General features: G+C 65.7%; 109 protein-coding genes, 1 tRNA gene and 2 pseudogenes (1 of these 112 cut by a window edge). 65 read left to right on the top strand and 47 right to left on the bottom strand.

The features are described 5' to 3' along the window. Positions 1-443 precede the first annotated feature (443 nt). The 3 genes from ACM61V_RS14000 to ACM61V_RS14010 all read left to right on the top strand — a co-directional run bounded on the left by ACM61V_RS14000 (position 444) and on the right by ACM61V_RS14010 (position 5,525). Positions 444-2,333, top strand: a complete 1,890-nt coding sequence (locus ACM61V_RS14000) for a ribonucleoside-diphosphate reductase subunit alpha (RefSeq protein ID WP_419714080.1) — start codon at positions 444-446, stop codon at positions 2,331-2,333. 691 nt (positions 2,334-3,024) lie between these two features. Next, positions 3,025-4,161 carry an FMNH2-dependent alkanesulfonate monooxygenase gene (ssuD, locus tag ACM61V_RS14005; protein ID WP_137786282.1) on the top strand — a complete coding sequence of 379 codons (1,137 nt, stop codon included), beginning with the start codon at positions 3,025-3,027 and terminating at the stop codon, positions 4,159-4,161. Positions 4,162-4,166: 5 nt separating this feature from the next. Continuing rightward, positions 4,167-5,525 carry an FAD/NAD(P)-binding protein gene (locus tag ACM61V_RS14010; protein WP_137786283.1) on the top strand — a complete coding sequence of 453 codons (1,359 nt, stop codon included), beginning with the start codon at positions 4,167-4,169 and terminating at the stop codon, positions 5,523-5,525. 13 nt (positions 5,526-5,538) lie between these two features. On the opposite strand, the gene ACM61V_RS14015 is transcribed toward ACM61V_RS14010, so the two are convergent. Next, positions 5,539-8,019, bottom strand: coding sequence for a TonB-dependent receptor plug domain-containing protein (locus ACM61V_RS14015; RefSeq protein WP_137786284.1), 2,481 nt, complete (start codon positions 8,017-8,019; stop codon positions 5,539-5,541). A gap of 393 nt (positions 8,020-8,412) precedes the next feature. Here ACM61V_RS14015 and ACM61V_RS14020 point away from each other — a divergent pair, with 393 nt between their 5' ends. The 7 genes and pseudogenes from ACM61V_RS14020 (at position 8,413) to ACM61V_RS14050 (ending at position 15,202) form a co-directional block, all read left to right on the top strand. Beyond that, complete coding sequence (locus ACM61V_RS14020) at positions 8,413-9,432, top strand: MsnO8 family LLM class oxidoreductase (protein WP_137786285.1); 1,020 nt, start codon at positions 8,413-8,415, stop codon at positions 9,430-9,432. Between the two features lie 29 nt (positions 9,433-9,461). Further along, complete coding sequence (locus ACM61V_RS14025; protein ID WP_137786286.1) at positions 9,462-10,811, top strand: LLM class flavin-dependent oxidoreductase; 1,350 nt, start codon at positions 9,462-9,464, stop codon at positions 10,809-10,811. Beyond that, entirely contained in the window at positions 10,808-11,995 is a 1,188-nt protein-coding gene (locus tag ACM61V_RS14030; protein WP_137786287.1) for a M20 aminoacylase family protein, read from the top strand. The genes ACM61V_RS14025 and ACM61V_RS14030 overlap by 4 nt, the downstream gene beginning before the upstream one ends. Positions 11,996-12,018: 23 nt before the next feature. Then, a complete protein-coding gene (locus tag ACM61V_RS14035) occupies positions 12,019-12,573 on the top strand; it encodes a GNAT family N-acetyltransferase (protein ID WP_137786288.1) in 555 nt (184 codons plus the stop codon). 212 nt (positions 12,574-12,785) lie between these two features. Further along, positions 12,786-13,427, top strand: a pseudogene (locus ACM61V_RS14040) (amino acid ABC transporter permease); the annotation flags it as partial. An 87-nt stretch (positions 13,428-13,514) separates the two neighbouring features. Then, entirely contained in the window at positions 13,515-14,288 is a 774-nt protein-coding gene (locus tag ACM61V_RS14045; protein ID WP_349290319.1) for an amino acid ABC transporter ATP-binding protein, read from the top strand. Then, a complete protein-coding gene (locus ACM61V_RS14050) occupies positions 14,288-15,202 on the top strand; it encodes an ABC transporter substrate-binding protein (protein ID WP_137786290.1) in 915 nt (304 codons plus the stop codon). Before ACM61V_RS14045 ends, ACM61V_RS14050 begins: the two co-directional genes overlap by 1 nt. Positions 15,203-15,551: 349 nt before the next feature. Here ACM61V_RS14050 and ACM61V_RS14055 read toward each other — a convergent pair whose 3' ends face one another. Genes ACM61V_RS14055 through ACM61V_RS14070 form a run of 4 tightly spaced genes read right to left on the bottom strand, consistent with a single transcriptional unit; the run spans position 15,552 to position 17,282 of the window. Next, positions 15,552-15,698 carry a hypothetical protein gene (locus ACM61V_RS14055; protein ID WP_171007538.1) on the bottom strand — a complete coding sequence of 49 codons (147 nt, stop codon included), beginning with the start codon at positions 15,696-15,698 and terminating at the stop codon, positions 15,552-15,554. A gap of 26 nt (positions 15,699-15,724) precedes the next feature. Continuing rightward, on the bottom strand, positions 15,725-15,967 hold the full coding sequence (locus tag ACM61V_RS14060) for a hypothetical protein (RefSeq protein WP_137786291.1): 243 nt from the start codon (positions 15,965-15,967) through the stop codon (positions 15,725-15,727). A gap of 18 nt (positions 15,968-15,985) precedes the next feature. Beyond that, a complete protein-coding gene (locus tag ACM61V_RS14065) occupies positions 15,986-16,162 on the bottom strand; it encodes a hypothetical protein (protein ID WP_171007539.1) in 177 nt (58 codons plus the stop codon). After that, the gene (locus ACM61V_RS14070; RefSeq protein WP_137786292.1) at positions 16,143-17,282 is read right to left on the bottom strand and encodes an HlyD family secretion protein; all 1,140 of its coding nucleotides are present in this window, start codon (positions 17,280-17,282) and stop codon (positions 16,143-16,145) included. The genes ACM61V_RS14065 and ACM61V_RS14070 overlap by 20 nt, the downstream gene beginning before the upstream one ends. Positions 17,283-17,354: 72 nt before the next feature. Between ACM61V_RS14070 and ACM61V_RS14075 the strand changes: the two genes are divergently transcribed. The 5 genes from ACM61V_RS14075 to ACM61V_RS14095 all read left to right on the top strand — a co-directional run bounded on the left by ACM61V_RS14075 (position 17,355) and on the right by ACM61V_RS14095 (position 22,710). Continuing rightward, on the top strand, positions 17,355-18,974 hold the full coding sequence (locus ACM61V_RS14075) for a DHA2 family efflux MFS transporter permease subunit (protein WP_137786293.1): 1,620 nt from the start codon (positions 17,355-17,357) through the stop codon (positions 18,972-18,974). Continuing rightward, the gene (locus ACM61V_RS14080) at positions 18,975-20,420 is read left to right on the top strand and encodes an efflux transporter outer membrane subunit (RefSeq protein WP_419714081.1); all 1,446 of its coding nucleotides are present in this window, start codon (positions 18,975-18,977) and stop codon (positions 20,418-20,420) included. 5 nt (positions 20,421-20,425) lie between these two features. Next, positions 20,426-21,085 carry a TetR/AcrR family transcriptional regulator gene (locus ACM61V_RS14085; protein WP_171007540.1) on the top strand — a complete coding sequence of 220 codons (660 nt, stop codon included), beginning with the start codon at positions 20,426-20,428 and terminating at the stop codon, positions 21,083-21,085. A 172-nt stretch (positions 21,086-21,257) separates the two neighbouring features. Next, positions 21,258-22,364: an NADH:flavin oxidoreductase gene (locus ACM61V_RS14090; protein WP_137786296.1), complete on the top strand. Its 1,107-nt coding sequence runs from the start codon at positions 21,258-21,260 to the stop codon at positions 22,362-22,364. Positions 22,365-22,434: 70 nt separating this feature from the next. After that, positions 22,435-22,710 carry a UvrB/UvrC motif-containing protein gene (locus tag ACM61V_RS14095; RefSeq protein ID WP_137786297.1) on the top strand — a complete coding sequence of 92 codons (276 nt, stop codon included), beginning with the start codon at positions 22,435-22,437 and terminating at the stop codon, positions 22,708-22,710. A gap of 365 nt (positions 22,711-23,075) precedes the next feature. On the opposite strand, the gene ACM61V_RS14100 is transcribed toward ACM61V_RS14095, so the two are convergent. Beyond that, positions 23,076-24,107: a phosphatase PAP2 family protein gene (locus tag ACM61V_RS14100; protein ID WP_137786298.1), complete on the bottom strand. Its 1,032-nt coding sequence runs from the start codon at positions 24,105-24,107 to the stop codon at positions 23,076-23,078. Between the two features lie 755 nt (positions 24,108-24,862). Between ACM61V_RS14100 and ACM61V_RS14105 the strand changes: the two genes are divergently transcribed. Both ACM61V_RS14105 and ACM61V_RS14110 read left to right on the top strand, forming a co-directional pair. Beyond that, a complete protein-coding gene (locus tag ACM61V_RS14105) occupies positions 24,863-26,611 on the top strand; it encodes an ABC transporter permease (protein ID WP_137786299.1) in 1,749 nt (582 codons plus the stop codon). Between the two features lie 22 nt (positions 26,612-26,633). Beyond that, positions 26,634-27,947 (top strand): AAA-associated domain-containing protein, encoded by a 1,314-nt coding sequence (locus tag ACM61V_RS14110; RefSeq protein WP_137786300.1) that lies wholly within the window; start codon positions 26,634-26,636, stop codon positions 27,945-27,947. Positions 27,948-28,259: 312 nt separating this feature from the next. Here ACM61V_RS14110 and ACM61V_RS14115 read toward each other — a convergent pair whose 3' ends face one another. Further along, a complete protein-coding gene (locus ACM61V_RS14115; protein ID WP_137786301.1) occupies positions 28,260-28,511 on the bottom strand; it encodes a DUF2171 domain-containing protein in 252 nt (83 codons plus the stop codon). A gap of 71 nt (positions 28,512-28,582) precedes the next feature. Between ACM61V_RS14115 and ACM61V_RS14120 the strand changes: the two genes are divergently transcribed. The 5 genes from ACM61V_RS14120 to ACM61V_RS14140 all read left to right on the top strand — a co-directional run bounded on the left by ACM61V_RS14120 (position 28,583) and on the right by ACM61V_RS14140 (position 30,948). Then, entirely contained in the window at positions 28,583-28,900 is a 318-nt protein-coding gene (locus ACM61V_RS14120) for a hypothetical protein (RefSeq protein ID WP_171007541.1), read from the top strand. Continuing rightward, positions 28,897-29,097 (top strand): hypothetical protein, encoded by a 201-nt coding sequence (locus tag ACM61V_RS14125; protein WP_137786302.1) that lies wholly within the window; start codon positions 28,897-28,899, stop codon positions 29,095-29,097. Before ACM61V_RS14120 ends, ACM61V_RS14125 begins: the two co-directional genes overlap by 4 nt. After that, positions 29,094-29,360: a hypothetical protein gene (locus tag ACM61V_RS14130; RefSeq protein ID WP_137786303.1), complete on the top strand. Its 267-nt coding sequence runs from the start codon at positions 29,094-29,096 to the stop codon at positions 29,358-29,360. The genes ACM61V_RS14125 and ACM61V_RS14130 overlap by 4 nt, the downstream gene beginning before the upstream one ends. A gap of 5 nt (positions 29,361-29,365) precedes the next feature. After that, the gene (locus ACM61V_RS14135; RefSeq protein WP_137786304.1) at positions 29,366-30,430 is read left to right on the top strand and encodes a ribonucleotide-diphosphate reductase subunit beta; all 1,065 of its coding nucleotides are present in this window, start codon (positions 29,366-29,368) and stop codon (positions 30,428-30,430) included. A gap of 311 nt (positions 30,431-30,741) precedes the next feature. After that, positions 30,742-30,948 (top strand): hypothetical protein, encoded by a 207-nt coding sequence (locus ACM61V_RS14140; protein WP_137786305.1) that lies wholly within the window; start codon positions 30,742-30,744, stop codon positions 30,946-30,948. A 90-nt stretch (positions 30,949-31,038) separates the two neighbouring features. Here ACM61V_RS14140 and ACM61V_RS14145 read toward each other — a convergent pair whose 3' ends face one another. Together ACM61V_RS14145 and ACM61V_RS14150 are read right to left on the bottom strand one after the other, a co-directional pair. Then, positions 31,039-31,647: an opacity protein gene (locus ACM61V_RS14145; RefSeq protein ID WP_137786306.1), complete on the bottom strand. Its 609-nt coding sequence runs from the start codon at positions 31,645-31,647 to the stop codon at positions 31,039-31,041. Between the two features lie 205 nt (positions 31,648-31,852). Next, on the bottom strand, positions 31,853-32,167 hold the full coding sequence (locus ACM61V_RS14150; protein ID WP_249341491.1) for an HNH endonuclease: 315 nt from the start codon (positions 32,165-32,167) through the stop codon (positions 31,853-31,855). A 122-nt stretch (positions 32,168-32,289) separates the two neighbouring features. On the opposite strand from ACM61V_RS14150, the gene ACM61V_RS14155 reads away from it, so the two are divergent. Beyond that, positions 32,290-33,030, top strand: coding sequence for an SDR family NAD(P)-dependent oxidoreductase (locus ACM61V_RS14155; RefSeq protein WP_137786308.1), 741 nt, complete (start codon positions 32,290-32,292; stop codon positions 33,028-33,030). Between the two features lie 8 nt (positions 33,031-33,038). On the opposite strand, the gene cysQ is transcribed toward ACM61V_RS14155, so the two are convergent. Beyond that, on the bottom strand, positions 33,039-33,875 hold the full coding sequence (gene cysQ / locus ACM61V_RS14160) for a 3'(2'),5'-bisphosphate nucleotidase CysQ (RefSeq protein ID WP_137786309.1): 837 nt from the start codon (positions 33,873-33,875) through the stop codon (positions 33,039-33,041). A 133-nt stretch (positions 33,876-34,008) separates the two neighbouring features. Here cysQ and ACM61V_RS14165 point away from each other — a divergent pair, with 133 nt between their 5' ends. Continuing rightward, positions 34,009-34,392, top strand: a complete 384-nt coding sequence (locus ACM61V_RS14165; protein ID WP_137786310.1) for a VOC family protein — start codon at positions 34,009-34,011, stop codon at positions 34,390-34,392. 50 nt (positions 34,393-34,442) lie between these two features. Here ACM61V_RS14165 and ACM61V_RS14170 read toward each other — a convergent pair whose 3' ends face one another. From ACM61V_RS14170 to ACM61V_RS14210, 9 genes are all read right to left on the bottom strand, one after another. Then, the gene (locus tag ACM61V_RS14170) at positions 34,443-35,798 is read right to left on the bottom strand and encodes a cytochrome P450 (RefSeq protein ID WP_137786311.1); all 1,356 of its coding nucleotides are present in this window, start codon (positions 35,796-35,798) and stop codon (positions 34,443-34,445) included. Between the two features lie 11 nt (positions 35,799-35,809). After that, complete coding sequence (locus tag ACM61V_RS14175; protein WP_137786312.1) at positions 35,810-36,790, bottom strand: alpha/beta fold hydrolase; 981 nt, start codon at positions 36,788-36,790, stop codon at positions 35,810-35,812. Beyond that, positions 36,787-37,857: a zinc-binding dehydrogenase gene (locus ACM61V_RS14180; protein ID WP_137786313.1), complete on the bottom strand. Its 1,071-nt coding sequence runs from the start codon at positions 37,855-37,857 to the stop codon at positions 36,787-36,789. Before ACM61V_RS14180 ends, ACM61V_RS14175 begins: the two co-directional genes overlap by 4 nt. A gap of 1 nt (position 37,858) precedes the next feature. Next, positions 37,859-38,653 (bottom strand): glutathione S-transferase family protein, encoded by a 795-nt coding sequence (locus tag ACM61V_RS14185; protein ID WP_137786314.1) that lies wholly within the window; start codon positions 38,651-38,653, stop codon positions 37,859-37,861. Next, a complete protein-coding gene (locus ACM61V_RS14190; RefSeq protein ID WP_212742177.1) occupies positions 38,650-39,861 on the bottom strand; it encodes an LLM class flavin-dependent oxidoreductase in 1,212 nt (403 codons plus the stop codon). The genes ACM61V_RS14185 and ACM61V_RS14190 overlap by 4 nt, the downstream gene beginning before the upstream one ends. Positions 39,862-39,935: 74 nt before the next feature. Then, positions 39,936-40,361: a cytochrome c-type biogenesis protein gene (locus ACM61V_RS14195; protein ID WP_137786316.1), complete on the bottom strand. Its 426-nt coding sequence runs from the start codon at positions 40,359-40,361 to the stop codon at positions 39,936-39,938. Further along, the gene (locus tag ACM61V_RS14200; protein ID WP_137786317.1) at positions 40,358-40,885 is read right to left on the bottom strand and encodes a redoxin family protein; all 528 of its coding nucleotides are present in this window, start codon (positions 40,883-40,885) and stop codon (positions 40,358-40,360) included. The genes ACM61V_RS14195 and ACM61V_RS14200 overlap by 4 nt, the downstream gene beginning before the upstream one ends. After that, the gene (locus ACM61V_RS14205) at positions 40,882-42,816 is read right to left on the bottom strand and encodes a heme lyase CcmF/NrfE family subunit (RefSeq protein ID WP_137786318.1); all 1,935 of its coding nucleotides are present in this window, start codon (positions 42,814-42,816) and stop codon (positions 40,882-40,884) included. The genes ACM61V_RS14200 and ACM61V_RS14205 overlap by 4 nt, the downstream gene beginning before the upstream one ends. Positions 42,817-42,955: 139 nt before the next feature. Beyond that, entirely contained in the window at positions 42,956-43,435 is a 480-nt protein-coding gene (locus tag ACM61V_RS14210) for a hypothetical protein (protein ID WP_137786319.1), read from the bottom strand. Between the two features lie 137 nt (positions 43,436-43,572). Here ACM61V_RS14210 and ACM61V_RS14215 point away from each other — a divergent pair, with 137 nt between their 5' ends. From ACM61V_RS14215 to moaC, 4 genes are read left to right on the top strand one after another with little or no spacing between them, the layout of a single operon-like run. After that, a complete protein-coding gene (locus ACM61V_RS14215) occupies positions 43,573-44,142 on the top strand; it encodes an anthranilate synthase component II (RefSeq protein ID WP_137786320.1) in 570 nt (189 codons plus the stop codon). Continuing rightward, positions 44,139-45,128, top strand: a complete 990-nt coding sequence (gene trpD / locus ACM61V_RS14220; protein ID WP_137786321.1) for an anthranilate phosphoribosyltransferase — start codon at positions 44,139-44,141, stop codon at positions 45,126-45,128. Before ACM61V_RS14215 ends, trpD begins: the two co-directional genes overlap by 4 nt. Continuing rightward, the gene (trpC, locus tag ACM61V_RS14225; RefSeq protein ID WP_137786322.1) at positions 45,125-45,904 is read left to right on the top strand and encodes an indole-3-glycerol phosphate synthase TrpC; all 780 of its coding nucleotides are present in this window, start codon (positions 45,125-45,127) and stop codon (positions 45,902-45,904) included. The genes trpD and trpC overlap by 4 nt, the downstream gene beginning before the upstream one ends. Beyond that, positions 45,901-46,371: a cyclic pyranopterin monophosphate synthase MoaC gene (gene moaC / locus ACM61V_RS14230; protein WP_137786323.1), complete on the top strand. Its 471-nt coding sequence runs from the start codon at positions 45,901-45,903 to the stop codon at positions 46,369-46,371. The genes trpC and moaC overlap by 4 nt, the downstream gene beginning before the upstream one ends. 60 nt (positions 46,372-46,431) lie before the next feature. Here moaC and ACM61V_RS14235 read toward each other — a convergent pair whose 3' ends face one another. After that, positions 46,432-46,920, bottom strand: coding sequence for a hypothetical protein (locus ACM61V_RS14235; protein ID WP_249341493.1), 489 nt, complete (start codon positions 46,918-46,920; stop codon positions 46,432-46,434). Positions 46,921-47,075: 155 nt separating this feature from the next. Here ACM61V_RS14235 and creD point away from each other — a divergent pair, with 155 nt between their 5' ends. The 9 genes from creD to odhB all read left to right on the top strand — a co-directional run bounded on the left by creD (position 47,076) and on the right by odhB (position 57,672). Beyond that, positions 47,076-48,461: a cell envelope integrity protein CreD gene (gene creD, locus ACM61V_RS14240; RefSeq protein ID WP_137786324.1), complete on the top strand. Its 1,386-nt coding sequence runs from the start codon at positions 47,076-47,078 to the stop codon at positions 48,459-48,461. Positions 48,462-48,474: 13 nt separating this feature from the next. Then, positions 48,475-49,257: a succinate dehydrogenase iron-sulfur subunit gene (locus ACM61V_RS14245; RefSeq protein ID WP_137786325.1), complete on the top strand. Its 783-nt coding sequence runs from the start codon at positions 48,475-48,477 to the stop codon at positions 49,255-49,257. Positions 49,258-49,345: 88 nt separating this feature from the next. Next, on the top strand, positions 49,346-49,807 hold the full coding sequence (locus ACM61V_RS14250; protein WP_137786326.1) for a PaaI family thioesterase: 462 nt from the start codon (positions 49,346-49,348) through the stop codon (positions 49,805-49,807). Between the two features lie 35 nt (positions 49,808-49,842). Beyond that, positions 49,843-50,106 carry a hypothetical protein gene (locus tag ACM61V_RS14255; protein WP_137786327.1) on the top strand — a complete coding sequence of 88 codons (264 nt, stop codon included), beginning with the start codon at positions 49,843-49,845 and terminating at the stop codon, positions 50,104-50,106. Continuing rightward, positions 50,103-51,194: a cell division protein ZapE gene (zapE, locus tag ACM61V_RS14260; protein ID WP_137786328.1), complete on the top strand. Its 1,092-nt coding sequence runs from the start codon at positions 50,103-50,105 to the stop codon at positions 51,192-51,194. Before ACM61V_RS14255 ends, zapE begins: the two co-directional genes overlap by 4 nt. Positions 51,195-51,379: 185 nt before the next feature. Then, entirely contained in the window at positions 51,380-52,342 is a 963-nt protein-coding gene (mdh, locus tag ACM61V_RS14265; RefSeq protein WP_419714082.1) for a malate dehydrogenase, read from the top strand. Positions 52,343-52,427: 85 nt separating this feature from the next. Further along, complete coding sequence (sucD, locus tag ACM61V_RS14270) at positions 52,428-53,318, top strand: succinate--CoA ligase subunit alpha (RefSeq protein WP_137786330.1); 891 nt, start codon at positions 52,428-52,430, stop codon at positions 53,316-53,318. A gap of 95 nt (positions 53,319-53,413) precedes the next feature. Further along, positions 53,414-56,380, top strand: a complete 2,967-nt coding sequence (locus ACM61V_RS14275) for a 2-oxoglutarate dehydrogenase E1 component (protein WP_137786331.1) — start codon at positions 53,414-53,416, stop codon at positions 56,378-56,380. Positions 56,381-56,460: 80 nt separating this feature from the next. Then, positions 56,461-57,672, top strand: a complete 1,212-nt coding sequence (odhB, locus tag ACM61V_RS14280) for a 2-oxoglutarate dehydrogenase complex dihydrolipoyllysine-residue succinyltransferase (protein ID WP_137786332.1) — start codon at positions 56,461-56,463, stop codon at positions 57,670-57,672. A gap of 46 nt (positions 57,673-57,718) precedes the next feature. On the opposite strand, the gene ACM61V_RS14285 is transcribed toward odhB, so the two are convergent. The 4 genes from ACM61V_RS14285 to ACM61V_RS14300 form a co-directional block, all read right to left on the bottom strand. After that, positions 57,719-57,889: a Flp family type IVb pilin gene (locus ACM61V_RS14285; RefSeq protein WP_137786333.1), complete on the bottom strand. Its 171-nt coding sequence runs from the start codon at positions 57,887-57,889 to the stop codon at positions 57,719-57,721. A 132-nt stretch (positions 57,890-58,021) separates the two neighbouring features. Continuing rightward, complete coding sequence (locus tag ACM61V_RS14290; protein ID WP_419714083.1) at positions 58,022-58,546, bottom strand: DUF2141 domain-containing protein; 525 nt, start codon at positions 58,544-58,546, stop codon at positions 58,022-58,024. A 62-nt stretch (positions 58,547-58,608) separates the two neighbouring features. Continuing rightward, positions 58,609-59,274 carry a hypothetical protein gene (locus ACM61V_RS14295; RefSeq protein ID WP_137786335.1) on the bottom strand — a complete coding sequence of 222 codons (666 nt, stop codon included), beginning with the start codon at positions 59,272-59,274 and terminating at the stop codon, positions 58,609-58,611. Between the two features lie 2 nt (positions 59,275-59,276). Then, positions 59,277-60,515, bottom strand: coding sequence for a TIGR04063 family PEP-CTERM/XrtA system glycosyltransferase (locus ACM61V_RS14300; protein ID WP_137786336.1), 1,239 nt, complete (start codon positions 60,513-60,515; stop codon positions 59,277-59,279). 94 nt (positions 60,516-60,609) lie between these two features. On the opposite strand from ACM61V_RS14300, the gene ACM61V_RS14305 reads away from it, so the two are divergent. Both ACM61V_RS14305 and ACM61V_RS14310 read left to right on the top strand, forming a co-directional pair. After that, entirely contained in the window at positions 60,610-60,750 is a 141-nt protein-coding gene (locus tag ACM61V_RS14305; protein WP_419714084.1) for a hypothetical protein, read from the top strand. Beyond that, entirely contained in the window at positions 60,743-62,104 is a 1,362-nt protein-coding gene (locus tag ACM61V_RS14310) for a putative O-glycosylation ligase, exosortase A system-associated (RefSeq protein ID WP_137786338.1), read from the top strand. Before ACM61V_RS14305 ends, ACM61V_RS14310 begins: the two co-directional genes overlap by 8 nt. Positions 62,105-62,110: 6 nt before the next feature. Here ACM61V_RS14310 and ACM61V_RS14315 read toward each other — a convergent pair whose 3' ends face one another. Beyond that, a complete protein-coding gene (locus tag ACM61V_RS14315) occupies positions 62,111-62,668 on the bottom strand; it encodes a type 1 glutamine amidotransferase domain-containing protein (protein WP_137786339.1) in 558 nt (185 codons plus the stop codon). 110 nt (positions 62,669-62,778) lie between these two features. Between ACM61V_RS14315 and ACM61V_RS14320 the strand changes: the two genes are divergently transcribed. The 5 genes from ACM61V_RS14320 to dinB all read left to right on the top strand — a co-directional run bounded on the left by ACM61V_RS14320 (position 62,779) and on the right by dinB (position 68,062). Then, entirely contained in the window at positions 62,779-63,783 is a 1,005-nt protein-coding gene (locus ACM61V_RS14320; protein ID WP_137786340.1) for a DNA topoisomerase IB, read from the top strand. 13 nt (positions 63,784-63,796) lie between these two features. Beyond that, positions 63,797-64,969, top strand: coding sequence for a mechanosensitive ion channel family protein (locus ACM61V_RS14325; protein ID WP_137786341.1), 1,173 nt, complete (start codon positions 63,797-63,799; stop codon positions 64,967-64,969). Between the two features lie 194 nt (positions 64,970-65,163). Then, on the top strand, positions 65,164-65,598 hold the full coding sequence (locus ACM61V_RS14330) for a MaoC family dehydratase (protein ID WP_137786486.1): 435 nt from the start codon (positions 65,164-65,166) through the stop codon (positions 65,596-65,598). A gap of 84 nt (positions 65,599-65,682) precedes the next feature. After that, positions 65,683-66,861 (top strand): acetyl-CoA C-acyltransferase, encoded by a 1,179-nt coding sequence (locus ACM61V_RS14335; protein ID WP_137786342.1) that lies wholly within the window; start codon positions 65,683-65,685, stop codon positions 66,859-66,861. A gap of 121 nt (positions 66,862-66,982) precedes the next feature. Then, the gene (dinB, locus tag ACM61V_RS14340) at positions 66,983-68,062 is read left to right on the top strand and encodes a DNA polymerase IV (protein WP_137786343.1); all 1,080 of its coding nucleotides are present in this window, start codon (positions 66,983-66,985) and stop codon (positions 68,060-68,062) included. A 3-nt stretch (positions 68,063-68,065) separates the two neighbouring features. On the opposite strand, the gene ACM61V_RS14345 is transcribed toward dinB, so the two are convergent. Next, on the bottom strand, positions 68,066-68,965 hold the full coding sequence (locus ACM61V_RS14345) for an ROK family protein (RefSeq protein WP_137786344.1): 900 nt from the start codon (positions 68,963-68,965) through the stop codon (positions 68,066-68,068). Continuing rightward, complete coding sequence (locus tag ACM61V_RS14350) at positions 68,965-69,408, bottom strand: MarR family winged helix-turn-helix transcriptional regulator (protein WP_137786345.1); 444 nt, start codon at positions 69,406-69,408, stop codon at positions 68,965-68,967. The genes ACM61V_RS14345 and ACM61V_RS14350 overlap by 1 nt, the downstream gene beginning before the upstream one ends. Positions 69,409-69,490: 82 nt before the next feature. Between ACM61V_RS14350 and hppD the strand changes: the two genes are divergently transcribed. The 4 genes from hppD (at position 69,491) to ACM61V_RS14370 (ending at position 73,239) form a co-directional block, all read left to right on the top strand. Next, positions 69,491-70,528, top strand: coding sequence for a 4-hydroxyphenylpyruvate dioxygenase (gene hppD / locus ACM61V_RS14355; protein WP_137786346.1), 1,038 nt, complete (start codon positions 69,491-69,493; stop codon positions 70,526-70,528). A gap of 85 nt (positions 70,529-70,613) precedes the next feature. Then, the gene (gene hmgA / locus ACM61V_RS14360; RefSeq protein ID WP_137786347.1) at positions 70,614-71,927 is read left to right on the top strand and encodes a homogentisate 1,2-dioxygenase; all 1,314 of its coding nucleotides are present in this window, start codon (positions 70,614-70,616) and stop codon (positions 71,925-71,927) included. Further along, positions 71,891-72,274 (top strand): Rieske (2Fe-2S) protein, encoded by a 384-nt coding sequence (locus ACM61V_RS14365; protein WP_419714085.1) that lies wholly within the window; start codon positions 71,891-71,893, stop codon positions 72,272-72,274. Before hmgA ends, ACM61V_RS14365 begins: the two co-directional genes overlap by 37 nt. Before the next feature lie 65 nt (positions 72,275-72,339). Then, the gene (locus tag ACM61V_RS14370; RefSeq protein WP_137786348.1) at positions 72,340-73,239 is read left to right on the top strand and encodes an alpha/beta fold hydrolase; all 900 of its coding nucleotides are present in this window, start codon (positions 72,340-72,342) and stop codon (positions 73,237-73,239) included. Between the two features lie 19 nt (positions 73,240-73,258). Here ACM61V_RS14370 and ACM61V_RS14375 read toward each other — a convergent pair whose 3' ends face one another. Together ACM61V_RS14375 and ACM61V_RS14380 are read right to left on the bottom strand one after the other, a co-directional pair. Continuing rightward, on the bottom strand, positions 73,259-74,245 hold the full coding sequence (locus tag ACM61V_RS14375) for an NADP-dependent oxidoreductase (RefSeq protein ID WP_137786349.1): 987 nt from the start codon (positions 74,243-74,245) through the stop codon (positions 73,259-73,261). A gap of 122 nt (positions 74,246-74,367) precedes the next feature. Beyond that, on the bottom strand, positions 74,368-75,339 hold the full coding sequence (locus ACM61V_RS14380; protein WP_137786350.1) for a DUF2171 domain-containing protein: 972 nt from the start codon (positions 75,337-75,339) through the stop codon (positions 74,368-74,370). A 244-nt stretch (positions 75,340-75,583) separates the two neighbouring features. Between ACM61V_RS14380 and ACM61V_RS14385 the strand changes: the two genes are divergently transcribed. Next, a tRNA-Ala gene (locus tag ACM61V_RS14385) sits at positions 75,584-75,659 on the top strand. A 202-nt stretch (positions 75,660-75,861) separates the two neighbouring features. Continuing rightward, a complete protein-coding gene (locus tag ACM61V_RS14390; protein WP_137786351.1) occupies positions 75,862-76,659 on the top strand; it encodes a class I SAM-dependent methyltransferase in 798 nt (265 codons plus the stop codon). 87 nt (positions 76,660-76,746) lie between these two features. Here the strand turns inward: ACM61V_RS14390 and ACM61V_RS14395 are convergent, their stop codons facing one another. Continuing rightward, complete coding sequence (locus ACM61V_RS14395; protein ID WP_249341495.1) at positions 76,747-79,362, bottom strand: PAS domain-containing protein; 2,616 nt, start codon at positions 79,360-79,362, stop codon at positions 76,747-76,749. 141 nt (positions 79,363-79,503) lie between these two features. Continuing rightward, the gene (locus ACM61V_RS14400; protein ID WP_137786352.1) at positions 79,504-81,030 is read right to left on the bottom strand and encodes a catalase; all 1,527 of its coding nucleotides are present in this window, start codon (positions 81,028-81,030) and stop codon (positions 79,504-79,506) included. Between the two features lie 232 nt (positions 81,031-81,262). On the opposite strand from ACM61V_RS14400, the gene ACM61V_RS14405 reads away from it, so the two are divergent. From ACM61V_RS14405 to ACM61V_RS14415, 3 genes are all read left to right on the top strand, one after another. Then, a complete protein-coding gene (locus ACM61V_RS14405; protein ID WP_137786353.1) occupies positions 81,263-82,012 on the top strand; it encodes an isocitrate lyase/phosphoenolpyruvate mutase family protein in 750 nt (249 codons plus the stop codon). Positions 82,013-82,095: 83 nt separating this feature from the next. Then, complete coding sequence (locus ACM61V_RS14410) at positions 82,096-83,352, top strand: MFS transporter (RefSeq protein WP_212742181.1); 1,257 nt, start codon at positions 82,096-82,098, stop codon at positions 83,350-83,352. Positions 83,353-83,397: 45 nt separating this feature from the next. Continuing rightward, positions 83,398-84,102: a Crp/Fnr family transcriptional regulator gene (locus ACM61V_RS14415; RefSeq protein WP_249341497.1), complete on the top strand. Its 705-nt coding sequence runs from the start codon at positions 83,398-83,400 to the stop codon at positions 84,100-84,102. Here ACM61V_RS14415 and ACM61V_RS14420 read toward each other — a convergent pair. Further along, a complete protein-coding gene (locus ACM61V_RS14420) occupies positions 84,089-84,556 on the bottom strand; it encodes a hypothetical protein (RefSeq protein ID WP_137786354.1) in 468 nt (155 codons plus the stop codon). The two genes, ACM61V_RS14415 and ACM61V_RS14420, sit on opposite strands and share 14 nt — an antisense overlap. 139 nt (positions 84,557-84,695) lie before the next feature. Between ACM61V_RS14420 and ACM61V_RS14425 the strand changes: the two genes are divergently transcribed. Then, complete coding sequence (locus tag ACM61V_RS14425; RefSeq protein WP_137786355.1) at positions 84,696-85,211, top strand: GNAT family N-acetyltransferase; 516 nt, start codon at positions 84,696-84,698, stop codon at positions 85,209-85,211. Between the two features lie 9 nt (positions 85,212-85,220). Here the strand turns inward: ACM61V_RS14425 and ACM61V_RS14430 are convergent, their stop codons facing one another. Both ACM61V_RS14430 and ACM61V_RS14435 read right to left on the bottom strand, forming a co-directional pair. Beyond that, complete coding sequence (locus tag ACM61V_RS14430) at positions 85,221-85,754, bottom strand: superoxide dismutase family protein (RefSeq protein ID WP_137786356.1); 534 nt, start codon at positions 85,752-85,754, stop codon at positions 85,221-85,223. 65 nt (positions 85,755-85,819) lie between these two features. Continuing rightward, positions 85,820-86,698: a CDP-alcohol phosphatidyltransferase family protein gene (locus tag ACM61V_RS14435; protein WP_137786357.1), complete on the bottom strand. Its 879-nt coding sequence runs from the start codon at positions 86,696-86,698 to the stop codon at positions 85,820-85,822. A 122-nt stretch (positions 86,699-86,820) separates the two neighbouring features. On the opposite strand from ACM61V_RS14435, the gene ACM61V_RS14440 reads away from it, so the two are divergent. From ACM61V_RS14440 to ACM61V_RS14455, 4 genes are all read left to right on the top strand, one after another. After that, positions 86,821-87,927, top strand: coding sequence for an inositol-3-phosphate synthase (locus ACM61V_RS14440; protein WP_137786358.1), 1,107 nt, complete (start codon positions 86,821-86,823; stop codon positions 87,925-87,927). Then, entirely contained in the window at positions 87,924-88,619 is a 696-nt protein-coding gene (locus ACM61V_RS14445) for an NTP transferase domain-containing protein (RefSeq protein ID WP_137786359.1), read from the top strand. Before ACM61V_RS14440 ends, ACM61V_RS14445 begins: the two co-directional genes overlap by 4 nt. Positions 88,620-88,705: 86 nt before the next feature. Then, the gene (locus ACM61V_RS14450) at positions 88,706-89,365 is read left to right on the top strand and encodes a DUF2490 domain-containing protein (protein WP_137786360.1); all 660 of its coding nucleotides are present in this window, start codon (positions 88,706-88,708) and stop codon (positions 89,363-89,365) included. Between the two features lie 99 nt (positions 89,366-89,464). Next, positions 89,465-89,608 (top strand): lmo0937 family membrane protein, encoded by a 144-nt coding sequence (locus ACM61V_RS14455; protein ID WP_137786361.1) that lies wholly within the window; start codon positions 89,465-89,467, stop codon positions 89,606-89,608. Between the two features lie 45 nt (positions 89,609-89,653). Here the strand turns inward: ACM61V_RS14455 and ACM61V_RS14460 are convergent, their stop codons facing one another. The 5 genes from ACM61V_RS14460 to ACM61V_RS14480 all read right to left on the bottom strand — a co-directional run bounded on the left by ACM61V_RS14460 (position 89,654) and on the right by ACM61V_RS14480 (position 94,663). Then, the gene (locus ACM61V_RS14460; protein ID WP_137786362.1) at positions 89,654-90,949 is read right to left on the bottom strand and encodes a dihydrolipoamide acetyltransferase family protein; all 1,296 of its coding nucleotides are present in this window, start codon (positions 90,947-90,949) and stop codon (positions 89,654-89,656) included. 5 nt (positions 90,950-90,954) lie between these two features. Then, positions 90,955-91,959 carry an alpha-ketoacid dehydrogenase subunit beta gene (locus ACM61V_RS14465; protein WP_137786491.1) on the bottom strand — a complete coding sequence of 335 codons (1,005 nt, stop codon included), beginning with the start codon at positions 91,957-91,959 and terminating at the stop codon, positions 90,955-90,957. A gap of 59 nt (positions 91,960-92,018) precedes the next feature. Next, positions 92,019-93,308 carry a 3-methyl-2-oxobutanoate dehydrogenase (2-methylpropanoyl-transferring) subunit alpha gene (locus ACM61V_RS14470; RefSeq protein ID WP_137786363.1) on the bottom strand — a complete coding sequence of 430 codons (1,290 nt, stop codon included), beginning with the start codon at positions 93,306-93,308 and terminating at the stop codon, positions 92,019-92,021. A 156-nt stretch (positions 93,309-93,464) separates the two neighbouring features. Continuing rightward, the gene (locus tag ACM61V_RS14475; protein ID WP_137786364.1) at positions 93,465-93,773 is read right to left on the bottom strand and encodes a PilZ domain-containing protein; all 309 of its coding nucleotides are present in this window, start codon (positions 93,771-93,773) and stop codon (positions 93,465-93,467) included. Between the two features lie 143 nt (positions 93,774-93,916). After that, positions 93,917-94,663 carry a Bax inhibitor-1/YccA family protein gene (locus ACM61V_RS14480; protein ID WP_137786365.1) on the bottom strand — a complete coding sequence of 249 codons (747 nt, stop codon included), beginning with the start codon at positions 94,661-94,663 and terminating at the stop codon, positions 93,917-93,919. Between the two features lie 121 nt (positions 94,664-94,784). Here ACM61V_RS14480 and thpR point away from each other — a divergent pair, with 121 nt between their 5' ends. Further along, positions 94,785-95,330 (top strand): RNA 2',3'-cyclic phosphodiesterase, encoded by a 546-nt coding sequence (gene thpR / locus ACM61V_RS14485; protein ID WP_137786366.1) that lies wholly within the window; start codon positions 94,785-94,787, stop codon positions 95,328-95,330. 5 nt (positions 95,331-95,335) lie between these two features. Here thpR and ACM61V_RS14490 read toward each other — a convergent pair whose 3' ends face one another. After that, a complete protein-coding gene (locus ACM61V_RS14490; protein ID WP_137786367.1) occupies positions 95,336-96,721 on the bottom strand; it encodes an RNB domain-containing ribonuclease in 1,386 nt (461 codons plus the stop codon). An 82-nt stretch (positions 96,722-96,803) separates the two neighbouring features. Between ACM61V_RS14490 and ACM61V_RS14495 the strand changes: the two genes are divergently transcribed. Together ACM61V_RS14495 and lexA are read left to right on the top strand one after the other, a co-directional pair. Next, positions 96,804-97,991 (top strand): molybdopterin molybdotransferase MoeA, encoded by a 1,188-nt coding sequence (locus ACM61V_RS14495; protein WP_137786368.1) that lies wholly within the window; start codon positions 96,804-96,806, stop codon positions 97,989-97,991. 56 nt (positions 97,992-98,047) lie between these two features. Then, complete coding sequence (gene lexA / locus ACM61V_RS14500; protein WP_137786369.1) at positions 98,048-98,722, top strand: transcriptional repressor LexA; 675 nt, start codon at positions 98,048-98,050, stop codon at positions 98,720-98,722. 76 nt (positions 98,723-98,798) lie between these two features. Here lexA and ACM61V_RS14505 read toward each other — a convergent pair. Continuing rightward, positions 98,799-100,850, bottom strand: a pseudogene (locus ACM61V_RS14505) (ComEC/Rec2 family competence protein); the annotation flags it as partial. A gap of 68 nt (positions 100,851-100,918) precedes the next feature. Between ACM61V_RS14505 and gltX the strand changes: the two are divergent. From gltX to ACM61V_RS14520, 3 genes are read left to right on the top strand one after another with little or no spacing between them, the layout of a single operon-like run. Then, the gene (gltX, locus tag ACM61V_RS14510; protein WP_419714086.1) at positions 100,919-102,346 is read left to right on the top strand and encodes a glutamate--tRNA ligase; all 1,428 of its coding nucleotides are present in this window, start codon (positions 100,919-100,921) and stop codon (positions 102,344-102,346) included. Between the two features lie 22 nt (positions 102,347-102,368). Continuing rightward, positions 102,369-103,652 carry a citrate synthase gene (locus ACM61V_RS14515; protein WP_137786371.1) on the top strand — a complete coding sequence of 428 codons (1,284 nt, stop codon included), beginning with the start codon at positions 102,369-102,371 and terminating at the stop codon, positions 103,650-103,652. Then, a complete protein-coding gene (locus ACM61V_RS14520; RefSeq protein ID WP_137786372.1) occupies positions 103,652-103,858 on the top strand; it encodes a hypothetical protein in 207 nt (68 codons plus the stop codon). The genes ACM61V_RS14515 and ACM61V_RS14520 overlap by 1 nt, the downstream gene beginning before the upstream one ends. Here ACM61V_RS14520 and ACM61V_RS14525 read toward each other — a convergent pair. From ACM61V_RS14525 to ACM61V_RS14535, 3 genes are read right to left on the bottom strand one after another with little or no spacing between them, the layout of a single operon-like run. After that, positions 103,844-105,169, bottom strand: coding sequence for a sensor histidine kinase (locus tag ACM61V_RS14525; protein WP_249341500.1), 1,326 nt, complete (start codon positions 105,167-105,169; stop codon positions 103,844-103,846). The two genes, ACM61V_RS14520 and ACM61V_RS14525, sit on opposite strands and share 15 nt — an antisense overlap. An 8-nt stretch (positions 105,170-105,177) precedes the next feature. After that, positions 105,178-106,221, bottom strand: a complete 1,044-nt coding sequence (locus ACM61V_RS14530) for a hypothetical protein (RefSeq protein ID WP_137786374.1) — start codon at positions 106,219-106,221, stop codon at positions 105,178-105,180. Positions 106,222-106,281: 60 nt separating this feature from the next. Continuing rightward, positions 106,282-107,463, bottom strand: a complete 1,182-nt coding sequence (locus ACM61V_RS14535; RefSeq protein WP_419714087.1) for a hypothetical protein — start codon at positions 107,461-107,463, stop codon at positions 106,282-106,284. A 191-nt stretch (positions 107,464-107,654) separates the two neighbouring features. On the opposite strand from ACM61V_RS14535, the gene ACM61V_RS14540 reads away from it, so the two are divergent. Then, positions 107,655-109,952: a hypothetical protein gene (locus tag ACM61V_RS14540; RefSeq protein ID WP_249341501.1), complete on the top strand. Its 2,298-nt coding sequence runs from the start codon at positions 107,655-107,657 to the stop codon at positions 109,950-109,952. 15 nt (positions 109,953-109,967) lie between these two features. Here ACM61V_RS14540 and ACM61V_RS14545 read toward each other — a convergent pair whose 3' ends face one another. The 3 genes from ACM61V_RS14545 to ACM61V_RS14555 form a co-directional block, all read right to left on the bottom strand. Next, complete coding sequence (locus ACM61V_RS14545; protein ID WP_137786377.1) at positions 109,968-110,243, bottom strand: DUF1467 family protein; 276 nt, start codon at positions 110,241-110,243, stop codon at positions 109,968-109,970. Between the two features lie 4 nt (positions 110,244-110,247). Then, the gene (locus tag ACM61V_RS14550) at positions 110,248-111,885 is read right to left on the bottom strand and encodes a ribonuclease J (protein ID WP_137786378.1); all 1,638 of its coding nucleotides are present in this window, start codon (positions 111,883-111,885) and stop codon (positions 110,248-110,250) included. 78 nt (positions 111,886-111,963) lie between these two features. After that, on the bottom strand, positions 111,964-112,328 hold the 3' portion of the coding sequence (locus tag ACM61V_RS14555) for a type III pantothenate kinase (protein ID WP_137786379.1). 418 nt of this gene lie beyond the right edge of the window; 365 of the gene's 783 nt are visible here — the last part of the coding sequence; the start codon falls outside the window, past its right edge; it ends in the stop codon at positions 111,964-111,966.

The following is a 112,328-nucleotide window of genomic DNA, read 5'->3' on the forward strand; positions in this document are numbered from 1 at the left end:
AAATCAGTTGGTGTTTCCGCTATCTCAACGGCGACGCGATGCTTGAATTGGTTCCTCGTCGGCACAGCATGACCGGCATGCCGGGCACCGAGAATATTTTTGTATCTCCCCTTTTCGCTTGCCTTCCGCGAAAGCGGCTTAAGTCCGCGCGTCGCGTGTAGCGTTACCCGCCGCGCGACGAACCGTTCGTCGCACTTGCGATTTACGGGCGATTTACACTCTTGCAGCGAGCGCGCGATTCCCACAATCTGTTGGGGTTGAGTTCGGGGGCGAACCCAATCGCTGGTAGGAACTGCGCCACAACCCTATATTGTGGCATGGCCTGTCGCGCGCTGCGAAGATGCGCACGGCCGTATTTTTTCTCCCGGCGGGCGAGGCGCCCGGCGTAATATAGGGTCCTTGATCGCTGGCGCGAGCGGACCCCGGATAAGGGAATGGCGGCGATGGATTTCAGAGACTCGAGCGAGGCGAGCATGGCGAGCGAGACACTGGAAGCGACGACCGGCACCGGCGATGCGAGCGACGGTGCCGTCCGCCGCCAGCCTTATGCCCTGGAAGTCGATCATGGCCGCAACGCGCTTCTTACCGAATTCGGCAAGGATACGTTGACCGATCGTTATCTGCTGCCCGGTGAAACCTATCAGGATCTGTTCGTCCGCGTCGCCTCTGCTTATGCCGACGATGCTGCGCACGCGCAGCGGCTGTATGACTATATTTCGAAGCTGTGGTTCATGCCGGCCACGCCGGTGCTGTCGAACGGCGGCACTGGCCGCGGGCTGCCGATCTCCTGCTATCTCAATTCGGTGCCCGACAGCCTGAACGGCATCGTCGATACCTGGAACGAGAATGTATGGCTCGCTTCACGCGGCGGTGGGATAGGCACCTATTGGGGCAACGTGCGCGGGATTGGCGAGCCGGTCGGGCTCAACGGCAAAACCAGCGGCATCATCCCGTTCGTCCGCGTGATGGACAGTTTGACGCTGGCCATCAGCCAGGGCTCGCTACGGCGCGGCTCGGCGGCCTGCTACCTCGACATCTCACACCCGGAGATCGAGGAGTTCCTCGAAATTCGCAAACCTTCCGGCGATTTCAACCGCAAGGCGCTGAACCTCCACCACGGCGTGCTGATCCCGGACGCCTTCATGGAGGCAGTGCGCGACGGTGACGAGTGGGAGCTGAAATCGCCCAAGGATAATAGCGTCCGGGCGAAAGTCGATGCGCGCGCGCTGTTCCAGAAGCTGGTGGAAACCCGGCTGGCGACAGGCGAGCCATATATCGTCTTCGCCGATCACGTGAACAAGAACATGCCCAAGCATCATCGCGATCTGGGCCTGAAGGTTTCTACCTCCAACCTGTGTAGCGAGATCACGCTGCCGACGGGGCGCGACCATCTCGGCAACGATCGCACGGCGGTCTGCTGCCTGTCGTCGCTCAACCTCGAAACCTGGGACGAGTGGAAGGAAGACAAGACTTTCATCGAGGACGTGATGCGCTTCCTCGACAACGTGCTGCAGGATTACATCGAGCGCCACGAGCCGGGCATGGAGCGGGCGGCCTATTCCGCCGGGCGCGAACGTTCGGTCGGGCTCGGCGTCATGGGCTTCCACTCCTTCCTGCAGGCGCGTGGGCTGCCGTTCGAGGGCGCGATGGCCAAGTCGTGGAACATGCGCATCTTCAAACATATCAAGGCGCAGGTGGACGAGGCATCGATGCAACTCGCGGTGGAGCGGGGCCCCTGCCCCGATGCCGCCGACATGGGCGTGATGGAACGTTTCTCGTGTAAAATGGCGATCGCGCCGACCGCATCGATCAGCATCATCTGCGGCGGCACCAGTGCCTGCATCGAACCGATTCCGGCGAACATCTACACGCACAAGACGCTGTCCGGGTCGTTTGTGGTCAAGAATCCATATCTCGAAAAGCTGCTGATCGATAAGGCTAAGAATGCCGATGCGGTGTGGAACTCGATCCTAGAACAAGGCGGATCGGTCCAGCATCTCGACTTCCTGACGCAGGAGGAGAAAGACTGTTTCAAGACGTCGTTCGAGATCGACCAGCGCTGGCTGCTGGAGCTGGCGGGCGATCGTTCAGCCTATATCGATCAGGCGCAGTCGCTGAACCTGTTCATCCCTGCAGCTGTGGAGAAGTGGGATCTGCTGATGCTCCACTTCCGCGCGTGGGAGCTGGGGATCAAGTCACTCTACTATCTGCGCTCCAAATCGGTGCAACGCGCCGGTTTCGCGGGCGGCGTGGAGGCGGATAACACGCTGGAGAAGCCCAAGTTCGATCTGGGCGAGACGACCGATTATGACGAGTGTCTCGCCTGTCAGTAAACGGACACTCCTTGCAACCGTAAACATTGCCTCTTGCTGACCAAACCTCTCGGCCCGCCACGTCGAGTTCTGAGGTTCGAGAACAGGCGTAATTCAGTGTGAACTGGACGTTTCTCCTTCAGAGCGGGAATGGTGACCCGCTCTGACGGAGTAAACATGCTGCCGTTTCGGTGCGGAGCGTCAAAGGCCGGTCTGTCGGACGCGTAGGAGAGGACGTCATTGTCCTCACCGATCTTCGAAACTCTTCAGCTCCGTACCTTCACCCCAACCTCTTTGTGACGGCTGAGTATCGTCAGAAACGCAAATCGACACACCATGGAAAGGGTGCTGCGCTCGATCGACATGGCAACACTTTGGGCTATCGGGCGACGACGCTCGTTCGACGACGGACTGAGCGCGGGCAGGCTGAAGAGCTAGGCCTTGATCGCCCTCAAGTCTTCGTCGGTGAGCGCGCTGTAAGATTCGTACGGGAATGCTGGGTATCCCGAGCGCACGATCCCCGCGAACAACACGACCGGCGTCGTCGGCTTGCCTCATTATTCCCCGTTCGGCTTCAACGGCCGCTACCTTTGCGTGCGGGCCGGACTGAACTGATAGGCGGCCGCCGCTTCCGCATTGATCTCCCATCGAGAACGTGGATAATCGCTGAAGCGCCACGAGCAGCGCGGTCGATGGGAAGAGGAACGTCGGGATGAGCGGCAAGGCACCGTTGGATTTCCTCTGGTTCCTGCCGTCGGCGGGCGACCAGCGCTATCTCGGGACGACGCTCGGCGCGCGGGCGGCGACGCCGGCGTATCTGCGGCAGGTCGCGATGGCGGCGGATCAGCTCGGTTTCTCGGGCGCGCTACTGCCGACGGGCGCGCATTGCCAGGACGCGTGGATCACCGCCGCCAGCATCGCGCCCGTGACCGAGCGGCTGCGGCTGCTGGTGGCGTTGCGGCCCGGGCTCACGTTACCGGCAGAGTCGGTGCGGCAGGCGGTGGCGCTCGACCGGATCAGCAACGGTCGCGTCCTCTTGAACGTGGTGACGGGCGGCAGCACAGAGATCCTCGAGAAGGACGGCATGTTCCTCGGCCATCGCGAGCGATACGAGCAGACTGCCGAGTTCCTCGACATCTTCCGTGCGCTCGCGCGCGGCGAGAAGGTGACGCGAGAGGGGCGCTACCTGTCGATCAGGAAGGGGCGGCTCGAGTTCCCGTTCGTCCAGACGCCGCATGCGCCGATCTGGTTCGGCGGATCGTCCGAGATCGCGCGTGAGATCGCGGCGCAGCATGTCGACGTGTACCTCGCCTGGGGCGAGCCGCCGAGCCAGCTGAAGGAGGTGATCGATGACGTTCGCGCGCGTGCCGCAGCGCGCGGGCGCACGATCCGCTTCGGCATCCGCCTCCACTTCATCGTACGCGAGACCGAGGGCGAGGCCTGGGACGCCGCCAACGATCTCATCCGCTACGTCACCGACGAAGACATCGCGCGCTTCCAGGCGTCACTCCAGCACAGCGAATCGGTCGGGCAGCAGCGGATGCGCTCGCTCCACGGCGGCAGCCGCGCGTCGCTGGAGGTCAGCCCGAATCTCTGGGCGGGGATCGGCCTCGTGCGGACCGGCGCGGGCACCGCCTTGGTCGGCGATCCCGCGACGGTCGCCGAGCGGCTGGAGGAATATGCCGCGATCGGGATCGATACCGTGATCGGCTCGGGCTACCCCCATCTGGAGGAGGCCTATCGCGTTGCCGAGCTGCTCTTCCCGCATCTCAACCTGGTGCACGCCCCCAAGGTCGCCGAGGCGCCGACGCCGTTTCCGTTCACGACACTGCGCGAGAAGGTGGCCTAGCCGGCGTGCCGCTGCGTACTGAGCATGTCGCGATCGTCGGGGCAGGGTTCGCGGGCACGCTGCTCGCGATCAACCTGCTGCGGCATGGCGGTACGCGCGTCACGCTTATCGAGCGCCAGCCCGAGCGGATCGCACGGGGCGTCGCCTACGCCGCGGCGGGAGCGGAGCACCTGTTGAACGTGCGCGCCGGCAACATGAGCGCGTTCGACGACGACGCCACCCACTTTGTGCGCTGGCTCGAGCGGAACGAGTTGGGCGATGCCACCATGTTCGCGCCGCGGCGCCTCTATGGCGCCTATCTTCGCGAGCTGCTGGAAGAAAGCCTACGCGGAAGCGGTGCCGAGCTTCGGATCGTGCACGCCGAGGCGGTCGCACTTAGTCGCCGGGACGCGGGGTGCCGCCTGACGCTTGCCGACGGTGCGTCGCTCGATGCGGATGTAGTGGTCCTCGCGCCCGGCAACCTTCCGCCGCACACACCGCCAGGGATCACCGCCGAGGTTGAGTGCAGCGAGCGGTATTTCGGTGACCCATGGGCGCACAACCTCGTCGAAGGGCTGAAGGCAATCGACACCGTCGTCCTGATCGGCAGCGGGCTGACCGCGGTCGATGTGGCGCTGTCGCTGGATGCCGAGGGGTTCGCGGGCACGGTCATCGCGGTATCGCGCCGCGGTCTCCGACCGCACGTCCATGCCGCGATGCCTCCGGCTGTGGGGCTGCGCGAGAAACCGGCAGATCGCCTCTCCGATCTCGTTCGCCATGTCCGCCGCCGCGCCGACGAGATCGGCTGGCGCGGCGCGGTGGACGAGCTGCGCCCGGTGACCCAGCTTCTGTGGGGCGGCGCGGACGAGATCACGCGTGCGCGGTTCCTGCGGCACCTGCGTCCGTTCTGGGATGTGCACCGCCACCGGCTGGCACCGGCCGTCGCAACGCGCATCGGTGCCCTGGTCGGCGCGGGCAGATTGCGGATCGCGGCGGGCAAACTTGCCACGTCACGGCTCGTGCCCGAAGGCATCGAGCTTACTTGGCGACGGCGTAGCGAGAGCGCGATCGAAACTATGACGGCGGCGCGCGTGGTGAACTGCACGGGGCCACAGGGCGACCTTATGCGATCGCCCGAGCCGCTGATCGCGAGCCTGCTCGCCGCCGGCGCGATTCAGCCAGATCCGCTGCGGATCGGTATCCATGTCGATCAGCAATCACGCGTGATCGACGCCTCGGGCTGCGCAAATGACCGGCTCTATTGCATCGGTCCGATGACGCGCGGCGCCTTCTGGGAGGTCGTTGCCGTGCCCGATCTCAGGCGACAGAACGGGGCGCTTGCGCGCCGCCTCACCCATGCGGAATGGGTGAACGCGGCGCTCTGAGCGCGCGATCGCATCAGAAGCGGATCGCCACGCGCGCGTAGTAATAGCCGCCGTTGATGCCGTAGGGCGAGAAGGTGAACGGCGCGTCGTAGACCTGCGCGCCAGCGATCGTGACCGGGCCCCCGGTTGGCGTCGTCGTGGAGCCGGGGACGATGCCGAACGTCTCGGGACGCTTGTCGAAGAGGTTGTTCGCGCCGATGCTGAGGTCGGCGCCGAGCTTGGTCGCGAGCGTGAGTTCCAGATCGGTGATCGCCGCCGCCGCCATCCTCGCCTCGTAGAAGGGGGCCGCACCCGACGGCGAGACGAGCGCGCGCGTCGCACCATAGACCGTCTCGCGCAGGGTGACCGAGACGGCGCCGCGCTTCGCGCTCAGACCCGCGATCACCTTCACGCGCGGCGAGGCGGTTTCGAGATTGCTGATCGCGATGGGGTTGAGGAGCGCGCCCAAGCGGTTCCGCGTCACGTCGGTCTTGTTGTAATTGGCACTGAGCGACCAGTCGACGTGCGCGAACGATAACTCGGTCGGGTAGGTCGCGGCGAATTCCACGCCGCGGGTGCGCGTGTCGGTGCCGTTGGCGAACGCGCTGACTCCGACGAAGCTCGCGGTCGGATCGACGACGTTGCCGTGCGCGGCGATCGCATCGAGCACGCGCTGGCTGACGACCGTCGTTCCGCTCTTGCCGAGTTGCAGCCCGGTGCCGGTGATGCGGTTGCGCACCGTGATCTGATAGGCATCGAGCGTGATCGTCAGTCGATCGATCGGGCGCAGCACGATGCCGGCGGAATAGTTGGTCGACTTCTCGGGTTTGAGCGGCGCATAGCCGACGAGCGCCGCGGCGGCGGAGTTCGCGGGCAACTGGATGATCGCGGTGGTCGGCGAGACGTTCGTCGCGGAGTAAAAGGATTCGGCGAGCGTCGGCGCTCGAAAGCCGGTACTGACGGTGCCGCGCACCGCAAACGCGGGCGAGACATCGTAGCGCGTGGTAAGCTTGCCGATGCCGGTATCACCGGTGTCGCTGTAATGCTCGAAGCGGCCCGCGACATCCACCGTCCAGGCACTGGTGGGCTGTACCGCAATGTCGCCGTAGATGCTCCACGCGTTACGGCGATGCTCGCCGGCGTCGCTCGCCTGGAAGCCCGGATAGGATTGCCCGCCCTCCTTGTAGACCGAGGCGGCGTCGCCCGCGCGGATCGCATAGGTATCGCGACGATATTCCGCGCCGAGTGCCAGCGTCGCGGGCGCGGCGAGGCCGAGCGACAGGTCGCGCTTCACGTCGAGGTTCGCGGTGAATTGCGTCGCGACAAAGGTGCCGTCATAGAAATCGCGCGGGGTGAAGCCCGTGTCCGCGTAGAGCGATGCGTTGGCGGAGTTCAGCGTGCTGATCCGCGCGGTGTCCCGGCCGTAGGTCGAGGAGAGATCCCACGACCATCCCCCGGCCGTGCCGCGCACGCCGCCGGTGAAGGCGTAATCGTCCTCCTCCAGCCCGAGTTGCGGCACGAAGCCGTTCGGAAAGGGAAAGGTGGTGACGCCGTTCACGGTCCGGCTGACGCGATTGGGCAGGCGGTATTGCTCGTTGGCGCGCGCGACGCGGCGCCCGTAGCTTCCGAAACTGTACGCCTGGATACCGCCGAAATCGTAGCCGGCGTTGTACGTGCCGGCGGTGAGCGACGAGCGGGCATCGCCGATGATCGGATTGAGATAGGGAAAGCCGGGGATGTTCGCCCAGGCGGCGGGCACGCCGGTGAGGATCGATCCGTCGGGGGCGGCGACGCGCCGTTCCGCGCCGCCGCGCTGGCTGAAATCGTGGAAGCGATGGAAGCCGGTGACATCGAGGAAGCCGCTGTCTCCGATCGGGAGCGCCAGCCGCACGCTTCCCGCGGCGGTGTCGCCGTCGCCCTTGTAATATTGTCCCACGGTCGCCGACGCGCTGCCGCCGCTGCGATCCGACTTCAGGATGATGTTGATGACGCCGGCGATCGCGTCCGAGCCATATTGCGCGGCCGCGCCGTCCTGAAGCACCTCGATCCGCTCGATCGCCTCGGGCGGGATCAGGTCGAGGTCGGGCGCGGCGCCGCCCTGGAACGGTCCCGTCGTGACATGGACGTTGGCGGTGCCGTGGCGGCGCTTGCCGTTGATGAGGATGAGGACGTGATTGGGGCTGAGCCCGCGCAACCGCGCGGTGAGCGTGAGGTTGGAAGCGTCGCCGCCGAACGGCTGCGCTGTGAACGAGGGCGTCAACTGGCTCAGCACCTGATTGAGGTTCGGCTGGCCGACATGCGTCAGCGCTTCGGCATCGAGCACTTGGATCGGGGCGGCGCTGTCTGCCGCACGGACGCCGGCTCGGCGCGTGCCCGTGACGACGATGTCGCCGCTCGGATCGGATGCTGCGGCATCCTCCGCGGCCGGTGCGGCCGGTGCCGGATCGGCAGCCGCGGCCCCGGCCACGAGCGTCAACATTCCGGCCCCTGACAGGAAAAAGGAAGCATGCTTCATCGCGTCACCCCTGTTGATCGGAGAAGCGCGGAGACAGAAGTGCCGAGCGCTATATTCGTGTCAGCCGACACGGCGCCAAGTCTAATCGACAATTCAGAAGCGTCTGAAACAGTCGAACGCCTCAACTCTCTCACCCGTCTTGAAACATGACGCGCTATAATAAGTCGAAGAGGCGTGATTACACCGACCGCACTGACACAGTCTCCGCAGATGATCTCCATGTTGTTTATCGATGCGACGCTTTGTTGCGCCGTCGTCATAAGGCTGCGATCGGGAAGCGGCTCCGGGCGAGACAGAAAATCTTTCCCGCCGGAACGGCAAAGTTGATTCCCTACCAAGTAAGTAGGAGTTTAGCCTCGGCTCCATCGACCAGAAGCGGGAGCCGACGCCGCCATGCCTTACCGTCTCAGCATCCTCGACAAGGCGCTCGTGCCCGAGGGAACAACGCCGCAGCAATCGCTGGCGGAGACGGTCGCGTCGGCGCAGCTGGCTGATCGGCTCGGCTTCCATCGCTATTGGTTCGCCGAGCATCACGGCATGCCCGCGCTCGGCAGCACGGCGCCAGAGGCGCTCGCGGCCTATGTCCTCGCCAGCACCCAGCGCATCCGGGTCGGCTCGGGCGGGGTGATGCTGCAGCATTACGCGCCCTTCAAGGTGGCGGAGACGTTCAACCTCCTCGCCGCGCTGGCGCCGGGGCGGGTCGACCTCGGCATCGGCAAGGCCCCCGGCGGCCTACCGCGCGCGACCCGCGCGCTGCGCAGCGGCCTTGCCGACGCGCAGCCCGACTTTGCGGACAAGCTCCGCGAGCTCGACGCCTTCGTATTCGGACGGCTTGGCGACGAGCATCCGCTGGCCGGCGCGCTTGCCGGCCCTGCCCCCGCCGTGCCGCCCGCACCCATCCTGCTGGGCGCCAGCGCGGAGAGCGCGGCGCTCGCCGCCGAGCTCGACTGGGGCTTCTGCTATGCCGGCCATTTCGACGGCGACCCCGATCGCATGGCGCACGCCTTCCGCGTCTATCGCGAGGCGACCGGGCGCACGCCGCTCCTCGCGCTCGTCGCCTTCGCCGCGCCGAGCGAGGCGGAGGCGCAGCGGCTGGTCGGCCCCCTGAGGCTTTACCGTGTGCGGCTCGCGACCGGGCAGAAGGTCAACGTCGGCACGCCCGAGGCCGCGGCGGAGTTCGCGCGCCAGTCCGGCGTGGCCGACTATTCGGTCGAGGAGATCGTCCCCAATGTCATCTCGGGCACGGGGGCGCAGGTGCGCGCCGCGCTGGACGAGATCCACGGTCGGCTCGGCGTGGAGGAGTTCGTCATGGACGCCCCCGTCGCCGCGCACGACGCGCGCCGTGCCTCGCTCGAGGAACTGGCGCGCGCCATCCTTCCGCACGTGGGCGGCGTCGCCCGCGCCGCGGCGTGACCCGAAACGATCTGAAAGCGAGGTAGGCGATGAGCAGTCAATCGATCCCGTTCGGCCTGTTGCTCCATGGCCCAGGCGGCCACATGCATGCCTGGAAACACCCCAGCAACCCGGCCGATGCGAGCGTCAACCTGCCGTTCCTGACCAGCCAAACCCTGAAGGCGGAGGCGGCGGGCATCGCCTTCGCCTTCGTCGCCGACGGGCTCTACATCAACGAGAAGTCGATCCCCCATTTCCTCAACCGGTTCGAGCCGATCACGATCCTTTCCGCGCTGGCGACCGCGACGAGCAAGATCGGCCTCGCAGGCACCTTGTCCACCTCGTACAGCGACCCCTTCACCGTCGCGCGCCAGTTCGCCTCGCTCGATCTCATCAGCGGCGGGCGTGCGGGCTGGAACGTCGTCACCTCGCCGCTCGAGGGTTCGGGGCGCAACTACGGGCGCTCGCACCCCGATCATGCGCTCCGCTACGAGATCGCGGACGAGTATCTTACCGTCACGCAGGGATTGTGGGATTCGTGGGACGAGGACGCGTTCCCGCGCGATCGCACGACCGGCACCTATGTCGACAAGTCACGCTTCCGCCGGCTCGACCACAAGGGGCGTTTCTTCCAGGTCGAAGGACCGATCAACATCGGCCGTTCGCCGCAGGGACAGCCGGTGGTCTTCCAGGCGGGTTCGTCCGACCCGGGGATAGGCCTCGCGGGCAAGTTCGCGGATGCGGTGTTCACCGGCCCCGCGACCTTCGATGAGGCGGTTCGCTTCCGCGCGCAGGTGCGCAACAGCGCGGTGGTGCACGGCCGCGCGGCGGACCATGTGAAGATCTTTCCCGGCATCGGCATCGTCACCGGCGCGACCGATGCCGAGGCGGAGGCGAAGTTCGAGGAGATCAGGAACCTACTGACGATCGAAGATGCGCTCGACTTCCTTGGTCGCTTCTTCGATCATCACGATTTCGGGCAGTATGACGTCGATGCGCCCTTTCCCGAGCTTGGTGACATCGGTGCGAACAGTTTCCGCTCCACCACAGATCGGATCAAGGCGGACGCTCGCGAGCACGGCCTCACCCTTCGCCAGGTCGCGCTGAAGGCGGCCACGCCCAAGCCGCACTTCCTCGGCAACCCCGAGAAAGTGGCGGACGAACTGGTCCGCTGGATCGACGGCGGCGCGGCGGACGGGTTCATCCTCGGCTTCCCGGTGGCAGCGCAGGGGCTCGACGACTTCGTCACCTACATCGTCCCGGAACTGGAGCGGCGCGGCCGCTACGACCGCGTGCTCCACGGCGCGACGCTGCGCGATCACCTCGGGCTGCCGTTCAAGGAAAGCCGCTACGCCGCCGGCGCGGCGCCCGCGAGCGCACCGGAACGCCGCTCGGCATGACGCTCGCCACGCCCGTCCGGGCCAATGTCGCGCCCGCGCTCGCCGGCATCGAGGCGTTCCTCGACGATGCGATCGCGCTGCGGCATGATTTCCACCGCCACCCCGAGCTGTCGTGGAACGAGCACCGCACCGCGGCGCGCGTGGCGGAGTTGCTGGAGGAATGGGGCTATCGCGTGACCACTGGCGTCGGCGGCAACGGGGTCGTGGGCACCCTCCGTCGCGGCACCGGCACGAAATCGCTGGGGCTGCGCGCCGACATGGATGCGCTGCCGATCGCGGAGGCGAGCGGCCTGCCGTTCGCTAGCGAGACAGCCGGCGTCATGCACGCATGCGGTCACGACGGGCACACGACGATCCTCCTTGCCGCGGCGCGCTATCTCGCCGAGGCGGGCGATCTCTCGGGCACGCTCCACCTCTTCTTCCAGCCGGCAGAGGAGATCGGCCAGGGCGCGCGCGCGATGATCGCGGACGGTCTATTCGACCGCTTCCCCTGCGATGCGGTGTACGGGCTGCATAACTGGCCGGGCCTGCCCGTGGGACGGTTCGGCATCCTCGACGGCCCGGCCATGGCGTCGGTGGACTGGATCGGCATCCGGGTGGTCGGCAAGGGCGGCCACGGCGCCGCGCCGCACGAAACGGTCGATCCCGTGGTCGCCGCGGCGCACGTTATCACCGCGCTGCAATCGATCGTCGCGCGCAACGTCGCCCCTCTCGATGCCGCGGTCGTCACCGTCGGGTCGATCCATGGCGGCGATGCGGCGAACGTCATCCCCGATCATGTCGATCTGACGCTCACCGCACGCTCGTTCCGCGCCGAGGTGCGCGAGGCGTTGCAGCGGCGCATCCCGGAGATCGCGCGCGGCGTCGCGGCGAGCTTCGGCGCGACCGCGGAGGTCGAGCTGCGCCGCGGCTTCCCCAGCGTGGTCAATCACCCGCGCGAGGCCGAGATCGCGCGCGGCGTCGCCCGCGACCTGTTGGGCGAGGACGCGTTGATCCCCGACATTGCGCCACGCACCGCGAGCGAGGACTTCGCCTTCATGCTGGAGGCGCGCCCCGGCGCGTTCCTGTTTCTGGGAACGGGACCGGGCGAGCCGCTGCACAGCCCGCGCTACCGCTTCAACGACGACGTGATCGCGCCCGGTGCCGCCCTGTGGGCGCGACTTGCCGAAACTTTCCTCACCTGACCTCACGCCAAGGAGAGCATCGCATGGCGCTCGCGCCTATCAGCATCGTGGAGCATGACGACGACGAGATCGTCACCTCCTCCCCGCGCGATCCGCGAGCGCGTCCGCTGCTGGACGCACTGGTGGGCGAATACAGCCGGCGCTACCACGACCTGGAGGGTCGCCCCGTCGATGCCGCCGCGCAGGAGGTGTACCACCGCTACGCCGCCGAGGCGTTCGAGTCGCCGCACGGTAGCTTCATCCTGATCCTGCGCGGTGGCGTGCCGATCGCCGGCGGCGGCTTCATGCGCCACGCGGACGAAGGCACCGCGGAGGTGAAGCGCATGTGGACCGCGGACACGCACCGCCGGCAGGGCCTCGCGCGACGCGTGCTGACCGCGCTGGAGGACCGCGCCCGAGCGCTGGGTTACACGCGCATCTATCTCACCACCGGCTTCCGCCAGCCCGAAGCCGCGGCGCTCTACCATCGGTCGGGCTATACCGGCCTGTACGATCCCGCCGCCGATCTCGCGGCACGCTTCACCTTGCCGTTCGAGAAATATATCGGCGCGCCGCTCGCGGCGGAGCGGCGCGCGTGAGTACCGCCTACGCCGACGTAAAAGTGGCCGACGCGGCGCGCGCGCCCGCGCCGCGCGCCGCGCGCCGCATCGTTCCCGCGCGCTATCCGCTGCGCACCGCAGCGTCGGCGGCGGGGCTCGTCATCATCGCCAGCGTTGCAGCGTCCGTCCTCGGCAACCCGCGCTGGGGCTGGCCCGTGTTCGCGCAATGGTTCCTGGCCGAGCCGGTGATCGTGGGCCTTGGCCGCACCCTGCTGCTGACCGTTATGGGCACGTTGTTCGGGTCGCTTCTCGGCATGGCGCTGGCACTCGCGCGCGTCTCGGGATCGCGCCTGCTCGGCGGTGTGGCGTGGAGCTACGTCTGGCTGTTCCGCTCGATCCCGCTCATCGTCCTGCTGCTGCTCCTGAACAATCTCGGCTATCTCTACGCGACGATCTCGCTCGGGGTGCCGCTGACGGGGATCACCTTCGCGCAATGGTCGACGACCGCGCTCATCAGCCCGTTCGCGGCCGCGGTGATCGGGCTAACGCTCAACCAGGCGGCCTTCTCGTCCGAGATCATCCGTGGCGGCATCCTGTCGGTCGACCACGGGCAGCGCGAGGCCGCGGCGGCGCTGGGACTGCCACGGCACCGCCAGGCGTTCGGCATCGTCCTGCCGCAGGCGATGCGCAGCATTCTGCCCGCCGGGTTCAACGAGATCATCAATCTCGCGAAGGGCACCTCGGTCGTCTACGTCCTCGCGCTGCCCGAGCTATTCTATACCGTCCAGGTCATCTATCGCCGCAACCTGGACGTCATTCCGCTGCTGATGGTGGCGACGGTCTGGTATCTCATCATCCTCACCGTCCTGTCCGCGGCGCAGCGACGGATCGAGCGGCGCTTCGCGCGCGGCGCGACCCGCGACGCGCGTTCCGTCACCCGATCGCGTGAGAGCGCGCCGACCGGCGTCGCCCGCGCGCCGCTGCCTTTTGCGCGCGGCGGCACCGTCGCGATCGAGCATGTCTCGAAATCGTTCGGCGATCTGCGGGTCCTCGACGATGTGACGCTTCGTGCGCCGTCGGGCAGCGTCACCGTCATCATCGGCAAGTCGGGATCGGGCAAATCGACGCTGCTGCGCACGATCAACCATCTCGAGCGGGTCGACGACGGCGAGATCACGATCGACGGCGGTCATATCGGCTATCGCGCCGAGGGTGACGCGCTCTACGAGCTGAAGGAGCCCGAGATCCTGCGCCGCCGCACCGAGGTCGGCATGGTCTTCCAGAGCTTCAACCTCTTCCAGCACCTGACCGTATTGGAGAACCTCGTCGTCGCGCCGGTGTGGAGCCGCGGCATCGCGCGCGCGCAGGCCGAGGCGACCGCGCGCGATCTCCTCGCGCGTGTCGGCCTTCCCGAGAAGGCGGACAGCTATCCGCGCCAGCTCTCCGGCGGGCAGCAGCAGCGCGTCGCGATCGCGCGCGCGCTGGCGCTACGCCCCAAGGTGCTCCTCTTCGACGAGCCGACCTCTGCGCTCGACCCCGAACTCGTGAACGAAGTGCTCGACGTCATCCGCGAGCTCGCGCGCTCGGGCACGACCCTGCTCATCGTGACACACGAGATGGGCTTCGCGCGCGAGGTCGCGGATACCGTCGTCTTCATGGATCAGGGCCGTATCGTCGAGACCGGCGCCCCGGCGCAGCTCTTCGCCCACCCGCGCGAGGCGCGAACCGCCGAATTCCTGTCGAAGGTGCTGTGATGCGCGGAAGGTCAACACTCACGCTGCTCGGCGTCGCCGCGCTCATCGCCTGCAAGCCGCCGGTCGAGCCCGCGGGTCCCGAAGCGCTGCCGATGATCCACGCGCAGAAGGTGCCCGGTGCCATCGCGTTGCTGCCGCGCAACCTGACGCTCGCGACGCCGGGCACGCTCTCGGTCGCGATGGTCGTCGGCGCGCTGCCACTCGCCGACTATGCGCGCGGCGAGAAAGGTGGGGTGGTCGGGGTCGAGCCCAACATCGCGCAGCTCGTAGCGGACAGCCTCGGCCTCAAGCTCAAGATCACGCCCGTCGCCTGGGCGGACTGGCCGCTCGGCCTCACCTCGGGCAAGTATGACGCCGTCATGTCCAACGTGACCGTCACCGAGGAGCGCAAGGCGAAGTTCGACTTCTCGACCTATCGCGACGATCAGCTCGGCATCTACACTCGCGCGGACGGCCCGATCCGCGCCATCAAGAAATCGGCCGACATCGCGGGGCTGAAGGTCGCGGTCGGCGCGAGCACCAACCAGTCGCAAATCCTCGATCGCTGGAACGCCCAGAACATCGCCGCCGGCCGCAAGCCCGCGGAGCCGCAATATTACGACGATGCCGGCATCGCGCGGCTGGCAGTGCTTTCCGGGCGCGTCGACGTGTCGTTCGGCCCCAATGCCACCGCCGCCTACGAAGCGCGCGACGGCCGCACCCGCCGCGTCGGCAGCGTGCCCGGCGGCTGGCCGCTCACCGCCTATATCGCGGTCGCAACGCGCAAGGGCTCGGGCCTCGCCCCCGCGATCACCGCCGCGTTGAACGCGCAGATCGACAGCGGAACCTACGGGCGCCTTCTGTCACGCTGGAACCTCGCGTCGGAAGGCATCAAGCGTTCCGAAACGAATCCGCCGGGATTGCCGAAGACCTGACACCCGGGACTGTGGTCAAGGCGGTCCGACCTCGATCGACAAACCACCCGTCCGGGATTTCTGGCGCCCTTTGCCCTGTCTCAGAGCACCGGCATGGCGGCTTTCGTCGAGCAGTATGCGGTCGATGCCCGCGCGCGACTCACCCTGGAACGGGCACGGCGCCTCATCGGGTGAAGAGCAGCGGCGTGCGCTCTTGGCAGCACTTAAGTATGGCGTCGCAGGGCGTGATCGCGAACACTGGAGCATTCCTCCGCAAGCAAGATATCAGCGACGTAGCGCGATGGGCTCCTGAACAGGACGTTGTGCCAGCCGCTCTTTCGCGAGATGGCGGCAGCGTCGTCCGGGCGCCTCACGCTGCACGCTGCACGCTGCGAACAACCTCGGCCTCGGTGCCCGGATCACGAGCGCCCGGACCGTCGATCGCCGCGACATATGGGGAGCGCTGGTTCGCGCCGGGCGGCGACTGGGGCGAAGCGATCGTGACGCGGGCGCGCATGCAGCGTTACTAGGCGAGCGATCGGGCTACATGACGCTCAACAACACGCGGCCGCAATCGATCTGCTTCACGCTCGCGGACTCGCGCACGGGCTGCCCGCGTGGAGCTATGCGTTGTTCCACGCCATGACCGACAGCGGGGGCGAGCCGGATCAGGCAATCCCGATCGACCACATCATGCTCCCCTGGCTTCCCCAGGCCGGCCGCGAGTTGCGTGTGCACAGCGATCTCGCACGCACTGTCGAGCAAGGGTCGCGGCATAACCGCCATGCACCGAGCCATCGGATTTTAGACGCTGCGATCGGGCGCACCCTCGAACACCGCATGGCCGCGGTCGAACGCGACGAGCGAGAAGCGCATCGTCTCGCCGATCGGCGGTCTTTGGCTGGTCGTCACCATTGCGGCGATCTGGCCGAGGCCGTCGAGCGTGGCGGGATCGCAGTGGTCATGGATTGCGATCCTCATTGCTTGCAAGCTGCACCCGCGCCGTGACCGAGAGCCCGGGCCGGAGCCGATCGATGCCCGGCTGGCCGGTGTCGAAGCGGATGCGCACGCCGACACGCTGGACGATCTTGGTGAAATTGCCGGTGCCCGGCTCGAACGGCAGCAGCGAGAAGCTGGATCCGGATCCCGGCGCAACGCTGTCGACCGTACCGCGCAACTTGGTACCCGGCAGCGCATCCGCCTCGATCGTGGCAGGCTGGCCAGGCAGCATTCGGGCGGTCTGCGTCTCCTTGAAGTTCGCGGTGACGTAGAGCGCGTGGAGCGGCACGATCATGAGAAGACGGCTGCCCGGCTGGACATATTCGCCGACGCGGACCTGACGATTGCCGACCACGCCGTCGATCGGCGCGAGGATGGTCGCGTGGCGACGGTCCTGTCGCGCAAGATCGAGCACGGCCTTCGCCTGTCCCACCTTCGCGCGTGCGGTGGCAAGCGCAGCGAGGAGGCCGGGTCGCTTCGCGGCGGTGACGCCAGCCGTCTCGCGCGATACCGCCAGCAACGCTCCCGCCCGCGCCGCATCCTGCTCTGCGGTCACCGCTGCGGCGCCGTAGGAGTCCGCCTCGCGCCGCGCGACCGCGCCGGTGGCGACAAGCGCAGCGTAGCGGCGACGATCCGCCGCGGCGAGATCGGATTGTGCCCCCGCGGACCTGATCGCGGTGCGCGCGGCCGCGACCTGCGCGCTTGCCAACCGCTCTTCCGCCGCGAGGCTGACGAGCGCCGCCTGCGCCGCCCCGACGCCGGCCTGCGCGTCCGCTAGAGCCGCCTGCGCCGACGCGACCTTGGCATCGAACTCCTCCGGGTCGATCCGGACGAGCGGCTGGCCTGCGCGCACCATCTGATTGTCGCGCACCGTAACCTCGGTGACGAGCCCGCGGATCTTGGGCGCAACCGCTGTCGTATCCGCGCTGACATATGCGTCGTCGGTGGTCTCAGACGTTGCCGGTGAGGTGATACAAACGACCCCAGCCGCCGCCACCGCGACCGCCACGCCCGACGCCATCAGCGTTCGTGGCGACGGTGGGTTGAACCGCCGGCCGACGGTGGCGGTCTCAATCACCGGTCCGCCCGTTATCGCATCCATCCCACACCTCTTGCGGCTTTGATATGACGGTTATAATATGATGGTCATCATACAACAAGAGGCGATCAGACAATGGGAGGTGCGGTTACGACCGGGGCATGGGCACGGCGGCGTGGCCGCGACGCGGCACCTAACCCGGCGGCACTGCCGCTATCGCACAAATATGTGATCTTCGCGGTGCTCGCGTTCGGGCAGTTCATGGCGCTGCTCGACATCCAGATCGTCGCGGCCTCGCTCAACGACGTGCAGGCGGGGCTCTCAGCCGGCCCTGACGAGATCAGCTGGGTGCAGACCGCCTATCTCATGGCGGAGCTGGTGATGATCCCGTTCTCGGCCTTCCTGGGTCAGGCGATGTCGACCAGATGGCTGTTCGCGCTTTCCGCGGGGCTGTTTACGCTGTCGAGCATCGCCTGCGGGCTTGCCTGGAACATCGAGTCGATGATCGTCTTCCGCGCGCTCCAGGGGTTCGTCGGCGGCGCGATGGTACCGACCGTTTTCGCGGTCGGCTTCACCATGTTCGAGGGCAAGCAGCGCGCGCTCATCCCGGCCATCCTCGGCATGGTATCGGTACTGGCCCCGACGATCGGGCCGACCGTCGGCGGAATCATCACCGACAGCATCGGCTGGCGGTGGATTTTCTTCATCAACGTGGTTCCGGGCACGCTCGTCACGATCCTGACGATCCTGTTGATCGACGTCGATCGCGCGGACCGATCCATGTTCGCCCGCATCGATTGGTCACATCTCGTCGCGATGGCGGTGGCGCTCGGCGGCCTCGAATACGTCCTGGAGGAAGGACCACGAAAGGATTGGTTCGGCGATCCCACGATCGTGATGGTCGCCTGGATCGCGGCGGTCGCGTTTGGCCTGTTCGTCGAACGATCGCTCTATTCCAAGAACCCGATCGTGCGCGTGTCGCCGTTCCGCAATCGCACCTTCACCTTTGCTTGCGTGTTCAACCTCGTCATCGGGTTCGGCATCTACGCCTCGACGTACCTGCTGCCGGTGTTCCTGGGCCGGGTGCGCGGCTACAACAGCCTGGAGATCGGGACGACCGTGTTCGTCGTTGGGGCGAGCCAGCTGCTCAGTACGATCATCGCCGCCTGGTCCTCCAACCATATCGACCGGCGTATCGTCATCGGCATCGGGCTGACCGGCTTCGCGATCAGCCTGTGGTTGACCTCGCACATCGCCTCAAATTGGGGTTTCAAGGAACTGCTGATCCCGCAGCTCGCCCGCGGGCTCTTCGTCATGCTCTGCATCGTACCGAGCGTGGGCATGGCCCTATCCGCCTTCCAGGGGCCGGAACTGCGCTCCGCTTCGGGGCTCTTCAATCTGATGCGCAATCTAGGCGGGGCGATCGGGATCGCGACCGTCAATACCTGGCTGAACGACGCCGCGCGGACGCAGACTGCGCGCTTCGGCGAAGCATTGGGCGCGTCGGCGCAGGGCGCGACGGACTTTGTGGCCGCAATCGCAACCCGGATGGCCGCCAACACGCCCGATCCCGCGCAGGCATTGCTGATGGCGCAGGCCTCGTTCGGTCGGGTGGTTGGGCGTGAGGCGCTCACGACCGCGTTCGACGAGGTGTTCCGCATCATGGCGTGGATGTTCGTGCTCGCGCTCGTGATGGTCCCGTTCTGCCGCGTGCCGAAGGAAGCCGCGCCCATCCCTCCGGCGGAGTCGCACTGAATGTCGAAGATCTACCTGCTCCTCGCGCCGGTGACGCTGGCGGGCTGCACCGTTGGCGCCGACTACGTCCGTCCCCAACCGGCGATCGCGCCGGCCTTCGGCCATGCTGCCCTGATCGAGCGGCGCGACGCGGATGCGGCATGGTGGCGCGGCTTCAACGATCCACTGCTCGCGACGCTCGTCGACCGGACGGTCGCGCGCAATACGGACCTCGCACAGGCGCGCGCGCGGATCGATCAGTCGCGCGCCGCCGCCCGCGCGGCGGGCGCGGCGCTGCTGCCGGCCGCGGATGCGGCGGCGACCGCGACCACGGTCAGCCAGTCGCGCAACACCGCGATCGGCCGGATCACGCGCGCCGTGGGTGCCGAGCGCGGTTACACCGAATATGCGGTCGGAACCCAGGCCTCGTGGGAGATCGATCTGTTCGGCGGCCTGCGCCGCGGGCGTGAGGCGGCACGAGCCGATCTCGCCGCCGCGGAAGCGAGCGCCGGCGCGGTGGCGATCGCGGTCGCCGCCGAAACCGCCGACGCCTATCTGACATTGCGCGCGTTTCAATCGCGGCTGGCGGTCGCCCGCGACCAGGAGCGAAATCAGGCGCAGCTCGACGAGCTCGTCCGTCAACGCGTCGAGCAGGGTATCGCCGCAGAACGCGACCGCAACCGCACGATCGCGCAGCTCGAGGGCGTGCGCGCCGCGATGGCACCGCTCCGCGCCGGGATCGAGGCGCAGCTCAATCGCCTCGACGTGCTGGTTGGCGATCCGCCCGGCAGCAACCGAGCGCTGTTGATCGACGCGCGACCGGTGCCCGCGGCACCGACCCCGGCCGGCGGCGCCGCGCCTGCCGACCTGCTCCGCCGTCGGCCAGACGTGGTCGCCGCTGAGCGCCGCCTTGCCGCGAGCAACGCGCGGATCGGCGTCGCGCTCGCGGATTACTATCCGCACCTGTCGCTATCCGGTCTGCTCGGCGTCGCCAGTCTCGGAACCGCAAACCTCTTCACCGGCAATTCGGTGCAGGCATCGGGTGGGGCCGCACTACGATGGCGTTTGTTCGACTTCGGGCGCGTCGACGCGGAGGTCGCGGCCGCGCGTGGCCGGCAGGCGGAGGCGCTCGCGGCGTGGCGCGGATCCGTGCTGACGGCGGCCGAGGACGTCGAGACCGCGCTCGCCCGCCTAGCCGAGGCGCATAAGGAGCGCGCGAGCCTGGAGCGAGAGACGGCGGCGCTCGCCCGCGCGCGCGCGCAGGCGCAGGACGCCTATGCCGCGGGGGCGGTCGGCCTCATCGACGTCATCGATGCCAACCGTGAATTGCTCGCCGCGACCGATCGCCTCGCAGCGACCCGCGCCGACGAAGCGCGCGCGGCAGTGGCGGCGTATCGGGCGCTTGGTGGCGGATGGCAGGACGCGTCCTCCTGGACGCTTGCATCCGCCGCCGCAGAGCACAGGTAAGGTCGATGCGATACGACAGCGAACACAAGGCGCGCACCCGCGATCGGGTCCTGAAAGAAGCAGCCGCGGCGCTGCGTGCAGAAGGCCCCGACCGCCTCGGTGTCGCCGCAGTGATGAAGCGCGCCGGGCTGACCCACGGCGGCTTCTACGCGCATTTCCGCTCGCGCGACGAGTTGCTGAGCGAAGCGGTCGATCACATGTTCAAGGATCGGTACGAAGCGTTCTTCGCCGATGTCGATCGGGTCGATCCGCAGACGGCGCTGCACAGGCTGGTGAATTACTACCTCTCGATGCGCCACCGAAACGCGCGCGACCAGGGCTGTCCGATCCCGATCCTCTCGGGCGAGTTCCATCGCCTGCCCGATGCGGCGCAGGCACGTTTCGTCCGCGCGGTCGATCGATTGACCGGCGGCATCGAGACTCTGCTCGAACGCGCCGGCGTGGACGCGCCGCGCACGCGGGCGGTATCCGCCGTCGCCGAAATGGTCGGCGCGATCGCGATCAGCCGGACCCAGGACGCGGCAGCCGCGGAAGAAACCATCGCTAGCGCGAAGGCGTCGGTCGAGCGGAAGCTCGGACTCGTACCACCCTTCGGCCTTGATGCCTCCTCGGTGGGAGACGGGCCCGGTGACAACCGGATCTATCACCCGAATGAGCGCCCGTGAGGAAGCGGCTTGGAGGCAAGCAACAAATCGTATCTGGCTCACGATGCGGCTGCGCATTGATTCTCGAGCTCAACAGCCCGATCATTTCGACTTTGCTGCAATTCTGGCAGACGGTAGCGAACCTCTTTAGACAGACCGGGTGCCCTGCACCGCTAAGAGATAGGATTCCACGATGACCACAACCGGCCTGTTCTCCCCCTTCAGCTACAAGTCGCTGACGCTGAAGAACCGGATCGTGATGGCGCCGATGACGCGGTCGCACTCGCCGGGTGGCGTGCCCACCGCGGAGGTCGCCGCTTATTACCGACGCCGCGCTGCAGCGGACGTGGGCCTCATCGTGTCGGAGGGCACCGGCGTGAACCGGCCGGCGTCGCTCAACGACCCGGACGTGCCCCGCTTTCATGGCGAAGCGGAGCTCGCCGGTTGGCAGCACGTGATCGACGAGGTGCATGCGGTCGGCGGCGTGATGGCGCCGCAGCTCTGGCACGTCGGCGCGGTGAAGACCCACCACGAAAGCTGGTCGCCGGCGGGCGCCTATGACAGCCCGTCGGGCCTCTCCCGTCCCGGCAAAAAGTTTGGCGATGCGATGGCCGATCACGAGATCGCCGACGCGATCGCCGCCTTTGGCCAGGCAGCCGCCGACGCGAAGCGGCTGGGGTTCGAGGCAGTCGAGCTGCACGGCGCGCACGGCTACCTCATCGACCAATTCTTCTGGGAGGGCACCAACGAGCGCACCGACCCCTACGGCGGCCCGAGCCTCGTAGAGCGATCGCAGTTCGCAGCCGCGATCCTGAAGGCGGTGCGCGCGGCGGTCGGCGCCGACTATCCCATCATCATCCGGCTCTCGCAGTGGAAGCAACAGGACTATGAGGTTCGCATGGCGCGGTCGCCTGACGAAATGCAGACGTGGCTCGGAACGCTCGCGGATGCGGGCGCGGACATCTTCCATTGTTCGCAGCGCCGGTTCTGGGAGCCCGAATTTGCGGATGACGGCTCGGACCTGAATTTCGCGGGCTGGGCAAAGAAGCTGACCGGACGGCCGACGATCACGGTCGGCTCGGTGGGTCTGTCGGGCGAGTTCATCGCGGCGTTCGGCGGCGAAGGCTCCGAACCCGCATCGCTCGACGAACTGGAGCGCCGCTTCGCGCGCGGCGACTTCGACCTGGTGGGCGTCGGCCGTGCGCTTCTTCAGGATCCGCTTTGGGCCACCAAGGTGAAGGAGGGGCGCACGGCCGAGTTGCAGCCGTTCCGTCGTGAGGCGCTAGCGACGCTGTCCTGAACTCAGCGGTCGGCAAGCCGGCTTTTGGTTTGGACCGGGAAACTCCGGCGGTCCGAGGCGTTGCAGCAGCATGGTCGAGTCCGCGGAATCGCTTCGTGAGCAGATGGAAGCCGCCGCAGCGGCGATGGACTTTGAGGAGGCTCGGCGACTGCGGGATATGATCAGCCTGATGCGCGCCGGTGTGACGGCGGAGGACGCCGCGACTGCCGACTTGTCCGGCATCACGCGGCAGCGACCCGGTGCGATGGGGCTTGGAACAAGCCGGCAGCGCATGGAGCCCCCGCCAGGCTGGACACCGCCGACGAAGCCCGATCCAATGACACGAGGACGCAGCAGGCGACGGTAGAGGATTGATCACAGACCCGCAGTTTCGAGCGCGACAGCCAGCTCCTTTTCGAGTGCTCCGCGGTCGGACTTGGGCGTGATCGGTTCAAGGCCGAACGGAGGCAGCTTTGCGCAACCTGAAGCGCCTTGCGCTTCGCTCCCCGGATCGCGTTGTTCTCCATGAACTGTTCCGCGCGAGCGGCGCGGACCATTTCTCCCCCTCCGCTGCGCGCACCGCAAGCCCCAATCTGACGCCGTCGCGCTCTCCGCGTGCATGGTCACTGGAGAGATCTTCCCGTTTCCTCGGGACAGGAGAAAACGGCGGGGCCGCAACGCCGGTCGGGTATCGAAAAACCGCCAGACTGCGAGGCGGCCACCCCGCCCCGTTCAGGCGATGGCGCCGACCGCGCTGACGCGAGGGGTGGCGGAGCCGGCTAGCAGCCTGCCCATCGCCAGCGTGGCGACGATCGCCACTACCGCGCCAAGGATCATGTCGATCAGATAGTGCGTCCCTTCCACCGGGGTCGCTATCAACATGGCCGCGTTAAGACCCAACAGTGGCGCGCGCAGTTCGCGATGAGGCCATGCCGCGCGGATATAGAGCACCGCCGCGACGGTGTGGAAGCTCGGCGCGGAGACCAGTCCCCGCAATTGTCCAAGATCGACATAATGCATCTGGTGCGCGCGCAGCGCCGGGATGAGCGCGGCCTGCCACTCTTCGCTCTCGGGCAGGTAAGGCAGCGGTCCATGCCACAGGAATGACAACGGCCCCACCGCGGTCATCATCGGATACAGCATCAGGGTGAGCGTCGCGGCCAGACCGAAGGTCATCAGGAAACGATGCGCGGCTGCCTTGTACCCTTTCCAGGCATAGAAGCCGAGCAGGATCGCTGGCGTCAGGTAGATCGTGCGATACGCGGCAAGCCCCAGCCATTGCAGCATGCGGTGATCGGCGACGAGGCGGTACCAGGCAAGCCAGTCGAACCCCAGCAGCGCATCGATGCGTTGCAGTGTCGCGTCATGCATTCCGCCAGTAAGCGCCGCGACCGGATAACTCGCCACCGCGCCGATCAGCGAGATCGCGGTAAACAACCCGAAAAACTCCGCGCAATCGCCGATCGCGCGTCCATGCCCTGGCCACCAGCGTGCGGCGCGCAGCTTTAGGGCAAGCAGGATAATAGCGGCCATGTGAAAAGGAACCATGCCGCGCGAAAACGGATCGATCCGCAATCCGGCGGCGTGCATCAGCACCGCCAGCGCCGCGACGCCGGCGATCAGGCCGGCAAAGATCGTCCAGCCGTAGCCACGCGACGCATGGTGCATCGGCCCGATCAGCGCCACGCCTTCGGAATGCGCGGGGAGCAGTGGAACAGCGGCGGAAACGGCAGGCGGCAATGGCAAGGCTTTCAAAGAGGCCATCGCCTCGACCACACATGCTTTCTCGGGGATGAATGCGGCGACCGCGCGGCGTTGTCACCCACCAAAATCGCGGCGGCGCGAGAATATATGACAGGTGTGTGAATCATGCATTGGCGGATCACCGAGGTTTCGGCCGAATCGCCATCGCCATCGCCACACCACCGGACGACGCTGCGCGCGACCGCCATGACCGTCGCGGATCTCAGCGGACAGGGGCGCGCGACATGATCGCGGCGATGTCAGGGAGATATCCGCCGACTTGCTACGGATGGGCCGCCCCTCATTCGGGAGGCGATCGTGCATCTCGGCTGTTTCCATCGCGCGAGATCGTCGTCTGGCGGCGGTAGCTGCCCGAACCGCATTGTGCCGCGCTATATCGCCCTGCAAGACTGGAACAGCCGGCCGTGCGGACGAGCCAATCGTGGCGGCGGTGCTCGCCCTGCCGAGCGTCCGGCACCGGCCACCGCTTGGGAGCGTGCCGGATCTAACCGCCATTTCAACGCGGCGATCGATCACCGGATGACCGGAAATGCGCTCCTCCCACGCAGCGCCACGGTTCCCCGTTGACTCCGCCGCGCGGTCGTCGCAGGGGCGGCGCTGCCGGCGCGTATGTTCGCGCGGGCGATCAGGAAACAACGAACCAAATGCCAAGCGACAGTAGTCGATTGAACGCGCCATCGGGGGCGCCCGGCCGAGCCTGATCGCATCAGTCTCGCCCACGGGTGTCGCCGATGGCGACCGAGACGGGATGAGACATGGACTTCGTACCACAGACCGCACGCGGCCTGCTGAGCCTGTCGCGCCAATGGCGCGGACGAGTCGCGCCAAGTTGGGCGGACGCGATCGCGTTCCTGCTGCTGGCGGGGGTCGCCGTGCTGGTGATCCAGGGCGCGGAAGGCATGGCCGCCCCGCTCGCGCGGCTGAACCTCGCCCCCGTCACGCTCGATCCGGCCAATTTGCCCGGCTATGCGCTGCGCACCACCCTGCGCATGTTCGCGGCGCTGGGGGCCAGCCTGATCTTCACCTTTCTCGTCGCCACGCTGGCTGCCAAGAGCCGCCGCGCCGAGATGGTGATCGTCCCGGCGCTCGATATCCTGCAATCGGTGCCGATCCTGGGTTTCCTGACCTTCACGGTCACTTTCTTCATGGGGCTGTTCCCCGCGCGCCAGTTCGGCGTGGAGCTGGCCGCGATCTTCGCGATCTTCACCAGCCAGGCGTGGAACATGGCGTTCAGCTTCTATCAGTCGCTGCGCGCGGTGCCGGCCGATCTCGAAGAGGTGGCGCAGGGCTTCGCGCTGTCGCCGTGGCGACGGTTCATCCGGCTGGAGCTGCCGTTCGCTACCCCCGCGCTGGTGTGGAACGCGATGATGTCCATGTCCGGCGGCTGGTTCTTCGTCGTCGCTTCGGAAGCGATCAGCGTAGGTGATACGCGGATCATGCTGCCGGGGATCGGATCGTATCTGGCGCTGGCGATCGACCAGCAGGATTTCCGCCACGTCGGCTGGGCGGTGGCGGCGATGGCGGCGGTGATCCTGCTGTACGACCAGTTCGTATTCCGCCCGGTGGTCGTCTGGGCGGACCGGTTCCGCTTCGAACAGACGGCGAGCGCGCACCGGCCGCGTTCATGGGCCTATGATCTGTTCCGCCGCACCCGCCTGCTGCCCGTGGTGTTCGCGCCGCTCACCGGGCTGGGCCGCGCGCTGATGGCGCTCGATCGCCGGCCCGCTCCGCGCAAGCGGCAGATGGCGAGCAGCGACACCGGCGCCGGCCGCTGGCTGTGGCTGGCGATCGTGGCGGGCGGCGTCGGCTGGGCGGTATGGCTGATCGCAACCTATGTGTCGCGCCATCTCGCGCTGGGCGACGTGCTGAGCACGTTCGGGCTGGGGCTCATCACGATGCTGCGCGTGCTGGTGCTGATCGCGCTCGCCAGCGTGATCTGGGTGCCGATCGGCGTGTGGATCGGGTTGCGCCCGCGATGGGCCGAGCGGCTACAGCCGGTCGCGCAATTCCTCGCCGCCTTCCCCGCCAACGTGCTTTTCCCGTTCGTCGTGATCGCGATCGTCCACTGGCGGCTCGACCCCGATATTTGGCTGTCCCCACTGATGGTGCTGGGCACACAATGGTATATTCTGTTCAACGTCATCGCCGGTGCGAGCGCGATCCCGACGGACCTGCGCGAGGCGGCGGGCATGTTCGGCGTGAAGCGCTGGCAATGGTGGCGTACGCTCGCGATCCCCGGCATCTTCCCTTATTATGTCACCGGCGCGCTCACCGCCTCGGGCGGATCGTGGAATGCCAGCATCGTCGCGGAACTGGTGACGTGGGGCGATCGAAAGCTGGCGGCAACCGGCCTCGGCGCCTATATCGCGCAGGCCACCGCGGCGGGTGATTTCCCGCGCGTAACGCTTGGCATCGCGGTGATGTCGATCTTCGTTATCGGTTTCAACCGGCTGCTGTGGCGGCCACTCTACGCTTTTGCCGACCGCCGCCTGCGGCTCGGATAATCCGGATACAGGAGACGCAGACATGGCCACGCTCGCCCGCCTCCCCGCCGCCACGCCGCTCGTCAACGTGGCGGGCGTCCGCCATCATTACGGCAAGGGTGCCAGCGATCTGCTCGTGCTGGAGAATGTCGATCTGACGCTCTACGAGGGCGAGGTGGTCGGGCTGCTCGGCCGCTCGGGTTCGGGCAAGTCCACGTTGCTGCGCTCGATCGCCGGGCTGATCGATCCGAGCGACGGCGAGATCCGGTTCGAGCCGCAGCCGGACGGCAGCGAGCCGACCGTCAGCATGGTGTTTCAGACGTTCGCACTGTTCCCTTGGCTCACCGTTCTCCAGAATGTGGAGCTCGGGCTCGAAGCGCAGCGCGTACCCGCCGAGGAGCGGCGCACCCGCGCACTGGCCGCAATCGACCTGATCGGCCTCGACGGTTTCGAGAACGCCTTTCCGAAGGAGCTGTCCGGCGGCATGCGCCAGCGCGTCGGCCTGGCGCGCGCGATCGTGGTCAATCCCTCGCTGCTGCTGATGGACGAACCCTTTTCCGCGCTCGACGTGTTGACGGCGGAGACGCTGCGTACCGACCTCCTCGATCTGTGGTCCGAAGGACGGATGCCGATCAAGTCGATCCTGATCGTGACCCACAATATCGAGGAAGCGGTGCTGATGTGCGATCGCATCCTCGTCTTCGCCTCCAATCCCGGCCGCATCGCCGCCGAGATCAGGGTGGAGCTGCCGCAACCGCGCGACCGGCTCGATCCTGCTTTCCGTGCGCTGGTCGAGGATATCTACGCCCGGATGACCGCGCGCACCGCCGCGCAGCCCGCGCGCGACGGCCTGTTCCCCGGCACCGGCATCTCGATGGTCTTGCCGGTCGTCTCCACCAACGCCCTGGCCGGGCTGATCGAGGAGGTTGACGCCACGCCCTTCGACGGCCGCGCGGCGATGGCCGACCTTTCCGACCAGTTACAGCTGGAGATCGATGATCTGTTCCCGATGGCCGAGACACTGCAACTGATGCGCTTCGCCGATCTGTCGGGCGGCGATCTGTTGCTCACCCCTGCCGCGCGCCGCTATGCACAGGCCGATACCGATGATCGCAAGGCGATATTCGCGCAGGCGCTGGTCCAGCATGTCCCGCTCGCGCAGCACATCCGGCGCATTCTCGACGAGCGGCCGAGCCACACCGCCCCGGCGCGCCGGTTCCGGGACGAGCTGGAGGATCATATGTCCCCGGATTACGCCGCCGAAACGCTGCGGTCCGTAACGCACTGGTGTCGCTATGCCGAGCTGTTCGCCTATGACGAGGACGCGGATGAGTTCAGCCTGGACAATCCCAGCTGATCGCAGCCAATCGCCTATATCGCGTCGCCTGCGCACGAACGGACACTAGGGATGGTGTTATCCCCAGAAAAAAGCGGCGAAGCGATCCTTTTTGGCATTGGAGGCTGGCGCTCGCCGGGGTAAGCTCCTCCCCGGTTGCGGCGGCAAGGGATTCCCCCGCCGTCTGCCGGGGGGCATGCCATCGGGGAGGCGTCGGCATATGCGTACATCCGCTATTCGCGCAGCGCACCACACCGGATGCTGAAAACCCCGGCCCGCGCCAGGCGAACCGGGGTTTGCGAATCGCCATCGTCGCCGCGGCGACGAATGCGATCAGTTGGCCTCTTCGAACACGTCCTGGGCGTTCTGCCCCGTGGCGGAGAGATGCACAGTATCGCCCTCCACCGACGCGACGAGCCCGGCCGGCAGATAATGATGCTTGGCGCCCTCGCCGCCCGGGCCCTGCGCGCTATCCGCCTTGGTCAGCTTGATACGCTCGCCATCGATATGATCGACCGTGCCGACGTGGACACCATCCGCGCCGACGACCTTCATGTGCGGTTTGATGTTGGTGTGATCGTGCATGACGCGTCTCCATTGCTTCGGTTCGCGGGTAGAACGAGCCTGGCGCCATTTGGATGCGCGGAGGCGACCGCATGATTCACGCCACGATCACGCGCTGGCGCGCGCCCGCGCTGTCCGGCCTGATGCTCCTGCTCGCCGCCTGCGCGCGTCAGGTGCCGGCCGCGGTGAGCCATGCGCCGGACACACCGGGCTTTCTGCTCGGTTTGTGGCATGGGTTCATCTTTCCGGTCGCGTGGGTACTGTCGCTGTTCATGAGCGACGTCGCGGTCTATGCCGTGCCGAACGATGGCGGCTGGTATGATTTCGGCTTTTTCGTCGGCGTGGTGTTCTTCGGTGTCGGCGCGCGCAAGACGCGCACTGTCACGGTCGTTAAGTGGCGCAACGGATGACCTTGGCCGTCATCATCATGTATGCGGTGGCGGCGGTGCTGGCGCTGGTCGGCGCGGGGCTGCTGATTGCGCTGGCGCGGCCGAGTGGGCCGGCGAAGGTCTATGTGTTTCGGATGACCGGCATCATGGCGCTGGCGGCCGGCGCCGTGCTCGCGATGAGCGCGACGGCGATGTGGCGCGGGGGGTTGGAGGGGTGAAGGATATCGGCCTCGCCCTCCCTCTGACGACTCTCGGCCCGATTTTCATGCTGTCGGGGATCGCCAGCGTACGTAAACAGCATTGGCGGGACAGCGTACCTCTGGGCGAGTTACTTATCGATCGCATAGCCGGCGTCGAACCGCCCCCGCGTAATCGACTGGATAGAGGTTTCGCGCGTTTTCAAGCTTGGATGAACATCGTCCTCGGCGCCTTCTTCACTCTCTGCCTCGTGGCAGTCATCATCTCGCTTCTCTCGGAGTAACTCCCATGCCCCTTCTCCAAGCCTCCAAGCAGTACAAGCCTTTCGAATATCCCTGGGCGTTCGAATACTGGAAGCGCCAGCAGCAGCTTCACTGGCTGCCGGAAGAAGTGCCGCTGGGCGAGGATTGCCGTGACTGGGCGCAGAAGCTCACCGATCACGAGCGCAACCTGCTGACGCAGATCTTCCGCTTCTTCACCCAGGCGGATGTCGAGGTGCAGGATTGCTACCACGAGAAATACGGCCGCGTATTCAAGCCGACCGAGATCAAGATGATGCTGACGGCGTTCAGCAACATGGAGACGGTGCATATCGCCGCATACAGCCACCTGCTCGATACCATCGGTATGCCGGAAAGCGAATATGGCGCGTTCCTCGATTATGCGGAGTTGAAGGACAAGCACGATTATCTCCAGCGCTTCGGCGTCGATAACGACGAGGATATCGCGCGCACGCTGGCGATGTTCGGCGGCTTTACCGAGGGTGTTCAGCTTTTCGCGAGCTTTGCGATGCTGATGAATTTCCCGCGCTTCAACAAGATGAAGGGCATGGGGCAGATCGTCTCCTGGTCCGTGCGTGACGAGAGCCTGCACTGCGAAGGCATCATCAAGCTGTTCCACACCTTCACGAAAGAGCGGAACTGCCTCACCAAGGCGGTGAAGGACGATATCGCCGATCAATGCCAGACGACGATCCGGCTTGAAGACAATTTCATCGATCTCGCGTTCGAGATGGGGCCGGTCAACGGCATGACCGCGAAGGACATCAAGCGCTACATCCGCTACATCGCGGACTGGCGGCTCGGGCAGCTCGGGCTCAAGCCGATCTACATGATCGAGGAGCATCCGATCCCCTGGCTCACCCCGTTGCTCAACGGTGTGGAGCACGCCAATTTCTTCGAAACCCGCGCGACGGAATATTCGAAGGCGGCGACGAAGGGCCAGTGGTCAGACGTGTGGGATTCGTTCGACAAGCGCCAGAAGGCCAAGGCTGGCCCGGCCGCGAACGAGGATGCCGGCAGCCGCGACAACGAGGGCGACATGTTTTCGGCCGCGGGCGTTGCGGCGGAGTAACCGTTCGATGAGGCGAGATCGGTAAAACGATCTCGCCCATCCCGGGAATGCCGCTTCCCGCAAAACGGCGCATCGGCGCCAGTTGCGGATCAGAAATGGGGCATCGAACGCCGCGCCATCCGCAGCGCATCGCCTGCCGCTCGACACCTCGAGCCTGTCGGGGGTGATCGACCTGCTCCGATCGGGCGACGGTCGCGGCCATTTCACCTGCGGTCGTCGGGCAGCGGGCAGGCGCATACGTGAACCCTGCCGCAGTCGATGGTCGCCCGGCGCGTAAGAGATCTTAATAATGGTTGGCGCATAGGCGCCTGATGCTACCCTCGCCACGCATCTTTCGCAGTCGCTGGGCCGCACTATTGTGGGCGGGCGGGATCGTCTGGTTCGCGATCGACGTGGCGGACAATGCAAAAAGTGACGCGCCAGCGACCAACACCGCCGCGGTCGCGACCGATGCGACCGGCGCGCCCGTGGATCAGCACGATCTTTCCGTGCTCCAGAATGCGATGCCCGCCAACTGACGCAAAAAAGGGGCGGAGCCGTCGCCGGCTCCGCCCCCCGCCATGCCCGCGCGTTACGCTACACGCGCGGTACTCGCATGACCGCTAAGCTCAGAAGTGCGTGATGACGCCCAGCGTCGGGCGGAAGCTGTGGAAGTCACCAAAGGTGGAAACCTCGCCGCGAAGGCGAAAGCCGCCATTGCCCATCCCAATGTCCTTCGGCCCGACTTCGAAGCCGACGCCATAGGTCCAGTCGTTATAGTGGCGATCGGTGTTTACGCGCTTGTCGAAATTCACCCACTGATAGCCGACCTTGCCGTAGAACAGGCCGCTGTTACCGGCACGAAGCCCGAAGCGGCCAGCCGCGCCATATTCCCAGTTGATGTCGCCGGAGATGCCCTTGGCGACGTTACCTTCCGCGCCGACGAACACCGGTCCGAGCGGAACGTTCACGCCCGCCACGCCCTGAACCAGGCTGCCATTCAGCTTGTTCGAGCGCGACACCTGCGGGATGCCGGCCTTGTTCGGCTCGCTATCGAACTGTTCCCAGCCGCCCATGACGCCGAAATACGGCTCGATGCCGAAAGCTCGCGTGCCATCCGGTGCGGTGGCGGTGCTGGTGGTGTCGGCCGCGGGCGCAGTGCCCGCATCCTGCGCGAGCGCGGGCAGCGCGACAAACGTCGCCGCAGCAGCGGCGGCGGACAGCATGATCTTACGCATGATAATACCTCTTTTACTCTCCCCGGCGGAGTTACGGGGGCGGCTCACCGCCCGCTGCACGGGAACCAACCGAACCCCCCCTCCCGCGGATTGTTGCAGCGCAAGGAGAAAAAAACGGCATCATTTGCAGACTGTTGCCACAATGACACGGTTTCTGTCGCTCCGATGAACCAAATGCGGTGTCCCGGGGCAACCGCTGCGACAATCAGTCGCGGGGACGCGTCGGAGCGTGAAAGTCCGGCGGGCGGCGAACTATCCAGCGCAGGAAACCGCCCAGCGCCGGCTCCATGCGTAGCGCTGCCATGCCGCCGATCCGCGCAAGCTCGGTGTTGCTCCAGGTCGCGTGGATCGCGCGATGGCAGATCGGATGAAGCGGAACCGTCTCACGTCCGCCCTCGCTGCGCGGTACGACATGGTGCCACTCGATACGCGCACCCAGCGGGCGGCGACACAATGCGCAGGTCTCCGCCGCGGGCTTCTCAGCCCCGGTCGCCGCGATCAGCGCCGCCTTTCGCTTCACCCTTCCGCCCATGCACGAATCATAGCAACGCGCGCGCTTGCTTGCACCTTGGCGAAGAACCCGCATAACAAGTGTTACGGAAAAGCCGATCCAAATCGGCCGACGACGGAGAGGAAAGCTCGATGCCCCACCCCCTGTTCGATCTCAGCGGCAAGATCGCACTCATCACCGGCGGATCGCGCGGGTTGGGCCGGGAAATGGCACTCGCTTTCGCGGATGCGGGCGCCGACATCATCATCTCAAGTCGCAAGGCGGAAGCATGTGAAGCCGTGGTGGCGGAGATCGCCGCCAAGGGCCGCCGCGCGCTCGCGCTGCCCGCCCATGCCGGTAAATGGGATGAGATGGACCGCCTTGCGGCAGATGCCTGGGATGCATTCGGCCGGATCGACATCCTTGTGGCCAATGCCGGGATGGGGCCGCTCGTTCCCAGCCACGAAGTGTCCGAGTCTCTGTTCGACAGTGTTGTGGGGCTGAACTTCAAGGGGCCGTTCCGCCTGATCGCCAATATCGCGCACCGCATGACGCAGAATGATGGCGGAACGATCCTGGCCACCTCCTCGATCGCCTCGCTGCGCCCGACGCCGCAGGTCGTACCCTATGCCGGTGCGAAGGCGGCGCTCAACGCGATGGTAGCGAGCATGGCGCACGAATACGGGCCGAAGGTACGCATCAATGCGATCGCGGCCGGCCCGTTCCTTACCGACATCGCCAAGGCATGGACCGAGGATGCGCGCGAACGCACCGACAGCGCGCTGGGTCGCCCCGGTCGCCCGGAGGAAGTCGTCACCAGCGCACTATTCCTCGCCAGCCCGGCATCGAGCTTCGTCACCGGCACCGTGCTCCGCTGCGACGGTGGGTGCTGATCGGGCAATCAACGTGTGACGAAAGGACGGAGCGGCGCCGGATGATAAAGCCCGCAGGCGACAAAGCCGGTGTTGCGGAACCCGGCCTTGCCATAGCGAAACGGCTGGTTGTCCAGATCGACGGTAGTGCCACCGGCAGCTCGCAGCACGGCATCACCGGCGGCGGTATCCCATTCCATCGTCGGGCCGGTGCGGGGATATACGTCCGCCTCCCCGCTCGCGACCAACACGAACTTCAGGCTCGATCCGACAGACACGCAATCGCAGATTCCGCCGGCATCCAGCCATGCGGCGGTGGCAGGATCGACGTGGCTGCGCGAGGCGACGGCGCACGGCGGAACATGAACCGGGCGAACCGAGATCGCCGCCGCGGCGCCCCGCGTCGCGAACGGCGTGCGATCGGCGCGCCACGCGGTCCCAGCGGTCGCATCGCCCCAGTAAAGCGCCTGGCGCGCCGGGGCATAGACCACGCCCATCGTCGGAGCGCCCTGCTCGATCAAGCCGATATTGACCGTGAAATCATCCCCGCGGCGGATGAATTCCTTGGTCCCATCGAGCGGATCGACGAGGAAGAACGCGCCATCCACATCCGGCACGCGCCCCGCCGCGGCCTCTTCCTCTGCCACCACCGGGATATGCGGCGCGATTTCATAAAGGCCGGCGAGAATTGCCGCCTCGGCCGCCTGATCCGCCGCCGTGACGGGCGATTCGTCGGCCTTGATCGTGACGGCCGCGCCCTCGATGAAGTGCCGCCACACGATATCGCCGCCAGCTTCCGCCAGCGCCACCAGCGCGTCCATCAATGTCGCGCGGTCCAGCCCGTCCACGCCCGCTTTGCCCGTCATGTCCATTCCCTGTCGATAGCGGCAAAGCAGACCGCCATGCCAGCAAGCTTTCCTATCCCGCCAGTTCGCGACTATGCGAAAAAGGCTGGTCGCAACCGCACGACTCACACGTTCATTCATAGGAGAGAATGCCATGTTCAGTCACATGATGGTCGGTTCGAACGACATCGATCGTTCGCGCAAGTTCTACGACTCGCTGTTCGGCGCGATCGGCGGCAAGCCGGGTATCCAGGATCCCAAGGGCCGGTTGATCTACATGCACAACGGCAACATGTTTCTTGTCACCCCGCCAATAGACGGGAAGCCCGCGACGCACGGGAACGGCAGCACGATCGGCTTCGCGGTCGACGGGCCGGAACAGGCGAATGCGTGGCACAAGGCCGGTGTGGAAGCCGGCGGGACCGCGATCGAGGATGCGCCGGGCGTCCGTGAAAATCCCGGCATGAACCTCTATCTCGCGTATCTGCGCGATCCGGACGGCAACAAGCTCTGCGCGCTGCACCGTATGCCAGCGTAACGCCGCGGGGCGCCGTGCGCTGCTTGCGCCGGCGCCCCGATGCGAATGCGCTAGGCCGCCTGAGCCGCGCGCTCCGGGGTGAACTCCACCTCCAGCCGGCGTACCGCGTGAACGAAGTTGTTCGGCGCGATATCCATGTCGCCAGTCCAGCGGATATCGGGGAAACGCGTGAAGAGCTGGCGATAGGCCTCCTCGAGCTGCAGCTGCGCGGTCATGCGCCCGATGCAGATGTGCGGGCCATAGCCAAAGGCGATGTTCTTCTCGGCATTGGCGCGTGCGATATCGAACCTGTCGGGATCGGGGAACATGGCCGGATCGCGATTCGCCGCCCCGTAATACATGATGACCTTCTCGCCCTCCGCGATCCGCTGCCCGCCGACCTCGGTGTCGCGCGTCGCCGTGCGGCGCATGTAGATCACCGGCGATACCATTCGGGTAATCTCGTGCACGGCATTGGTGAGAAGCCCGGCGTCCGCCTGCAGCCGCGCCTTCTGTTCGGGATTCTCGGTGAACAGCTTCATTGCGCCCGACAGCGAGTTGCGCGTCGTGTCGTTGCCCGCGAACACGATCAGCAGCCACGCCCCATCGAGATACGGATCGGGCAACGGATCGCCATCCACCACCGCATTGGCGATAGCGCTCATCAGATCCGCTTGCGGGTCCGCCCGCCGCTTCGCCAGCATGAAGCGACCATATTCAAACATTTCGGCGACGTTCTTGTTGAACATTTCGATGAAGGCGGCAATCTGCGGGTTCGGCTCGGAAAGCCCGGCGAGCTGATCGATCTGCTCGGTCGCGACCTGCTGCGCCATTTCCAGGAAATGGATCCAGCCCATGAAGCGCTCGCGATCCTCCGGCGGCACCCCCAGCATCTCGCACAGCGTGAAGATCGGCAGCCGCTGGCTGAATTTCTCCACCATGTCGCATTTGCCGAGCGGGGCCATCGTATCGAGCAGCCGCGTCACCTCTCCCGAAACGCGTTCGCGCAGCGTGCGGATATAACTGGCGGTAAAATACGGCATATGCTCCTTGCGGAGCTGTCGGTGCGGCCGGCCGTCCAGGTTTATCATCGAATTGGTGGAGGCGGAGAAAAGCGTCGGATGCCGCGTTTCCTCCGGCCCGAGCGCCATCAGGATGCCGCCGGTCTCCGAGCTGAACGTTTCGGGATCGCCATTTACCTGCTTCACCTCCTCGAACCCGGTGACCGCCCAGAAGCCTACCCCGCCGCGCGGCAATTCGTGCCACATCACCGGAGCCTCGGCGCGCATCCGGGCGAATTCCGCCCAAGGTTGCCCCTTGGTGAAGGAATAGATGTTCGTCAGGTCCACGTCCGGCAAGGTCGGGTGCACCGGCGGAAAGGTCGGGCCCGGCCGCCCCTCCACGATATGTTCGCTAACGAGCCGCATCTCTTCTCTCCTCAATCGGGGAAGCGGCGCGCGATCCAGTCAAGGATCACACGGCTCACTTCCTCGGGTTTTTCCTGCTGCGTCCAATGCCCCGATCCGGCCACCATATGCCGGTCAAGATCGGGCACATATTTCTCCATCCCATCCGCCATCGACGGCGGCAGGACATGATCGCTTTCGGCGGTAATCATCAGCGCGGGACAATCCACGCGATCAACGATCGCCGACGATCGCTCCCAGTTGCGGGTGAAATTGCGATACCAGTTGATCCCGCCGGTGAAGCCGGTGCGCGCGAACGTTTCGACGAACGCGCCGCGCTCCTCGTCGTCGAGCAACTGATGCTCGTCGCTCGCCGGATCATAATCCTCCAGCATCAGGCCCAGCGCGAAATTCTTCTGTTCGGCCGGCAGCGCGGCGAATTCCGCCGGGCTCATCTCGGGACGACGCATGAAGAAGCGAAACGTCTTGTCGACATCCTTCGCCAGTAATGCATCCGCCTCGCCCGGCTTCTGAAACCAGACGATATACATGTCCTCGCCCATCGCCATCCGCATCAGCGCGATCGGATCGGCCGAAAGGCGCGGAATGAACGGCGTGTTCAGCCCGATCACTCCCGCCACGCGCGCGGGATGGCGCAGCGCCATCTGCCACACGACGAAGCCGCCCCAGTCATGCCCGCAGAACACCGCCCGCTCGATTCCCTTGGCATCGAGCAGCCCGACCAGATCGGCGCAGAGATGCTCCATGTCATAGCTTTCGACCGCGTCGGGCCGATCGGTCAGGCCATAGCCGCGCTGGTCCGGCGCCAGCGCACGGTGGCCGGCAGCGCCAAACGCCGCAAGCTGATGCCGCCACGAATAAGCGAGTTCGGGGAAGCCGTGGCAGAACACCACGGGCATCCCTTCGCCCGCCACGTCATAGCAGGCCATGCGGATGCCGTTCGTCTCGACATGGGTTAGCGGGGGCATCCCTGGAAGTGCGCCCCCGCTCATGGCCGCACCACTATCTTGCACTGCGCCTCCGGGTCGCCGAGCGCGCGGAAGGCGGCGGCCACGCCGTCCAGCCCCACCTCGCCAGTGATCGCTGCACGCACGTCAATCGTTCCCTCCGCGATATGGCGCAGGGTGATCGCGAATTCCTCGGGCGTATAGCCAAGCACGAATTTCAGCTCCAGGCTCTTGTTGATGCAAAGGAACGGCTCGATCGCGTCGGTTTGCATACATACGCCGACGACCAGGATCTGCGTCCCCACCGGCACCGCTTCGATCAGCGACTGGATCACGCCCGGGACGCCGACGCATTCGAACACGACCGCGCGCTTGCCGGCAGCACCACCCATCGCCAGTATGGATCGCTCGGTTCGTGAATGCGGCACGCCCAGCGCGCCCCAGCGCAGATGCGGGTTCTCCACCGCGGGATCGATCGTGACATCCGCGCCGAACGCCTCGGCGATCCGGCGCCGCGCGGGCGAATAGTCCGAGGCCACCACCGGCCCCAGCCCTCGCGCCTTGAGCGCCGCGATCACGGCCAATCCCACAGGGCCACAGCCGATCACCAGGTTAACCGTATCCGGCCCCGCATCGCTTTCTGCGACGGCATGTTCGCCCACCGCGAAGGGTTCGGTCATCGCCGCCTGCACGTCGGACAGACCATTGGGCACCGGCAACAGCATCTGCTCGGTCAGCACCATCGCCTCGCTGAAGCCGCCGGGGAAGCGATTGGAATAACCGATCGTCTCGAAACCCTGCGACGAAACAACGACCGGCATCGCCACGACACGCGTGCCGGCCTTCAGCCGCTTGTCCGTATCCGGCCCGTGATCGACGATCTCGGCGCAGAATTCGTGCCCGAACACGATATCCTGCGCGGGATCGATCAGCCCCGGCTCCCCGATGCGCCGCCCCAGCTCGACCATCTTCTCCATTGAATGGACCGCGTGAAGATCTGAGCCGCAGATGCCGCAGCACAATGTCCTGACCAGCACCTGCCCGGCGCCAGGGGTCGGCTCCCGGAGTGTATCGACGACCAGTTCCGGTCCGCGCCGAACAACCGCGCGCATCTTAGCGCAGATCCGGGGAAAAGCGGATGTTGCCGCGCGCTATGCCTTGGCTGACCACCTCAAGCCCGCCCGATTTTATCATCCACTCCAGCCGGTGATCGCGATATTCGCGCTTGAACAGTCCCTGCTCGAGCAGGGCGGCAACATCGCCCATCCCACCGGCGGAAGCGATCTGCATCGCCTCCTCCATGGTGCGCGCGACCGACGGTCGCGCATTCGCACGGGCGAGCCACTGGCCCAGGCGCGAGCCCGGCATAGGCGAGATACCGTGCCCGACCGATCCATTTACATAGGGAATTACCGAGAGGTCGCCCCAGCCGAAAGTGTCGCCATTGAACCACGCCCCATCACCCAACGTGCGCTCGGCCCAGGCGAAATAGCCACGAACCTGCTCGATCGCGCGTGCGGTCAACGTTTCGCCCAGTTCGCCGGATGCGCGACGGAAATGACGTAATTCGGACAGCCCCCAGTTCACCGCTTCCAGATGCGTATCGACCACATCCTCGATCATCCGCGCTCGCGCGCGATCGATCGCGCGGGCGGGCAGCAGCGGAGGCGTGGGCCATGTATCCTCGATATATTCCAGGATGATCGTCGAATCGAAGATCGCCGCTCCATCATGCTCCAGCGCCGGCACCTCCGCGCGCGGGCTGGCGGCGATGAAATCGCCGGCCGCCCCACCCACGCCAATGCCCCCCGGCACGCGCGTCTCGAACGCGACATCCTTTTCGCGGAGCGCGATCTTCACCTTCTGCGCATAGGGCGACAGCGGGTGATCCCAGAGAATGACGGTCATTCCGCAGCGTCCTGTTTCTTGTCGAGCCCCATCGCCGCCAGGATTTCGGGCCGGATATTTTCCGTCCCTTTTTCCTGGATATGTTGTGCCAGCCGCGCGCCTACCGCGGCCTGCGCCTCTCCGATGAAGCGCGGGCGATTGTCCCGCGCCCACGTCAGCGAGGCATCGCGGCTGGGATTGAGATTCTGGAATTCGGGCATGACGTAACGGGCGATCAACTCGTAGGATTTCTTTTTGTCGTCCCACTCCGCCCAATTGGTATCGAGGGTCAGGAATGCTCCGAACCCTCCGGATTGCTGTTGCAGCCGCGCGATCTGCGCAATCGCGTCCGCCGGCGTGCCAACCACCGCCATGCCGCTCGCGACCAGCGCGTCGATCGGATCGCCATCGGTCGGGGCAAGCGGGAGCGCGGCGACCTCGCGGAAATAATACAGCCAGTCCTCGATACCGAAACGCACCTGCGCCCGCGCCTCCTCGCGCGTGGCGGCGACATGCATCGGGCCGACCAGCCGCCAGGCTTCGCGATTCATCCGCTGGCCGCTTTCGGCCGCCTTTTCCTCCGCGATCGCCCAGTTGGAAGCGAGCGCGTTGAAACCGCCGACCTGCGTCGCACCGATCGACAGGACGCCCACGCCATGCCGCCCGGCCGCCTGCGCGCCGGTCGGGGAGACCTGGCTGGCGACCGCGATCTCCACCGACGGGCGCGTATAGGGCGTCATCTGTAGCCGGGCCTCAGCCAGCTCGAACCAGTCGGTCTTTTTCGTAACGGTCTCGCCACGCAACAGCGGGACGAGCACATCGAGCGCCTCGTCCATCCGGTCGCGCTGCTTCGCCACCGGGATACCCATCATGAACGCGTCCGAGGGCAGCGCCCCCGGCCCCACACCAAACATGACGCGCCCGCGCGTCATGTGATCGAGTTGGTTGATGCGATCCGCCAGAATCAGCGGATGGTGATAGGGAAGTGACGAAACGCCGGTTCCCAGCCTGATGTTTTTCGTGCGCTCGGCGGCGAAAGCGATGAAGAGTTCCGGGCTCGCGATCAGCTCGTAGCCGGCGGAATGATGCTCGCCGATCCACGCTTCGTCATAGCCGAGCTTGTCCAGGTGAACGACGAGATCGAGATCGCGCTCGATCGCCTGCGTGGGATTTTCGCGCAGCGGATGGAACGGTGCGATGAACGTGCCGAATCGCAGCTTCTGCCCCATAATCCCGTCTCTCCTTGCAACATAACTTTTGTTCTGCAGCGCAGGCTATGGGAGAGTTGCGGGAGAATCCAGTCCTATTCGGTGCTGCGTTTACGTCGACGGAAGCTGCCCCGCGCGATCCACGCGCCGAACGCCAGCAGCGCCAGCGGCGCGACCCACAATGGCCATGTCACCGCAGAGAAAGGCGGATCGAAGGTGATATAATCCCCGTATCGCGCGATCAGCCAGGTGCGGATCGAGTCGGGCTTTTCGCCCGCGGCGATGCGCTGGCGGATCAGGGCGCGCATGTCGCCGGCCATGTCGGCGTCGCTGTCCGCGACCGACTGACCCTGACAGACGACGCAACGTATCGTCTCCATCAGCGCCTTGGCCTGCGCCTCCTGCTCCGGATCGTGGAGCTGGGTGTAGGCGAGCGCGGCGGGCGGCAGCCCCGAATCCGCACTCACTGGCGCGGCGGCTGCCAATAGGAGTGCGAGCCCTATCGCGGCGGCGCTCCTCATTTCGCATCCCGCCAGGCGCGGAATATCGCATCGACGTCATCGGCGCGGATATCGCCGACATGCTGCTTGACGATCCTTCCGGCCCCATCGATCACGAAAGTTTCCGGCACGCCCGAGGATCCGAGCGAAAGCTGCACCTGGCTCGTCCTATCGTCCCCGATCGCGCGATAGGGATCGCCGTATCGCGTCAGAAAGTCGCGCACAGCCGGCCCGGTATCGCGGATCGCAATCGCGTCGATCGGCACGCCCAGCGCCTTCAGCCGCAATAGTTGCGGCGCCTCTGCGACGCACGGGATGCACCAGCTTGCGAACACGTTGAGCAGACGCGGCCGGCCGGCACGGAACCCTGCCGCCGCCACGCCCTGCTTCCCCTCCACCAAGGCAGGCAGGACGAAATCGGGCACGGGTTTGCCCACCATCGCTGAACGCACGGTGCGGTCGGCTGGCTTCATCAGTTCGCGCGCCGCGAAGGCAACCACCACCAGCAGCGCGGCGAGCGGCAGCCACAGCAGCCAGCGCCTCATTGCCATGCCGCCTCGTCGGCGCGCCGGCGCGCCCGGCGTTCGCGCAGGACGTGGCCCACCATCGACAGCGCGCCGCCGAGCGCGACGAGCGCGCCGCCGAACCAGATGAATGTTATCCACGGCTTCCACCACAGGCGAAGCTGTATCCGCCCGGCATCGTCGGGCTGGCCGAGCACCGTGTAGAGCTGCCCGTCGAGCACCGTTTCGATCGCGCTTTCGCTCGTCGTCGTGACCGGATTGGAGAAGAAGCGCGATTGCGGCCGCAGATAGAATATCTCGCCGTCCTCGCCGCGCTTTACCGCCAGCCTCGCCTCCAGGGCCGACCAGTTCGCGCCGATCACCGGGTTAAGCCCCTCGAACGTGACGCTATACGGCCCGACGCGCAGCGGCTCGCCCACCCGCGCCGCGACCAGCCGCTCCTGCGTCCACGCGGTCGAGGCTGCCATGCCCGCCAGGCTAACCGCGATGCCGAGATGCGCGATCACCATGCCATAAAGGAAGAGCGGCGCGCGGCGCAGATCGCGCTTCCAGAGCGGCGCGACACTGGCCACCGCCAGACCCGCCGCCAGCGACAGCCCGGCAAGCTGCATCCACCCGATCCCGCCGGACAGTACGAAGACGCCGGCGGCGGTGAAGACGGTCGCCGCGATCGGCCAGGTCAACCGCTCGACCACCGCCTGCGCCTCGTCGCGCCGCCAGCGCAGCAGCGGGCCCGCCGCCATGACCGCCACCAGCACCAGCGCGATCGGCCCCGCCGTCTTGTCGAAAAACGGCGGCCCCACCGAAAGCTGCGTACCCATCGCCGCCGCGACGATCGGGTAGAAAGTGCCGATCAGCACGATGCCCAGGATAACCGAAAGCAACAGATTGTTCGCGACCAGCGCGCCTTCGCGGCTCACCAGGTCGAAGGTATTGCCCGCGCGCACCGTGCCGATCCGCATTGCGAACAGCGTCAGCGCGCCGCCGATATAGATCGCCAGCAAGGCGAGGATGAACGCCCCGCGCTCCGGGTCGACCGCGAAAGCATGCACGCTCGTGAGAATCCCCGAGCGCACCAGGAAAGTGCCGATCATCGACATGGAAAAAGCGACAACCGCCAGCATCACCGTCCACGCCCGAAGGCCGTCGCGAGTCGCCAGCACCGTTACCGAGTGAAGCAGCGCGGTCGCCGCCAGCCATGGCATCAGCGAAGCGTTCTCCACAGGATCCCAGAACCACCAGCCACCCCATCCCAGTTCGTAATAGGCCCAGTAGCTGCCTGCGGTGATCCCGAGCGTCAGGAATATCCATGCTCCAAGAACCCACGGCCGCATCGCCCGTGCGAAGGCTGGGCCGACGTCGCGTGTCACCAGCGCGCCGATCGCGAAGGAAAAGGCCACCGACAGCCCGACATAGCCGATGTAGAGCGTGGGTGGGTGGAAGGCGAGGCCGGGATCCTGCAACAGCGGATTCAGCCCCTGCCCGTCGGCCGGAGCGGGATCGAGCCGCGCGAACGGGTTCGAGGCGAAGAGCAGAAACGCATAGAAGCCGAGCGCAATCGCCGCCTGCCCGCCAAGCGTCGCGATCAGCGTACGCTCATCCAGACGCCGCTCGATCAGCGCGACCGCACCGCCTGCAAGCCCCAGGATCGTGACCCACAGCAGCATCGAGCCTTCGTGGTTCCCCCACGCGCCCGCGAACTTATAGAGAAGTGGTTTGGCGGAGTGGCTGTTCTCCGCGACCAGCGCGACCGACATGTCGGATACGCAGAACTCCGCGATCAGCGCTACCATCGCGAGTGCCGCGAAAAGCCCCTGCACGATCGCGACCGGTCGCACTGCCGCGAGCAGCGTCGTGTCCACGCGGCGCACCGCGAGCCCGGCAAGCAGCAGTTGCAGCGCGGCGAGCGCGGCGGCGAACCACAAGGCGGCAAGGCCTGCCTCCGCGGTCATGCCACCGGCTTTCGTGCAGTCTTCTCTATATTCACGCTTATCTCGCTACTGTCCCGAACGTGACGGCCGCCGGTCCGCGCCGCTCTTGCGGCACGGGGGCACGCGATACAAGGTCAACGACTATCCGATATACGCGCGATCAATCCTGTGGCGGCGGATTGGTGCCTTCCTGCTGGGCCCGCTTGATCGCCTGCCGCTCCAGATACCATTGGCGCGCGTTCATCTGCGAACAGCCGCTCTGTCCGCCGGTGCCGACCGCCGAGCAGGTATCGGGCAGTCCGCCGGCGGTACGGCCCACCTCGTCCATGCTTTGCGCCCGATTGACCCAGCTCTGATTCTTCGCCGGCACTTCCGGCGGACGACGCAATTCCTTGGGCACGCGGTACTGATCGTTGGGATCAAGCCGGTTACACACCACCACCTCGCTCGAGCTGGAGGCGGGACATTTCTCACTGCCGGTGAGCGTCACGCTTCGGATTCGCTTGGGTGGCTGGCCGGTTTGCGCCTGCGTTTCCTGATGAACGGTCTCGCCCGAGGCAGCGGCGGGTTGCGCTGCCTGCCCGGCCAGCGCCGCTGCGGGCAGGAGCGCGAAAGCCGCGATCATCAGGGGGCGGAACATCGGCTGGTCTCCTCGGTATGCAACGTAACGTCGCCTGGCCGGGTTGTATCCCGCCTGAACGTCGCGATCCAATTACTTCATGTTTCCCGAGCGCAACAGTCGTTGCGATGGCGGACGAATGGAGTAAGGCGGCCGGGATGATCCTTGTCGTCGACAATTATGACAGCTTCACCTGGAACCTTGTCCATTATCTGATGGAGCTTGGCGCCGGGGTGAAGGTTGTGCGCAACGACGCGCTGACCGTGGCGGAGGCGCTGGCCACCAACGCTACCGGCTTTCTGATCTCGCCCGGCCCGCGCACACCTAACGAGGCGGGGATCAGCCTCGATCTGGTCGCGGCCTGCGCGGCGGCTGGAAAGCCGCTGCTCGGTGTGTGTCTCGGGCACCAGTCGATCGGCCAGCATTTCGGCGGCAGGGTCGTGCGTGGCGGCCTGATGCACGGCAAGACCTCTCCGGTGACGCATGACGGGACGGGCGTGTTCGCGGGCCTGCCCTCCCCCTTCACCGCCACGCGTTATCACTCGCTGATCGTAGAGGGTGTGCCCGATGTGCTCGCGGTCAACGCCACCGCGCCGGACGGGTCGGTGATGGGGCTGCGCCATCGCGTGCTGCCGATCCACGGCGTTCAGTTCCACCCGGAGAGCATCGCGACCGAGCATGGCCACGCCCTGCTCGCCAATTTCGTGAAGCTGACCGACGCGGCATGAGCATTTTCGCGCCGCTGCCCGATCCCGCGGCCCCGCTTGGCCGGGCGGATGCGGCGCGGGCATTTGCCGATATCCTCGATGCGCGCGCCAGCGAGGAAGCGATCGCCGCATTCCTGATCGCGCTCAGCGACCGGGGCGAAACCGCTACCGAAATCGCCGAAGCCGCGCGCGCGCTTCGTGACCGGCTGATCCCGATCGGCGCTCCGCCGCATGCGATCGACGTATGCGGCACGGGCGGCGACGGGCACAATACGCTCAATGTCTCCACTGCGGTAAGTCTGGTGGTCGCCGCTTGCGGCGTGCCGGTGGCCAAGCACGGCAACCGCGCGGCCTCGTCCAAGGCGGGTGCGGCCGATACGCTGGAGGCGCTTGGCCTGAACATGGAGCGCGCAGGCGCAAAGGCCGAGGAAACGCTGGCCGAGCTTGGCATCTGTTTCCTGTTCGCGGCAAACCATCATCCCGCGATGGCGCGGATCACCCCGATCCGCCGCCACATCGGCAGGCGCACGATCTTCAACCTGATGGGGCCGCTCGCCAATCCGGCGCGCGTGACCCGTCAGTTGATCGGCATCGCTCGTCCTGATTACGCGCCGGTATATGCCGCTGCGCTGGCCGAACTGGGTGCCGAGGCGGCGCTGGTGGTTTCGGGCGAAGAGGGTTTGGACGAGGTTTCGGGAGCCGGCCCAACGATCGCGGTATCGATCGGCGCCGTCGTGCTGCCCGATCGTATCGCGCCGGAAGATGCTGGATTGCCGCGTCATCCGATCGCGGCGATCCACGGCGGCGATCCGGGCTATAACGCCGCCGCGCTACGCCGCCTGCTGCGCGGCGAGCGGGGCGCGTATCGCGACGCCGTGCTCCTCAACGCCGCCGCCGCGCTCGCTCTCGATGGCGAGACATTGCCGGGCGGCGCCACCCGCGCCGCCGAGGCGATCGACTCGGGTGCGGCGGAGGCTTTGCTCGAACGCTGGATCGCCTGGGCATGACGAACATACTCGACCGGATTCTCGCCACCAAGCGCGGGGAGGTGCGCGATCGCAGCGCGCGCGCTTCGATCGCCGACCTCGACGCAAGGGCCAGTGCGCAGAGCGCGCCGCGCGGCTTCCGCGCCGCGCTCGATCGCGCGTCGGGTTATGGCCTGGTCGCGGAAATCAAGAAGGCCAGTCCATCAAAGGGTCTGATCCGCGCCGATTTCGATCCCGCCGCCCATGCCCGCGCCTATCAGGCCGGCGGCGCGGCGTGTCTTTCGGTGCTGACTGACGAGCAATACTTCCAGGGGGCGGACGCTTATTTGGTCGCCGCCCGTGCCGCTTGCGACCTGCCGGTGCTGCGCAAGGATTTCATGGTCGATCCGTGGCAGGCGGCAGAGGCACGCGCGATCGGCGCCGATGCGATCCTGCTCATCATGGCCGCGCTGGACGATGTGGCGCTCGCCGAAATCGAGGCGGCCGCGATCGAGCGCGGGATGGATGTGCTGGTCGAGGTGCATGACACGTACGAACTGGAGCGCGCGTTGAAGCTCAGATCGCGCCTGATCGGAGTGAACAACCGCGACCTGCGGGATTTCTCGGTCGATTTCGCGCGCACTTACGAACTGGTGGAGCATGCGCCCGCCGGCTGCACCTTCGTCGCGGAGAGCGGCCTCAACTCGCGGCGTGATCTGGACGAAATGGCGGCGCGCGGCGTGCGTTGCTTCCTCATCGGGGAGTCGCTGATGCGCCAGGCTGACGTCGAGGCGGCGACGCGCGCGCTACTCGGATGAAGGGCCTTACCCATATCGACGAGGCGGGCGCCGCGCGGATGGTCGATGTCGGCGACAAGGCAGTGACGCGGCGCGAGGCGGTGGCGACGGGCCGAATCGTCATGCAGCCGGAAACCGCGTCCGCGATCCGCGAGGGCGCGATAGCGAAGGGCGATGTGCTCGCCGTCGCGCGGATCGCCGGCATAATGGCGGCCAAGCGCACGAGCGACCTTATCCCGCTCTGCCATCCCCTGTCGCTCACTCGCGTCACGCTGGACCTGACCGTCGCCGGCGATCATGTCGCCGCCACCGCCACTGTCGCCACGGATGGCAAGACGGGGGTCGAGATGGAAGCGCTCACCGCCGTCTCCGCCGCTCTCCTCACCGTGTACGACATGGCCAAGGCCCGCGACCGAAGCATGCGCATCGAGGATCTGCGGCTGATCGCCAAACGTGGGGGTCGCTCGGGAGACTGGCAGGCAGAATAAGCAGTTACGAGCGATCGTTGGGACCGCGGCTTTCTTCCGCCGCGGTCATCTGGCGAGGTTTCAGATCCGGCAGCCCTTCCCCCGTGCAACCCCGCGCAGGAAGCCGCGCCGAGCGAGCCCCGCGTAAGTCGCCGCCTGCATCCGGCGCTGCGCCGCTGCCGCACCACTCACTTCGCGGACCAACCCGCGAAACGGGATGATGGTGTCGACAACCGTTTCGCCCGCAATCTTGGCGATCTGCCCGGCCTTTGAGCCTGATACCGCCGCCTTCTCGCCGAAATCCGGCCCGAGCGCCGAATTGAGCGATGCGATGCCGCTCGAAAGCTGCCCGCACGAAGCAGTTCCCTGCAGGCTGTAAGGCGCAGCGGCGGCGCGTTGCAGCACAGGGGGAACCTTCTTGTTCGCGATCCCTACGTCATGCGCCGGCCGCGCTGCGATCTTGCCAGCCTCGGACAGCGTGGAATCATTACCCTGCTTTTTTTCCTGGGCAGAGATCGCCGCCGGCAACGAAACAGCGGCCATCACGCAGATGACATGAGCGATACGCATCTATTCTCTTCCCCTTTTACCAAACGGCAAGGTCCGTTGAACGCAGCAAAGCACCGCTTGATCCATCGGCGTTTTGCAACAGCACAACCGGCGAGGATTGTCGCTCCATCGTTTCGGCGCTAATTCGGCGCTGTCCGTCGCAGGGAGCGCGTAAAATGTCAGTAGATGAACGGACGCCCGGCCGAAAATTGCTGTTCGTCGTGCTGATCGCGGCCCTGCTCACTATCCCGCTCTTCACCGTCTACATGCTGGTGTACGATCGCCAGTCCCAGTCGCAGGTAGCGCGCGTCTCGATCGCCGAAGGATGGGGTGGTCCGCAGACGATGGCGGGGCCCGTGCTCGTGCTCCCATACCAGGAACAGGTGAGCGAAACGGTCAACGAAGGCGGCCGGCAGGTCGCCAGGACGACAATGGTGTGGCGCGAATTGACGCTGGCACCCGAGCAGGCAGACCTGAGGACGGAGCTCACCCCGGAGCGCCGCCGCCGCTCGATCTACGAAGCAGTGCTGTTCGAAGCGACCGCCAGCGGCAGCGCGCGTTTCTCTTTGCCGGCCGATCTCGCCCGCTTTGGCATAACGCGGGATCGCCTGTTCTTCGACCGTGCCGAACTCCGCTTCGGGCTACGCGATGCGCGCGGCCTGTTCGGCACGCCGCCTGTCGTCGCGGTCGACGGACGCAAGCTGATGCTGCAACCCGGTAAGGGCTCGCCCGCGACAGGCGGGGCGGGGTTCTTCACGTGGCTAGACGCCTCTGCGCTGCGCGATCGCTCGATGAGCGCGCGCTTCGCCTTCACCTTTCGCGGCAACGGCTGGCTCTCGCTGGCCCCGCAGGCCGGGGATACGCGCTGGACAGTTGTATCCAAATGGCCGCACCCGAGCTTCCAGGGCGGCTTTCTGCCGACCGCGCAACAGGTCACGAAAGGCGGTTTCAGCGCGACCTGGCGCGTCGGGAACCTGGCACTGGGTCGCGCGCTCGTCTCCGCCGGCGAGCAAACGCCGGACCGCGCGCCCGATGCGCTTCCCGATCGCTATGACACTGCACAGGCTGCCGGCAGCTACGAGGCGCGGGTTGACCTGATTTCCCCGGTCGATCTCTACAGTCAGGTCAACCGTTCGGTGAAGTACGGCTTCCTCTTCATCGGCTTCACCTTCATGGCGTTTCTGATGTTCGATGTGATCGCGGGCGTGCGCGTGGCTGCGGCGGAATATCTGCTGGTGGGCGCGGGGCTGGTGCTGTTCTTCGTGATGCTGCTCGCCTTTGCGGAAGTGATCGGCTTTGCTGCGGCCTATATCCTGGCGGCGGGAGCGATTATCGGGCTGCTCACGACGTATTCCGCGGCAGTACTGAAAAGCTGGCGCCGCGCCGGTTATATCGCCGCCCTGCTCACCGCGCTTTACGCGATTCTCTACGTGTTGCTCAGCCTTGAGGCATATTCATTGTTGATTGGCGCGATTCTCCTGTTTGCGGCGTTGGCCGGCATCATGTACCTGACGCGCAATCTCGACTGGAGCGGCCTCCGCTCCGCGACCGCAACCGACTGAATCGGGAAGAACGATGGCCGAATTCACCTTGCCCGCGAACAGCAAGATCAAAGGCGGACGGAAAATCCCGTCGCCGCAACCCGGCGGCAAGATGCGGAATTTCAAAATCTATCGCTACGATCCCGATTCGGGCGAAAACCCGCGCTACGACACATTCGAGGTAAACCTCGACGAATGTGGCCCGATGGTTCTCGATGCGCTCATCAAGATCAAGAGCGAGCAAGATTCTTCACTCACGTTCCGCCGCTCGTGCCGGGAAGGCATCTGTGGCTCCTGCTCGATGAACATCGACGGCAAGAACGGTCTCGCCTGCACTACCGCCATTGAGGACATGAAGGGTGAGGTGAAGATCACGCCGCTGCCGGCGATGGATGTTATCAAGGATCTCGTCCCTGATTTCACCCATTTCTATGCGCAATATGCGTCGATCACGCCGTGGCTGCAGACGGTTACGCCCCCGCCGGCCGGCAAGGAACGGCTCCAGTCGCCCGAGGATCGCGCCAAGCTTGATGGCATGTATGAGTGCATCCTGTGCGCCTGCTGCTCCACGTCGTGCCCGAGCTATTGGTGGAACAGTGACAAGTTCCTCGGCCCGGCGATCCTGTTGCAGGCGTATCGCTGGCTTGCCGACAGCCGCGACGAGATGACCGGCGAGCGCCTCGACGCGCTGGAAGATCCTTTCCGCCTCTATCGCTGCCACACGATCATGAATTGCGCCAACGCGTGCCCGAAGGGGCTGTCTCCGGCGCGGGCGATAGCAGAGATCAAGAAGATGGAAGCCGAACGGATCGTCTGATCCGGTTAGCGAATGGCGGGCCCCGACGCGTCCCGGGGCCGCCCCACTGGCCGGCTCGGGGCGATCCGGTCCCTGCCGGAATGACTCCATGACCGAACCCAAAACCGAATTTCTCTATGAGGAACATCCCGATCATCCAGGATGGATGCGCTGGGGGTTCAGGGATTCGACCCGATACAACGCTTTTCTCGGCGAAATGATCGTGCGGGTGGAGGATGGTCTGGCGCGCGTGCGGATGACGCCGGAGCGGCAGCATTCCAATCTTGCCGATGTCGTCCACGGCGGCGCGCTTTTGGGCTTTATCGACGTATCACTGTTCGCCGCCGCGCGCAGCTTCGGGCTGGTCGCTGCGGGCACGGCTGTAACGCTCGATCTCAACACGCACTTCATCGGTGCCGGCCGGATCGGCGAACCGCTGGAGGCCCGGGTCGAGCTGCTCCGCGAAACCCGGCGGCTGCTATTTCTCCGCGGGCTAGTGGTGCAGGGGGGCGCGGGAGAGGAAATAGCGGCCGAGTTCTCCGGTACGATCCGCAAGCCGAGCGCGCGCTGATCGCTCATCCGCCCCTGGCCGCGAAGCTCGCCGCGATGACTGGAGCAGAGGCGCATCCGTCGCTTGCCGCGCAGCTCGCCGCGACGATTGGCGCAGAGGCGCATCCGTCGCTTGCCGTGCAGGTCGCCGCGACGATTGGAGCAGAGGCTCACCAGCCCCTGGCCGCGCAGTTCGCCGCGATGACTGGAGCAGAGGCGCATCCGCCGCTTGCCGCGCAGCTTCCCGTTACGACTGGAGCGGAAGGCTCATCCGCACCCCCTGGCCGCGCAGCTCGCGGCGATGACTGGAGCAGACGTTGACTAAGGTTCTTTCCGCCTACGAAGCGCTCGTCGCCGCCGGTGAGCTGCGGCCGGACGCCCAGCAGGCCGCTGCCGCGCGCCGCCTCGACTCACTCGCCGCCGAACTTGAACATCCCAAGACGAAGGGCATTTTCCGTCGTCGCCCGATCGCACCGCGCGGCATATACATGTGGGGCGATGTCGGCCGCGGCAAATCCATGCTGATGGACCTGTTCTTCGCCAATGTGGCGGTTGAGCCAAAGCGTCGCGTTCATTTCGCCGAATTCATGCTGGAGGTGCACGGCCGCATCGCGATCGAGCGTCGCAAGGAACAGGGCGATCCGATCCTGCCGGTCGCACAGGCGCTCGCCGCGGAGGCCCGATTGCTGGCGTTCGACGAAATGATGGTGACCAATTCCCCGGATGCGATGATCCTTTCGCGGCTGTTCACCGCGTTGATCGAGGCGGGCGTCACGGTCGTCACCACCTCGAACCGCGCGCCGCGCGACCTCTACCGGGACGGCCTCAACCGCGAGCATTTCCTGCCCTTCATCGCGCTGATCGAACAGCGGCTCGACGTGCTTACCCTGAACGGGCCGATAGACTATCGCCGCGATCGGCTGGGCCAGCAGGATACGTGGCTCGTCCCCAACGGCGCCAAGGCGACCACCGAACTTTCCGCCGCCTTCTTCCGCCTGACCGACTATCCCCCCGAAGACAGCGGCCATGTGCCGAGCGAGGACATGGTGGTCCAGGGCCGGACGCTGCACGTTCCGAAATCGCTGAAGGGCGTCGCGGTGTTCAGCTTCAAGCGGCTGTGCGCGGAAGCGCGGGGCAGCGCCGATTACCTGGCGATCGCACGACGCTATCACACCGTCATCCTGGTCGGCATCCCGATCCTCGGCCCCGAAAACCGCAACGAGGCGGCGCGCTTCGTCAGCCTGATCGACGCGCTCTACGAGCACAAGGTGAAGCTGCTCGCCGCAGCCGATGCCGAGCCGGATCACCTCTACCCCGCAGGGGATGGTCGCTTCGAGTTCCAGCGCACCGTCAGCCGGCTGGAGGAGATGCGATCGGAGGAATATCTCGCCGCCGGGCACGGAAACTAGCCTTCGCAATGCCTGTTCCGTGCCGTGCCTGAGTTCAGGAGCGCCTGCCCGGGCGCTCTATTGATATTGCGAACTCTTTGCAGTAAATTCCTTAACCACCCGCCGTTATCGGGTTGCCCCAGGCTTCGGATGGGCGTAGGCGACCTTTCCATTCACGCCGCAACCCCTGACGGAAAGAGGATGGAATGGCCCGCAAGAAGATCGCGCTGATCGGCGCCGGAAATATCGGCGGCACGCTCGCGCATTTGGCAGCCCTGAAGGGCCTTGGTGATATCGTCCTTTTCGACGTGGTGGAGGGCGTGCCGCAGGGCAAGGCGCTTGATCTGTCGCAGTGCGGCCCGGTCGAGGGCTTCGACGCGAAGATCATCGGCACCAACGATTACAAGGATATCGCGGGCGCGGACGTCATCATCGTCACGGCCGGTGTCGCCCGCAAGCCGGGCATGAGCCGCGACGACCTGCTCGGCATCAATCTCAAGGTGATGAAGGCGGTCGGCGAAGGCATCAAGAACAACGCCCCCGACGCGTTCGTGATCTGCATCACCAATCCGCTGGACGCGATGGTGTGGGCGCTGCGCGAGTTTTCCGGGCTGCCGCACAACAAGGTGATCGGCATGGCCGGCGTGCTCGATTCGGCGCGCTTCAGCCATTTCCTGGCGGAGGAATTCGGCGTTTCGGTGAAGGACGTGAACACGTTCGTGCTCGGCGGCCACGGTGACACGATGGTGCCGGTGCTGGAATATTCGACCGTCAGCGGCATTCCGGTGAGCGATCTGATCGCGATGGGTTTCTCGACCAAGGAGAAGGTCGACGAGATCGTGAAGCGCACGCGCGGCGGCGGCGGCGAGATCGTCGCGCTGCTCAAGACCGGCTCGGCATATTATGCCCCGGCGACGAGCGGGATCGCGATGGCCGAAGCGTATCTGTTCGATCAGAAGCGCATCCTGCCGGCCGCCGCGCATCTTTCCGGCGAATATGGCGTGAACGATCTGTATGTCGGCGCACCGGTGCTGATCGGTGCGGGCGGCGTCGAGAAGATCGTCGAGGTGAAGCTGAGCGACGAAGCGAAGGCAAACCTTCAGGTCTCGGTCGATGCGGTCAAGGAACTGCTGGTCGCGTGCAAGGGCATCGACGAAACGCTGAAGTGATTTGCGCCCCCGCTACGGCGAGGAGGCATGGTTTTGAGATCCGGCCCGAACATCGGGCCGGTTTAAGGGTTTGATCGGAGAGCCAATGAGCATTCTCGTCGACAAGAACACGAAGGTCATCACGCAGGGGATGACCGGCAAGACCGGCACTTTCCATACGAAGGCGGCGCTTGATTACGGCACGCAGATGGTCGGCGGCGTCACCCCCGGCAAGGGCGGAACGACGCATGAGGAACTCGGCCTGCCGAACTTCGATACCGTGGCCGAAGCCGTCGCCAAGACCGGCGCGACGGCCAGCGTGATCTACGTGCCGCCGCCCTTCGCGGCGGATTCGATCCTGGAGGCGATCGACGCCGAAGTGCCGCTGATCGTCACGATCACCGAAGGCATTCCGGTGCTCGACATGGTGAAGGTGAAGCGCGCGCTTTCCGGCAGCAAATCCCGCCTGATCGGCCCGAACTGCCCCGGCGTGCTGACGCCCGGCGAGTGCAAGATCGGCATCATGCCCGGCAACATCTTCCGCAAGGGATCCGTCGGCGTCGTCTCGCGCTCCGGCACGCTCACCTACGAGGCGGTGTTCCAGACGTCGAACGCGGGCCTCGGGCAGACCACGGCTGTCGGCATCGGCGGCGATCCGGTGAACGGCACCAACTTCATCGACGTGCTCGAACTGTTCCTGGCGGACGACGCGACCGAATCGATCATCATGATCGGCGAGATCGGCGGATCTGCCGAAGAGGAAGCGGCGCAGTTCCTGCGCGACGAGGCGAAGCGCGGCCGCAAGAAGCCGATGGCCGGCTTCATCGCGGGCCGCACGGCGCCCCCGGGCCGCCGCATGGGCCATGCCGGCGCGATCGTCTCGGGCGGCCAGGGCGGCGCGGAAGACAAGATCGCGGCAATGGAAGCCGCCGGGATCAAGGTGGCGGCGAGCCCGAGCGAACTCGGCTCGACCCTGCTGGAAGTGTTGAAGGGCTGAATTGACATGGCAGGCCGCCTTCCCCGGCACGGTGCGGGGGAATCGGCGGCCTGGGGCTTCGGCAGCACCTGCCGGGCCGGCGGAGTGAAGTTGAAATGGGCTACGAAGGCCAGGATTTCTCGGATATCGCGGGCGGCGTATCGCCGGCGTTCATCGATGCGCTCTACGCGCGCTACAAGGTATCTCCTGACAGCGTGGAGCCGGGCTGGCGCTCATTCTTCGAGGGCCTCGAAGGCGCTGCTTCCGGCCCGTCGTGGGAAAGCGATCGCTGGCCGCTGAGCAGCACCGACGATCTGACCGCCGCGCTCGATCCGACCCAGATGGAGCCGGCGGCCAGGCCGGCCAAGGGCAAGCCCGCGGCCCCCGCCGAGGCTCCCGCCCCCAGCCAGGACGCGATCGTGAAGGCCGCCGCCGACGCGATCCGGGCGCAGATGCTGATCCGCACCTATCGCGTGCGTGGGCATCTGGCGTCGAACCTCGATCCGCTCGCCCTCTCCGGCCTGCGCGAGCTGCCGGCCGATCTCACCACTGAATATCACGGCTTCTCGAACGCCGATCTCGACCGGCCGGTCTATCTTGGCGGCACGCTGGGCCTGCAATGGGCGACGGTGCGCGAGATCGTCGACACGCTGCGCGCGAATTATTGCGGCAACGTCGGCCTCGAATATATGCACATCGCCGATGTGGACGAGCGCCGCTTCCTCCAGGAGCGCATGGAGGGCAAGGACAAGGCGATCCAGTTCACCCCCGACGGCAAGAAGGCGATCCTCAACAAGGTGATCGAGGCCGAGCAGTGGGAGCGCTTTCTCGGCAAGAAATATGTCGGCACCAAGCGCTTCGGCCTCGATGGCGGCGAGAGCATGATCCCGGCGCTGGAAAGCGTCATCAAATATGGCGGCCAGATGGGCGTCAACGAGATCGTGTTCGGCATGGCCCATCGCGGCCGCCTCAACGTGCTCGCCAATGTGCTTGGCAAGCCGCTGCGCGTGATCTTCCACGAATTCGCCGGCGGATCGGCCAACCCCGATGACATCGGCGGATCGGGCGACGTGAAATACCACCTCGGCACCTCCACCGATCGCGAATTCGACGGCATCAAGGTGCACATGTCGCTCGTCGCCAATCCGTCTCACCTCGAGGCGGCGGACCCGGTGGTGCTGGGCAAGACACGCGCGATCCAGACCATCGCGAAGGATCTCGACGAGCATTCCCGATCACTTCCGGTGCTGATCCACGGCGACGCCGCGTTCGCGGGCCAGGGCATCGTGTGGGAGTGCCTCGGCTTCTCCGGCATCCGCGGCTACAATACCGGCGGCTGCATCCATTTCGTCATCAACAACCAGATCGGCTTCACGACGAGCCCGCAGTTCGCGCGCTCCTCGCCCTATCCCTCGGATGTGGCGAAGGGCGTGCAGGCACCGATCTTCCATGTGAACGGCGACGATCCCGAAGCCGTCACCTTCGCGTGCAAGATGGCGATCGAATACCGCCAGACATTCCACCGCGACGTGGTGATCGACATGTGGTGCTATCGCCGCTTCGGCCACAACGAGGGCGACGAGCCGAGCTTCACGCAGCCGCTGATGTACAAGGCGATCCGCAGCCACGCGCCGGTGAGCGAGATATACGGCCGGCGCCTGATCGCCGAGAAGGTGGTCGATCAGGCATGGGTCGACGAGAACGTCAAGCAGTTCACCACCCTGCTCGAAGGCGAGTTCGAGGCGGGGGCGAGCTACAAGCCGAACAAGGCGGACTGGTTCGCCGGCCGCTGGTCAGGCCTGTCCGCGCCCGCCGATCCCGAAACCGCGCGACGCATCGCCGACACCGCGATCGAACCCAAGCTGTTCGACGCGATCGGCCGGCTGCTGACCACCGTTCCCGACACGATCGCGATCCACAAGACGCTCGCCCGCGTGCTTGACGCCAAGCGCGAGATGTTCCGATCGGGCGAGAATTTCGACTGGGCGACCGGCGAGGCGCTGGCCTATGGTTCGCTGCTCTCCGAAGGCTATGGCGTGCGCCTTTCCGGGCAGGATTCCGGGCGCGGCACCTTCTCGCAGCGCCATGCGGTGTGGGTCGATCAGAACGACGAGCACAAATACGTCCCGCTCGCGCAGGTCGAGCATGGCGATTTCGAGGTGCTGGACAGCCCGCTGTCCGAATATGGCGTGCTTGGCTTCGAATATGGCTATGCGCTCGCCGATCCCAAGACGCTGGTGCTGTGGGAGGCGCAGTTCGGCGATTTCGTCAACGGCGCCCAGATCATGATCGACCAGTTCATCGCATCGGGCGAGGCGAAATGGCTGCGCGCCAACGGCCTCGTGATGCTGTTGCCGCACGGCTATGAAGGCCAGGGGCCGGAGCACAGCTCCGCGCGCCCCGAACGCTTCCTCCAGCTTTGCGCGGGCGACAACATGCAGGTCGCCAATTGCACCACGCCGGCGAATTATTTCCACCTGCTCCGGCGGCAGATGCATCGCCCGTTCCGCAAGCCGCTGATCGTGTTCACGCCGAAATCGCTGCTGCGTCACAAGATGGCGGTATCGAGCGCCGCGGATTTCCAGGGCGACAGCCACTTCCGCCGCATTCTTTCCGATCCGTCGGCGCCGGCGGACGCGGAAACGACCCGGCTGGTGCTGTGCACCGGCAAGGTGGCCTATGACCTGATCGAGGCGCGCGATGCGGAGGGCGACCAGCACACCCAGATCGTGCGCGTGGAGCAACTCTACCCCTTCCCCGGAGACGCGCTGGCGGCACGCATCGCACGGATGCCGAACCTGAAAGAGGTGATCTGGGCACAGGAGGAGCCGCGCAACAACGGTTACTGGTTCTTCGTCGAGCCGTATATCGAACAGGCGCTCATCAAGGCCGACGCGCCCGTGAAGCGTCCGCGCTACGCAGGCCGCACCGCCGCCGCTTCCCCGGCGACCGGCCTCATGAAGCGCCACCAGGCCGAACAGGGCGCGCTGGTCGCCGATGCGCTCGGCCACAATGTTCGCGAAGAAATCCGCCGTACCCGCGAGGGCGATTCGGCGAAGAAAGCCGGCAAATCCGGCGCGTGATGTTCGTTGCTCCGGCGCTTGCCGCCGGAGCCTCACAGTGACAGCAAGATTCCTGCTCAGGCAGGGATGACGAGGTAGAGATGGCAACCGAAGTTCTGGTCCCCACGCTGGGCGAATCGATCACCGAAGCGACGCTGGGCGAATGGCTCAAGCAACCCGGCGACAAGGTGGCGGTGGACGAGCCGATCGCCAGCCTGGAAACCGACAAGGTTTCGGTCGAGGTGCCCTCGCCCGTCGCCGGCATCCTCGGCCAGCATGCCGTGCAGGTCGGCGATACCGTGCAGGTCGGCGCGATGATCGCGACGGTCGAGGCCGGCGGCGGCGCTGCGGCTGCACCAGCCGCGCCCGCTGCGACACCGGCTGCCCCGGCCCCGGCCCCGAGCACCGCCGAGCCGGGCAATACGCCCGCGGCCCTCTCCCCGTCCGTGCGCCGCGCGGTGCTGGAACATGGCGTCGATCCCGCGACGATCCGCGGCACCGGCAAGGACGGCCGCCTGACGAAGGAAGACGTCGCCGCCGCCGCCACCGCCAAGGCGCCGACCCCGGCCGTGGCCGAGGCGCCCGTCACCCCGTCGGTCGCCGCCTCCGCGGGCCGCAAGGAAGAGCGCGTGCGCATGACGCGCTTGCGCCAGACGATCGCGAAGCGCCTGAAGGAAGCGCAGAACACCGCCGCGATGCTGACGACGTTCAACGATGTCGATATGACCGCGGTGATCGAGGCGCGCGCCAGGTACAAGGATCTGTTCGAGAAAAAGCATGGCGTCCGCCTGGGCTTCATGGGCTTCTTCGTGAAGGCCGCGACGATGGCCCTGAAGGACATTCCGTCGGTCAATGCCTCGATCGAGGGCGACGAGATCGTCTATCACGATTATGCCGATATTTCGGTGGCGGTGAGCGCGCCAAACGGCCTCGTCGTGCCGGTGATCCGCGATGCCGACCAGCTATCGGTGGCCGGCATCGAAAAGACGATCGGCGATTTCGGGCGCCGCGCCAAGGACGGCACGCTCAAGATGGACGAGATGAAGGGCGGCACCTTCACGATCTCGAACGGCGGCGTGTTCGGCTCGCTGATGTCCACCCCGATCATCAATCCGCCGCAGTCCGCCGTGCTGGGCCTGCACCGGATCGAGGATCGCCCCGTGGTGCGCGACGGCCAGGTCGTGGTACGTCCGATGATGTACCTCGCGCTCAGCTACGATCATCGCCTGATCGACGGCCGGGAGGCGGTGACCTTCCTCGTCGCGCTCAAGAACGCGATGGAAGACCCGACGCGGATTCTGATCGACCTGTGATCCGTAAGTCGCCGGCGCTGCGAGGGGCCGGCGGCTTATACGCAGCCTAGGTTGCCTTCATGTTCGACGAGACGTTGTTGAACGTCACGGAAAGCTGGTTGCCGAGTGCCTGCATCCCGGCGATCCCGGCGACCGCAATGAGCGCCGCGATCAGGCCATATTCTATCGCAGTGGCTCCACGAACGTTTCCGGCCAATTTGCGCACGTGCAACTCCATCTGTCTGCCGCCCCGATGGAGCGGTAGCGCCCGCGCGATTGTTCAACTTTTAAGATCACCATCAGTAAAAATACTGCGCGGAAGACGGCGGCCTTATCTCGCGGAGGAAGCGATCTGGCGGGGGGACAGGCGTTATCGACCTGTTTCGCTGAGCGGCTTGAGCGACGTACCGCTCAGATACATCATCGTCACCGAAATCTCGGTGACGCCCTGCCCCACCCTCACCACCGTCTGCTTGGGCGACGGCTTGCGGCCGAAGATAAAGTCCCAGATCGTCACGCGCGGGTTGCCGGAGGCACCGCCGCCGTCCGCGCGATCGGTCTGATTGTTGGCATTGGCATCATGGCGCACGTCGATCGCGTAATTGCCGGGCGCGGCGACCGGCATGCAGACACGGATCGGCTCCACGCGGGGGGTGGGGATTTCAACCTTGGTCTGCCACTTGGTCTTGTCGAACCAGGTGGACGTCGCGCCACCGAAGGTACGCACCCGCACGGTGCCGAGCCTGTTCTTCAAACCGGTGATATCGACGAGGATCGCCGGACCGCCGCCCGGCGCGCAATGCGCGGCATCCGGGCCAAGGATCGGTGTTTCCGCCGCCGCCGGTGTCGCGGAAGCCAGTATTGCGGCGCACACCGCCGCTGAACGATAGACCATCATGCCGCCGTAAATGACAGTTGCGACGGTTTTGAGGCAATATGCGGCGTAATCGCGAGTTGTCAGTTCGCCGCCAGCTTGCGTAGCGCGCCAAGCGTATCGTCCAGCCCCTGCCCGCCAGACCGCGCCATCGCGCGCCGGCTTGCGCCGCGCTCCAGCCGCTCCAGCAACGTGGCGATCGAGGCGGCGGGCTGAGCGACGACCTCGCTCGCGCCGGGCAATGGGAAGGTTTCGAACCAATCCTCGCGCGCCGCCTTGGTGGACCGGGCAGACGCCTCCGCCAGCGGGGCGACCGGCCGCACCGGCACGCGCGGCACCGCCGGCAACGCATCAGGATCGAACGCGGCGAGCGGCTGATCGAGATCGGCCGGCAATGGCGCGCCAAGCTCGCTGCGCGCCGCGATCGGGCGGCAAGCCGGCGCATCGGGGTGGGCATCCGCACGGCGCACCGGCGGTGTCATGCCCAGCCGGGTCGCCCGGCGTGGTCCGCGCGCAGACAGCGCAGGCGCAAGAAGCGGCGCAAGCCCGAGGATCGCGATCACCCCGCCCGCCGCCAGCGCAAGCAACGTCCGCCCGGTCACGCCGATCGGCGGGGCAGCGGCAGGCACCAGCACCGCCAGACGCAGCCGACCGATCGCCATATCCAGCATCCATGCCGGCGCGGCGGCGATCAGGCCAGCCGCCACCAATCCCAGCGCGAGAAACAAAAACGGGACAATCTTGCGCACATTCATGTGCTTAGGGGGGAGGTTTGCGACCATGACTCGTCCATACACGCGGCTTTGACCAGCCGTTGGTAAACCGGTTCGTAACGCGAAACATTTGACAACCAGTTACGCTCCGCCGCCACAAACTCGCGCGCGCGCTTGCGCCGGACATCCCATTCGCTCCGCTCCGCGAGCAGCCCGGCAAGCGCCGCTGCGATCGCCGCCGGATCGTCCGCGGCGAACAGGGTGCCGGTCTCGCCGTCGCGAATCAACTCACGGTGGCCGCCGACATCGGACGCGGCCACCAGCCGCCCCTGCGCCATCGCCTCAAGCGGTTTGAGCGGCGTGACGAGATCGGTGAGCCGCATCTTCTTGCGTGGATAGGCGAGCACCTCGACAATGCCATAGTAACGCTCGACCTGATCGTGCGGCACACGCCCGACGAAGCGGATGCGCCCGGCTGCCGGAGAGGCTGCCGCCTGCGCGCGCAATTGCGCCTCCATCGGCCCGCCGCCGACCAGCAGCAGCTGCGCCCGCGGCCGCGCCGCCAGGAGCATCGGCATCGCGGCGATCAGATCATCCAGCCCCTCGTAATCGTAGAAGCTGCCGATGAAGCCGATCGTGTCTCCTTCCAGCCCCAGTTCAGCCGCGAGCGCATCATCACGCGGCCCCGGCGCGCCGAACAGCCCGAGATCGACGCCGTTGGGAGACACCAGGATCTTTCCCGGATCGATCCCGCGCGCGATCAGATCGCCGCGCAGCCCCTCGCAGATTACCGCCACCGCATCGGCGCGCCGCACCGCCCACGTCTCCAGCGCGCGCGTGGCCCGGTAACGTGCCGAACCCTCACGCCCGGTGCCGTTGCCGACGGCCGCATCTTCCCAGAACGCCCGGATCTCATACACCAGCGGCAACCGGCGGCGGCGCGCGACGTGCCACGCCGCCAGCGCGCCAAGCACCGGCGAATGGGCGTGAAGCACATCCGGCCTGAACTGTTCGACCACGGCATCGATGCGCCGCGCGAAGGCGGCGATTTCCGACAATTCCCCGATCGGCGCGGGCAGCGCGCGTGGCGGCACGGTGCGATGAAAATCGATGCCGTCGATGTGCTCGAACGGCGCGTCCGTCGCGCCCTGCCGCGGCCCCGTGACCGCCGCCACTTCCCAGCCGCGCCCGATCTGCGCGGTGAGGATCGCCCGCGTACGAAATGTATAGCCGCTGTGCAGCGGCAGCCCATGATCGAGAACGTGAAGGATGCGCATTGCGCGCCGCACTGCCACACGATCGCTTAACGCCGCGTCAACCGCATCCGCGCTAGGGCTCCACGATACGGGCAATGATGCGGGGCATGCGCCGATGATCGACAATTTCGCGCTGGGCCTGACGCATGGGCTGATGCTGCTGGCAGCGTTTCTGCTGCTGCGCCGCCCCGAGCTCGATCGCGAGCCGTCGCCGCGTGATGACGCGCCGCGCAAGGGGCGTCGCCCGCGTGCGTGATCTGGCGTTCATCGGGTTTCTCGTCGCGCTGCTCGGCATGGGGCTGCGCAAGCCGTTCCTGTTCGTGCTCGCCTATGTCTATATCGATATCGTCTCGCCGCAGCGGTTGACGTACATGCTGCTCAACAGCGTGCCGATCTCATTGATCGCCGTGGCGCTGGCGGTCGGCGGGTGGCTGATCTTCGATGACAAGCGCGATTCCCGGTTCGCCCCGCGCCAGGCGCTGATCCTGTTGCTGATGCTCTATTGCGGGATCACCACGCGCACCGCAGATTTCCCGGCCGAGGCGCTGGAGAAATGGGATTGGGTGTGGAAAGCGCTGATCTTCGCCGCTTTCTTGCCGCTCACACTGCGCACGCGGCTGCGGATCGAAGCGCTTCTGCTGTTCATGACCCTCTCCGCCGCATCGATCATCATCGTCGGCGGGATTAAAACGCTGGCGTCGGGCGGCGGCTATGGCGAGCTGAACCTGATGGTCGCCAACAATTCCGGGCTGTATGAGGGCAGCATCATATCGGCGGTGGCGATCTGCCTGATACCGATCGTCCTGTGGCTGGCGCGATACGGCACGCTGTTCGGCACCGATTGGCGGGTGAAGGCCTTCGCCGCCGGCCTCGCCTTCGCCTGCCTGCTGATACCGGTCGGCACGTCGGCGCGCACGGGCCTGTTGTGCATCGCGCTGCTCGCCGTGCTGACGTTGCGCGAGGTGAAGCGGCGGATGCTCTACCTTGCCGCGCTGGGGCTGGCCGCGGTAATCGCGGTGCCGTTCCTGCCCTCGGCGTTCAGCGACCGGATGGCGACGATCAAGACCTACCAGGCGGACGAATCCGCCTCGACGCGCCTAGCGGTATGGCAATGGACATGGGACTATGCGAAGACGCACCCGTTCGGCGGCGGCTTCAACGCCTATATCCAGAACCGCATCCGTTATGACACCGTGGCAGTGAAGGGATCGGGCGCTTCGACCACGCTCCAGCGCAATCTGACGGTGGACAAGAGCCGCGCCTATCACTCCAGCTATTTCGAGATGCTCGGCGAACAGGGCTATCCCGGCCTTGCGCTGTGGCTGCTCATCAGCGTGATCGGCATCGTGCGGATGGAAGTGTTGCGGCGTCGGTTCCGCGACGGCGAGCTGGCGTGGGGCGGCGCGCTCGCGGGGGCGTTGCAGCACGCGCATCTGATCTATCTGCTCGGGGGCGCTTTCGTCGGGATCGCGTTCCAACCGTTCATCTACATGCTGATCGGCGCGCAGATCGGGCTGGACTCCTATCTGGCGCGCCGGCGTGCCGAAACGAACTGGCGGCCGGCGTTCCGCAAAACGGAAGCACCGGCCGCCTTGTTCATGGCGGGCTGATCGCGCTCAATCGGCGCTTTCCAGCTCATCGGTCAACGCCTTGAGGATCGCGCGATTGAACGCGGGGATATCGTCGGGCTTGCGGCTGGTGATGAGATTGCGGTCAACCACCACCTCCTCATCGACCACCTGCCCGCCGGCGTTGGTGAGGTCGGTGCGAACCGAAGGCCAGCTCGTCACCCGGCGCCCGTCAACGACATCCGCTTCCACGAGCAACCACGGGCCGTGGCAGATCGCCGCGACGATCTTGTCATCATCCATGAATTCCCCGACGATCTCGATCGCGCGCTCCTGCAGGCGCATCTTGTCCGGATTGGCAAGGCCGCCCGGCAGCACCAGCGCATCGTAATCCTCGCTGTCGACATCCTCCAGCGTCAGATCCGGGGTGATCGTGCGCGTTGCCTTCTCGTCGTTCTTCACGCCCTGGATCGGATCGGTCTTTATCGACGCGAGCGTAACCTTGACGCCTGCGTCGAGCAGCGCCTGGCGCGGATCAAACAGCTCGGAATCCTCGAAACCGTCGGTCGCGAGCATCAGAACATGGGTATCGGAAAGTTCGGTCATCGCGGCACTCCGTTGGCGTTGCTTCGCCTCCCAAACCCCCGCCCTCACCCTATCGTTCCGGAACCCCGCGACGAACCGCGCATTGGATCGGTCATTGCGAAAGAGGACCGATGGCCGCCAAGAAAATCGTCTATTGCGATGACAGTGCTCCCGGGATCACCCGGCGTCTGATACGCGGTCGCTGGGGATATTGGACGGCGAAAGGCGAGCGGATCACCGATCGGGACGAGATCGACCGGCTGAACGCCATCGCGCTGCCGCCCGCCTATACCAACGCCTGGTTCTGCCCACGGCCAAATGGCCATATCCAGGCGATCGGCTGGGACGAGAAGGGCCGCAAGCAATATCGCTACCACACCGATTTTCGTGAGGCGCAGGATGCCGCGAAATATGAGCGCTGCGCGGAATTCGGCCTGGCTCTCCCCCTGCTGCGCAAACGCGTCGCAGCGGACCTGCGCAAACGCGCGATGTCGCGCGAGCGCGCCGTGGCAGCAGTGGTTCGGCTGCTGGATCAGACGCATATCCGCGTCGGCAACGAAGCCTATGCCAAGGCCAACCGCAGCTTCGGCGCGACCACGCTGCGCAAGCGCCACGTGCGGGTGAAGGGCGCCACCGTGCGGCTGCGCTTTCGCGGCAAGGGCGGCGTGGAGCGCGAATGCTCTCTCACCGATCGTGCGCTCGCGCGTTTCGTGCGCGCCTGTCAGGATCTGAGCGGCCAGCAACTGTTCACCTGGCTCGACGAGGCCGGTGAGGCGCATCCCGTCACCTCGTCGGACGTCAATGCCTATATCCGCGCGGCGACGGGCGAGGATTTCACCGCCAAGCATTTCCGCACCTGGGGCGCGAGCGTCGTCGCTTTCGAGGCGCTGGCCACCGCCGAGCGCGACCTCAGCCTCAAATCCATGCTAGAGCCGGTGACGCGCCAGCTTGGCAACACGCCCGCGATAGCGCGCAAATCCTATGTTCACCCCGCGCTGATCGGCCTGGTGCGCAATGGGCAGGCCGCGTTCCGCAAGGCCTTGCGCATGCCCCGCAAGACACGCCACTTGAGCCGCATCGAGCGCGGCCTCATTGCGTTCCTCGAAACCGGAGCGCCGGCCGCGATCGCGGCCTGATAAAGGAAGACGGATGAGTAGTAACAGCAGCGCGGCGAAAGCGCCCGTCCTGCCCCGGCATAATCTGGATGCGCAGCTGCGCGCGCTCTACGAATCCAGCGCGGAGTGGATCGCGACCAACTGGCTCCAGATCGCGATCGCGATCGCGATCGGCCTTGCCATTGCCGCCTTCCTGATGTGGGTACGCAAATTCGGCCCGAAGCTTGCGACGCGCAGCAAATCCGGAAAGGGCTGGCCGGCAGTGTTCGGGCGCGCCATTCAGCGCACCGGCAACCTCTTCATCGCTTTGCTCGCCGCCAAGCTCGTCTCGGGCTATGCGGACGCACCCCGCCCAGTCGCCTCGACGATCAACTTCCTGTTCACCATCGTCGCGGTTTTCCAGAGCGCCGTCTGGGCACGCGAGGTTATTATCGGCGCGATCGAGCGGCGCGCGCGCTCGGATCATTATTCCGGCGAGGCGCTGGTCAGCGCGATGGGACTGATCCGAGTGCTCGTCAGCTTCGCGGTGTTCGCGATCGCGCTGATCGTGGTGCTGGACAATCTCGGCGTGAATGTCACCGGCCTCGTCGCCGGCCTCGGCGTCGGCGGCATCGCGATCGGTTTGGCCGCGCAGGGCATTTTCGCCGACCTGTTTGCCGCGCTCGCGATCATCTTCGACAGGCCGTTCCGGCGCGGCGATGCGATCGCCTATGACCAGTCGACCGGCACCGTCGAAGAGATCGGCCTCAAATCCACCCGTATCCGCGGCACCAGCGGCGAAGAGCGGATCATCTCCAACCGCAAGCTGCTCGACAAGGAAATCCTCAACAACACGCGCCGCTCGTTCCGGCGCACAACCTTCACCCTGGGTGTCGCCTATGAGACGCCCGTGGAAAAGCTCCGGCAGTTCCCCGACCTCGCGAAGGGCGTGGTCGAGGCGAGCGGCCTCGTCTTCGTCCGTTGCGGCTTCAAGAGTTTCGGCGCGTCGAGCCTCGATTTCGATATCGAGTTCGACAGCGAATCGGCCGATTTCGGCGCAGCCTTCCAGGGACGCCACGATGTCGGCGTCGGCTTGCTGAAAATGTGCGCGGAACAGGGCATATCGATTCCCTATCCGACTCAGACCACGCTTACCGCCGCGCCGGATGGCACGCTCATCATGCCCTATCCGCCCGAACCGGATGCCGCGCGACCGGCGACCGGTTGAGCGCGCGAAGCCATGCTTACGCTACGGATTTCGAATGTCGGGTTCGTAAATCACATGCGGAAACGCGGGATCGCCCGAGTATCTTCATGCTTGCGGTTCGCGGGCCTTGCGGCGGTGGCGGTTACGCGCCTAGAGGGAACCGATCGCGCCTCGGCGCAGGTGAACCTTACGGAGGGACCGTGAACGCGGACGAAATGAAAGCCAGCATCGGCAAGGAAACCGTGTCCGACTGGATCGAGGTTTCGCAGGACATGATAAACAAGTTCGCCGACGCGACCGGCGATCACCAGTTCATCCATGTCGACCCGGAACGCGCCAAGCAGACGCCGTTCGGCACGACGATCGCGCACGGCTTCCTCACGCTGTCGCTGCTGCCGCTGATCGCCGCGAAGAATGCCGACGCTCCACGCCTCGACGGGGTGAAGATGGGCGTCAACTACGGCGGCAACAAAGTACGCTTCCTCGCGCCCGTGCCTTCCGGCTCGCGCGTTCGCGGCCGATCCAAGATCACCGAGTTCGATGAAAAGCGCCCGGGCCAGTTCCAGTATACCACCGAAACGACGGTGGAGATCGAGGGTTCGGAGAAGCCGGCGATGATCGCCGAGTGGATCACGCAGATTTTCGTCTGATCCCCATGCCCGGAGATGGCCCGGCTCCGGCCGGCCGCTGAGAATGCCCTCCCCAGGCACGTCGATACTTCAGGAGAACAAGCCATGCGTTCCGCCGTCATCGTTTCCACCGCCCGCACCCCGATCGGCCGTGCCTATCGCGGGGCGTTCAACAACACCGTATCCCCGACGCTCGCCAGCCACGCGATCAAGGCGGCCGTCGAGCGCGCCGGGATCGAGGGCGCCGAAGTGCAGGACGTGGTGTTCGGCTCCGCGCTTCAGCAGGGCGCGCAGGCTGGCAATATTGCCCGCACGTCGCTGTTGCGCGCCGGCCTGCCGGTCACCGTGTCCGGGATGTCGCTCGATCGCCAGTGCGCCTCGGGCCTGATGGCGATCGCCACCGCGGCGAAGGAGATCATCGTCGATAACATGGACGTCGCGATCGGCGGCGGCGTGGAGTCGATCAGCCTTGTCCAGACCCCGCAGATGCGCGTGCAGCCCGATCCCGAACTGGTGGCGATGCACAAGGACATCTACATGCCGATGCTGCAGACCGCCGAGGTGGTCGCCAAGCGTTACGGCATCAGCCGCGATGCGCAGGACGAATACGGCTTCCAGTCCCAGCAGCGCACGTCCGCCGCGCAGGCCGCCGGCAAGTTCGATCAGGAGATCGTTCCCGTCACCGCCACCATGGCGATCGTGAACAAGGAAACGAAGGAAGTATCCCACAAGGAAGTCACGCTCGCCAAGGATGAGGGCAATCGCCCGGAGACGACGCTGGAGGGCCTGAAGGCGCTGGCCCCGGTGCTCGGCCCCGATCTCAACATAACCGCCGGCAACGCCTCACAGCTGTCGGACGGCGCATCGGCCAGCGTATTGATGGAAGAAAAGCTCGCCGAGAAGCGCGGGCTTACCCCGCTTGGCCGCTATGTCGGCATGGCCGTCGCCGGCACCGAGCCGGATGAGATGGGCATCGGTCCGGTCTTCGCGATCCCGAAGCTGCTTGAGCGCTTCAATCTCAAGATGAACGATATCGGCCTGTGGGAGCTCAACGAGGCGTTCGCGGTGCAGGTGCTTTACTGCCGCGACAAGCTGGGCATTCCCAACGAGCTGCTGAACGTCAACGGCGGCGCGATCTCGATCGGCCACCCCTATGGCATGTCCGGCGCGCGCATGACCGGCCACGCGCTGATCGAAGGCAAGCGGCGCGGCGCGAAATATGTCGTGGTCACGATGTGCATCGGCGGCGGCATGGGCGCGGCCGGATTGTTCGAAGTGCTTTAAACGCCGGCGCAACGGCGCATCAGGCGCCTTTGCCGGGAACCCCGGTCGCGATCAGCGGCCGGGGTTTTTGTTGGTGTTCCCGGCCTGTTCCTCAAGCGGATATTGTGGCATCAGGCACGGCGTGTCGGACGCCGCTTCCCCGCGCAAGATCATCCATGTCGACATGGACGCCTTCTACGCGTCGGTCGAGCAGCGCGACGATCCCGCGCTGCGCGGCCGCCCGGTCGCGGTGGGCAGCGCGCAGGCGCGCGGGGTGGTCGCGGCGGCAAGCTATGAGGCGCGCGCTTTCGGTGTCCGCAGCGCGCTCCCCTCCGCAACCGCGCTGCGGCGCTGCCCCGATCTGGTTTTCGTACGCCCGCGCTTCGACGTCTATCGCGCGATCAGCCAGCAGATCCGCGCGATCTTCGCGGATTATACCGCGCTGATCGAACCGCTCTCGCTCGACGAAGCCTATCTCGACGTTACCGAGGACACCCGCCAGCTCGGCTCCGCGCGCGCGATCGCCGAGCAGATACGCGGCCGGATCCGCGCCGACACCGGGCTGACCGCGTCCGCCGGCGTCAGCTACAACAAGTTCATCGCCAAGCTCGCCTCGGACCAGAACAAGCCCGACGGCCTGTGCGTGATCCCGCCGGCGAAAGGCGCGACGTTCGTGGCGACGCTGCCGGTTTCACGCTTCCACGGCGTCGGGCCGGTGACGGCGCGGCGCATGGCGGCGCTCGGGATCGAGACCGGAGAGGATCTGCGCGGGCAAAGCCGCGAGTTCCTGCGCGCGCATTTCGGCAGCTACGCCGATTATCTTTACAATGCGGCGCGCGGGATCGACGAGCGCCCGGTGCGCGCGGACCGCCCCACCAAATCGATCGGGGCGGAGCGCACCTTCGATCGCAACCTGACCGATGCCGCCGAAACCATCGCGGCGCTCGATCGCGTCGCGGAGGCGGCGTGGGAGCGGATCGCGCGCAGCGGCGAGCGCGGGCGGACCGTGACGCTGAAATTCCGCCGTGCCGATTTCCGCACTTTCACCCGCTCGCGATCGCTCGCCGATCCAGTGACGGATCGGGCACAATTGGTCGCCATCGGCCAGACGCTGCTCGCGCGCGAATTTCCCGTCGCCGGCGGCATACGCCTGCTCGGGCTGACGCTTTCAGGGATTTTGGACGCACATGAAGGGGCGCAGCCGGCGTTGCCGCTCGGCTGAGCCTCAGCAGTCCGCCTGCTCCAGCGCCAGTTCGCCGAGCACGATCGCGCCCAGCGGCCCGGCATCCGCGCCAAGCCCGGCGCCCACGACGAACGTCTCGATCTCCTCCACCTCGGGCAGCGCGACATAGCCGCCCAGGGAGCGCCGCAGGCCCGCCCGGATCACCGGCAGCAGGAACGGGTTGCCCACCATCACGCCGCCACCCATCACGATGCGGCGCGGCACCCCCGTCATCACCAGCGTATGGAGCAATTGTGCCAGCGCATGCGTCACCGATTCCCACACGGGATGATCGGGCGACAGGCTCTGCCCCTCCACACCCGTCCGCGCACCGATCGCGGTGCCGGAGGCAAGCCCCTCCGCACAGGCGCCATGGAACGGGCATGATCCGGGCCAGTCATCACCCGCGAGGCGAACCGGGCGCACATGGCCCAGTTCGCCGTGGGTCATCCCGTCCACAGGTCGCCCGCCGGCCACCAGCCCGACGCCGATCCCCGTCCCCACCGTCACATAGGCCAGATCGCCCAGCCCTCGCGCCGCGCCCCAGCGCGCCTCGCCAAGCGCCGCGCCGGCCACATCGGTGTGGAAGCCCACCGGCACGCCATAGCGCGCGCCCAACCGCTTCGCGATGTCAGTGTGCGACCAGTGCGGCTTGGTGGTGATCGTGATGCTGCCGAAATCCGGCGAGCGCCGATCGATCGAGATCGGCCCGAAGCTGGCGATCCCGAGCGCGGCGAAATCGCGCCATCCGTCGATCGCCGCTTCCAGCGCGGGCAGCGTTTCTTCCGGTCGCGTGGTGGGCACGCGAACGCGCTCCAATATCTCGTCGGGCCCGCGCGCCAGGATCGCGACGCACTTCGTGCCGCCAAGTTCGATCCCCGCGACAAGCGGAGCCTGCGACATCAGACGGTTTCCAGGACCGCCGCGTCGATCCGCCGCAGCATTGCCATGAAACCCTCAAGCTCCGCCGGATCAAAGCTCGCGAAGATGCGCCGTTCCAGCTCCAGCGCCTTGGGCGCGATCAGCGCGTATAGTTCCCGGCCCGAATCGGTGAGCGACAGCAGATGCGAGCGCTTGTCGGCGGTATTGGGGGCGCGTTGCAGCAGCCCGCGCTCCACCAGCGCGATCGCGGCGCGGCTGACGGTCACCTTGTCCATGCGGGTCCGCTCGCCGATGTCCGCCTGATTGATCCCATCACCCTCCGCGATCACCGCAACCAGCCGCCATTCCGGGATGGTCAGCCCGAACATCGACTCATACGCTCGGGCGATCCGGTCACTCACCAGATTGGAGGTGATCGACAGGCGATACGGCAGGAACCGATCGAGTTGCAGGCGCTTGGTCATCGTGGATAGCGTAGCATTTGACACCACAGGCTCAACACGCGATATTGGTTTCAATTGATACCATATCACGGAAAGAATCGCCATGACCGCCGACAATCCGCTTGGCCTGAACGGGTTTGAATTCGTCGAGTTCACCTCGCCCGATCCGGAAGGGATGGGCAGGCAGTTCGAGCAGCTTGGTTTCACGGCGACGCATCGCCATCCGACCAAGAACATCACCCGCTACAAGCAAGGCCGCATCAACCTGATGCTCAACCGCGACGAGGCGGGGCGCGTCGCCTCTTTCCGGGGCGAGCACGGGCCGTCGGCAAGCGCGATGGCGTTCCGCGTCGCCGACCCGGTGGCGGCGATGAAATGGGCGCTGGAGCATGGCGCGAAGCCCACCGACGAAGACGACACGGTGATCCAGGGTATCGGCGGCAGCTACCTCTATTTCATCGCGGACGGCATCGACCTTTATGCCGACTGGGCGGAAATGCCCGGCTGGCGCGAGGCGGAGGCGAAGAACAACGTCGGGCTGGATCTCCTCGACCACCTTACCCACAATGTGCGGCGCGGGCAGATGCGGGTGTGGTCGGAATTCTACCGCACGCTCTTCGGCTTCGAGGAGCAGAAGTATTTCGACATCAAGGGCAAGGCCACCGGCCTGTTCAGCCAGGCGATGATCGCGCCCGACAAGGCGATCCGCATCCCGCTCAACGAAAGCCAGGACGACAATTCGCAGATCGAGGAATTCATCCGCGAATATCAGGGCGAAGGCATCCAGCATCTCGCGCTCACCACGCCGGACATTTACGACACGGTGGAGCGCCTGCGCGCGCGTGGCGTGAAGCTGCAGGACACGATCGAAACCTATTACGAGCTGGTCGACAAGCGCGTTCCGGGCCACGGCGAGGATCTGGAGCGGCTGCGCAGGAACCGCATCCTGATCGACGGCTCGGTCGAAAATGACGAGGGTATCCTGCTGCAAATCTTTACCGAGAACATGTTTGGCCCGATCTTCTTCGAGATCATCCAGCGCAAAGGCAATGAGGGCTTCGGCAACGGCAATTTCCAGGCGCTGTTCGAGAGCATCGAACTGGATCAGATCCGGCGTGGCGTCATCAAGGTCGATGCCTGACCGGTGACGGAGGTGTAGGCTTGCGCGCTATGCGGCGCGATTGCGCGGCCATCGACCGCCTGGCTGTGAACTAGAGAGGCACAGGATGAACGACCATTCCCGCATCGACGCGCAGGCGGCCGCCGCCGCCTACACACCCGGCTTCGGCAATCATATCGCGACCGAGGCGGTGGCCGGCGCGCTTCCGATCGGCCGCAATTCGCCGCAGAAGCCGCCTTTCGGCCTGTATGCCGAGCAGCTTTCCGGCACTGCCTTCACCGCCCCGCGCCATGAGAACCGCCGCTCCTGGCTTTATCGGCTGCGTCCCTCCGCCGAGCATCCCGCGTTCACCGCCTATGACGGCGCGCCGCGCTTTTCGCCCGCGACGCCGCCGGAGCCGCTGGCACCGAACCGGCTACGCTGGGATCCGGTTGCCGGGTTCCCCGCCGGCGCCGATCTGATCGACGGCATGACGACGATGCTCGCCAACGGCGATCCGGCGCATCTGGAAGGCGTCGCGCTCCATCTCTACGCCGCCGATCGGGACATGATCGACCGCGTGTTCGTGAATGCCGACGGGGAATTGCTGTTCGTGCCCCAGGAAGGGCGGCTTGAGCTGCTGACAGAAATGGGCCGCATCGCGATCGCGCCGGGGCAGATCGCGCTGGTTCCGCGCGGCGTGCGTTTCCGTGCGCTCCTGCCGGACGGCGCGGCGCGCGGCTATGTCTGCGAGAATTACGGCAGCATGTTTCGCCTGCCCGATCTCGGCCCGATCGGCGCCAACGGTCTCGCCAATCCGCGCGATTTCGAAACGCCGGTGGCGTGGTTCGAGGATCGCGACGAGCGCATCGAGGTGATCCAGAAATATCTCGGCCATTTGTGGCATGCCGAACTCAGCCACTCACCGTTGGACGTGGTGGCATGGCACGGCAATCTAGCCCCGTATCGCTATGATCTTGCGCGGTTCAATACGATCAACACCGTCAGCTTCGATCATCCGGATCCCTCGATCTTCACGGTGCTTACCTCGCCCAGCGATGTGGCTGGGCGCGCCAACGCCGATTTCGTGATCTTCCCGCCGCGCTGGATGGTGGCCGAGGATACATTCCGGCCGCCGTGGTTCCACCGCAACGTGATGTCGGAGGCGATGGGGCTCATCACCGGCGCCTATGATGCGAAGGCGGAAGGGTTTCGCCCCGGCGGGCTTTCGCTCCACAATCTGCTTTCCGGCCACGGGCCGGACAAGGCGACGTGGGACGCGGCCTCGAACACTGCGTTGCAGCCGCACCGGATCGGCGGCACGATGGCGTTCATGCTCGAAAGCTGCTGGCCCTATCGCCCCACCCGCTTCGCGCTGGCGCATGCCCAGCCCGATTACGATGCGTGCTGGGCCGATTTCCCCAAGGCGACCCTGCCCTGACCGAACGCCTGACCGCCACCCCGCCCGGCATCGCTCTCGGCCCGCTGGAGCAGATCGCCGACGGCGCGGCGCGTGGCTTCGTGATCGAGATGCGCGCAGGGCGTTTCCACGGCTTCGTCGTGCGGCGCGGGGCAGGCGCGTTCGGCTATGTCGATCGCTGCCCGCATATGGGCCTGCCGCTCGCCCAGAAGCTTGACGATTATGTCGCGGGCGGAATAATCGCCTGCGGCTGGCACGGCGCGGTTTTCGACATCGCAAGCGGCAAATGCCGTGGCGGCCCCTGCCCCGGCACGAGCCTCACGCCCTGGCCGGTGACGGTGCTTGACGGAACCATCCATACCGCCTGAGCCTTTATGTTGCGATTTCGTGACAGACGGGGCATGGTCCCCGGTTTGAAGGAGGCGCGGGCGCGATGGCACGGGTTGCCGCCAACGGCATTGAGATCGAATATGATGAATTCGGCGCGCCGGACGCCCCGGCGGTGCTGATGATCATGGGGCTGGGCGCGCAGCTCGTACGCTGGCCGATGAACCTGGTCGAGGCGCTGGTGGCGCGCGGCTATCGCGTGATCCGGTACGACAATCGCGATGTCGGGCTTTCCACCAAGTTCGATGCGATGGGCACGCCAAGCTTCGCGCTGATGGCGGTTTCACACATTTTGCGTCGCCCGGTTCGCGCGCCATATTCGCTCACCGACATGGCCGCCGACGCGGTCGGGCTGCTCGACGCGCTCGGCATCGAGCGGGCGCATATCGTCGGCGCATCGATGGGCGGCATGATCGCCCAGCTTTTCGCCGCGCACTGGCCGGAACGCACGCTGTCGCTCACGTCGATCATGTCCACCACGGGCAACCCTGCCCTCCCGGGCGCGTCGCTTCAGGCGATGGGCATCCTGTTGCGTCGCCCGCGCAGCGCTGACGTGGAGGCGATCGTGGCACATGGCGTGCGCGCGTCGAAGGTGGTGGCCGCCCGGTTGCAGGAAGACGAGGCCTTCATGATGGAGCGCTATCGCGAGGAAGTGACGCGCAATCACCATCCGGCTGGCTTCGTGCGTCAGATGGCCGCGATCCTCGCAGACGGCGATCGGCGCGCGCGGCTGAAGGCGATCACCGCCCCGGCCGTCGTCGTGCACGGCACGGAAGATCCGCTCGTGCCTGTCGAGGGGGGCCGCGATACCGCGGCCCACGTGCCTGGCGCGCGCTTGGTCGAAATACCCGGCATGGGCCACACGTTGCCGCCGGACGTGATCCCGGCGGTGGTGGCTGCGTTCGAAAGCGTCGCCAACCCGCAGCGGATGTCCCGCGCCGCCTGAGGGTTGGCGACGCGATCCATCAGACGCGAACGAGCATCTTGCCGGTATTCCCGCCGGTGAACAGCCCGCGGAACGCCGCCGGCATTGTCTCCAGCCCCTCGTGCACCGTTTCGTGGCGCTTGAGCTTCCCCTCTTTCAGCCACGCGCCCATATCGCCGTAGAATTCATCGACACGCGTAAAGAAATCGCTGACGATGAAGCCGCGGATATTGATCCTCGCGCCGATCACCTTGGCGAGATAACGCAGTTCCTGAGCCTTCCCGTCATTGTAGATGTCGATCATGCCGCAGATCGCAAAGCGCGCATTCATCCGCGCAGCGAGCAGCGCAGCGTCCAGATGCTCGCCGCCGACATTGTCGAAATAGACGTCTATCCCTTCCGGCGCAGCCTCCATCAGCCCGCGCGTCACCGAGCCCGCCTTGTAATCGACGACGTGATCCGCGCCGATCTGCTTCACCCAGGCGCACTTTTCCGCCCCGCCGGCCGAACCGATGACCGTCATGCCCTTGGCCTTGGCGATCTGCACCACCGTCGAGCCCACCGCGCCCGCTGCCGCAGATACGAATACCACATCGCCCGGCTTCGCGGACGCGATGCTCAACAATCCGAAATACGCCGTCATACCGGGCATGCCGAGTTGCCCCAGATAGGCCTGATCGTCGACGCCCAGATCCGGCAGCTTCTGCGCCTCGGCAGCGTTCAGCACCGCCTCCTCGCGCCAGCCGAGCATGTGCTGCACACGCGTACCGACCGGCAGATCCGGGCTGTTGCTTTCGACGACTTCGCCAATCGCGCCACCCTCCATCGGCTCGCCCAGGACGAACGGCGGGACGTAACTCTTCACGTCATTCATCCGCCCGCGCATATATGGATCGACCGAAAGCCACCGGTTCGCCACCCGCACCTGCCCGGCGCCGAGAGATGCGGAAGGCACGTCGATGAGCGCGAAATTTTCATCGGCAGGGACACCCGAGGGGCGTGATTTCAAACTCCAGGCACGCGGCATCGCTCTACTCCTTGATGGTTCGATTCGAGCATGCGGTATGGCGAAGCATCACATAAATGCAAGGGGGCCGGACGTTGCCGCCCGGCCCCCCGCTTGCCCGCTCGAAAGCGCGCGACTGACCGTCAGCGGGAGAAGAATCCGCCGCTTGTCGCGTTGTTCGCGTTGTCGCGCGTCGTCGCATTGGCCGAGCTGGTCGTGCTGCGATCATTGTCGCCGAAGAACGCCTGGTTGCGCTCTTCGTCGCGCCAATGCTTCTTCGCCTCGTCGGCCGTCTTGCGCAACGTCACGTTGCCATCGACCTTCTCGATCCAGCTCGACGGGATCGAGTGATGACGGCCACCGGCATCCTGATCGCTTTTCGTCAACAGGATACGATCACCGCGTACCTTATCCACCGTGCCGACATGGGACCCGTCCGAGCCGAGCACTTCCATATGCTCTTCAACGCGGTTCAGCGAGTCGCGCTGAGTCTGCCGGCCGGCACGCCAGGCGCCGAACTCGTTCTGGAATTTGGCGTGATGCTCGCGCCGATATTCGTCGTAATCACGATCGAGCGCGGCGATCTGGCCGCGGCGCCAGTTGCCGTAATCGGAGTCGCGCTCGTTGCTCCAACGATCACTATAGCGTTCATCATTCCACATGTCGGCCTGGCGCCGGCGCTCCGCCTCGTCATCGCCGAACCACGAGCGAACTTCGTCACCGGCGCGCGCGAAAAAGCCGCGCTCGTCATAATCATAGTCCGGCGTATTGCGCGCGAAACGTCCGCCCTGATCGCGGTAGCGGCCGGTATTACGGTCATCGTCGTCCCAGTGGCGCCGCTGACCTACGTCCTCGAAACGGCGACCATCAGAGGAGTAGCTGCCATGATAGTCCCGCGACTGATCGGTACGATCATAGCGCGTACGATCCGCGTAGCCGGAGCGCCCGTAGTCCCGCTGGCCGTAACGCCCGCTATCCTGACGAGCGCGATCGGCCCCGTAATTGCCGGCCGCCAGATAATCGCGCCCGCTCGAATAGGTATAGTCCCGGCCCGAGCCATAATCCCGCCCATAATCAGCCGGATCGCCGCTGCGTGGATAGCGTTCGTAAGCCATCGCTTCTCTCCAAAATCGTTGCCGTCACGATGCCCGAATGCGTCTGTGCGAGCGGGCATCGATAGCCAGAAGAAGCCGCGAAAACCGTTATCGTTCCAATCGTTACGGGGATGTACCGGGCAACTGCCGCACCACGAAAGCGTCCTGTCGCAGGGTAAAGTTTTGTGCCTGTTCGCGGGAGGCGTTGCATCCCCGAAAAGAGGAAGCTATGGGCGTCGCTCCCCGGCTGCGCCGGGCACCGGGCGGGGCCGTAGCTCAGATGGGAGAGCGCTGCAATCGCACTGCAGAGGTCAGGGGTTCGATTCCCCTCGGCTCCACCAGCCCAATCCAAAACATCTAGCGAACAGTCAATTACCGGTGTTTGCCGATCTGGCGTGCGCGGCGAATGCGGCGCTCTGGAATTGAGGAACGGCCACCTGGCACGGCTCGCTTTTCTTGACCGCGACCGCGCCTTTTCGGCTATCGCATCTTCCGACCTGAGCACGATGCGTTGCGCTTAGCCAAATATACGGGAGATGATCGATGCGTGTCCTTGCCCTCGCGCCACTCGCCCTCGCGCTTTTACCTGTCGCCGTGACAGCGAAAGACGCCGTGCCGTCTGCGGCGCTGGTCGCTTCGGTGAAGGCGGACAGCCGCACCCCTGCGAACGTGGCCCGCGACCGGTATCGCCACCCCGCCGAGACGCTCGCCTTCTTCGGGGTGAAGCCTACCGATACCGTTGTCGAGATCTGGCCGGGCGGCGGCTGGTATACCGAGGTGCTTGCGCCATATCTGGCGAAAAGCGGCAAGCTGTATGCCGCCGGACCGAGCGAACGCGGGCTAGGCGCGGTACGCGCGCTCGCCACTGCCAGACCGGATATCTACGGCGGCCTGCACTACGCGATCTTCCCCGCTGCGGACGGCCAGGCCCGTGTGCCTGCCGGCACGGCCGATGTCGTGCTTACCTTTCGCAATATCCACAACTGGCGCTTCGGCGCTTCGGACCAGACCCAGGCGGCGTTCGACCAGATGTTCGCAATGCTGAAACCTGGCGGGATACTCGGCATCGAGGAGCATCGCCTCCCCGAGGATCAGGCGGGCGTGGAGGAGGGCAAAAGCGGCTACATGAAGCGCTCTTCCGTGATCGCCTATGCCACGAAAGCGGGCTTCCGGCTGGTGGCGGAAAGCCAGATCAACGCGAACGCGAAGGACACGCATGACTATCCGGGCGGCGTCTGGACGTTGCCCCCCACCTTCGCCGAAAAGGACAAGGATCGCGCACGCTATGCCGCGATCGGCGAAAGCGATCGCATGACGCTAAGGTTCGTCAAACCACGCTGAGCAAGGCTGCCACCGCCGGGATCGGGAGGCCTTCCCCGATCCCGGCGGTAGCGGGCGCAAACGCCTCTTCACGCGCGCCGCTCAACCCTAATTGGCGGCGCCGAGAAGCGCGCGAACACGCGATGCGAATGCCTCCATCGCAAATGGCTTGGTGATGACATGCATGCCCGGCTCGAGATGGCCGTGATTGAGGACGGCATTTTCGGCGTAGCCGGTGATGAACAGCACCTTGAGCCGCGGCCGGTTCACACGAACCGCATCGGCAAGCTGCCGGCCGTTCATCCCGGGCAACCCGACATCCGTAACCAGCAGATCGATATGGCGATCGGGCGTCAGCATCTTTAGCGCGGCGGGGCCATCGGCTGCCTCCAGCGTTTTGTAGCCAAGCCCCGCAAGCGTCTCGGTGACGAGCATTCTGATCGATTCCTCGTCATCCACCACCAGCACCGTTTCAGTCCCCGCCGCGCGCGGCACGGTGGACAGCGTGGCGGCTTCCGGCTCCACGAACGCCGGCTGTCCATCGACCGGCAGATATATGGTGACCGTCGTCCCCGACCCCGGGGTCGAGTGGATGCGAACCTGCCCGCCGGATTGCCGGGCGAAGCCATAGACCATCGACAGGCCCAGTCCCGTTCCGCTCCCGATCGGCTTGGTGGTGAAAAACGGCTCGAACGCCCTCGATATGGTTTCCGGCGCCATGCCCGTGCCCACGTCGCTGACCGACACGCAGACGTAATCGCCCGGTTCGATATCCCGCTCGCGGCCGGCGCGCGCATCGACATGGCGCGCCTGAGTGCCGATCATGATCCGCCCGCCATCCGGCATCGCGTCGCGGGCGTTGATGCACAGGTTAAGCAGCGCATTCTCAAGCTGGCTCGGATCGACCAGCGTGGAAGTAAGCCCGTCCTCCAGCGAGGTCTCAACGATCACCGATGGCCCGACCGTGCGCTGGATCAATTCCTCCATCCCCGAAATCAGGGCATTCGGGTCGGTCGGGCGCGGATCCAGCGTCTGTCGGCGGCTGAAAGCAAGCAACCGATGCGTGAGGGCGGCGGCGCGCTTGGCGGCTGCCTTTGCCGCCTCGACATAGCGGTCCACGTCTGCGCCGCGACCCTGTGTGAAGCGCAACTGGATCATTTCCAGGCTGCCGCTGATCGCGGTGAGCAGGTTGTTGAAATCGTGCGCCAACCCGCCAGTCAACTGCCCGACGGCCTCCATCTTCTGGGACTGACGCAATGCCTCTTCGGCGGTCACAAGATCGGCGGTGCGCTCTGCGACCTGCCGCTCAAGCGAGGCGGCGAGATCAGCCAGATCACGCTCCGCCCGCCGCCGTTCGACCGCGTCGCGCGTGCGCTCTGCGACTTCGCGCACGAAATCCAGATCATCGTCCGACCACTGCCGCGGCTCCGCGTGGTTCAAGAACAGCAGCGCCACCAGGCCGCCCTGTTCGGTCAGCGGCATGTTGATGAACGAACGCGCGCTGATTGCCTCAAGCACCGCCGAGGTTTCGGCCGTGCGGGGATCGAGCCGGGAATCCTCGACGATAGCCGTTTCGCCGCGTTTCAGCTCCTCTATGTAGCTGCCGTGGTCGCGAAAATTCAGCGTGCCCGCAATGGTCGAGACCCCCGGTGCGTTCCAGTCCCGCTCGATCGTGATGGTTTCGGCGGCGCGATCGACCAGGCCATAACCGGCGCGGGATACACCAAGCGTCTCGGCCAGTATCTGGGCAGCCGCAAAGGAAATGTCGGCAGGATCATCGAGCCTGCGAAACGCATCGTTGAGATGGAACAGTGCCTGCCGCTTGAGTTCCCGCCGCTTGGCGGTCGTAATGTCCATCGACACGCCAGCAATCCGCACGGGATTGCCCTCCGCATCAAAGAACGGCTGCCCGCGCGATGACAGCCAATGGGTAGACCCGTCCGGCCACAAGACCCGATATTCTTCGCTATATTCGCCGCGGAGCGCGCCCGCTTTCGCCATGCCTTCGACCGCGCGCGCACGATCGTCGGGGTGGATCGCGGCGATCCGATCGTCATAGCTGAACGGAACGTTCGGTGGCCGACCGAACAGCGCCTTGCACTCCTCGGACGCCGTGAGCACCTCGGTCGAGAGTTCGAGGCTCCACGTGCCGAAGCCACCGGCCTTCAGCGCGAGCGCCAGTTCCCGCTCGCGCTCCTGCTGGGTGCGCAGGCGGCTGGTGAGTTCCGCCATCAACGCGGCGTTGTCGCGCTCCAGCCCGGTGAGACGCTCGCGCTCGATCGTCACGTCCACCTGGCTGGCAAAGAAATAGGCAAGACGCTGATCGGCATCGAATACCGGCGCCATCAACAAACGGTTCCAGAACGGCTCCCCGTCCTTCCGGTAATTCCGGATGTCGACTTCGATCGGCTGCATGCGCTCGACCGCATCGTGCAGCGCGCGGATCGTTTTCGGGTCGCTGTCAGGGCCCTGAAGGAAGCGGCAATTGCGGCCGATTATCTCTTCCTTGGGATATCCGGTGAGGCGCACGAACGATTCGTTGACGAACACGACCGGGTTGTCCGGCAGACGCGGGTTCGTTATGATCATCGGCATTCGCGTGGCATGAACGGCCGCCACGAACGGATCGGTGTGCCGATCCAGCCCGGCCAGTTCGCCCGCGATTCGCTCGTCGTCGGCGATGCTGCGCCCCGACCGGCCCTTATTATCTTCCCGTTCCGTCAACGATTGCCTTCCTTCGGCAAGCGGCGAGCAACCCTGCCGCAAGCTTCCTGCTTGTCGGATTTAGCTTTGCAAATGTTGATTTTCAAACCAACGCGCCCGCGACCGGCCAGGAAATCCCGATCGACCGCGAGCGCGCTCCTGTCATTCCGCGGCTTGTGCCTCGCGAACGGCTTCGGCGGAAGCTAAACCGGGCGCCTTGGATTCACCGCCCAGTTTTTCGCGGACGCCGGCTTCGATGCGCTTACCGGTTTGCTCATCGATGTTCCGCCAATATTCAAATGCCCGTTGCAGGATCTTCTCGCTTACCCCGTCAGACAGATGGCCGACGACATTGTCCACCAGCCGCGACCGTGCCGCATCGTCCATCACATCGCGCACCAATGTGCCGGCCTGGCTCCAGTCATCGTCATCCGCGCGCAACGTATAGGCCTCGCGCACCATCTCGCCGTCAGCGTGCCACAGCCCCGCCTCGTAGGGATCGTGTTGCGCTGCGGGGCCGCCGTAGCTGTTTGGCGCGTAGACCGGGTCGGACGCCTTCTCGACCCGCATCGCGCCATCCTTCGAGTAATTGTTCACCGGCGCGACGGGCCGGTTCACGGGTATCTGCTTGTAATTGACGCCAAGACGGGCCCGATGCGCGTCGGCGTAGGAAAAGCCGCGTGCCAACAGCATCTTGTCAGGCGAGAGCCCGACCCCCGGCACGATATTGTTGGGCTCGAACGCGAGCTGCTCGATCTCCGTATGGAAATCGGTCGGGTTCCGCGTCAGCGTCAACCGGCCGACCTCGATCAGCGGATAATCGGCATGCGGCCAGATTTTCGTGAGATCGAATGGATTGATGCGATAGGTCTTGGCATCCTCATACGGCATGATCTGCCAATATAGCGTCCAGCTCGGATGGTTCCCCCCCGCGATCGCGTTGAACAGATCCCGACGATGGAAATCGCCGTCCTTGCCCGCCAGCTCGTCAGCCTCCGCCTGCGACAGATAGGCATTGCCATCACCCTGATCCGTGCGGAAATGGAATTTGACCCAGAATTTCTCGCCCTGCGCGTTCACCAGCGAATAGGTGTGGCTCGAATAGCCGTTCATCTCGCGCCACGTCTTGGGGATGCCGCGATCGCCCATGAGATAGGCGACCTGATGCGCGCTCTCGGGCGACAGCGTCCAAAAGTCCCACTGCATGTCATGATCGCGCAGATCGTTGTCGGCCCGGCGCTTCTGCGAGCGGATGAAGTTCTGGAACTTGATCGGATCGCGAATGAAGAAGATCGGCGTATTGTTGCCGACCATGTCGAAATTGCCTTCTTCGGTGTAGAACTTGACCGAAAACCCACGTGGATCACGCCACGTATCGGGGCTGCCGCGTTCCCCCGCGACGGTGGAGAAGCGCATCGCCACATCCGCCTTCGCGCCCGGCTGGAAAACGCGGGCCTTGGTGTATCGAGCGACATCTCCCGTCACCTCGAAATGCCCGAATGCTCCGCCGCCCTTGGCGTGCGGCTGCCGCTCGGGGATTCGCTCGCGATTGAAGTTCGCCATCTGCTCGAGCAGATAATGATCGTGGAGAACGATCGGACCATCCCGTCCGACCGTGAGCGAATGTTCCTGGCTCTGCACCGGTGCGCCGGCATCATTGGTAGTGCGGCGTGTGGATTGCTCTGACATCGGTGCCCTCATCATCTGGATTATCTGCTCCGATTGGTACGGGTGAGCACGCGTGAAGTTCCATGCGGTGCCACGGCAGGTGAATAAGTCGCGCCGAGCCGGCGTCTATCTTAACCCACGGCAAGAAAACGCCGTTGGATTACGAAAATCGGCGTTCCGACTTGCCGATCGGCGTGAGCACGGTAAGCAAATGAGCTACGCGTTGGTCGCGGTGTGGAGCGGGGGGAATAGTATGAGCCATTCTCACGACGCCGCGGCCCGGTTTCGCACGCTGCACGAGCGCGGCTTCTTCATCCTGCCGAATGCCTGGGATCGCGGCAGCGCGGTGCGGCTTGCCGCGCTGGGATTCAAGGCGATCGCCTCCACCAGTTCGGGCGCGGCCTGGGCGATGGGCAAAAGCGACGGCGAACTTACGCGCGACGAGGTGCTGCGCCATTTGCGGATGCTGGTCTCCGCGACCGACCTTCCCGTGAATGCCGATTTCGAAAACGGCTTTGCGGACAGCCCTGCAGATCTCGCGGCCAATGTTACGCTGGCGCTGGAGACGGGTGTAGCCGGACTATCGATCGAGGACTGGTCCGGAAGCGCGATGTATGATCGCGGCCACGCGGTTGAAAGGCTGGCGGCCGCCCGCGCGGCGATCGACGCGCTCAATCCCGATGTGATGCTGATCGGGCGAAACGAGAATTTCCGCATCCCAGACATGACCGCCTCATCCAGTATCGCGCGCGCGGTCGCTTATGCTGCGGCGGGGGCGGATTGTCTGTTCGTCCCGATGATCGCGGATCATGGCGCGGTTGCCGAACTGGTCGCGGCGGTCGCGCCGAAGCCGGTCAACGTCCTCGTTCACGACTATGACGAACGGATCGCGGGTTTCGCCGCACTTGGCGTCCGGCGTTGCAGCATCGGCGGCAGCCTGGCCAGGATTTGCTGGGACGCTTTCGATCACGCGGCGCTGCGGCTGAAGGCGTGTGCACCCTGACCTACGGGGCATCAAACGCCGCATCCGGGCGCGGCCCGGGGGAGCACGCGCCGGCTGTCACGCCGCGCCTTTCCACCCGTTCGATCGTGATCGCCGGCTGTTCGACCGTGATCGAATGGTATGATTTCACCCTCTACCTGTATCTCGCGACCGTTCTGTCCCGCACCTTCTTCGGTGGTGGCTCGGCTGGGTTGAGCGAGGCGCTGGCCGGATTTGCCATCGCCTATCTGATGCGGCCGATCGGCGCGATCGCCTTTGGCCATATCGGTGATCGCTACGGGCGCAGACCGGCGATGCTGCTGTCGATGGCGATGATGACGCTGGCGATGCTCGCGACGGCACTGCTCCCCACTTACGCGCAGATCGGATCATGGGCGGGCGGGCTATTACTGCTCCTGCGCTGCATAATGGCCTTCTCGGTCGGCGGAGAATATACCGGCGTCGTCGCCTATCTGCTCGAGGCCGCGGCTCCCGCGCGCCGGGGGCTCATCACCTCGCTGGCTTCTGCGGCGAGCGAAATCGGCGGCCTGCTCGCGGTGGGCCTTTCGGCACTGACGGTCGGCATGCTTGACGGCACAAGTCTGGATAGCTGGGGCTGGCGCATCCCGTTCCTGTTCGGTGCGGCGCTCGCTGGGCTGGTGTTGATAGCGCGCGCCGCGATCGAGGAGTCCCCCGATTTCCTGCGACAACAGGCCGAGCAGCGAGTGCCGAAGCAGCCCTTGCGACTGAGCCTTACGCATCACCGGGTGGCGATCGCGCGCGGCTTCGCGATCTCCGCGCTGGGATCCATCACTTATTACGTCGGGATCACATACGTCCCGAGTTTCCTCACCAGCGCGGGCGCGATGAGCGAAGCGAATGCGCTGTGGCTGTCCACGCTCGCGGCCGTAGCGGTGATCGCGGTGACCCCGCCGACGGGCATGCTCGCCGACCGGATCGGGCGGAGGCCGGTGCTGATCGCGCTTGGCATCGCAGCGATCCTGCTGCCGATCGTGACATTCATGTTGATGATGCAGGGCATTTTCTGGATGGCGCTGACCGGGGCGATCGCCCTCGCCTGCCTCGGCGGTGCGGTCAGCGCAATCGGCGCGGTCACCACCGCGGAGCAGTTTCCCGGTGAGGGTCGGCTCAGCGGTCTTGCATTCGGTGCGACCACGGCGACGGCTCTGTTCGGCGGCCTCACGCCCTATCTCTCGCACCTGCTGATCACGCGGACCGGCTGGCCGGTGATGCCGGGCGTCATGATCGCGATCGTCGCCGTGTGCGTGTTGCCCGTGCTGCTGAAGCTGCCGGAGACGGCATGGGCGCGGATCCGGCCGGGCAGCGGACCGCAGCGGTAATAACTATTGCTGACAAGCCGCGTATAAAGTGCGAGAAAGCATCGCGTGACCGAGGTTCCACAACGCTGCCTCGATTGTCTCGTGCGCGACACCTCATTGTGCGCCAGCATGAGCGATTGCGAGCTTGCCACGCTTAGCACCTTCGGCCGCCGGCGCGAGGTTGGGGCTGGTCAGGTCATCACCTGGGCTGGTGATCAGAACAGCGGCTGCGCCAACGTCGTGTCAGGCGCGCTCAAGGTTTCCGCCTCTACCGCCGACGGCCGGGAACAGATCGTGGGGCTGCTCTTTCCGGGTGATTTCGTCGGCCAGCTATTCGTCACCGAGGCATCGCTGACCGTCACCGCATTGACCGACACCGATCTGTGCACCTTTCCCCGCGCGAGCTTCGAGAAGGCGCTGCACACCTACCCGCGGATGGAACGCTTGCTGCTCGAACGAACGATGGCGTCGCTCGATGAAGCGCGGGAGCGGATGCTGGCGCTGGGCCGCAAGGATGCGCGCGAACGGGTAGCCGGCTTCCTGCTGGAACTGGCGGAGCGCACCGGATCGCTCGACCCGACGGGGCATGTACGGGTGCAGATCCCGATAAGCCGGGGCGAAATGGCCGGTTTCCTTGGATTGACCATCGAAACCGTCAGCCGTCACCTCACACGATTGAAAACCGCCGGAATCATCGAATTCGCCAAAGGTGAACGCGACTGCACGATCGTTAATCGCCGGTCGCTGGAAGCTATAGCTAACCCGGGCTGATGTCCGCGCGCCGCGCCGCGGCGATCCAGCTCTCCTTGAGCGCGATCGCGCGGCGACAACCATCGAAAAAGCATCGCAGCATATAGGATAGCTGCCCGACATGGGCACTTGGCTCCCGCCCGACATGCTCCCACAGCGCCGCCACCAGATCGTCGCTGTGTGTTGCATCCAGCGCATGCATCTCGCGCAACATTTCCAGTTCGGGGTCGCTCGGCCGCCGACCGGCTGGCAACCGTTCCAGCACCAGCTCCGCGCGGACGAGATGCGTGCCTCCCACCCGCATCACGCAATCGCACAGGCGACGCACCTCCGGCAGCGGCGGCAGCTTCGGCAGGCCATCGGCCAGCGCCTCCAGATCCCGGCACAATGCGCGCTGGATGGCATGATCCTCCTCGATCGTATCGAGCGTCGGTTCGATGGCTTCATGGCCTGACGGATCGGCAAGCTCGGTCATCGCAACACATCCCAGGGGCATCGACGCGGAGACTGCGCGCCCGTGCGCGGGTGCGCTTTGACGATGGTCAAAGGCGGACGAGGAGCATAGGTTCAGTGCGGCCAGCATCATCCGTCGTCCGGCATCGAAAGGTCAAGACATGCAGCAGCCTACGAGCAAACTGACCACGCGCGCCGGCACCGAACTGGACATACGGCTCGCCCAGCCGGGCGACGAGTTTCTCATCGACCAGTTCTTCGATCAGCTTTCCCCCGAAGATCGTCGTTTCCGCTTTCTGGCCACGTCAAGCCGGGTCGGCCGCTCGCTGATCGAGGCGATGACGCGTAACGACGGGCGTGACCGCACATTCCTGGCGACAGATGCCGGTAACGGCCGCCTGCTCGCGCTCGCGATGTTATGCTTCGATCCGGGCGGCGAGCGCGCCGAGGTGGCGGTCGCGGTGCGCACGGATCACAAGGCGCACGGCATCGGCTGGGAATTGATGCGCTTCGCGATGGATCAGGCGCGCGCGCAGGGCGCCCATTGGGTGGAGGCGATCGAGTCACGAGACAATGTCGCCGCGGTCAGTCTGGAGCGCGAACTGGGACTTAGCGTCGCGCCGCTGGAAGGCGACCCGACGCTCGTCAAGGTAAGCCGCAACCTGAAAGCTGATTGAGCCGCGCCCTCACCCGGCCTGGAACACCCCGCACGCGATCCGCGCACCGCTGTTACCCGCCGGATCGGTCATCAGATCGTCGGCGCTGGCATGAATGACCAGCGCGGCGCCGTCTGTGTCGAGAAGGCCGGTCATCGTCGCGCCAGGAATCATCATCGCGACCGTCCCGCGCCCGCGGGAATCGATCTCCAGATTTGGCAGATCGCCCTCGTGCGGGCCCTGAGGGTTCATCGCTCCGTGCTTCATATTGGTCGGGTTCCAATGGCCGCCGGCGCTGGCGAAATCGGGCGCGTCGCAACGACCCGCGGTATGGACGTGAGCGCCATGCTTCCCGGGCGCCAGTGCTTTCGCATCAACGGTGATGCGCAGGCCGCCCGCCACCTCCGTCGCGGTCGCGCGGCCTATATCCGCGCCAGTCGCCGATTTGAGCAGCGCCACCGCGCGAGCCCCGCCCGCGACAGGCGCACCAGTATGCATTCTGCCTTCGCCATCGTTGCACGCGGCCAGCGCCAGTGCTCCGGCCATTACCACCATCACGCGCATCACATCTTCTCCCTGAAATTCTGTTCCGATGACGAACCATTCTCGACGTGGCCCGGTTCCCCGCATCACTCCCTGCCGCTCGCGATGAGACGGGCAAGGCGCTGACAATTGGCGCGTTGTCGCATGATTGCGACCAGCAGCAGCAGATTGAAGATCGTGAGTTCGACCAGGAAAAACCAGACGGAGGAGCCTGCGATCATGCTCAACCCCAGCAAGACTGTGCGCGGATTCGCCCCCAGCAAGGCGGGCAGGAGCAATGTGCGTCGCCCGGATTCATTCGCCAGCCTCGCGATGCGCCGGCGCTCCGCCGGATCGGCTTCAGCGCTGGTCACCAGGATGTTGATCCGCTCGGTCGGCCCGGTGATCGCGCGTGATACCTTCAGGTAAAAGCCAGCAAGCGCCCCGCCCAGACCGACCGAAGCGACGGCGCGATTCTGCTGGATCCACGGCACGCCATAGACCCACCACTGGTATGTCCGGCGCGAACTTTCAGCGAAGACGGACTGCACAATGCGCGACGCGCCCGCCCCCACCACCACGAGCCAGATCAGCGGGCCGAAGCTCTGTTGCAGCGCATAGCCAAGCAAAAGGTAAAGCACCGTGTGCCCGCCGTAATCGCACAACCCGTCGATCACCTCGCCCCGCGGGCTGGCCCTGCCCGTCATCCGGGCAAGATCGCCATCCGCACCGTCAACGACATGCCAGAGCAGGTGGAGCGCGAAACCGATCGCGATCGCCAGCGGGGTCGCGATCAGCGCATACAGCACACCCGCCCCGCAAACCATCGCGGCGCCGAATATCGATACCATATTGGGCGTGATCGGGGTGCGCGCGAGCGCCGCCGCGAGTCGGCGCGCCGCCGGATGGTAGGCAGTCCGGTTCAGGAAACCCTGCAGTTCGCGCGGCTTTCCTGTAACAAACGCAGGCAATTCACTCGATTCCAAGACGAAGTCCCCTTTTCCACCGGATAACAGGTGCGGGGATCGCTTGACAGGCGTGGCGCATCTGTCACGACGTTGACATTAATCGGTCATCCGCCGGCGGCAGCCGGCAAAGCGGGGGTTTAATGTCGACGATCAAGGTTGCCATCATCGGGGTTGGTAATTGCGCAAGCAGCCTGGTGCAGGGAAAATATCATTATAGTGCCGGCAACACGGCCCATGGCCTGATCCACGAGGATGTCGGCGGCTACAAGGTCAGCGATATAGAATTCGTCGCCGCGTTCGACGTCGATTCGCGCAAGGTCGGGATCGATCTGGGCGAGGCGATCTTCGCCAAGCCGAACTGCACGAAGGTGTTCCACGCCGACGTGCCAAAGACGGGCACCGTCGTGCAGATGGGTGCGAAGCTCGACGGGGTCGCAGAGCATATGCTCGTTGCCGCCAACGATCGCGGCTTCGAAGTGGACAGCACGCCAGACGCGGATCGCGCTACCGTGGTGAAGACGCTGAAGGACTCCGGCGCCGAGATCCTCGTGAACTTCCTTCCGGTCGGCAGCCAGGCCGCAACCGAATTCTATATGGAGTGCGCGATCGAGGCGGGTCTTGCCGTCGTGAATTGCATGCCCGTGTTCATTGCGTCCAAGCCGGAGTGGGAAGCCCGCTTCGCCGACGCCGGGCTGCCGATCATCGGCGACGACGTGAAGGCGCAGGTCGGCGCGACGATCGTACACCGCGTGCTGTCCAATCTGTTCCGCAGCCGCGGGGTGACGATCGATCACACTTACCAACTCAACACCGGCGGCAATACCGACTTCATGAACATGCTCGACCGCAATCGCCTATCGAGCAAGAAGGAGTCGAAGACGGAGGCGGTGCAGGCCGTCCTCGCCGAGCGGCTCGCCGACGAGAATATCCACGTTGGCCCGTCGGACTATATTCCGTGGCTGCATGACAACAAGCTGTGCTTCCTGCGGCTTGAGGGCAATCTGTTCGGCGACGTGCCGATGAACCTTGAACTGCGCCTTTCGGTCGAGGACAGCCCGAATTCGGCGGCCGTGGTGGTGGACGCGATCCGCTGCTGCAAGCTCGCGCTCGATCGCGGCATCGCCGGCGCGCTGACCGGACCGTCCTCCTTCTTCTGCAAGCATCCGCCGGAACAATATACCGACGATATCGCGGCGCAGATGACCGACGACTTCATCCACGCCGACGCGCGGCTCGCCGCCGAGTGAGGGCACTCATCGTCGCAGCCGGCTTTGGCAGCCGGCTGCGCGCGGTGTCCCCTTCGAAGCCGCTGACCGAGGTTGCCGGTGTTCCGCTGATCGCGCGTGTCATCGCGGCGGCTCGTGCCGGCGGCGCTACCGCCTTCACGGTGGTGACGGGGCATGAGGCTGACGCCGTGGAAAGCTATCTGCGCGGGCTGGATTCGAGCATCGTCTGCATCCGGACGACTGACTGGTCGCGCGCCAACGGGCATTCGGTGCTCACGGGCGCGGATGCGATCGGGCCGGAGCGGCACCTGCTGATGATGTCAGACCATCTTTTCGATCCGGCGATCGTGGCACACACGCTTGCTGCGCCGGATGCGCCGCTGACACTGGCGATCGATCGCCGCCTGAACAATCCGTTGGTCGATCTCGAAGACGTGACCCGGGTCCGCACAAGCGGGGACCGGATCGCCGCGATCGGCAAGCATCTTGCCGATTACGACGCGTTCGATTGTGGGGTGTTCGCCGTCGATGGCCGGTTCCATGCTGCGCTGCGTGATAGCATCGCGGCGGGCGGCAACGGATCGATCTCCGCTGGAGTCGAGGCGCTCGCGCATCGCGGCGGAGCGCGCGTGGTCGATATCGGGGACGCCTGGTGGCTGGACGTGGACGATCCGACCGCGCTTGCACAGGCGGAGGCCGCGCTGGCCTCCTGATCCATCCCGCACGCAAATAGTTTTGTTGCGGATGTATCACGCATATGCGCATCAGTTGTGCAATGCGCGCGCCCTGGTCTTGCTTTATGATGTCTGCGGCAATCGCGCTTTTCCCCACATCGGCATGGGCGAGCGACGATTCACAGCTTTGGCTAACCGAGTTCGCCACTGTGCGAGTCAGCGATAAATGGCGGTTTTCGCAGGAAATCGTAACCAGGATCAGCGATCAACGCCACGGCCTTTACGAGGTCGAGAGCAATTCGCTCATCGGTTACAGCCTAGCGCCGAATCTGATCTTATGGGCCGGCTATACGCATGATCCGAATTACGACGCCGGGAGATTCGCGATCATGGAGCACCGCGCACGCGAGCAGGTGACACTCGACGATATCCGGCTGGGCCGACTAAGCATGGCTCTGCGACTGCGCGGCGAGCAACGCTGGCGTGAAGGCATGGTGGGAACGGGCTGGCGCGTGCGCCCCTTCGTCCGCATTGCCCTGCCGCTTGCTACCCAAGGGCAGACCGGAATCGCGATCAGCCATGAAAGTTTCATCGATCTCAACCGCACGAAGTTTCAGGCGATCGAAGGTGAGGAACGCATGCGCAACGCGGTAACCTTGTACACCCCGATCGTGACAGGATTGAATGTCGAACTGGGCTATATGAACCAGCACCGCTTCATCCAGGGTGGCAGCGACGGGCAGGATCACGCCGTGACAATCGCCCTCAACGCGGCATTTCATTGAGGCGGTTTCGTACATCGCGATCAGACAAATATTGTCACAAACCCGGAACGATTCCGACACAATCCACGTTCTCGCTTCAAGACATTACGGAGAGATGCGATGCTTTGGACGATTGTTGTGATCCTGCTGGTCCTGTGGCTGCTTGGTTTCAGCCTGCACATCGCCGGCGGACTGATTCATATCCTTCTCATCGTCGCGCTTGTCGTCGGTCTGGTCCAGCTTTTCACCGGTCGCAGGGTATAGTATAGGCAGGCGCCGGTCGCAGTCATCAGACCGGCGCCGCTTTTCTCATTGCGCGAATAACAATACCGGCGTTTCGAGCAGCTTACGAAGCGCCTGCACATAATTTGCGGCGTCCCATCCGTCCACGACGCGGTGATCACAGCTAATCGACAGATTCATCAGCTTCGCGCGAACGATCTCGTCGCCCCGGAAAACCGGGCGCTCGACGATCTTGTTCGGGCCGATGATAGCGACTTCGGGCCTGTTGATAACCGGAGTTGTCGCGATACCACCAAGCGGGCCAAGACTGGTCACGGTGATCGTTCCGCCACCCAATTCATCAGGCTTCAGCTTGTTCGCCCGCGCGGCCTCCGCAAGACGCCCGATCTCGCTGGCGAGTTGCCATATATTGCGATCCTGCGCGTCTCGGATGACGGGCACCGTCAGACCGGCATCGGTCTGTGTTGCCATCCCGAGATGCACGCGGCCCGAACGCGTAACGACTCCGGCCTCATCATCGTACCGCGCGTTGAGCATCGGGAATTCGGGCAATGTGCGACAAATCGCGACGATCAGCAACGGCAGCATCGTCAGCTTCGGCCGGCTTCCACGCGTTGCATTGAGATCGGCGCGCACCCGCTCGAGCTCGGTTACGTCAATCTCGTCGACATAGGTGAAGTGGGGAATGTGGCGCTTCGACGCGGCCATGTTCTCGGCGATGCGACGGCGCATCCCGATAACCTTGATCTGCTGGTCGGCGCGCGCGTTTGCGGCGTGCGGCGCGTGATAGCCTTGCCCTGAGGCATAGCGGAGATAAGCGTCAAGATCGGCGTGGCGGATACGATCCCCCTCGGCCGGCTTAACATGCGACAGATCGATGCCGAGATCGTCCGCGCGTGCACGCACAGCTGGCGACGCGAGCACATGACGCTGCGTTTCTGCCGACGCAGGCGCAGGCGCCGCGGGCGCGATCTCCTCTTCCGCCAGAGACACCGAAGCCGGGGCGGTGCTGGAAAGTTCAGGATGCGAAAAGCTTTCGACCGCAACCGGCTCGACCACCGCCGCCCCCGGCGTTTCCGCCGTGATCGCTGCTGCCGCTTCTTCCTCCGCCTCGCCTTCGCCCTCCATCTCGATCACGACCAGGGTCGCGCCGATCGAGACCTGCTCGCCGACTTCCCCTGCCAACTCCACGACGGTGCCGGAAACGGGGCTCTCCATTTCCACGGTCGCTTTGTCGGTCATCATGTCCGCGATCTGTTGGTCCTCCTCGACCCGATCACCAACCTTGATATGCCACGCCACGATTTCCGCTTCGGAAATCCCCTCGCCGATATCAGGCAACCGAAAGTTGAAACGCGCCATCGTCATCAGTCCTTCAGAATCTTTTTGAGCGCCTGGCTGATCCGCACCGGCCCTGGAAAATAGGCCCACTCCAGACTGTGCGGATAGGGCGTGTCGAACCCGGTGACGCGCTCGATCGGCGCCTCGAGGTGATAGAAGCACCGCTCCTGCACCAGTGCGGAAAGTTCCGCGCCGAAGCCGGAAGTTCGCGTCGCCTCGTGAACGATCATGCAGCGTCCGGTTTTCTTCACCGACTCCTCGATCGTCTCGATATCGAGCGGCACGAGCGTGCGCAGGTCGATCACCTCCGCATCTACCCCGGCCTCGGCGACAACGGCGAGGCAGACGTGAACCATCGTGCCGTAAGCGAGGATCGTGAGCGCCTCGCCCTCGCGCACTATGTTCGCCTTGCCTAGCGGGATGCGGTAATAGCCGCTGGGCACCTCGCTCGCGGGGTGTTTCGACCAATTTTCGGCCGGGCGATCCCAATGGCCGTTGAACGGGCCGTTGTAGATGCGCTTGGGCTCGAAGAAGATCGTCGGATCATTATCCTCGATCGCGGCGATCAGCAGCCCCTTGGCATCGTAAGGCGTGGACGGGATCACCGTCTTCAGGCCCGATACGTGAGTGAAGATCCCTTCGGGCGATTGCGAGTGCGTCTGGCCGCCGAAGATCCCCCCACCAAAGGGCGAGCGCACGGTGAGCGGCGCGATGAATTCGCCATCGGAGCGATAGCGCAGTCGCGCCGCCTCGCTGACAACCTGATCGAGCGCGGGATAGATATAATCGGCGAACTGGATTTCCGGCACCGGGCGAAGGCCATAGGCACCCATTCCCACCGCGACGCCGATGATGCCGCATTCGGTGATCGGCGTATCAAACACGCGCGTCTTGCCGTATTTCTTCTGAAGGCCCGCGGTGGCGCGGAAGACGCCGCCGAAATAGCCCACGTCCTCCCCCATCACGATCACATTGGGATCGCGCGCCATCATCACGTCCATGGCAGAATTTATCGCCTGGATCATGTTCATGCGGGTGATCTCGCCCGCGTCGGACACCGCTTCCGTTTCAATCGTTTCGGACACTGACATCACCCCTTGCGCGCCCAGGGACGGCCCGAAGCCGTTTCCTCGTCCATCATCATCTGCCGCTGTTCCTGGAGGTGCCAGGGCATTTCCTCGAACACGCCGTCGAACATGCTGTCGAGCGGCTGATGCAGACCATGACCAAGGATACCGTTCTTCTCGGCATCCTTCTGCGCCGCCTTCACCTGTTCGGCGACTTCGCGGTCCATGGTGCCCTGGCGTTCCTCGTCCCATTCGCCGATCGCGATCAGATGATCCTTCAACCGCCGGATCGGATCCCCGAGCGGCCAGGCGTTTGGCTCTCCCGCGGAGCGATAGGCGCTCGGATCATCGGAGGTGGAATGGCCCTCGGCACGATAGGTGAAATGCTCGATCAGCGTCGGCCCGGCGTTGGTGCGCGCGCGCTCGGCCGCCCAGAGCGTCGCCGCATAGACCGCGAGCGCATCGTTGCCGTCAACGCGCAAACCGGCGATGCCATAACCCACCGCGCGCGCGGCGAAGGTGGTCGCTTCCGCGCCCGCAAAGCCCGAGAAGCTGGAAATCGCCCATTGATTGTTGACGACGTTGAAGATCACCGGCGCGCGATAGACGGTGGCGAAGGTGAGCGCGGAATGGAAATCGCCCTCCGCCGTCGATCCCTCGCCACACCATGTCGCCGCGATGCGGGTGTCGCCCTTCGATGCGGACGCCATCGCCCAGCCCACCGCCTGCGGATATTGCGTCGTGAGGTTGCCGGAGATCGAGAAGAAGCTCGCCTCGCGCACCGAATACATGATCGGAAGCTGCTTGCCCTGCAGGCGATCGGCGCGGTTCGAATAGATCTGGTTCATCATGTCGACGATCGACCAATCCCGCGCGATCAGAAGCCCCTGCTGGCGATAGGAGGGGAAACACATATCATCGTGTTCCAGCGCATAGGCAGCGGCGACCGCCACCGCCTCCTCGCCCAGCGACTTCATGTAGAAGCTGGTCTTGCCCTGCCGCTGCGCGCGGAACATGCGCTCGTCAAAGGCACGGACCAGCGCCATGTGACGCAGCATCCGGCGCATCGTATCCGGTGAGAGGCGCGGATTCCACGGCCCGACCGCCTGGCCCTGCTCATCCAGCACGCGCACCATGGTGTATGCCAGATCGGTGAAGGACGATGCCGCCGCATGCGTATCGGGGCGCGGCGCGGCGCCGGCTGGAGGCACGTCGACAGCGGAGAAATCCACGTCGTCGCCGGGGCGGAACTTAGGCTCCGGCACGTGGAGCGACAATGGCTTCAAATTGCTGCGAACAGGCTCGCCGGACATGCTCTCTCCAGACTCGCGCCTCTTTCGCCGGCGCGCACGGCTATTTCGCTTGCTTGAAATATAATTTCAAGCGGCGAAAAGCGCGGCATGACCTATTTAAGGGGTTATCCGTCGTGCAGTTGAAGCAAGCTCTCGTGCCGCGTGAGCACGCCGGCGTCAGCGTGGTCGCGCGTCGGGGGCGGCCGCAAGGAGCAGATCGAGCTCATCGATCGCCAGTGGGGCAAGGAACTCGCACCCGATCTCCCCATCGCTGGCCCAGATGATACGCGCGTGGCGCTGCACCCCGCCCGGCAGACCAATCTTCAGCGTCGTCCCCACCGGCAACGGGATCGACATCCGCGCCCGAATGCCGTTCGACGAGGCATCGACCACCTCGACGGAAACCGCGACACGCGCGGTGGCGCGGCACTCCGCAGGCGCACGCGGTGCGCGACGGGCATCCTTGGGCTTGGCGAGAGCGGTCATCGATCAGTCCCTGTCTTCCTCTGCCGCAGTCTGCCACCGCGATGGTTAACAGATCGTAGCGCCGCAGAAGCGTGACAGACGCGAAAAAGGCCCGGCGGATCGTCGCCGGGCCTTCTCGAACGTTCGGTCTGAGACCGATGGTCTCAGTCGCGCTGGCCCATGAAGGACAGCAGGAACTGGAACATGTTGATGAAGTCTAGATAGAGCGACAGCGCGCCCATGATCACCGTCTTGCCGATCATGTCGGTGCCGGCGACATAAGCGTACATGCTCTTGATCCGCTGCGTGTCATACGCGGTAAGACCGGCGAACAGCAGCACGCCGACCGCGCTGATGACCATCGCCATCGCGGGCGACTTGAACCACAGGTTGAGCAGCGACGCGACGATGATGCCGACGACACCCATGATGAGGAAGGTGCCGAAGCCCGACAGATCGCGCTTCGTCGTGTAGCCGTAGATGCTCAGCGACAGGAAGGCGACAGCGGTCGCAAAGAAGGTGATCGCGATCGACGTGCCCGTATAGACGAGGAAGATCGTGGACATCGACACGCCCATCACGGCGGCGAAGGCCCAGAAGATCAGCTGCGTCGCACCCGTCGACAGGCGGTTGATACCGAAATTCAGCACCAGCACGAAGGCCAGCGGCGAGAACATCACGAGATATTTCAGGATGCCCGGCGCCATGAAAACCTGTGCCGCGAGGCTGTCGCGTCCGCCGCTGGCGAACAGCAACGCCACGATCCCGGTCAACAGAACGCCCGAGGCCATATAGTTATAGACCGAGAGCATATAGGACCGGAGACCCGCGTCATACGCGGCAGCCCGCGTATCGGCGGCGCTCGTCCCGAACGGGGCGGCGGTCGGCCGGGGGTCAGACCAGTTAGCCATTGTCACTTCGCTCCTTTATCCCGCAAAGAAATGCGCGGGAATGAGGGAAATATTGCCCGTCCCGCCGCAATTTTCAAGCGAACCGCCCGAAAGCAATCTTTCGTTACAAAGGCATCGTCGCATGTATCGTCTGTTCGCCGCGCTCCGCCCGCCTGCGTCGATCCGCGCCGCGCTGTCCGCGGTGATGAGCGGCGTGCCTGCCGCGCGCTGGCAGACCGATGCACAGCTTCACCTGACGCTGCGTTTCATCGGCGATGTCGATCGTCCGCTGGCGGAGGAGATCGCACACGCACTGTCCGGCGTGTCCGCTTCGATCCCGGAAGTGCGGCTCGCCGGCGTGGGACAATTCGACAAGCGCGGCCGATCCGATGCGCTATGGGCCGCCATCACTCCTCATGCCGAACTGGCCACGCTGCATCGCAAGGTCGATCATGCGCTGGTGCGACTGGGGCTGGCACCGGAGCGGCGCGCGTACCTGCCGCATGTCACGCTCGCCCGCCTGCCGCGCAGCGCAGGGCATGGCGCAGCGATCGAGCGCTGGCTGGCGACGCATTCGGGGCTCACCAGCGCCCCCTTCACGATGGGCGAGTTGATCCTGTACCAAAGCCGCCTCGGGCAGGGCGGTGCAAGCTATACGCCGGTCTCGCGCCACCCACTGGGCCGGTAGCGCGCTCAGCCGATACGCGTGAAACGCAACGCGCGCCGCACGGGATCGGCATCATCCAGCCGCACCGAGATCTTCTCACCCGGCTCGCCGGCATCGGTCGCCACGCGCGCCACTACCGGACGGTCGCAGAGCTGGATGCGCGCACCACGTTCATCGCGATCCAGGATGATCGCGGCGAACGCCTGCCCCTCCAGACCGTGCAGCGTGACCGCCTCCGCCATGTCGATCACCGCGCGGTCGATCGCGCCGGCGACGGAACCGGACCGTGCCATAACCGCGGGCAGCTTGCCGAACGCGACGGTGACGACATCCGGCACGGGCGCTCCGTTCGCGATCGCCAGCGCCGCCTGCACGACATAGCGATCCGCCAGTCGCCGCAGCGGGGCGGTCGCATGGGCGTAAGTCGCCGCTACCGCCGCATGCCATGGCACAACGCCGGGTTGGTAGGGCGCGTAGCTCGCCCCCTCGCCCGCGCGGCGGATGGCGATCATCATCGCCGCCTGCCGCGCGTCATGCCCATCCAGCTCACGCTGGAATTCGCCGAGCGTCGTCCCCGCCGGCCACACGATCCCCAGCGCCGCCGCAGCGTTGCGCAATCGCCCGATCGCGCGTTCATCCGGCCCTGGCATGACGCGGAACAGCCCGGTGTGATGCGCCAGCATCGCATCCGCCACCGCAAGATTGGTCGCGAGCGACATCGCCGCGTTCTGATCCTCCGCCGCCGCGCGCGGCCGGAACCGCAATTGCAGCCGGCCATCACCGTTCCGCGCAAGTTCCTGCTCCGGCGGATCGACGCGCGTCGCACCGCGCCGATCCTCCGCCGCGCCGACACGTGCGGCGAGATCGGCGAAACCGGGAGGCAGATCCGCCGGCCGCACATTCTCATAGGCGAGTTTAGCGCGGCTGCGGATCATCGCGCGCTCCACGCCATCCAGCCGCACGCCGCCGTCCGGCGCCACACGTACCATGAAGATCACAGCGGGCCGGTCCCCGTTCGGTAGCAGGCTCGCCGCGCCCTCGCCAAGCACCGGCGGATAGAGCGGCGCCTTGCCGTCAGGGAGATACAGCGATTCCCCACGCAGCCATGCTTCGCCATCGAGCACGCCACCCTCGTCAACGAACCAAGCCACGTCCGCGATCGCATAGCGCAGCAGCAGATCACTTCCTGCCGGCTCAATCGCGAAAGCCTGATCCAGATCGGTCGAACTCGCCGGATCGAGCGTGACGAACGGAATCGCGGTGCGATCGACATGCGCGGCAGGCGCGCGCCTCGCCGCCTCTTCGGCCGCCGCGAGCACCTGCGGCGGAAAGCTTTCGGGAACGTCATATTGCGTGCGGATCGCGGCGAGGCCCTCGGTCAGCGCGCGATCGGGATCGAGCAACGTCTTCATCGCGCGCAGATTATCGGCGGCGTCGCGCGCTGTCGATCATCTCGCGGTGGCCCCGGCGGCGGGGCCATGCAATGAAGGCGGGATGACACATCCTCCCCTTCTGCCGGTGGCCGAAGCGCAGCGGCGGCTGCTCGCGCTAGCTCCCACGATCGATACCGAGCAACTGGCGGTGATCGAGGCGGCTGGACGCTATCTTCGTGCGCCCGTCGTCGCGCAACGCAGCCAGCCGGCGCAAGACCTGTCCGCGATGGACGGTTATGCGATCCGCTTCGCGGATATGCCCGGCCCATGGCGAGTGATCGGGGAGAGCGCGGCCGGTCATGGCCATGACGGGGCGATTGATGCCGGAGAGGCGGTGCGCATTTTTACCGGCGCACCGATGCCGCCGGGCGCCGATACCGTGCTGGTGCAGGAAGAAGCGGAGCGCGACGGCGCGTTGCTGCGCCTCGCTGGAGAGGGGCCGCGCTACCGCACGCGGAATGTCCGCGCGCGCGGCCTCGATTTTCACGCGAGCGATGTGCTCGCCACCACCGGCGACCGGCTGACCCCCGCGCGCCTTGCGCTGATCGCGACCGGCGGCGCACGCACCGTGACAGTCAGTCGCCGCATACGCATCGCGCTGGCCGCCACCGGAGACGAACTGGTCGAGCCGGGCAGCGGCGGGGGCACTGGCCTGCCGGAATCGAACCGGTTGATGCTTCGTGCGATGCTTGCGGATCTGCCGGTCGAGTTCGTCGATCTCGGCATCCTCCCCGATCGGCTCGATGTTCTTACCGAAGCGTTCGCCAATGTCCGGGCGGACATGCTCGTCACCACCGGCGGCGCATCGGTGGGCGATCACGATCTTGTCCGACCCGCCCTGGAGGCGGCCGGCACAGCGATCGATTTCTGGCGGATCGCACTGCGGCCCGGCAAGCCGATGATGGCTGGGCGTCGCGACGACTGCGTGGTCGTCGGCCTACCGGGTAACCCGGTGTCGGCCTTCGTCACCGGCATGCTTTTCGTGCGCCCGCTCGCGGCGGCGATCGCGGGCGCGCGCGATCCGTTGCCGCAAACCACGCGCGCGACGCTCGGCGAGCCCCTGCCGGCCAATAACGAGCGCACGGACTATCTACGTGCGGAACTGCGCGGTGGCCTGCTTTACACCGCCGCGATTCAGGACAGCTCGATGCTCGCGACGCTGGCGCGCGCGACCTGCCTGATCCTGCGTGAGCCATATGCTCCGCCCGCGGCAATTGGCGAATCGGCGGAAATCCTGCCGATCGCTTGACCTCTCCTCGCTTGTTCCGTAAAGGTTCCGCGTCTGTTCGCCTGCGGAGGATCGCGATGCTTACGAAGAAACAGCATGAGTTGATCTGTTTCATCCATGATCGCCTCGCCGAAACCGGCGTTTCTCCGTCGTTCGAGGAGATGAAGGATGCACTGGAGCTGAAATCCAAGTCTGGCGTCCATCGGCTTATCAGCGCGCTTGAGGAACGTGGCTTTCTGCGCCGCCTGCCCAACCGCGCGCGCGCGCTCGAAGTGGTGAAGATGCCTGAACGGATCGAGGCGGCGCAGCGTCAGCCGTCCGCGGATCAGGCCCAGCCGGCGAAGCGCGCGCTTCCGCAACCAGCGAATGATGTGATCGAAATTCCGCTCCACGGCAGGATCGCGGCGGGCATGCCGATCGAGGCGTTCGAGGGTTCGTCATCGCTGCCGGTTCCCGCGGCACTGCTGGGGGCAGGCGAGCATTTCGCGCTCGAGGTGGCGGGCGATTCCATGGTCGAGGCGGGTATTTTCGATGGCGATTACGCGCTGATCCGCCGCACCGAGACCGCGCGTGACGGCGAGATCGTCGTCGCGCTGATCGACGACAATGAGGCGACGCTCAAATATTTCCGCCGCGAGGGGGCGATGGTCCGGCTTGATCCGGCCAACCGGAGCTACGATCCGCAGCGTTATTCGCCGGCGCAGGTGCGGGTGCAGGGCAAGCTTGCGGGACTGTTGCGTCGCTACGATTGAGGCGATCGCGCTCGCTGGCACGACGCTCCGGCTTTCGCGGGTAGGCGCCGGCGGAGGTTAGTGTCCTGGCGGCAATGACCCACGGATGCCGATCGCCCGCAACGTGAACCGTCGCGATCCTTCCGCTTGCAAGGCTGATGGCGATGCCGCCGGTTTTCTCCAGCATCGGGCGATCCAATAGCAACCATTGCGGCGTGCAGGCGCGCGGCAGGCGACGGTCGCTGACGACGATATCGGCCGCGCGACACGCCGCCACCATCTGCGCCCACGCCGGCAGATATCCGCTGCGCGTCGCAAGGATGCGCCATCGCCGGCCGCCTGCCATCCTTGTGATCATGCAGGCATCCCGACTGCAGGCGGCATCCGGCTGCTCCGACAGCGGCAGGGGATCATCCTCCGCGCCGGCATTCTCCGCCAGCATCCCGCGCACATAGTCCCCGGTGCGGTCGCGCAGTATCGCCAGATCGCCGCGCGCGGTGCGGATCGCCACATGCCGTCCGTCACCGGTAACAAGCAGGTCCGGTGCCGGCGTTGCCAGCGCCCAGCCCGCACCGAGAGTTAGCGGGATGAAGCCGAGCCGCCGCCATCGCGTCCGCCACAATGCCAGCCACAATCCGCCGACCGCCATCAGCGCATAGGCCGCCCCCGGCATTGCGGGCAACGCCGTCACCGAGCCTGGCGCGGCGGCCGTCGTTCGCGCGATCCACAGCAACAACGCGAGCGCCTTTCCGGTCAGCCACCACAGCGGGCCCCCGACCCCGATCGCGTCGAACAGCAGCGCCAGCGCCTCCAGCGGCATCACAACGAAGGTGGTGAGCGGGATCGCGACGATGTTCGCGAAAGCGCCGTAAATCCCCGCGCGATGAAAGTGATACACCGCGATGGGCATCAGCGCGAATTCGATCATCAGGCCGGTGAGGAGCAGCGATCCGCCATCGCGCAATATCCGCGCGATCCAGCCCTCGTCCCGCTTCATGAACCAGCGCCGGGCCATGGGATGCTCGTGCAGGGCGACGATCGTCGTCACCGCCGCGAAAGATAACTGGAAGCTTGGCCCGACCAGAGACTCAGGCCAGAACAGTGTCACGACGAACGCGCCCGCCGCAACCAGCCGCAGCGTCACCGCCTCGCGGCCGAGCGCCAGCGCGCCCAGGATCAGGAGCGCAGCGATACAACTGCGGATCGTCGGCACCTCGCTGCCGGTCAATAATGTGTAGCCGATCGCGGCGCCCGCCCCCACCACGCCCGCCAGCAGCGGCACCCGTCCGGTCAACGCGAGGCGGCTACTCAGGGCGAGCAGGCGCGTGGCGAGCAACATCGCGATGCCGACCGCCGCCGTGATATGGAGGCCGCTGACCGAGAGGAGATGCGCCAGCCCGGAGCGCCGCATCGCCTCCGCGTCGGCATCGCTGATCGCGCCGATATCCCCGGTGGCGAGAGCGGCCGCGATGCCGCCCGCACTCCCGTCAAGTTGCGCGTGGATGTGGCTGGACAGGCGAACGCGCAGCCCCTGCCGCGCATCGCCGCCCGACAGGACAGTCACCGGCGCGAACCCGCGCCCGGTGGCGCCGAGACCATCGAACCACGCGACACGCTGAAAATCATAGGCACCCGGCACCGCCGGCGGCGCTGGCGGCAACAGCCGCGCGCGCATCGACACCACCGCACCGGGCGCGATCGCTTCGGGCACGTCCGCCTCGGCGAGATTGATGCGGATACGGGTTGGCGCGGTATCCGGCGCGCGATCCAGCCAGCGGGTCGGCGTCATCGTAAGCCGGGTCAGTTCGCGCGCTGGCAACGGCTGGACCCGCGCTTCGAACCGCACGACCATTGCGCGCGGCAGCACCGGCGCCGCGGCGCGCTCCGCCCGCCACCAGATCAGCATCATCCCGAGCGCCAACGCCCCACTGGCCACGGCGATGCTCCACGCCAGCCGCCCGCCGCGATGCTGCGCTACGGCGAACGCCGCCGCCGCAAGAGCCAGGAAAGTCGCCCCGAGCCATGCACGCGGATCAGGCAAGGCGAACCACAGGATTACGCCTGCACCCAGGAACACCGGCAACCACAGCGCGAGCTGATCGCGCTCGGCCTCCAGCCATTCTTCGATGCCGGAGGTTTGAAGCGTCATCAGGCGCGTGCTAGGGGCGCCCCCGGGCATCGTTGCCATGTCGTAATTCAGTCTGGGAGCAAGCGCGCTTGAGCGCAACCACCGATCCCGCCGACGGGAGCGAGCGCAAGACCTCGGTCGTTACGCGTTTCGCCCCCTCCCCCACCGGCTTCCTTCATCTGGGCGGCGCGCGAACCGCGCTGTTCAACCTTCTTTACGCCCGCCATCACGGCGGGAAGTTCCTGCTGCGGATCGAGGATACCGATCGCGCGCGCTCGACCCAGCCAGCGATCGACGCGATCCTGAGCGGGCTTCGATGGCTCGGGCTGGATTGGGACGGCGACGCCGTGTTCCAGTTCGCGCGTGCGCATCGTCATGTCGAGGTGGCGAACGCGATGGTGGCAAGCGGCAGCGCCTATCGCTGTTACCTTACCGCCGACGAACTGGCCAAGATGCGCGCCGAGGCGGAAGCTGCGAAGAAGCCGTTGCGCATCCGCTCGCCGTGGCGAGACAAAGCGCCGTCCGATCCCGATGCGCCGCACGTCATCCGCCTGAAAGCGCCGCTGGACGGCGCGACCACGATCAACGATCTCGTCCAGGGTCAGGTCACGGTGGAGAACGCCGAGCTTGACGATCTGGTGCTCGTCCGTTCCGATGGCACGCCCACCTATATGCTGGCAGTCGTGGTCGATGATAACGACATGGGCGTCACGCACGTCATCCGTGGCGACGATCATCTCAACAACGCGTTCCGGCAGTTGCCGATCTATCGCGCGATGGGTTGGGCCGAGCCGGTCTATGCCCATATTCCGCTGATCCACGGATCTGACGGCGCGAAGCTTTCGAAGCGGCACGGCGCCGTGGGAATCGAGGCATATCGCGATGAACTCGGCATCTTGCCCGAGGCGCTCGACAATTATCTCATGCGGCTCGGCTGGGGCCATGGCGATGCGGAGATCATCAGCCGCGAACAGGCGATCGAATGGTTCGATCTGGCCGATGTCGGCAAATCGCCGTCGCGCTTTGACCTGAAGAAGCTGGAACATCTCAACGGCCACTACATCCGCGAGACGGACGACGCCCGGCTTGCGGCACTGGTCGGCGACCGGCTTGGCTTTGCTGGCGATGACGCGCGCCGCGAGCTGCTGATCCGCGCGATGCCGGCGCTGAAGCCCCGCGCCGCCAATCTCAACGAACTGGCCGACGGCACGACGTTTCTGTTTGCCGCGCGCCCGCTGACAATCGACGATGCCGCGCGCCCGCTTCTGGAGGGCGACGCACCTGCTTTGCTGTCGCAGTTGCACGCGGCCCTTGACGCGCTGCACAACTGGGATACGGAGGCGCTCGAAGATGCGGTACGGCGTGTGGCAGAGGCAGCGGGCGTAAAGCTCGGCCAGGTCGCGCAGCCGCTCCGCGCGGCTCTCACTGGTCGCAAGACCTCGCCAGGCATCTTCGACGTGCTGGCCCTGCTGGGCCGCGACGAAAGCCTGGCCCGGATTGCGGATCAGATGCGTTAGGCCGGGGACAAAGGAGACTAAAATGACGGATACTGCGCAGCTTTCTCTCTCCGGCAAGACTTCAGAATATCCGGTCCTGTCCGGTTCGGTCGGCCCGGATGTGGTGGATATCCGCAAGCTTTATGGCGCGACCGGCGCCTTCACCTACGATCCGGGCTTCACCTCGACCGCATCGTGCCGTTCGGCGCTGACGTACATCGACGGAGACGAGGGCGTTCTGCTGCACCGCGGCTACGCGATCGGTGATCTGGCCGAAAATTCCAGCTTCATGGAAGTCGCCTATCTGCTGCTCAACGGCGAATTGCCGGGGGCGGGCGAACTGGAAGCGTTCGAAACGACGATCACCCGCCACACGATGCTGCACGAGCAGCTCGCCACCTTCTATCGCGGTTTCCGCCGCGATGCCCATCCAATGGCGATCATGTGCGGCGTCGTTGGCGCACTTTCCGCCTTCTATCATGATTCGACCGATATTCACGATCCGAAGCAGCGGATGATCGCGTCGCACCGGCTGATCGCGAAGATGCCGACGATCGCGGCGATGGCCTATAAGTACAGCGTCGGGCAGCCATTTCTCTATCCCGACAATTCGCTGAGCTACACGGGCAATTTCCTGCGCATGACGTTCGGCGTTCCCGCCGAGCAATATGAGGTGAACCCCGTCGTGGAAAAGGCGATGGACCGGATCTTCATTCTCCACGCCGATCACGAGCAGAACGCCTCCACCTCCACCGTCCGACTCGCCGGCTCGTCGGGCGCCAACCCGTTCGCGTGCATTGCAGCCGGGATCGCCTGTCTTTGGGGGCCGGCACATGGCGGCGCCAACGAGGCGGCGCTCAACATGCTGCACGAGATCGGCACGCCCGATCGCATCCCGGAGTTCATCGCCCGGGCGAAGGACAAGAACGACCCGTTCCGTCTCATGGGCTTCGGCCACCGCGTCTACAAGAACTATGATCCGCGCGCGACCGTGATGCAAAAGACGGTGCGTGAGGTGTTCGAGGCGCTGAAGGTCAGCGATCCGGTTTTCGAAACGGCCCTGAAGCTTGAGGAAATCGCGCTGAACGACGACTATTTCGTCGAGAAGAAGCTGTTCCCGAACGTCGATTTCTATTCCGGCGTGATACTGTCGGCGATCGGCTTCCCCACCTCCATGTTCACCGCGCTCTTCGCGCTTGCCCGCACCGTCGGCTGGGTGGCGCAGTGGAACGAGATGATTACCGATCCCGATCAGAAGATCGGTCGCCCGCGCCAGCTCTACACCGGGCCGACGCAGCGGCCTTATGTCGCGGCGGACAAGCGCTGATGCGTATCGCACGCCCGGTGCTGACTGTGCTGGGCGTGCTCTCTTTCATGATGGGCATGCTGTGGATTGGCCAGGGGTTGGGATATGTCCACTGGCCGCAATCGAGCTTCATGCTCGATCAGCGCCCCTGGGCCGATCGCGGCGCGGCGCTGGCCGCAGTCGGCATTCTCCTGGTGCTCGCCGCGCGGCGTTTAGGCCGCCGGTAACGACAACACGAAGCGCGCGCCTTCATTCTCAGCGCTATCGACGCTGATGTCTCCGCCCATCGCGCGCGCGAGCCGCCGCGAGATATAAAGCCCCAGACCGCTGCCGCCCGGTTCACGCGGGTCCACCCGGGCAAACTTGGCAAAGATGCGCGTGTGATCCTCTGGTGCGATGCCCTTGCCCTGATCCGCCACGATCGCCACGATCCTGCCGCCATCGCGCTGCACCCTCAGCCAGACGGTGCCGCCCGGCGGCGAATATCGCAGCGCATTGCCGATCAGGTTGACGAGAATCTGCAGCACACGGCGGAATTCGCCGATCGCGACCAGCCCCTCCTCTGCGTCGCCAACATCCACGCTAACGCCTGCATCCGCCGCGCGCACCGCGAACAGACCTGCCGCGCGACGAAGCACATCGGGAAAATCGACCGGCTCGAATTCGATGCGGAAGTCTTCACGTTCGATCGCTTCCAGATCGGATAGATCGTCCACCAGCCCCATCAGATGGCGGCCGGCGCTCGCGATATCGGCGGCATAATCGACGTAATGCGCGTCGATAGGACCATCGACGGCAGCATTGATGCTGTCGGCATTGGCGATGATCCGGTTCAGCGAACCGCGCAGGATCCCGTCGAGCTTCACGTTGAACGCCGGCGCAGGCTCGATGCCCGTAGTGTCGTCGGGTCCGAGCGGCAGAAACACCCCGCCAACGAAGCCGGCGAATACCCCGATCGCATTGCGCCGCGCGGTGCCGGCCAGCATCACCCGATCGGCCGCCCCGCGAATCGTTGCCACCTGTCCGTCGAAATCATGCTGCGCCGCCACGGCCTCGAGCAGCGTCATCCCGCCGCGTGCATCCGGCAGCAACGTAAACAATTCCGTCAGCGGCTTGCCGATCAACATCGATGCATCCAGCCCGTGAGCCGTGGCCACGTCGGTCGGCAAGTGAACGATCCGCAGCGCCGCATCGATCTCCCACAACCAGTCCGCGCCGGCGGGGGGCGGCGCGTGCTGCGTCGCGGTCGTCGCACTGCGCCACGCCGCGCGCTCGCGCAGCGGCGCGACTGAAAGAGTGACTCCGTCCGCGCTGGGCACCGCGCGTACCCAGCATTCGAGATCGGCGTCGATATCCGCGATCACGACCGTTCGCTGAACCAGAATGCGAAGGCGCCGGGCCAGCCGCACGACAGTCGCCAATTGCGGCACCGCGAGCACTTCACCGATCGCACCTCCCGCGCGATCGTTGAGTGTGGAGAACCCGGCGTCAGCCGATACCAGCCGATCGGACGAATCAAGCCGCGCGCTGAGCGTCATGCCTTCGCTCATGCGCGATGCGACCGTGCAAGCGCCCGGATCGCGCGGCGGAAATCGGCGTGCAGCGATAGCGGCGCCAGCGCCGCGCGCGCGGCGAGCACCGGAATCGCCGCAATCGTATCGAGCAGATCGGCGAACGCCTCGATATCGCGACGCGGCTCGGCATCCGCCAGCAGCAGCGCCACCCGCGCCAAGTCATCCCGTGTGAAGCCGTGCGCGCGCAGGACCAGCCACAGGCGATCGCCATCGATATCGAGCAGTAAGGCCCGCGCCTCGCCTAGCTCGATCCGCTGCGCATAAGCTATCAGGGCCACCGCTAGTTCGGCACGGCCGTCGCCTAGCGCCTCGATCAGCAACGCGGGGATTTCATCGGCGCGCGCATCGATCGCGGTTGCCAGCCGCAGCGCGATCGAATCCAGCCGCGCTCCGTCGTCATGCGCATCGATGCACCGTATCGCCGATTCGACCAGCGCCTGATCCACCCTCCCCGGCCGCTTTTCCCGCAGCGCGGCGGCGACCCACCAGACGACCCGGCGATGCAATTCCCCCGGCAGCGTCAATCCGCGCGCGCCGCCCGCATCACGCCGGCCGTCGGCGAGGAGATAATCGCGTGCGCTGCCGGCGGTCACCGCATCGTCACCCTGCGCCATTCGCGGCAGCAACGTCGCTGGCAAACCCGGCTCCCGACCCGCGGCCAACGCCGCACCGAGCAACGCGAGCCGCACCTGCCCGATCATCTCCGCCATCAGTTCGGGGTCACGCAGCAGGCCGGCATCGAGCAGTCGTCGCAACGTTTCGGCCGGTTCCGCCGTCACCAGCCCTCCGCCGGAGCGGGTCAGCAGCCGTGTCGCGTGTCCCGCGAGTTCGCGCTCGATCCCCTCAAGCGTCGTGGCGATCGCGGTATGCAGCGCGGCGCGCGTGCGATCATCCAGCCGATCATGCGCGGAAAGAAAGAAATCCTCGATCGCCGCGTCCAGCCGCCGCTCGGCGCGCGCATCCGCGCCTGCCGCGCGCGCGAAAATCGGCGCTGCGTCGGGAGCGATCGCGTGCAAGGGGTCGTCCTGATCGACCGGCATGCGAATCCGAATATCGCCAATGTCGTTAAGACGCGACTAAGCCTGACGGCGAAGTAACTCAATTGTCGCGCCCAGCGTGGCAAAGGCGTAAATCGCGGTCAGCGCCAGCCCGGTCATCGGCAACCGCACGAGCGTCAGCACGGCGAGCGTAGCCAGATAGGCAGGCGGGCTACCCCACCAGGCGGCACGCGGCAGCACACTCGCGGCGCGCTCGGCGAGCCCCGCCGCCACCACCAGCACCAGGGCGATCACGAGCGCCGAATCGGTCGCTGCGACCGAATCGAGCGAATAGCCGAGCAAAAGCGCGGCCAGCGCCGGCACCGCCAGAATCTCGAGCCTGAGCGCCCGCTCCAGCCGCGTCTCGTCGCGAAGCCACGCCGTCCGCTCCGCCATTGCCGCCACGATCGTCCCGGCCAGCACCGCGATCAGGCCGGCCGCATTGTAGCCCATCAGCGTCAGCCCGAACCCGAGCAGGACGGCCACGCCGCCACCTGCCGCGACGGCGGCCGTGGAAGCCGTGCGCCTCACCAGCGGCGGCAGGACGAATCCGGCGATCGGGCGCACGATCCAGCGATCGAACCATGATGATCGCGTCGCAAGGGTCGCCATCATCACCGCACGGCTGCGCTCTTCCAGCGCCGCGCCGCGCCGTTCGACGCCGTGCCCCGCGTTCGCATCACCGGCGGGCAACGCTATGTGCCGGGCACCCGACTGCGCGGCAGCGTGCAGCAGCGCCGATTGCACATCATAATCGCTCGGCATCGCCGCGACTTCGGCAAGCCGTCGTGCGTCGAGCCGCGCGATTCCGGCCCAGGCAAGCCCTCCACCGATCAGTTCGTAATCCGGCGTCGCGATACCTGACGCGACCACCAGTAGCGCGTCCCCGCCATCCTCGCTGAACGGCGCTATTACCGCATCGGTGGTTATAAGCCCATCCGCGACCGCGATGATCTGTGCGAGCGGGTGCAGCCGCGCACTCGCCTCGGCGGCGCTGCGTACGGTATCCACGCTGATCCCGCGCCGACCGATCCGTGCGATCGCACCAAGCAATTCAGGGGTCAAACGGGAAACGACGATCACAATTTGCGACGCACCCGTCGCGGCAAGGAGGCGGGCCTGATATTCGATCAGCGTAACACCGGCGAACGGCAACGTCGCCGCGAGCATCCCCGGGCGATCTTCAGCATCCTGAACGGCAAACAGCAATCCCGCGAGCATTCCCGCGCTGTTAGCGGTGAACGCGGCAATGGCAAACCGGGGTGGCGCAGATGGCCGGAATAAGAGTTCGAGAACCCGACTAAAAGTCCGACTGGCGGCTCGTTGCGGCGAATCGATCAAGCCGTCTGACGCTAACCGCTTTGTCAGCGGACGATTCGTGGTAAACCGCTCCGATGAGCGGGGGAACAACGATGATCGGGCTGCGCGAAGCCGTCAACACGACAGCCGGCCAGATGGACGCGCAAGAGGAGCAGCCATTGTTCCTGAGCGAGTTCAACGTGGCTGATCGCGAGGCATTGCACGAAAACGATCTCGTCCAGGAAACCCCCGAGCCGTCACACTGGTCGAAGATCGCCCCGATCGCGCTGGCGGTGCTTTCGCTCATCTGGGTCGGCGCGCTCAGCGTACTTGCATGGAACAGCCTGCGGGAGATGACGCCGGTCGCCATCGCTCAGTTCGCCGCCGCGCTCCTCACCGTGCCTTTGCTCGCGGGCGTGTTGTGGCTCATCACGCTGCGCACGAGTGCGGCCGAGGCGCGCCGCTTCGGCGCGACCGCTCGGGCGATGCGCGCCGAAGCAGGGTTGCTTGAGCAGACCGTCGCCTCGCTTACCGCTGCGATCGAGTCGAACCGCTCGCTCATCAACGAGCAGGCGCAGACACTCTCCGCGCTGGGCGACACCGCCACCGCGCGCCTGGCCGCGATCGGCAGCGCGCTTTCGGAAGAGGTTTCGCACGCGACCGGCCACGCCCGGGCGCTGGCCGATACGGCCCGCGCCGCGCAGGACAATTTGAATATTCTGACTGCCGGCCTGCCACGTGCGCAGGAAGAGATTGCGAGCCTCGTCATCCACATCGATCGCGCGGCGCTCGCCGCTGGCGAGCAGGCGGCAGCGCTGGACGTGCAGGTCAGCGCGCTCGCCGATCGCGGCCGCGAGGCGGAGACGGTGGCGGGCGGCGCGGCACAGAAGCTTGCCGCGCATATCGCGCGAATGGAAGCGACGAGCGAAAACGCCGGCGCCCGGCTGGAAGCGGTCACCGCCGAAATGTCGACTGCGGTAGACCTGATGCTCGATCGCACGGCGACCGCGATCGACGAATCGCGCAAGAGTATCGCCGCGCAGGGCGACGCGATGCTGGCGATGGTTGGCGCGAATCAGGCGGCTCTGGATACAGCGGCGCGCGTCAGCGCGGAGTCGCTTGCCGATCGCATCAGCCTGATCGAACTGGTGATCGACCGCGTGGCGCAGCGGCTGGACGCCCAGCAGGGCGCGAGCGACACCTTGCTGACGAAGCTCGATGACGGCATCGCCGAGGTGGAACGCAAGCTTGCGGCCCTGCACCAGCACGGCATAGAGCGATCCAATCTTCTGGCCGCCTCGATCAGCGCACTTGGCGGATCGGCGGACGCGATGACCGAGGCGATGCGCGCCGGGGATGAAATGGCCACGCGCGCCATCAGCACCACCGAAGCGTTGCTTGTCGCGCTCGATGCCGCCTCGCGCGAGATGGACGAGACGATGCCGGCCGCCGTCGATCGGCTCGACAGCCGCTTCGCCGCGTCTAAGGCTGTAGTAGTGGCGACCAAACCCGAGTTGCTCGCGCTCGTCACGGCGGCGGAAAGCACCCATGACGCCATCGAAGCGATCGCGCAGGTAATTGCGGACCAACGCCGCAACGTTGACACACTCACCGGCACCTTGCTCGAGTCGCTCACCAGTGGCCGCGCCAAGGCCGACGCCATCGGCCAGATGGTCGATGAAGCGACCGAGCGCGCGAACCGCCTCGCCGAGGACGCCGCGCCGCGCCTGCTGGAAGCGCTGCTGCGCGTCCGGGACACCGCGACGCAGGCCGCCGAGCACGCACGTGACACGCTTGCAAAGGTGATCCCGGAGGCGGCCGAAGCGCTAGAGAAATCGGGCGTCGTGGCGCTGCGTCACGCGGTCGATCAGGGTTTCGAGCAGACGATCGCCGAACTTTCATCGGTTGCGGAAAGCGCGATCGCGGCCACCTCGCGCGCCGCGGCAGAGCTGGATCGACAGATCCGCAGCATCGATGAAAAATCCGCGATGGTCGACAGCAAGATCGAGCTGGCCCGCAGCGAACGCGAGGAGCATGAGACGGAGAGCTTCGCCAAACGCGCCTCGCTGCTGATCGAGGCGCTGAACTCCGCCTCGATCGATATCACCCGCACCTTTGCGCCCGATATCGCGGACAGCGCCTGGGCAGCATATCTGAAGGGCGATCGCGGCGTATTCACGCGGCGCGCGGTGCGGCTGCTGGATTCGGCCGAGCAGCGCGATATCGCCCGGCTATACGACGACGATCTCGCCTTCCGCGACCAGGTGAACCGCTACATCCACGATTTCGAGGCAATGCTGCGAACGATCCTGACTCAGCGGGACGGTTCGCCGCTGGGCGTGACGCTGCTCTCGTCGGACATGGGCAAGCTTTATGTCGCGCTGGCGCAGGCTATCGAGCGACTCCGCTAGGCGATTGCGCGTCGCCTACAGGCCGTTGGCGACGTCCAGAAAATCGAGCATGTCGGTCGTTATCCAGCCGAACTGGTAATTCGCCACGAACAGCAGGAACAGGATCGTCGCAACGATCGTAACGCGAATTGCCGTGCGCCCGATGCGAAAATCGTGCGGTGCGCTTTCGGCCTGCCCCGGAATCTTCTCGGCGCCTGCTTCCTCCGCCGTCCGCACCCCGAACGGCAGGACGAGGAACACCGAGAAGGCCCAGAACAGCACGTAGATCGCCAGCATCGACGTCCAGCGCATCGCTTCAGACCTCCACGATCAACACATCGACGATCGGCTTTTTGCCCGTCCAGCGCGTCGCGACGCGGCGCACCGCGAGGCGGACATTCTCGCGCAGTCGATCGCGGTTGCCCGTCGCGCCGCGCACAGCCTCGGCAGCCGCTTCCCCGGCCTCCGCAAGGAAGGGCTCGCGCTCATCCTCGACCGGAACTCCCTGCGCACGAACCTGCGGCGATCCGGCGAGCCGCCCTTCACGCGTAACCGCGACAGCGACAGATATCTGGCCATTGACCCCCAGCTTCCGGCGCTCGTTGATCGTGATCCCATCGGCAGGCAGGATCACATCGCCGTCGAGCACCAGTCGCCCCACCAAGGCGTGACCCAGCTTTTCCGGTGCACCCGGCGCCAGGCGTACGATATCGCCATCGGTCTGCACCAGGGCGCGCGGAATGCCCTGTGCCAGTCCGAAGCGAGCCTGCTCCATCAGGTGCCGCATTTCGCCATGCACCGGCACGAGCACGTTGGGCCTGATCCAATCATACATCGCCGCCAGTTCGGGGCGCCCGGGATGGCCCGAGACATGAACATGCGCCTGCTTCTCGGTGACCATCTCCACCCCGCGCCCGGCGAGGATATTCTGGATGCGGCCGATCGCGACTTCATTGCCGGGGATCTGCTTGGACGAGAAGATCACCGTATCGCCGGCGTCGAGCGAAACGGGATGGGTCCCCTCCGCGATACGCGACAGCGCGGCACGCGCCTCCCCCTGACCGCCGGTCGCAACGATCAGGACACGATCGCGCGGCAGCCGCATCGCGGTGTCGACATCAACCGTTTCCGGGAAATCGCGCAGATAGCCGCATGTCTTGGCCACTCTGATGATCCGGTCGAGCGAGCGCCCGGTGACGCACAGCTTGCGCCCGGTCTCCTTCGCGACTTCGCCCAGCGTATGGAGACGCGCGGCGTTCGAAGCGAAGCTCGTCACCAGCACGCGGCTGCGCGCCTTCGCCACCGTTTCCGTCAGCCCGCGCCGCACCGACTCTTCGGAGCCGGACGCCTCTGCGTTGAAGACATTGGTGGAATCGCACACCAGCACGTCGATCCCGGCATCGCCGATCGCGCGCAGTTCATCCTCGCCGGCCGGCTTGCCAATCACAGGCCGGGGATCCAGCTTCCAGTCGCCGGTATGGAACACGCGGGCGTGCGGAGTGATGATCTCCAGCGCGTTCGCCTCCGGGATTGAATGAGCCAGCGGCACGAAGCGAATATCGAATGGACCGACCGCGAAGCGCTCGCGCGGCTGGATGACGCGAAGATCGACGCTGCCTGCGATCCGCTCCTCCTCCAGCTTGCCGTGGATCAGCCCGGCGGTAAAAGGCGTCGCATACAGCGGCACGCCCAGATCCTGCGCAAGATACGGCAACGCGCCGATATGATCCTCATGCCCGTGGGTGAGGACGATCCCCGCCAGTTCCCCTTGGCGTTCCTCAATGAAGGAAAGATCCGGCAGCACGAGATCGATGCCAGGATAGCTGTGATCGGCAAACGTCACGCCCATATCGACCATGAGCCACTTGCCCTTGGTGCCGTAGAGGTTGACGTTCATGCCGATTTCGCCCGAACCGCCGAGCGCGCAGAAAAGAAGTTCGTTACCGGGAGTCATCTTGATCCTAACTGGGTGCCCCAAGCCGCCATGCAGCTGGTCGGGCCGGGCGCGCCGGCTTTCATAGGGGCGCATCGTTCACTGATTATGGGCGCGTTCCCACATGATCGCCAGCCCCTGAATGGTGAGATCCGGCTCGATCGCATCAAACGCTTCGGTATGCTGTTCGAACAGGGTGGCGAGCCCCCCCGTGGCGATCACCTTCACGGGCCGCCCCACCTCCGCCTTCATCCGCGCCACGAGCCCCTCGATCATCGAGATGTAGCCCCAATAGATGCCGATGTTCATCTGATCGACTGTATTGCGACCGATCACACCGACATCGTCGCGCGGCGCCTCGATCGCGATGCGGGGCAACTTGGCGGCGGCGTTGAACAGGGCGTCCAGCGACAGGTTGATGCCCGGCGCGATTATTCCGCCCTTGTACGCGCCGGTATAGTCCG

Origin of the sequence: Sphingomonas sp. TX0543, assembly GCF_048565505.1 — a bacterium.
Taxonomy (GTDB): Bacteria; Pseudomonadota; Alphaproteobacteria; order Sphingomonadales; family Sphingomonadaceae; genus Sphingomonas.

Excerpts from the sequence above, each read along its gene's own strand:
- ACM61V_RS14135 (WP_137786304.1), top strand. The coding sequence starts at position 29,366 with ATGCCCCTTCTCCAAGCCTCCAAGCAGTACAAGCCTTTCGAATATCCC.
- ACM61V_RS14325 (WP_137786341.1), top strand. The coding sequence starts at position 63,797 with ATGAGTAGTAACAGCAGCGCGGCGAAAGCGCCCGTCCTGCCCCGGCAT.
- ACM61V_RS14030 (WP_137786287.1), top strand. The coding sequence starts at position 10,808 with ATGACGCTCGCCACGCCCGTCCGGGCCAATGTCGCGCCCGCGCTCGCC.
- ACM61V_RS14210 (WP_137786319.1), bottom strand. The coding sequence starts at position 43,435 with ATGTTCCGCCCCCTGATGATCGCGGCTTTCGCGCTCCTGCCCGCAGCG.
- ACM61V_RS14255 (WP_137786327.1), top strand. The coding sequence starts at position 49,843 with ATGACTGGAGCAGAGGCGCATCCGTCGCTTGCCGCGCAGCTCGCCGCG.
- ACM61V_RS14515 (WP_137786371.1), top strand. The coding sequence starts at position 102,369 with ATGACGGATACTGCGCAGCTTTCTCTCTCCGGCAAGACTTCAGAATAT.
- ACM61V_RS14465 (WP_137786491.1), bottom strand. The coding sequence starts at position 91,959 with ATGAACATGATCCAGGCGATAAATTCTGCCATGGACGTGATGATGGCG.
- ACM61V_RS14055 (WP_171007538.1), bottom strand. The coding sequence starts at position 15,698 with ATGCGCGCCCGCGTCACGATCGCTTCGCCCCAGTCGCCGCCCGGCGCG.
- ACM61V_RS14275 (WP_137786331.1), top strand. The coding sequence starts at position 53,414 with ATGGGCTACGAAGGCCAGGATTTCTCGGATATCGCGGGCGGCGTATCG.
- ACM61V_RS14490 (WP_137786367.1), bottom strand. The coding sequence starts at position 96,721 with ATGAAGACGTTGCTCGATCCCGATCGCGCGCTGACCGAGGGCCTCGCC.
- hppD (WP_137786346.1), top strand. The coding sequence starts at position 69,491 with ATGACCGCCGACAATCCGCTTGGCCTGAACGGGTTTGAATTCGTCGAG.
- ACM61V_RS14025 (WP_137786286.1), top strand. The coding sequence starts at position 9,462 with ATGAGCAGTCAATCGATCCCGTTCGGCCTGTTGCTCCATGGCCCAGGC.
- ACM61V_RS14290 (WP_419714083.1), bottom strand. The coding sequence starts at position 58,546 with ATGGTCTATCGTTCAGCGGCGGTGTGCGCCGCAATACTGGCTTCCGCG.
- ACM61V_RS14065 (WP_171007539.1), bottom strand. The coding sequence starts at position 16,162 with ATGAGGATCGCAATCCATGACCACTGCGATCCCGCCACGCTCGACGGC.
- ACM61V_RS14370 (WP_137786348.1), top strand. The coding sequence starts at position 72,340 with ATGGCACGGGTTGCCGCCAACGGCATTGAGATCGAATATGATGAATTC.
- ACM61V_RS14550 (WP_137786378.1), bottom strand. The coding sequence starts at position 111,885 with ATGACTCCCGGTAACGAACTTCTTTTCTGCGCGCTCGGCGGTTCGGGC.
- moaC (WP_137786323.1), top strand. The coding sequence starts at position 45,901 with ATGAAGGGCCTTACCCATATCGACGAGGCGGGCGCCGCGCGGATGGTC.
- ACM61V_RS14035 (WP_137786288.1), top strand. The coding sequence starts at position 12,019 with ATGGCGCTCGCGCCTATCAGCATCGTGGAGCATGACGACGACGAGATC.
- ACM61V_RS14165 (WP_137786310.1), top strand. The coding sequence starts at position 34,009 with ATGTTCAGTCACATGATGGTCGGTTCGAACGACATCGATCGTTCGCGC.
- ACM61V_RS14095 (WP_137786297.1), top strand. The coding sequence starts at position 22,435 with ATGGTCGAGTCCGCGGAATCGCTTCGTGAGCAGATGGAAGCCGCCGCA.
- ACM61V_RS14285 (WP_137786333.1), bottom strand. The coding sequence starts at position 57,889 with ATGGAGTTGCACGTGCGCAAATTGGCCGGAAACGTTCGTGGAGCCACT.
- ACM61V_RS14015 (WP_137786284.1), bottom strand. The coding sequence starts at position 8,019 with ATGAAGCATGCTTCCTTTTTCCTGTCAGGGGCCGGAATGTTGACGCTC.
- ACM61V_RS14545 (WP_137786377.1), bottom strand. The coding sequence starts at position 110,243 with ATGCGCTGGACGTCGATGCTGGCGATCTACGTGCTGTTCTGGGCCTTC.
- ACM61V_RS14190 (WP_212742177.1), bottom strand. The coding sequence starts at position 39,861 with ATGGGGCAGAAGCTGCGATTCGGCACGTTCATCGCACCGTTCCATCCG.
- ACM61V_RS14390 (WP_137786351.1), top strand. The coding sequence starts at position 75,862 with ATGCGTGTCCTTGCCCTCGCGCCACTCGCCCTCGCGCTTTTACCTGTC.
- ACM61V_RS14475 (WP_137786364.1), bottom strand. The coding sequence starts at position 93,773 with ATGACCGCTCTCGCCAAGCCCAAGGATGCCCGTCGCGCACCGCGTGCG.
- trpD (WP_137786321.1), top strand. The coding sequence starts at position 44,139 with ATGAGCATTTTCGCGCCGCTGCCCGATCCCGCGGCCCCGCTTGGCCGG.
- ACM61V_RS14430 (WP_137786356.1), bottom strand. The coding sequence starts at position 85,754 with ATGCGCGTGATGGTGGTAATGGCCGGAGCACTGGCGCTGGCCGCGTGC.
- odhB (WP_137786332.1), top strand. The coding sequence starts at position 56,461 with ATGGCAACCGAAGTTCTGGTCCCCACGCTGGGCGAATCGATCACCGAA.
- ACM61V_RS14185 (WP_137786314.1), bottom strand. The coding sequence starts at position 38,653 with ATGACCGTCATTCTCTGGGATCACCCGCTGTCGCCCTATGCGCAGAAG.
- ACM61V_RS14090 (WP_137786296.1), top strand. The coding sequence starts at position 21,258 with ATGACCACAACCGGCCTGTTCTCCCCCTTCAGCTACAAGTCGCTGACG.
- ssuD (WP_137786282.1), top strand. The coding sequence starts at position 3,025 with ATGAGCGGCAAGGCACCGTTGGATTTCCTCTGGTTCCTGCCGTCGGCG.
- ACM61V_RS14050 (WP_137786290.1), top strand. The coding sequence starts at position 14,288 with ATGCGCGGAAGGTCAACACTCACGCTGCTCGGCGTCGCCGCGCTCATC.
- ACM61V_RS14540 (WP_249341501.1), top strand. The coding sequence starts at position 107,655 with ATGATCGGGCTGCGCGAAGCCGTCAACACGACAGCCGGCCAGATGGAC.
- ACM61V_RS14380 (WP_137786350.1), bottom strand. The coding sequence starts at position 75,339 with ATGGCTTACGAACGCTATCCACGCAGCGGCGATCCGGCTGATTATGGG.
- ACM61V_RS14300 (WP_137786336.1), bottom strand. The coding sequence starts at position 60,515 with ATGCGCATCCTTCACGTTCTCGATCATGGGCTGCCGCTGCACAGCGGC.
- ACM61V_RS14320 (WP_137786340.1), top strand. The coding sequence starts at position 62,779 with ATGGCCGCCAAGAAAATCGTCTATTGCGATGACAGTGCTCCCGGGATC.
- ACM61V_RS14520 (WP_137786372.1), top strand. The coding sequence starts at position 103,652 with ATGCGTATCGCACGCCCGGTGCTGACTGTGCTGGGCGTGCTCTCTTTC.
- ACM61V_RS14145 (WP_137786306.1), bottom strand. The coding sequence starts at position 31,647 with ATGCGTAAGATCATGCTGTCCGCCGCCGCTGCTGCGGCGACGTTTGTC.
- cysQ (WP_137786309.1), bottom strand. The coding sequence starts at position 33,875 with ATGACGGGCAAAGCGGGCGTGGACGGGCTGGACCGCGCGACATTGATG.
- ACM61V_RS14440 (WP_137786358.1), top strand. The coding sequence starts at position 86,821 with ATGTCGACGATCAAGGTTGCCATCATCGGGGTTGGTAATTGCGCAAGC.
- ACM61V_RS14100 (WP_137786298.1), bottom strand. The coding sequence starts at position 24,107 with ATGGCCTCTTTGAAAGCCTTGCCATTGCCGCCTGCCGTTTCCGCCGCT.
- ACM61V_RS14195 (WP_137786316.1), bottom strand. The coding sequence starts at position 40,361 with ATGAGGAGCGCCGCCGCGATAGGGCTCGCACTCCTATTGGCAGCCGCC.
- ACM61V_RS14525 (WP_249341500.1), bottom strand. The coding sequence starts at position 105,169 with ATGACGCTCAGCGCGCGGCTTGATTCGTCCGATCGGCTGGTATCGGCT.
- ACM61V_RS14245 (WP_137786325.1), top strand. The coding sequence starts at position 48,475 with ATGGCCGAATTCACCTTGCCCGCGAACAGCAAGATCAAAGGCGGACGG.
- ACM61V_RS14235 (WP_249341493.1), bottom strand. The coding sequence starts at position 46,920 with ATGCGTATCGCTCATGTCATCTGCGTGATGGCCGCTGTTTCGTTGCCG.
- ACM61V_RS14315 (WP_137786339.1), bottom strand. The coding sequence starts at position 62,668 with ATGACCGAACTTTCCGATACCCATGTTCTGATGCTCGCGACCGACGGT.
- lexA (WP_137786369.1), top strand. The coding sequence starts at position 98,048 with ATGCTTACGAAGAAACAGCATGAGTTGATCTGTTTCATCCATGATCGC.
- thpR (WP_137786366.1), top strand. The coding sequence starts at position 94,785 with ATGTATCGTCTGTTCGCCGCGCTCCGCCCGCCTGCGTCGATCCGCGCC.
- ACM61V_RS14080 (WP_419714081.1), top strand. The coding sequence starts at position 18,975 with ATGTCGAAGATCTACCTGCTCCTCGCGCCGGTGACGCTGGCGGGCTGC.
- hmgA (WP_137786347.1), top strand. The coding sequence starts at position 70,614 with ATGAACGACCATTCCCGCATCGACGCGCAGGCGGCCGCCGCCGCCTAC.
- ACM61V_RS14085 (WP_171007540.1), top strand. The coding sequence starts at position 20,426 with ATGCGATACGACAGCGAACACAAGGCGCGCACCCGCGATCGGGTCCTG.
- ACM61V_RS14125 (WP_137786302.1), top strand. The coding sequence starts at position 28,897 with ATGACCTTGGCCGTCATCATCATGTATGCGGTGGCGGCGGTGCTGGCG.
- ACM61V_RS14000 (WP_419714080.1), top strand. The coding sequence starts at position 444 with ATGGATTTCAGAGACTCGAGCGAGGCGAGCATGGCGAGCGAGACACTG.
- ACM61V_RS14420 (WP_137786354.1), bottom strand. The coding sequence starts at position 84,556 with ATGACCGAGCTTGCCGATCCGTCAGGCCATGAAGCCATCGAACCGACG.
- ACM61V_RS14405 (WP_137786353.1), top strand. The coding sequence starts at position 81,263 with ATGAGCCATTCTCACGACGCCGCGGCCCGGTTTCGCACGCTGCACGAG.
- ACM61V_RS14535 (WP_419714087.1), bottom strand. The coding sequence starts at position 107,463 with ATGCTCGCGGGATTGCTGTTTGCCGTTCAGGATGCTGAAGATCGCCCG.
- sucD (WP_137786330.1), top strand. The coding sequence starts at position 52,428 with ATGAGCATTCTCGTCGACAAGAACACGAAGGTCATCACGCAGGGGATG.
- ACM61V_RS14480 (WP_137786365.1), bottom strand. The coding sequence starts at position 94,663 with ATGGCTAACTGGTCTGACCCCCGGCCGACCGCCGCCCCGTTCGGGACG.
- ACM61V_RS14400 (WP_137786352.1), bottom strand. The coding sequence starts at position 81,030 with ATGTCAGAGCAATCCACACGCCGCACTACCAATGATGCCGGCGCACCG.
- ACM61V_RS14200 (WP_137786317.1), bottom strand. The coding sequence starts at position 40,885 with ATGAGGCGCTGGCTGCTGTGGCTGCCGCTCGCCGCGCTGCTGGTGGTG.
- ACM61V_RS14305 (WP_419714084.1), top strand. The coding sequence starts at position 60,610 with ATGATCGACAATTTCGCGCTGGGCCTGACGCATGGGCTGATGCTGCTG.
- creD (WP_137786324.1), top strand. The coding sequence starts at position 47,076 with ATGTCAGTAGATGAACGGACGCCCGGCCGAAAATTGCTGTTCGTCGTG.
- ACM61V_RS14495 (WP_137786368.1), top strand. The coding sequence starts at position 96,804 with ATGACACATCCTCCCCTTCTGCCGGTGGCCGAAGCGCAGCGGCGGCTG.
- ACM61V_RS14350 (WP_137786345.1), bottom strand. The coding sequence starts at position 69,408 with ATGACCAAGCGCCTGCAACTCGATCGGTTCCTGCCGTATCGCCTGTCG.
- trpC (WP_137786322.1), top strand. The coding sequence starts at position 45,125 with ATGACGAACATACTCGACCGGATTCTCGCCACCAAGCGCGGGGAGGTG.
- ACM61V_RS14455 (WP_137786361.1), top strand. The coding sequence starts at position 89,465 with ATGCTTTGGACGATTGTTGTGATCCTGCTGGTCCTGTGGCTGCTTGGT.
- mdh (WP_419714082.1), top strand. The coding sequence starts at position 51,380 with ATGGCCCGCAAGAAGATCGCGCTGATCGGCGCCGGAAATATCGGCGGC.
- ACM61V_RS14120 (WP_171007541.1), top strand. The coding sequence starts at position 28,583 with ATGATTCACGCCACGATCACGCGCTGGCGCGCGCCCGCGCTGTCCGGC.
- ACM61V_RS14070 (WP_137786292.1), bottom strand. The coding sequence starts at position 17,282 with ATGGATGCGATAACGGGCGGACCGGTGATTGAGACCGCCACCGTCGGC.
- ACM61V_RS14470 (WP_137786363.1), bottom strand. The coding sequence starts at position 93,308 with ATGTCCGGCGAGCCTGTTCGCAGCAATTTGAAGCCATTGTCGCTCCAC.
- ACM61V_RS14345 (WP_137786344.1), bottom strand. The coding sequence starts at position 68,965 with ATGTCGCAGGCTCCGCTTGTCGCGGGGATCGAACTTGGCGGCACGAAG.
- ACM61V_RS14155 (WP_137786308.1), top strand. The coding sequence starts at position 32,290 with ATGCCCCACCCCCTGTTCGATCTCAGCGGCAAGATCGCACTCATCACC.
- ACM61V_RS14175 (WP_137786312.1), bottom strand. The coding sequence starts at position 36,790 with ATGAGCGGGGGCGCACTTCCAGGGATGCCCCCGCTAACCCATGTCGAG.
- ACM61V_RS14170 (WP_137786311.1), bottom strand. The coding sequence starts at position 35,798 with ATGCGGCTCGTTAGCGAACATATCGTGGAGGGGCGGCCGGGCCCGACC.
- ACM61V_RS14020 (WP_137786285.1), top strand. The coding sequence starts at position 8,413 with ATGCCTTACCGTCTCAGCATCCTCGACAAGGCGCTCGTGCCCGAGGGA.
- ACM61V_RS14250 (WP_137786326.1), top strand. The coding sequence starts at position 49,346 with ATGACCGAACCCAAAACCGAATTTCTCTATGAGGAACATCCCGATCAT.
- ACM61V_RS14115 (WP_137786301.1), bottom strand. The coding sequence starts at position 28,511 with ATGCACGATCACACCAACATCAAACCGCACATGAAGGTCGTCGGCGCG.
- ACM61V_RS14140 (WP_137786305.1), top strand. The coding sequence starts at position 30,742 with ATGCTACCCTCGCCACGCATCTTTCGCAGTCGCTGGGCCGCACTATTG.
- ACM61V_RS14205 (WP_137786318.1), bottom strand. The coding sequence starts at position 42,816 with ATGACCGCGGAGGCAGGCCTTGCCGCCTTGTGGTTCGCCGCCGCGCTC.
- ACM61V_RS14105 (WP_137786299.1), top strand. The coding sequence starts at position 24,863 with ATGGACTTCGTACCACAGACCGCACGCGGCCTGCTGAGCCTGTCGCGC.
- ACM61V_RS14335 (WP_137786342.1), top strand. The coding sequence starts at position 65,683 with ATGCGTTCCGCCGTCATCGTTTCCACCGCCCGCACCCCGATCGGCCGT.
- ACM61V_RS14180 (WP_137786313.1), bottom strand. The coding sequence starts at position 37,857 with ATGCGCGCGGTTGTTCGGCGCGGACCGGAACTGGTCGTCGATACACTC.
- ACM61V_RS14075 (WP_137786293.1), top strand. The coding sequence starts at position 17,355 with ATGGGAGGTGCGGTTACGACCGGGGCATGGGCACGGCGGCGTGGCCGC.
- ACM61V_RS14460 (WP_137786362.1), bottom strand. The coding sequence starts at position 90,949 with ATGGCGCGTTTCAACTTTCGGTTGCCTGATATCGGCGAGGGGATTTCC.
- ACM61V_RS14450 (WP_137786360.1), top strand. The coding sequence starts at position 88,706 with ATGATGTCTGCGGCAATCGCGCTTTTCCCCACATCGGCATGGGCGAGC.
- ACM61V_RS14375 (WP_137786349.1), bottom strand. The coding sequence starts at position 74,245 with ATGCCGCGTGCCTGGAGTTTGAAATCACGCCCCTCGGGTGTCCCTGCC.
- ACM61V_RS14060 (WP_137786291.1), bottom strand. The coding sequence starts at position 15,967 with ATGGCGGTTATGCCGCGACCCTTGCTCGACAGTGCGTGCGAGATCGCT.
- ACM61V_RS14215 (WP_137786320.1), top strand. The coding sequence starts at position 43,573 with ATGATCCTTGTCGTCGACAATTATGACAGCTTCACCTGGAACCTTGTC.
- ACM61V_RS14425 (WP_137786355.1), top strand. The coding sequence starts at position 84,696 with ATGCAGCAGCCTACGAGCAAACTGACCACGCGCGCCGGCACCGAACTG.
- ACM61V_RS14330 (WP_137786486.1), top strand. The coding sequence starts at position 65,164 with ATGAAAGCCAGCATCGGCAAGGAAACCGTGTCCGACTGGATCGAGGTT.
- ACM61V_RS14110 (WP_137786300.1), top strand. The coding sequence starts at position 26,634 with ATGGCCACGCTCGCCCGCCTCCCCGCCGCCACGCCGCTCGTCAACGTG.